The organism is Pseudoalteromonas sp. SCSIO 43201, assembly GCF_023716725.1.
GTDB classification, from domain to species: domain Bacteria; phylum Pseudomonadota; class Gammaproteobacteria; order Enterobacterales; family Alteromonadaceae; genus Pseudoalteromonas; species Pseudoalteromonas peptidolytica.
Genome location: NZ_CP072683.1, coordinates 1,713,775 through 1,829,117 on the forward strand (window position 1 = coordinate 1,713,775; position 115,343 = coordinate 1,829,117).

Sequence of the window (115,343 nt, forward strand, 5' to 3'; positions counted from 1 at the left end):
TCCCGAGATGCTATTGGCAAGTGGTTTTTTAGCTCGTATTTTTACAATCTTAAGTAACTACAACATTTCGGTTGATTTGGTCACTACTTCAGAGATAAGCGTTGCGCTGACGCTTGATAATGCCCCAAACGCATCTCGTCCAGAGCTGGAGCAAGCGTGCCTAGATGAGCTAGGGGAGTTTTGTCATGTCACAGTTGAAAACAATCTAACACTAGTTGCAATGATAGGCTCAGAGATCCAGCTCCGACAATGCCAGTTGAATTTAATGGATGTGTTATCTCAGTTTAACATTCGACTAATATGCCATGGTGCAAGCAAGCACAATTTGTGTTTCTTGGTGGAACAGCAGGAGTCTGATCAAGTGGTACAATCAATTCATGCCAAATTATTAGAAGTAGCATAAGTAAATTTATTGCCTGTATTGCACTAATAAAAAAGTTGCAATATTTGCTCAGTGATGGCACTTTATCAACAGGATACTTGGGAGTGCCATTATGAATTATAAAGACGTCTACGAGTTCTGGTTTGTTGAATGTACAGAAGCTGATTGGTGGAAAAAGTCAGCAGATTTTGATCGCATCATCAAAAATCGCTTTGGTATCCTTCATCATATGGCGCAGCAGGGAGAACTTTCAAGTTGGCGTACATCGCCCGTTGGGGCACTGTGTGAAATCATTATATTAGATCAATTCTCCCGCAATATCTTTAGGAATACTCCAGAAGCGTTTGCCAGCGATCCATTAGCATTATGCTTAACTCAACATGCTATCGAAAAAGGCTATCACCAACAACTTAATGACACTGAATTAATGTTTTTATATATGCCACTAATGCACAGTGAAAGCGCGAGCATACATACATTAGCACAGCAATATTTTAAACCTTTGCCCAATTACGACTTTGAATTGGCGCACAAACGTATAATCGACAGGTTTGGACGCTATCCGCATCGCAATGAAATTTTAAAGCGAGCATCAACCGAGGCCGAGCTAGCCTTTCTCAATACACCAAACTCGAGTTTTTAAGCTCAACCCCATTACACTCGCATTTTTAATGGAAGTACGTATAATCAGCCGTCTACAAAAATAATGATTGATTTAAGACATGGCTCATACGCGCGATGGATTTCAAAGCCGCCTTGGCTTTGTGTTGGCAGCAGCTGGTGCGGCTGTTGGACTTGGAAATATTTGGGGTTTCCCGACTCAGGCTGCAAACCATGGGGGCGGCGCCTTTTTGTTGGTTTACTTTGCGGTAATTTTTCTACTCGCATTACCTGCGCTTTATACTGAGCTGTATTTAGGCCACCAGGCGCAAGCAAACCCAGTTAAAGCACTCAAAACTGCATGGCGTGAGCGCAGCCCAAAGGTTGGCGCTGCAGCCGGTTATATCGGTCTTGGCGGTGCTATCGTGATGTTAAGCTTCTACTCTATTGTGGCAGGGTGGATGTTGTCTCATTCTCTTGATCCATTAGCACAAATGGCTGAACTGGATAGTGTGCATGCGTTTCTTAGTGGCGATTCGATACTTAGAAACTTCCTGTTCACACCACTGATGCTTCTACTTACGGCTAGTATTATCCTCAAAGGTGTAAAGTCTGGTATTGAAGCGTGGTCGCGCAGGTTAATGCCACTGTTGCTTTTACTCTTGGTTGGTTTGATAGCGTATATGGCTACGCTTGATGGTGCAGCAGAAGGGTTTCGAACTTATCTTATCCCTGATTTTGCTAAAATTAGCGATCCCGATTTGATCATTGCTGCAATGGGGCAGGCGTTTTTCTCACTATCGCTGGGTGTTGGCTGCATGATGATTTATGGTTCATATTTAAAGCCTAATGAAAATCTTCCCAAGTTGACCTTCAGTGTTGCAATGTTAGATACAAGCGTTGCGTTTTTGGCAGGCTTATTGATTATTCCCGCTATTTTCGTAGCGCAGCAAAATGGCGTTCAAGTTTTTCAAGATGGCAAGTTGATTGGTGAAGGTCGGTTAATTTTTGCGATTTTACCAGAGCTATTTGCGAATATGGGACAAGTTGGATTACTGGTCAGCCTCACCTTTTTTGTACTGATGTCTATTGCTTCAGTTACGTCCACCATTTCTTCTACGGAGATCCCGGTTTCGTTTTTGGTTGAAAACCACGGCTTTAAACGCAAGCAGGCAACTTGGTTGGTCACATTGGTGATTTTTATAGCCTCAAGCACCATTATATTGAACTTTGACTGGTTGTTTGAGCTTGTGATCAGCTTGTTTACTCAGTATCAGTTGCCGCTAATGGGACTTTTTTACTTTGTTACTGTTGGTTGGGTGTGGAAGCGAGGGAATCAACTTCACCTTGAATCTCGTGGTGCACATTACTGGTTTGCGCAGTATGTTAGGTTTGTTTGCCCAATTTTAATGACAGCTGTGTTTATAAACGTGGCGATAGCAAAGTAGTAGTCTTTGTAATCTATAACTAAAAACGGGAAGCAACAGCTTCCCATTTTTATATGTGTAATGCGTCATCTCAATTAAGTGAGCTATTTTCTCGCCTCAAATAGACCACTTAATTAAGAAAATTGGTATAAATTCGCCTTGCCTATAGGATGTAGTTACCTTAGCGGGAGCAGGACGCGGGAGCGGTGTTTTCGCTAAAACTCTATGGCTAGACAAGGAAAAAACTAAGTTGTGCTCTAGCTACAAAGAGTTGGAACATGCCTTATCCAAACCTCAGGTCAGTTAAAAGTCTCGCGGAGAGACAAACTCTCCAGCTTGAATACTTTCATAGGTTCTTTGCGCGAGAGAATCTAGATTACCTAACTCTTTACCCATGGCTGCTAATTGATTCGTTACCGGAATAATGTCTATTTCTTCCACGCCAGATAGCTGGGCAACCCGGGCAAAGGTGTAAGCGTGTTTGTACTTTTCATGTTTATAAAAAATGCTCACAAGCGACGAGTAAACCTCAGGGTTTGGTGTTTCGCCTCGCTTGTTTAACTCTAATACTCGATACAGAATATCGACCGTTTTGTTATCGTCTACTTTGGCATAAAATTCAGCTAAGAATAGCTGGATCTCTGCATCATTTTGCACCCTAGGGTCATCCTGCATATTGAGTAGTTTGTTCATGGCAGCACGATCATTATTTCTGGACCATTGGTAGTAGAGTAACCCAGGGTGGTTACTATTTTTTGTTTCCTGGTAGATGCGGGTCATTTCTTTTAATGCTGTAAGGTGTCCCTCAACGCGTGAGGTCGTCTTTTCTTTTAATTTGATATGTTCAATTTTGGCAGCGAGCGCAACACATTGGTTGTAGCGTTCCAAATCTTTCAATAATTTATACTTGTTATCGTCGGTAGGAGACTTGTATTCATGATAACGGGCATAAATCACTTCTGCACGTTCATCTTTACAATGACTATCCTTATTTAAATCCTCACAAAACCCGGGTGTTTCACTACACACTTGTTTCAAGGTTAAGGTATCGTCGCAACCAGCCAATAGTAATGCTGCAAAAACTAGCGACTTTTTAAACGCCATAGTTTGACCTCAATGATTTTTTATAATTATAGGCTTTGCAGCCCAAATAAACAGGGTAGAGCTAATGGTCGACTAGTTTAGCGCAATGAATTGTTCGGTAACAGTGGAGAATCGCGACAGTTTAAATTAGAATAGCTGTGCCCAAAAGGGCTATCCGTTCAAAGAAAATTGTTTATTAGGCAGAAAAAATGACCTTATCTCACGAGCAAGAATATCAAAATAGCTGGCAAGAGCGTCAAGATTATGCAGAAAGCATGCAACCCCTAATCGGTCGTCTATACCGTAACAAAGGCGTTGAAATCTCTGTATACGGTCGTCCTCTTGTAAGTGCAAGCACCATTGATGTTATCAAAGCACACAAAACAGTAGCGCGTTTTGAAGAGCGTAAACTACGTCTTCGTGAAAGCTTTCCATTCTTAGAAGTGATCAGCAAAATGGAATTAGCACCGGGTCGCGTTGACCTTGGTAAGCTAGCTTATGCCTACATTTATAAAAATGCAGGTGAAGGACGCTCAATCGAAGAGTTTTTAAATGCAGAACTTGCAGAATTACTAAACCAAGGCGCACGTCCAGAACCTCGCGACGTCGTTCTTTATGGTTTTGGTCGCATTGGCCGTTTATTAGCACGCCTACTTATCGAACGTGGCGGCTCTCACGCTGATTTACGCCTACGTGCAATCGTTGTTCGCGGTGGCCGCGATGGTGATCTTGAGAAACGTGCAAGTTTATTGCGCCGCGACTCAATTCATGGTCCTTTCAATGGTTCAATCACAGTAGACCATGAAAAAGGTGCGATCAAAGCAAACGGTAACTACATTCAAGTTATCTACGCAAACTCACCTGAAGAAGTAGATTACACAAAATACGGTATTGAAAACGCACTTATCGTAGACAATACAGGTGTTTGGAAAGACGAAGATGGCTTAGGTAAACATCTTAAGTCAATCGGTGCGTCTAAAGTGCTACTTACAGCACCAGCTAAAGGTGACATCAAAAACATCGTTTATGGTGTTAACAACTCAGACATCCAATCTGAAGACAAGATTGTATCAGCAGCAAGCTGCACAACTAACGCAATCACACCGGTATTAAAAGCACTTAACGACAAGTTTGGTATTAAGAATGGTCACGTAGAGACCGTTCACTCTTACACTAATGACCAAAACTTGATTGATAACTACCACAAAGCTGAACGTCGTGGTCGTAGTGCGGCATTGAACATGGTTATTACCTCAACGGGTGCTGCTAAAGCGGTTGCTAAAGCACTTCCGGAGCTTGCTGGTAAGCTAACAGGTAATGCAATTCGCGTACCTACACCAAACGTATCAATGGCTATTCTTAACCTTAATTTAGGTAAAGACACAACAGCTGAAGAGTTAAACGAATTCCTTCGCGAATCTTCACTTTACTCAGAGCTACGCGACCAAATCGATTACACTGCGTCAACAGAAATCGTGTCTACAGACCTTGTAGGCAGCCGTTATGCTGGTGTTGTTGACTCTCAGGCTACTATCGTTGATGGTGACCGTGTTGTACTTTACGTTTGGTACGATAATGAGTTTGGCTATAGCTGTCAGGTTGTACGTGTAATGCAGGATATGGCAGAGGTTAAATTCCCAAGCCTACCTCGCTAACATAACAATTTGCGATAAAAAGCCAGCACCAGCTGGCTTTTTTAGTTTTTGAAATAAGTTGGTTGTGGTAGGCTTGCAAAAATAGGCTAGCTACAATTAGCTAACAAAATGTTATCTGCTAATTTTGAACACGAAAGAGAAAATTTCGTCACACTACCCCGTGATTTATTTTCTTGAAAGTGGATAGAAGTTATACCAATTAGCAACAATACTTGATCAATTTGAAGGGGTACATCTGACGCTAACTGTGTTAAAAATTTTGCTATTTAGAGCAACTGAAATAGCAAAATTTTTGCCTTGCCTACTTGGATTTAGGTATCTTGGCAGTAGCAGGATGTGGCAGCGGAGTTATCGACATGATTTTTTCGCCTCAAAGTAGACCACTTAGTTAAGATAATTGGTATTAGTTTGGTAACTGTGTATTTACACAACAATTTTTAACTTACTTAGGGAAACCTATGCGCATTACGAGCAATTTCGATAGTGGGAATATCAAGGTAATTAACGCGACATCACCTACAGATATCCAACTAGAAATCAATAAAGACAATGAATCTGATTTTTTCCAGTGGTTTCATTTTAGACTTGAGTCTACACCTTTCATAGAGCATAAAATTCAAATTAATCAGTTACTGGATTCTGCTTACCCAGAAGGTTGGGATGACTATCAAGCAGTTGCATCTTATGACCGTCAAACTTGGTTCCGTGTACCAACACGCTATGAAAATGGCACATTGACTATTGATTTTGAACCAGAGTGCGCGCACACGTATTTTGCATATTTTGCGCCTTATAGTTATGAGCGTCACCTGGACCTCGTTTATTGGGCGCAGTCACATGATGCCTGTGTCGTTGAGACATTGGGTCAAACGTTAGACGGAAGAGATATGAGTTTGCTGACTATTGGCGAACCATCACCAGAGAAGAAAAAAATCTGGATAACCGCTCGTCAGCACCCAGGTGAGACAATGGCAGAGTGGTTTGTTGAAGGACTACTTCACAAACTACTTGATGACGAAGACTCTCATGCCGCTGCACTTTTATCAAAAGCCGTTTTTTATATCGTGCCAAATATGAACCCAGATGGCAGTGTACGTGGCCACCTTCGCACCAACGCAAAAGGCGTTAACTTAAATAGGGAATGGCAAACACCAACTCTAGAACAGTCACCAGAAGTTTATTACGTGCTTAATAAAATGCGTGAAATAGGGCTGGATATGTACCTAGATATTCATGGTGATGAAGCTTTACCGTATAACTTTGTTGCGGGTAGTGAAGGTATCCCAAGTTACGACGAGCGATTAGCGCGTTTAGAAGAATCGTTTAAGGCGGCACTGTTAACCATCACACCTGAGTTCCAAGATGAATTTGGTTACGATAAAGATGCACCGGGAGAAGCAAACCTTACCGTGGCCTCATGTGCTGTGGGTGAAACGTTCAAGGCGTTGGCTTATACTGTTGAAATGCCGTTTAAGGACAATGCAAATCTACCAGACCCGTACTTTGGCTGGTCAGACCGACGTTCATATCAATTCGGTCAAGACACGTTAGCGGCAATCCTAAACGTAGTTGATGACTTAAGATAAATACAAGAGCGGGTAATCATGATTGATTACCCGCTTATTTTTGTATGATTGTAAAAACAAATAATTAACATAAAGACGTTTTTAAAACACCTCAACAGGGTGTAATAACAACAATAAAGGGGAATAATCGTGGATGCGTTAGGCAGCTTATTAGATAGCTTAGATGGGATGTTAGGTGGTTCACCTTGGTTCCCGTATGTGTTGCTGGGGGTTGGTTTATTTTTTACCATTTACCTGAAATTTCCACAAATACGATATTTCAAACATGCGTGTAAGGTGGTGACGGGAAAATACGATAAAAAAGGCCTAGAAGGGGATACCACGCACTTCCAAGCACTGGCAACAGCACTCTCTGGTACGGTTGGAACAGGTAATATTGGAGGGGTGGCTCTGGCGATTTCAATTGGTGGACCCGCGGCACTCTTTTGGATGTGGATGACGGCATTTTTTGGTATGACAACCAAATTTGTGGAAGTGACCCTCTCTCACAAATATCGCGTGCAAACAGATGATGGCACAATGGCAGGGGGTCCTATGTATTATATGGATCGCCGCCTGAACATGAAATGGTTAGCGGTGTTATTTGCAATCGCGACTGTTATCAGCTCATTCGGTACCGGTAGCTTGCCGCAGATAAACAATATTGCACAGGGCATGGAAGCGACCTTCGGTTTTGCTCCGATGGCCACAGGTGCAGTGCTTTCAATTCTACTAGCGCTTGTTATTTTAGGTGGTATTAAGCGTATTGCAGCCATTACATCTCGTATTGTACCACTGATGGCCGCTATCTATATTTTGGGATCTTTTGCGGTTATCTTCTACAACATTGAGAATATTGTTCCTTCGTTTCTTTCTGTTTTTACTGATGCGTTTACGGGCTCAGCGGCTGCAGGGGGCTTCTTGGGAGCTTCTTTTGCCTATGCGTTTAATCGTGGCGTAAACCGTGGCTTATTTTCTAACGAAGCAGGTCAAGGCTCTGCACCCATCGCGCATGCTTCGGCAAAAGCCGACGAGCCAGTGTCAGAGGGGATGGTTTCTATTTTAGAACCATTTATCGACACCATCATTATCTGTACCTTGACTGGACTTGTTATCTTGTCCTCAGGTGTGTGGACTGAAAAATTCGAAACTCACTTCGAGCGTTCATCAATGATTATTCTCGATGGTAAATATGACGAGTCTAACCAGCAAGACCGAGAAGCTCTATATGCTTACTTAAATGGTAAAAAAGAGCACAATGTAAAACCATTCAATGGCGAAATTGAAGTTGTACAGGGTAAAGCCGTAACGGAAAACTTCACGGTTATCCATTCGCGCTCCATTGGCGAGAAAGTACGTTTTGGTATTACTGAGCGTCACAAATACACTGGAATTGTTGAGGTGAAAAACGGGTTACCAACAGACAATAGCATAAGCTTGATTGGTCACTCGCTGGTTCATTCTGCTGAATTAACAACTAAAGCATTTACCAGAGGCTATTTAGGCGAAAATGGTAAATATATTGTCTCTATTGGTTTGTTGTTGTTTGCATTTTCTACAGCAATTGCGTGGTCTTACTATGGTGACCGAGCTATGATTTACTTGCTAGGTAGCCGCTCTGTGATGCCGTATCGAGTATTTTATGTGGCGGGTTTCTTTTGGGCGTCGTTTGCAGATACAACTCTGGTTTGGAAACTTGCAGCGGTAGCAATTGTTGTGATGACGCTACCTAACCTGTTTGGTATTTTCCTGCTACGAAAAGAAATGAAATCTTCGGTGAAAGATTACTGGGAAGATTTCAACAAAGAACACAAACAGTGAGCGAATTTTAATTAAATTTATCTTGTCATCTAAGGACAAGGCATCGCAAAGGTAGTAGAATAGGGCACTTCACAGGTGCCCTTTTTTGTATAATGGAGAAGTAACACGATGGCAATAGCACAGTGCCCCAGCTGCAATAAATCTATTTCCTCCAAACACAAGTCCTGCCCTCATTGTGAAACCAATTTAGCAGACTTTTCTCAAGAAGACAGAGAAAGAGCAGCCTCTAGAAATCGCGTCAAGCGTCAACAAACAGTGATGAATTATTCATTTATTGCACTGATCCTAGTGCTTGGCGGATTCTTATATATTTATTGGCAACAGCCTGCGCCTAACTCCTTCGAAATGATAGCAAGTAAAAGCGCGATAGGTATTGGCACGGTTTGGTACTTAATTAATCGAGTAATACTCGTTATTTTGAAAAAGAAAAAGTAGTAATGAATGTAGATAGCTTAGTTCAAAATATTACCCCAGAAATATTCGAACGTTTGCAATATGGTGCAGCGACGGGGAAGTGGCCTGATGGTACGCCTCTTAGTGAAGCCCAAAAAGAGCAAACGGTTCAGTTGGTGATGCTATACCAAGCAAAGGTAGTCAAATCCAACGAACAATTCACCATAAACGAAAAAGGTGAGATGGTGCAAAAATCCAAACGCGAATTACAACAAGAATTCAAAGCCGATAATGAAATAGCTAGGTTCAGTGAAAATGATCTTTAAACACCTTTTTACACCGAAATGGAAACACCCTAAAGTAGACGTTCGTTCACAAGCGGTAGACAAATTAGATCTAAGTAAAGATGCGACATTGCTCCACACTCTAGCGCTCGAAGATGAGTCTGCGCAGATCCGGAAAAAGGTTCTTACCAGAGTTAATGATCTGGGGCTTTGGTGGAAAGTTTATAAGCAAGATAGTGAGCTTAAAGAACTGGCAGAGCAAAAAATATCTAGTGCTGTTATCAACCGAGATAATGCGCTGCTGCAAGAAATTCGTGAAGAGTACATAGAGCGTTATGCCCCGGTGAAAACGCTCGAAAAAGTTGCTGTGCGTGAAACAGACTCAAGCAATAAGGTTAAACTGCTAAAGCGCTTAGCAAATGTATCATTAATTGAAAAGACGTTTAAAGATGGTGACGAGTCACTTCAAGCATTAATGCTTGATCTTATTTATCAGCACAGTCTTGAAAAATCTGTATTAAAGAGCGCTAAAGGTAAGGCACTAGGAGCCATTGAGCATGCGCTTGAGCAACAGCGGCTAGCTAAAGAGATGCCAGCACAAGTGGCTGAGCAAACACGAGTTGTACTTGCGAAACTTAATGCGCTACGAGATAAGGCCGATTTTGAGCAAGTGAATACACAAGCAGAGCAGTTGTTTGCACAGTGGCAAAGTATTGAGCTTAAATGGCTTGACGAAGAGACGGTTGCGACACTTGATGCTAAGTATCAGCTTGTTTCAGAAAAACTGCACCGTCATTTAAAATCGTTACATGCAAAGCACCAAGCCTTACAAGAGGAGCTAAAAGCTAAACAGGATCAAGCACTTGAAATTGCCGAGTTCACTGCTGAGTTGGAGGCAATTGAAAAGTCAGTGGAAGTTGCATGTTTAGCTCTGGATTTAGCACCACATGCAGGTCTTGTTGAGCGCGTAGAGATGCTAAGAAGCAAGATGGCATCTGCACAGTACGTCAATACTACTGACCTAAAAGATTTGCAAAGTAAGTTAAATAATATTGAACGAGATTTATCAAACTTGCCAAGCATAATCGAAGCTAACGAAATGTTTAACCAGGCATTAAGCGCGCTTAAGGCTATCGAAGCACCAGATGCTATTGAGCAACTCGATGCACAAATGCAAGCTCAAAAAGATGCGTATGTGGTGGTAAGAAAGTCCCTAGATGCCTTACCAAAAATGCTACAAAAACCAGCTAAAGTGCAACTTGCAGAGGTTAGCCAGACATTTATGAGCGCTATAGAGCCTCTTAAAGCTGAGCAAGATAAAGCCTTGAAAATCGCTAAGAAAAAGGCACGAGATGTACAACGGCTCATTGATCAGGGTCGCTTCAACGTGGCATTTGGCGTTTTCAATGGGTTTGTAGAGCAGTATGAACTACTCACACCACACTACAAAAAACAGCTTGAAAGTCAGCATGACAGCTTGTCTAAAGCATTAAATGATTTAAAAGATTGGCAGAAATATGCAGCAACGCCAAAGCGTGAAGCCTTATTGAGTGAACTTGACAACAAGTTACAAGAAGAGGATATCGACCCGCAGAAGCGTGCTGAAGAGGTGAAATTACTTCGTGCGCGCTGGAATGAATTAGGCCATGTAGAGAGCGACGAAGAAAAAGCACAAGCGGTGCTATTTGATGAAAAAATAGAATTGTTATTCGCTCCTTGTAGAGCATATTTTGCTGAACAAGAAGTCCTTCGTGAGCAGGCTAAAGAAAAGCGTGAAGCAATTATAAATGATGTAGAGGCTTTATTAACTTCGCTTCAAAGCGAAAATAATGATTGGCGAGAGGTTGAAGCGCAATTTAACCGTCTTGCTAAAGCATGGAAGAGTGCTGGTAATGTTGATGCTAAGGTATATCAAAAGCTGAATGCCACTTACCGTCAACATCATCAAGCAATTTATGAGCAGTTAAAAGCATTCCACCAAGGCAATGCTGTTGAAAAAGCAAAACTTGTTGAAATTGCCGAGCAGCAACTTGAGTCGGATGACTTAGCGGCATCTTGTGAGCTACTTAAGTCGCTTCAAAAACAATGGCAGCAAATTGGCTTTGCAGGTGCAAAACAAGAGCATACATTATGGAAAGCGTTCCGTGCGCATAATGACGCTGTATTTGAAAAGCGCAGTGCTCAATATGCTGAGCAAAAAGCACTCGAGAAAAGTCTTGAAGCTGAACAGCGTCAGCTGTTAGCTGAATTAGACAGCAAAGTGATTGAAGCCGTAACACAAAATGAGCTGATAAACATTCGCGAGGAGTTAACAGCGACATCAGTGGTAGCTGCGCTTAAACAAGAGAAAAGCCGATTGCTATCACAGGTAAAGTCAAAGCTAGATGACTTATTTTCATCGCAACGCCGCGAAAAATTTAACGAGTTGGTGAGTGCTGTTGAAAACGGTGACGTGATCCCTGCAACATGGCAGGGAAGCAATAAAACTGGACTGACTGCTCAACAGTTAATCTTGCGACTTGAAATACTAACAAATCAACCGACCCCAGCGCAGTGGCAAAATGATAGAATGTCGCAACAAGTTGCCATGCTTGATGCTAAGCTGCAGGGAGAGGAATGTAGCCTTGAAACCTATTTGGTCAGCTATTTAGCTGAGGTAGACCAAGATACCTTAAAGAGCGCTAAAGATAGATTACTGGCAATCTTAAACGCATGATCAATAAAGCCCATTTAACCACAGGTTAAATGGGCGTCTTCTGTACGCTTTACTTTTATCACACTGAAATTGTCTTAGTACATGCTTAGTTTTAAGAAACTAACTGAGCAAACTTTATTACATAAAAACAATGTATTAGCTTGTTTTTTAGTCTGACCACAGGTTAATGACCTGTCACGTGTTTTGCTTTTAATAACTTCGCAAGCTCAATGGTATCCTCAATTGCTTTTTGCTTAGAGTCTTGGTGCCTTTGGTCGTTAAACTCTTGATACTCAGATGCGATTTCGTAAAAATTGTCAGCACCTAGGTAAGGAGAAAGTTGCTCTATATGACTGCTTAAATGGTTTAAATGGTGCTGTGTTCCTCCTTTTTTAAACTCGCACTCTCCCCATGATGCTAACAAGACGACTGACTTACCTGAGAGTATTGGTAATAGCGGCTTGTCCCCCCTGGCTAAATCAAAGCTAAAAGTCTGGTTGACCCTAATGACCAGATCAAACCATGCCTTCAATACAGCAGGCATACCATAGTTGTACATAGGGCTTGAAATTACAATAACATCTGCATCTTTGACTTCTTTTATGGCTAGATCTGATGCCGCAAGGATCTGTTGTTGCTCCTCACTCAAGCTATGCTTTTCGAATGCAGCAGCAAGAAAGGCTTCGTCGATAAAGGCGGGTTGATGAATCGAGAGATCTCGATGCACTACCTCTACATCTAGCAGATCAGCCGATAGCTCATTTAAAAAATGTTCGCCCAGCATCCGTGAAATAGACTGATGTTGTGGATTATGGTCATTATACTTTCTTGCACTTGAACTTATGTATAGAATGTTTTTCATTAGTTATCTCCATTTATTAATTAAGCTTATTCTCTTGTTAATAAAGCTTTTTAACAAATGAGAAGATCAATTGGATAGATGAGGTTAACTTAACTATAGGTTCGTTATGCTTAAAAATTTACCGTCTCTAAACAACGTTAAAACTTTTGCTATAGCTGCTCATCTGATGAGTTTCAAAGAAGCTGCGAAAGTACTCAATGTTACGCCGACCGCGGTATCACATCAGATCAAGGCTCTTGAATCTCATTTGAGAGTACCACTATTTGAACGCCATACTCGTGCAATAAAGTTAACGGCTCAAGGTCAAGCACTGGCCAAAACGTGCTTTGATACGCTAAATACATTGGACAATGCGTTTGTTGAGTTTAGTCCTCACCAGAAGGACTTGCTTATTTCATGCTGTAATTCATTTGCTGCGTTGTGGCTAGCGCCAAAGATGGGCATCATCACGAGTTTATTTCCGCACCAAAAGGTGGTGATTTGTGCAAGTGATAAACTCATAAACTTAAATGAAGATAAGCATATAGATATTGCACTCCGTTATGGGCATAGTCAGTCTAACGCCGAAGAAACATGTTTGGTCACAGAACAAATAGGCGGTTATTGTAGTTTAAATTATCAACCACCGGTTGGCAGAAAGCCGGTACTCTTTGTTACACATTGGCGTGATGACGAGGGGTTAAAAAATATTCCTTGGAAAAACTATGTAGATGAAAATTTATATGAAGTTCAGTACTTTGAACAAGAGCACTTTGTATTGCAAGCCGCACTGGCCGGACAAGGGGTTGCCTTAGTAAGCAATGTGCTGGCTAGATCTGCGGTTGAATGTGGCTGGTTAAAGCAATATGAAAATATATCGAGTTTTGTGGGATACAGCTATTGGTCAAGAAAGACAGCTCACCGTCGAAATTCATCAGAATTACATCAATTTTCAAATTGGCTCGAAAAAGAACTAGGGCGTACTTGTTAACCTCTTTGTGTACATTGGTTACGGCAGGACGTCCACAGACGAAACCCAATGGATTTACACCAAATAGCCCAAACTGGCTCGAAAGAGAATTAGCGCGTACCTTTTTGATCTTTTAGGTGTGATTTTAGCCAAGAAAACATAAAAATGTTGTTTTGGTTTTTGTTCTATACTTAAGTTGGAATAGGGATAAACAGTTAGTCGCGCTTAAAAATGTATCAACTTACAAAATATCTTAAATATTAATTCAAGCACTGGCCACTTGGGTTTCTGCCTAACCAATTTTTAATAGATCTGTATTAAGACTTTGTCGCACGGTGGTAAATGATGAAATCGTTTTTTCTAATTATAGGATTGCTTTTTTCGTTATCGGCTTTATCAGCCGAGTATACTTTTGCATTTGTACCTCAGCAGTCAGCAAATAAGCTAGCTAAAAACTGGCAGCCCGTTTTAAATTATATTAACGACAAAACCGGTGATAAGTACATCTTCAAAACGGCAAAAGATATTCCCACTTTTGAATCTCGGTTGCTAAATCAAGAGTATGATGTCGCTTATATGAATCCATATCATTTTATCGTGTTTAACAAACAAGCGGGGTATGAGGCTATAGCGAGACAAAAAAACAAACAAATAAAAGGGATTATCGTGGTGAAGAAAGGCTCTGGTGTTAATACCTTATCACAGTTACATGACCACGTTCTAGCTTTCCCTGCGCCAGCGGCATTTGCGGCGAGTATTTTGCCAAGGAGTGAGTTGATGAAACAGGGGATCAGTTTTACCCCTCGTTATGTTTCGTCTCATGACTCCGTGTATCTTAATGTCGCCAGAGGCTTTGTTAAAGCCGGAGGTGGCGTGATCCGAACATTAGAAAATACCGACCCTGAGATAAAATCTCAACTGGATATTTTGTGGACTACACCAGGTTACACTCCTCATGCGTTTGCGGTAAAACAAGATATGCCGCAAGAAGCCAAAGCTAGGCTCACGCATGCACTTACGTCACTGGCAAATAGTGAACGAGGGCGAGCACTACTTGCGGCCGTTAACTTTACAGCCATCATGCCCGCATCCAATGCACATTGGCAGGATGTTGAAGCGCTTAATATAGATATATTAGTAGGGAAAGAATAATATATGAGGTACTCGCTGAGGCTAAAAACAATGATAGGTACTGCGATAATTGAAGCGGTACTGCTCAGTGCGTTAATACTCATTGTTATTGACTTTATGATGGTGTCTGCAAACGATGCAATGAATAAGCGGGCAACCACCACTTCTAGATTATTTGCCAGCGCGACTAAAAATGCCGTGCTCTCCTATGATTTGGCCACATTAGATGCTTTTACAGCCGAATTACTTACTAATCCTGACATTCTTTATGTCAAAGTTGTTGATGTTAAATCAAACTTATTATCTTATGCTGGCTCGAGTGAGTTTAAAACGCGTTTATCTGAGCCTGATAGCTTGGTTGAGGAAGTAAGTGACGGCATTTTTGATGTGCATACCAGCATTACGGAAGGTGGGACACATTTTGCGACGATACATATCGGAATCGATATCGGCGCGATTAACCGTGCCATGTCGGAAGTAAAGCGTTGGACAATTTCGATTGCATTATTTGAGATGGCACTGGTTGCTATTTTTTCATATATATTGGGAGTGTACTTGACTACCAATTTATATCGACTAAAAAGCCAGGCGAAAAAGATAACTAAAAGCGTAAAAGATGAAGTATTTGATTTCAAATGGCAACCAATTCAAAGCCGGGATGAATTACAAGAGTTATCTGCTGCCTTTGACGAACTCTACCACACACTAACCGAAGAACACCAGCAGCGCCAACAGTATCAGCGTGAACTGATACAATTAAACAAAGATTTAGAACGTTTAGTTGCGCAAAGAACGCAAAAGCTGCACCACAAAAACCAACAGCTTGAAAAAATAAACCAAGAATTAGAAACAGCTCAGCAACAACTTATACATTCAGAGAAAATGGCATCTATCGGAGTGTTAGCCGCAGGGGTAGCTCATGAAATTAATAATCCACTTGGCTTTGTTACCAGCAATATGGATGTAATGAAGCGCTACCATAGTGACTATGTGGCACTTGCAGAGCATGCAATGGAGGCGAAAAATACAGGTTCAGTGCAAACCATGGCGGAGTTTATTGACCGCAAGGATTTTGAATTTCTAAACAGCGACAGCAAAGCACTAATTGAAGAGACTGAGTCGGGCTTACAGCGAGTGTCAACAATTGTCAAAGATCTCAAACAATTTTCGCGTGCAGATAGTCTAGATTTACAGCCATGTGATGTGAACGCTTGCATAAAAACGACCTTAAATTTGGTCGCGAGTGAGTTAAAATATCAGGCTAATGTGTCGACTAAACTGAGTCAGCTCCCCCCTGTACAGGCAAACATGGGCAAGCTGATACAAGTACTAACCAATTTATTGATTAATGCTTCTCAAGCACTTGATGGACATGGGGAAGTGAGTATTTCGACAAGTATGGAGAATGACCAAGTTATCATTCGAATACAAGACAATGGTGTGGGGATTTCACCACAAAGTATCGATAAAATCTTTGATCCATTCTTTACGACTAAGCCAATTGGCAAAGGCACTGGGCTGGGGCTATCAGTAAGTTATGACATCATCAAAGAGCATGGGGGAAAACTCACCGTGCAGAGTGAAGAAGGAGTTGGGAGCTGTTTTACTATCAATTTACCCGTATTACAAAATAGCTGAATATAAAAAAGTGATACTTCTATTTTACAAATTCAGATATTGTAAATTATCTAGCGATCAATTAAGTTTTACATAAAATGGGAACAATTGGAGCACACCAAGGTGGAGTTGGATATTAGCTCGGATATAAAGCTTCAGAGTTTATCTGTTGAGCATACAAAAATACTCTTTTGCTGTGTGCAAGACAGCCGCGCTAGTTTAGAGGCTGTACTGCCATGGGTAAACGATATTCAAGTAGAATCTGATGCTAGACGGTATATTGAAACGAGAATAAATAATTCGGTGGGTGGACTGTGGTCGGCAATTGAGTTCAAGCAACAGTTTTGTGGTGTCTTTGGCATAAAATATGTTGACCCTAAAGCGCAAAATGCAGAGGTCGGATATTGGCTTGGAGCGCACGCGCGTGGTCATGGCATTATTGGTCAAGTGTTGACACAGGTGATAGCCAAGCTACGTGCGGTAACAGATATTAAGTCGATAGAGTTTCAGTGCTTAGCCTCTAATACCGCCAGCCAACGGATCATTACAAAAGCGGGAGGCCAACTTATTGGTTCTGTCACGGATCAGACAAAAACGAGTGGTGACGAGGCGCTATACGTGTATCGCCTATGGCTTTAACTTTGTTTACAACATGGCACGTTCAGTGGTAAGTGTTTGAGCCATTATTGCTCAAACACAGTGATGGTTTGCTAGCTTGCGGTTAATGCTTTGCCTCGTACCCTTGCAGTTAGCAATGCAGGAAGAAGAGGCATCATGATCATGCCGAACATTAACATATATTGAAATAGCGAGAACGCCTCACCCAGCAGTATCATACCCGTTAAAATGCCAGCGAGCGGGTTGGCAATACCACCAAAAGCAAACTCTACTACCGACATTCGTTGCAAAGCCCATACATACAAGCTGTAGCCAAGTGCCGTATTAAGTACGACTACCCACACAATACCGACGAAATTGACCACAGAAAAGCTATCAAAAGCTGCAATATAGCTAGTTGGAGCGATAATACCTTGAAACGCAGCGGCAAGTGTTAGCATCGTGCCACCAATAATCAATTGCCAAGTTAGCACAGTCCACCAATGCATACGACCGCCAAGAGATTTAGTAATGGCGCTGCCAATTACAATACAGGTTATTGCTGCAAGCATTGCCCCTAAGCCAAGCGGGTTTAAGCTAAGAGAGCTTGGATCAAAAAGCAACCAAGCCAGAAAGATGAGTGCAGCCCCGCATAACCCTTGTGCTAACCCCGGCCGCTGCTTGTGAACAAGCCAATGATAAAACATAGCGAACACGGGGACAGATACCATGCCAACACTAGATATGGCTGATGGGAGTGTTAGCGCCATTATAAAGATCATGCCAAAGAAGATGGCGATATTAATTGCACCGAGACCGAACAGTATCGGCCAGTCTTCTTTTTTTGGTGTACTGGGCTTTATAGCCAACAAAATCAGTCCAGCGGGAAGTGCCCTAATAGCACCCAGTAAGAGAGGAGGCCAGTCTGCAAGTGTGTATTGTGTTACCGCATACGTAGTTCCCCATAAAAATGCAGGGATCATTGCGAGAAGTATATTCACGTTAATTATCTTTATATTGAGATACTTCTCGCTAAGGTATTACTAAAAACACTTTTTGTAAAGTATCTTTATGTTAAGATATTTATTTACAAAGTTTGTTGTTGAGGCAATTATTGATGGACGCAATTGACAGAGTACAAGAGCAGTGGGCTCGTGAAAAACCACACTTAGAGACAACACCAATGGCGATAATGGGTCGCTTGGTGCGCATCGCTAAACATATGGAAGCCGAAGTAGAAAAACTACACAAGCGATACGGTTTAAACCTAGGTGAATTTGATGTACTAGCTACCCTACGTCGTAGTGGCGAGCCTTTTCGCTTAACTCCATCAGAGTTATTTAAAACCATGCTACTGACCTCTGGCGCTATGACTAATCGCTTAGATAAGCTGGCGGCAAAAGGACTGATTAAACGAGAACATTGTAAGGAAGATCGCCGCAGTGTGACTGTTGAGTTGACAGCTGAAGGACTAAGCTTGATTGAAAAGCTGATTGAGCCGCATATCGCGCTACAAGCTCAATTAGTGCAGGAGTTGGAGCCCGAACAGCGAGTATTATTGAATGAATTACTAAAAGGGTGGTTAAAGCAGTTCGAGTGAATGCTAAAAATAAAGAGCAAATTTATTTACTGTGACTTATTGGCTGAAATTTAAAACGTGTAAATACCTGTTTATTTATACAGTTTTGTTGTATAAGCTTACCAATGAGAATAACAAAGGTGAAAATAATGACAATAACGTATCAATCTCAAGCTCCCAGTCCACACGAATTTTGTGAAATGCGAATAAAAGCTGGTCTTTCTCCCAAGTCTATAAAAGCAGCAGAAATCGCATTGCCAAATAGTCTCTACATTATTACTGTGCGAGATCACGATAACTTAATTGCCATGGGACGAGTGGTAGGGGATGGCGCTTGTAACTTCGAGGTTGTAGATGTTGCGGTTGATCCTGCCTATCAAGGTCAAGGGCTTGGTCGTAAAGTCATGGAATATATAGATGACTATTTATCGTCCGTTGTGTTAGAAGGCTCTTACGTATCGATGATCGCTGATGAACCTGAGTTTTATAAAAAACTCGGTTACAAGTTGGTTTCCCCCGCGAGTCAAGGCATGACAAAAAAGTTCAGACCTAACGTTTAATAAAGTATTGAGTGCTCGTACCTATCTGTTTAGTATAAAGTTTTTTGGTGAAATGCTGAAAGTAAGTAATAAAGCCTCAAATGCAGGTTATATTCTAGCTTGCAAATTCTTATCTAGCCTGCGACTCTGCTACATATCATGTACTTAGCCACTAGGAGTGAACATTGACGATAAGGACATATACAGAAGACGACTTTCAGTCGATAGAAGAGATTTACAATCTATCCAAATTAGATGAGCTGGCACAGGAAGCTGCTGAGTTTACTTTACTACCGTTGTCAGAAGATATACCACGGAATGAGCAGCTATTCGAATCTCAAATATTTGTTTATGAACTGGGGTCGATAGCAGCATTTTGCGCTCTCTGTCATACAGAAATCAGGGCACTATTTGTACATCCGGATCATCGAGGAAAAGGAATTGGCAAAGACTTACTGAAGTACTTACTTTCTCTTACTTCGCAAGAAGCAAGCCTATACGTTGTCGCTTCAAACTGTGTTGCTAAAGAAGTGTATAAAAGTGTTGGCTTTGTGGTTACTGAAACATTTGAAACCACTTATAACTCTGTTGCCGTAACCGTAGATAAAATGGTAAGAAATAAAGGCTAGTGGGGCACACTACACAGTTGCTAGTTACCATGCCAATTGGCCTTAATACTTGCACTATTTGAAGGCGTAAATCTGATCCTAACTGCGTTCGAAACTTCTTATTTAGAACAACCAAATAGCATTATTTTTGCCCTACCTACATAGATAATGAGACGAACACCTCAAGTGCAAACGGCGTCGCATGCGCCATTATTGAGTATATGCAGGTATCTTGGTGCTAGCATGAAGCAATAGCGCTGTTATCGACAAGATTTGTTCGCCTCTACATAGCAAGCTTATTTAATACCAATTTGACTTAATACTTGCTCAATTTGAAGGAGTAAATCTGACGCTAACAGCGTTAAAAATTTCTCATTTAGAACAACTAAATAGCAAAATTTTTGCCTAGTTATCGACAAGATTTTCTCGCCTCAAAATAGACCACTTAATTAAGCAAATTGGTATAAGATAACTGGCATAATTTCTAAGTAAAACAGGGTATAAACCCTAAACAAAAAAGCCACCTTGTTAGGGTGGCTTAATCTAAATCTGCATCCGATTATTTATGCTTTACTGCCCACAAATGCAGTAGTTCGTGTGCAATGGTGGCGGCGGCGATTGCGGTAAGCTCGCTTTGGTCGTAGGAAGGAGAGACTTCTACTACATCCATGCCTATCATATTTAATCCTTGCAGTGCGCGTAAAATCTTCAGCACTTTGTTGCTGGTTAGACCGCCGCATACTGGTGTGCCTGTGCCGGGTGCGAATGCTGGGTCTAGGCAGTCGATATCAAAGGTTAAATACACCGGCAAGTCGCCGACGCGTGTTTTGAGTTGCGCTGCTATTTCTTCAGCGCTTAAGTCATTTGCTGCCATCGCATCAATCACGCCAAACTCGTGGCCTTGCTCTGTGTACTCGGTTCTAATGCCAATTTGCATTGAATGCTCTGGGCTTATTAAGCCCTCAATTGGAGCATGATAGAACATAGTACCGTGGTCATAGCGTGAACCTTGGCTGTACGTGTCTGTGTGCGCATCAAAATGTACGAGTGCCATTTTGCCGTGAATTTGCTGATGAGCACGCAGCAATGGCAGGGTCACAAAGTGATCGCCACCTAGGCTTAATAGCGTTTTGCCTTGTTGCAAAATTTGCAGAGCAGCTAGCTCGAGTTGCGCAGTGAAATATTCAGGATCGCCAACTGGATATGTGAAATCGCCAGCGTCTTGTAGTTTTATTTTGTCCCACAATGCAAATGACCAAGGGTATTTTTTACTTTCCCAAGCCAAATGCACGGATGCGCGACGGATCGCATCTGGACCCAAGCGTGCGCCTGGGCGTCCAGAGGTTGCCAAATCAAATGGCAAGCCAAGTACCACAACGTCTGCATCAATATCTGTGATATTGCGTACCATTGGCTGACGTAAAAACGTCATGCCGTTGGAGTACAGAGAATGATCGGTGTGATCGAATAAATGGCTCATGGGTTAAAAATCTTCCAAATAAGTATAGCCGTCAAGGCCGGTTTCAAGCTCTGCTAGGCAGGTTGCTTGCTCTTCAAGCGGTAGTTTGCTTTCAACAAGGTTGGCAAAGTTACGCTTAAATTGTTCAACATCAAGGTGTACATAACGCATCATATCGGCAACGGTGTCGCCTGCATCGATATTACCCAGCGATAATTCGCCCTGATCGTCTAATGTGGCTACAACAGTGTGGGTGTCGCCAAATAGGTTGTGCATGTCACCTAAAATCTCTTGGTATGCACCCACCAATAAAAACCCCAATAAATAGGGTTTATCTTTGCAAAACTCAGGTACAGGCAATGTTGCTTCAATACCTTGGCCATCCACATAATGCTCCACCGTACCGTCAGAATCACAGGTAATATCTAGTAATACCGCGCGGCGCTTTGGTGCCTCTGTTAATCCACTAAGTGGCAGTACAGGGAATACCTGTTCAATACCCCAAGCGTCTGGCAAAGATTGAAATAGCGAGAAATTCACAAAGAATTTATCTGCAAGCTTAGCGCTGAGTTCGTCAATAATTGGGCGATGGAAACGGTTTTTGTTATCCATACGCTTGTTTAGCTCATAACATACACGCAGGTTTACTTGCTCCGCCCAAGCTCTTTGCTCAAGACTTAATAGGCCCATCGCAAATTGGCCGTGTACTTCTGCCAAGTCGCCTTGGGTATCATGAAAAATTTCAATCAACGCACGGTCATCGCTCTGCTCGTTGAGTGCCTGCCAAGACGTCCACATATTGTGTAGCAGTCTTGGGGCGTCACTTACCGGTGCAGTTATCTCTTCTACTTGGTAGCTTTCGGTGCCAATCACATCGGTGATTAATACCGCATGATGGGCAGTTAACGCACGTCCCGACTCAGAGATGATCTTTGGCATTGGCTGATTGTATTGCTTACAGGTATCGCCTATGGTGTAAACGATGTTGTTTGCATATTCAGCTAAGCTGTAGTTCATCGAGTTGGACGACTGGCTGCGAGTTCCATCGTAATCCACTGCAAGCCCGCCACCTACGTCTAAACTCAACAGGTTTGCACCTAAACGGCGTAATTCGCAGTAGAATCTAGCGGCTTCACCCACACCAACGCGAACGTCACGAATGTTGGCCATTTGCGAGCCTAAGTGAAAGTGCACCAGTTGCAGCGCGTCTAGTATGTCAGCGTGCTTTAATTGGTTAACAACCGTAAGCACTTGCGATGCAGATAGGCCAAATTTGGACTTTTCGCCGCCGCTTGCTTGCCATTTGCCTTTACCTTGTGATGCCAAACGAACGCGTAAGCCCAAGCGTGGTTTCACGTTTAGTGCTTTGGCTTCTGCCATCACGATGTCGAGCTCAGAACGCTTTTCTAAAACGATATAAACTTGGTGACCTAATTTTTCACCGATAAGCGCAAGACGGACATATTCTCTGTCTTTGTAGCCGTTACATACAATCACTGCGCTGGTTTTTTCACTGAGCGCCAATACAGTAAGTAACTCAGCTTTACTGCCAGCTTCTAAGCCTAGCTGTTTTTTATCACTTGCCGCTTGGCTTGCAATAAGTCCCTCAATGACTTCTTTTTGTTGGTTTACTTTAATTGGGTAAACCAATAAATAATCTTCTGGGTAGCTGTAATCAGAAATCGCCTGATTAAACGCACCAACAATATTATGTACACGCTGTTCTAGAATTTGTGGAAAACGCACTAGCGCAGGTAGGGTATAACCCTCAGATTTAATTTGTTGTGCAATGTTTGTCAGAGTTACGGCGTGCTGTGGTTGCTGTTGGTTCGGCATCGCAGTAACCTCTCCCTGATCATTAATACCAAAGAAGCCTTGGCTCCAGTGGCGCACGTTGTAGCATTCACGTGCTTGCTCAGAAGAGATAAATTTGGTCATTCAAGTTCCTTAACATAAGTTAGAGTTCAGCCTGCAGTGCGCCATCATTGGCGGCTACTCACTGAGTGAAAGGTCTAATTAACCTGAACTCGCATAAAAACCTGTTCTCTAGCAGCTGCTATCCCTTACTACTGCGTTAAATTTGTTTGCAATAGACTGGCTATTGATGCACAAATTTGCCTTGTATTAAGAAATAACATCTGGCTAGCGTGTTATTACGCTTTTGAACATGGATATTTTTGGTTGATTAACCAACTTTTTATACCGTGTTCAGGTTAATTAATTTTCGCGCATTAGACACAAATAGAGAGTCCCAGTCTAATGAGTTATTTTGCTCGTCAAGAGTGACAAATCTTACCCTCAGTTTAGTCGCGGGTGCCTCTAAGCTAGCTGCAAGTTTTAATGTTCCAAGCGTATTGATTGGGTTAACAATAGTGTCATTTGGTACCAGTGCTCCTGAGCTTACTGTTAGCATTCAGTCAGCTGTTACGGGGCAAGGTAGTCTCGCTTTTGCTAATGTGTTAGGCAGCAATACCTTTAATATTCTTTTTATACTCGGAGTATCTGCCCTGATTGCACCACTGGTGGTTTCACAAGAATTAGTGAAAAGAGACATTCCAATGCTAGTGATCGGCAGTTTTATTGTTACTGCATTAGTCTGGGATGGCAGGCTCAGTCAGTTAGACGCAGCATTATTGTGCTCGCTTTTGTTATTTTATGTCGCTTATTTGTTTATCCAAGGCCGCATGCTTAGTAATAAGAATAATGAACCGACGCCATCACAACAACCAAACCGTTGGCGTGAGCGCGCAGTTAGCATACTGCTATTTATCGTAGGGCTTAGCTTGTTGATATTTGGCGGACAATTGATGGTTGAGAACGCGGTGCAACTTGCCCGTGCTTTAGCAGTGGATGAAGTTATGATTGGCTTAACCATTATTGCTATTGGCACGTCGCTACCAGAAGTGGTTACCTCCGTCATGGCGAGTATAAAAGGGCATGCTGATATTGCGGTAGGCAATGTTATTGGTAGTAATTTATTCAATTCATTGGGTGTACTTGGCGTGACCGGACTTATCAGCGCAACCCCTTTAGAAGTGACAAGCCGTATGCTGAATGTTGATATTTCAGTCATGATCGTTGCAACGATACTTTGTACGCCATTACTCATTTCTGGGTTAATACTCAGTCGCAAAGAGGGAGGCATCTTATTTATAGGCTACGTCGCATACTTTGTTTACACTTTGATATAATAAAGTTTCAGAAGTTTCTGAAACTTTATTGAATTCATTAAGGGAATTGCTTAGTATGTTTTTGGAGCAAACAATAAATGAGAAAGGACAATGAAAATAATAACATCAGCAGTACTGGGGCTCGTCGCTTGTAGTTCAGTGGCCAGCGCTAACCAATCAGCTCATGAGCACAATTATCAATATGTGGAAATAAACGGCAACAAACTTGCCTATGCTTGCAAAGGAGAGGGCGAAACAACGGCACTTTTACTTGCTGGAATGGGCCTTGATGCTCATGAAACCTACAAAAACACCATTCATAACATAAATCCAAAAGGCTATCGCTTATGTTTTTATGATAGAGCGGGCACCGGAAAAAGCACTTTTGCAAAGCCTCGAGTACGGACTATGTTGGAGCTTACACAAGAGCTTGAGGCATTTACTCAAGCCACTAAAATGGATAATTTGGTACTTGTGCCTCACTCATTTGGTGGTTTTGTTGCAAGAGCCTATGCCAACCGAAACCCTGAAAAAGTGAAAGGGATGGTACTTATTGATATCGCTCATGAGTCTTGGTATCACAATATGAAAAGTAAGATGTCCAAAGAAGCATGGAAGATCATGGATTGGATCGTCAACTGGGAGCGAGATACTCATTCATTAGAAGATTTGGAAGAAGCTTCTGCCCATACAGAGATGTATAAAATCAACCGGAAAATGCCAGTTACGATACTGTCGCGTGGGATCCCTCATGTGACTATCCGCTCTACCGGTATGAGTTATGCTGATGTTGATGTTTACACGCAAACGTCAAAAGATTCCCAGATAAAACTGCAAGAAATTGGTGACAATGTCACCGCTGTTACCATGAAATATGCTTCTCACCTATTTGATGAGACAGATCCATTTATTGCCATTAAATATATTGAAGAAATGGTAAATAAAGTAAAATAATACTTCTTACTCATTGGGGGAGTGGTTATACTGCTACCCCTTGGGTTTGCTTAAAGGGGTATTGTATTCTGGCACCTAGTTTTGTCTATATAAGTTGAGAGATTGAGTGCTGATAAACCCTTTTAGTAGAACAAGAATTAAACCGTAAAGATTAACAAATCCCAACTCTACATAATAAAAATGATATTTCCTCAGCATAACACTAGTTCAAAAATTACTCTTTACCTGTTAGCGATAGCCGGGCTAAGCGGATCATTGTTCGCAGTCTTGGGGGTTTTTATTCATCCTACTCCCATCTTAGTATTTGATTTTGCAACTAGTATTATATGTATAATGGTGTCGTTTAAGCTTTATCAACAGCAATATAAGGCATTGATGTGGGCGCTGATACTGGGGGGGCTAATGACAATAGGCATTAAAGTTGAAGATACCTTAATTCAGTTTACATCAGGGTTATTATTAACTGTTCAATTAAACCTAGAGCACATTTCAGTTAATATCAATTTGCTCGGTTTTATAATCATAGCAACAGCACTCACCGCAAAAGTTAAACTCGACAGTGTAGAGGAAAGGTAAATGGAATTAATTCATTATCTACAAAGCTATTTCATTACAAAGGAACACTTACTTCGCGAATCGCGGCTATCACAAACTGAGTTAAATGAATTAATTGAAAAGCGGTTGATGCCAAAAGCCGCTTATAGATTAGCCTTAAACTTGAAATGCGATTCTTTCTTTGGTGCGCACTGTGATAATAGTAACCTCGAGTTTTATCCACAAGGCGCTTTGGTATGGCTTGGAGTGGTCTCACAATTAAGAGATGAAGCACAGGCATTTGATGTCTTTAGTCACCGTTATAAGGGGCAAATTAATAGGCTAAAAACACAGGGGTTTACAACGAAAAATACGAAGCTTAACGGGAATATTGATAGCCATCTTAGTAGCGAATGGCAGTATTTTCTCGATGGCATTTATGGACTTTGTACTAAAACGGGGCTGCCCGAAGATATTGCCAACAAAGAAGCTGCCATTATCATCATTAATGAATATCTCGCTTTAGAGCATGACCTCAGCAAAACAGAATTAGTGAAGCTGCATCAAGCTATTAACCTGTTGGATGACGCAAGTACGCAATTTGCCCCCCATGAGCGTGAACAGAGCTCTCGAAAACGTTTAATTGAAAATGTGAGAGCAAAATTTCCTGCTCCTTCCGAGTTATAATAACTTCTTGAGCAATAAAGTTACATTTGTAACTTTATGTTATCATTTAAAAGCATACTCTATATTCTTGGTTTTTACATAATGCAAATCAAGGATAATGATGAAAAATATACTATCAATGCTATTGTTGAGTGTTTCACTTAGTATTCCACTTTTGGTATCGGCTGAAAGTCACACTCTCAGCACACCTGCTGCTTTCACACAAAATAGCTTCCCCTCACTTCCCACTATAGACAGACGATGGCAAGACAAGTCAGATTCATGCCGTTATGTCGCAGGTCATTCGTACGGATTACCTCATAACGACAATATGGGGGGAGTCAATGTACCAATGGTAATACATGAAAATGAGTGCTATGTTCGCGGATTAACAACACAGAGTACTTTCCCTGACGAGTTAAGAGCACAACTGGGTGCTGAAGTTGATCAGCATTTCAAGGTTGTAGAACATAACTTTAGCGAAATATCCACTGATGCAATAAACGAGATTGCGGCAGAATCAGACACGCGTGTGCGCAATATTAAATCGAAAGTTCAAAGTCCGATGCGTTTATTCATTGATGGAATTGTTAACGCCCATGGGGATGTCCCTGTGTTTATAACCGGCTTTGATATCGAAACGGTGGGACATTTACGAAAATATCAACTCGGTTTGCCTATAAATGTTTATGTAAAACTAAGCTATAAAAAATATCAGTGTGAAAGGAACATATAATGTGTTTGACCAACGCTTCACAGGGATACCTAACTTCGTACAGTATAAGCCAAGTGTAGACGTTGATGTACAACTACCTTGGTTATTTAGGTTGATAGATGAACTAACGCCCGGAATATTTGACAGTATGTATGAGAGGTTTGCCCTTGTGGTCACCTATATTTTTGAACTTATTGGTATCGAAATGGGCCGAGATATACCTACAATAATCGCCCACAATAGTCAGCTATTACGACAGTCTTTTACACCAATCACTGCTTTAAGAGACTATGGTGTTGGTGACCATGTATATTTAGATATGGAAGCTTCTAGAAACTGGGTTTATATAAAAGATAAAAATACTACTTATGTTGTTTCTGAGGCTTTTCTTGTGATGCAGTAACGGGGAGGTGGGCGATGACAAACTTGAGCCTCGGATAATGAAGTTTTTCTAATGAACAATTGTAGTGCTAGCTGTGTTTAATTCACTGCCTAGCACGTCAACTGAAAGAAAAATGGTGAGTATTAAGTTAGCGCTCTTTTGAATGCTAACTATTATCTGAAATCAGACATTATCACCATGTATAAATCTTATAATTGAAAAAAATATATAATTAAACATCACCGCAGGTTAGCTAGGAGAACTCGGCAATGATTAATACTTTTTTATGTTTGGCGCTATAAAAAACAATACCCTCTCCGCCACCGTCGACATATATTGAAAAGCTGAAGGTGCCAAGATAGCTAAAGTCAACACCACTTTGTTCGTCGAAAAAGCCAATTTCGCGGGAAGCATAGTGGTCGTAATTATCGCCACTCTCTTCATCTATGGCGTCAAAATAGCGAGTCTCATCATCACTCTCTTCATCCCACAAGTAGGCATCCCAGTTGCAACCTAGCTCAGGTTGTCCACCAAATTCAAATAACGGTTCACCATCTTCAGCCTCATTCAGTGACATATTCAGAAAAGTGTGTTTTTTATAGAAACTAGCGGCTTTTTGATAATATTCACCATAGCTTTCAAAGTCATCACTGAGACTCTCCAAGTAGCTAGCGTCTACTTGCCAACCATGGTCAGTTAATGAATAAACTATATAGGGAACGTCACCATCAAATATTGCCATCGAAATTGGCATTGCAATCAGTATGTTATCTTTATCATCTTGGGCAAGCTTCGTAGTTGAAAGCAACCCAAGTGGCAATAGTTGTTTTTCGTTAAAGGTAACCTGTTCATTACTGGGAAATGGCGTGTAAAAATTGCTTTCTTTTGTAATACGGGTAGGTGAATAAGTGACTGCTGAGTCTTTGATATGTAGTGCCATAAAGCAATTCCTTTTTATGGTTTGATTAAACTAAGCGTAGATTTAGTGCAGAGGATAAGTATTTTTTGTATTTAAATCAATGAATTAGGGTTTTACTTAGAGTTTGACGTTATATTTGACAAGTCATTGATGTTTAGTTCAAAGTTCTTTAAAGATTTGTCAGTATTAGAACAACATTGACGTGATAGGAGAAATATCATGGGGGCGGGGACTTTTAAGATTAAAAAATATGAGTTTGGCAGAGCTCGAGACGGCAGTGCAGTGGGCGCAGCAAGAGGGCTGGAACCCTGGAGTAAACGACGCGTATTGCTATTTTCACGCAGATCCAAATGGTTTTTTTGATGGGGTACTTAGGTGATGAGCCTATTGCGACGATTTCTGTGGTTAAATATGATGGCGGTTTTGGATTTTTAGGCTTTTATATCGTCAAGCCTGAATATCGTGGTCGTGGCTATGGCATAAAAATGTGGCATGCCGCAATGCAATATCTAAAAAGCTGCAATATTGGCCTAGATGGTGTTGTTGCGCAACAAGAAAATTATGAAAAGTCTGGGTTTAAATTAGCTTATCGCAATATACGTTATGAGGGCATAGGAGGAGGAGATAAGCCACACCTTACAAACCTTGTTTCATTAAAAGATATCTCATTTGACGTACTTAAAGCCTATGAAGAAAAGTTTTTCCCTGCGCCCAGAACGGAGTTTTTGCAAGCTTGGATCCATCAGCCAAACAGTTATGCATGTGGTATTTACGAGGAGGGAAAGCTATTTGCGTGCGGCGTTATTCGTCCTTGCCATACTGGCTATAAAATTGCACCGTTGTATGCAGAGTCGCCAGAATTGGCTGAACAAATGTTTTTAGCGCTTAAATCTCAAGTACCACAATCTTCACCTATCTATTTAGATGTGCCTGAAGTCAATGCTGCGGCAATTGCGCTGGCTCAAAAATTCCGATTGTCGGCTGTATTTGAAACTGCACGAATGTACACAGGGCAATTTCCAGAGCTGCCACTGGAGAAAGTGTTTGGTGTAACCTCATTCGAAATAGGCTAATAAATTAACAAAAAGGTGAAAGTAAAACAGTATTAGATGACACTTTGATTGCTTGTTTACGTTTGTTTACGAATATTAGTTCACTACTTTTCCTTATATAATAATAAGTTATGACTTGTTTTGTATTTGTCAACAGTGAATGTAAAATAGTTGAGGGTTGAACGGTTGATAACTGTTTAAGGTTTACATTATATTGATTTCTCCTTTGCATTCATTGCAACGATATTACCATAAGAAAAAATCAGGGGAAAAAATGTCAAATAAAATAAAACTGTCAATGGTTGCGGCGTCCGTATGTGGCGCGTTGGCGATGACAAGTGTACAAGCGAGCGTCAACCTAAATGCAGAAATTCCGAATGGGATCAATGGGTTCGAGCATACACAAAGCAGTCACGCTAAACCAACAAACCCCCTTAAAGCATTGAGCAAACATTACTATATTGTTCGCCTAGAAAGTAACGCGTTAGTCAAGACGCAAGGTGCGGTTGACGCTGAGCGCAATGGCAACGGTCTTATGATGCAGTCTCAGGCCGTGAAATCACAAAGACAAGTGCTTGCAAAAGAGCGTAATGTATTTGCAAATAAGCTCGCTCAATCAATACCAGGCGCAAAAGTAGACCGCCATTTTGATGCGACAATGAATGCTGTTGTGGTGAAGTCAGACAAAGACATTTACGAGCAACTACAGGCGTTACCTGGCGTCACGCGAGTGTTTAAAGAAGAGCGCTACCAGGCGCAAATGGACGCTTCACTCTCTCTTATCAATGCCCCTGTAGTGTGGGAGAAGCTTGGTGGAGACCGTAGCGTAGGTAAGGGGATTCGAGTTGCAGTTATCGACTCTGGTATTGTGCCGACTAACCCAATGTTTGATGATGCTGGTATGGAAGCACCAACAGGTGCATTGCCATCAGATGACTACTGTCGAACTGTAGATTCATCATTTTGTAATAACAAGCTGATTGTTGCTCGTTATTCAACACCTACATTTTCACAACCTGATTTTCAAACATTTAGCCCGCTTGATAAAGACGGCCATGGCACGCACGTAGCAGGCACCGCAGTAGGCTCGGCAGTAACAGCAGATTATGACGGTTATAACTTAGAGCTAAGTGGTGTTGCACCTGGCGCGTATTTAATGAGTTACAAAGCCTTGTACGAAGGTGGCGGTTCGAACATCATGTTGATCGAGGCGCTAGAGCATGCGCTTGAAGATGGCGCAGACGTGATCAACAACTCTTGGGGTGGTGGCTATGGCTCTGACCCAACGAACAGTGCGTATGCAGAAGTATTTGAAAATATCCAAGAAGCGGGCGTGGTCGCTGTTGTTTCAGCGGGTAATGGCGGTGCCGGTGCTAATACTATCGGTGGCCCTGCAAACTTAGCGTCAGTATTGTCAGTAGCTAACACCAATCATGGTCGTATCTTCACCACTGGTATGGCATTGGATGGTGGTGAGAATATCTTACATGTAAGCAGTTCAGATACGCCGCATAACACGGCTATCTCGGCAAAGCCTGTTGCAGCTAAAACTGTCTCGCCTGACAACGTCGAAGGCTGTGAACCTTTCCCTGCTGGGTCTTTTACCGACGCTTTCGCGGTGGTTTCTCGCGGTGGATGTAACTTCTCCGTTAAAGTAAAAAATGCAACGGATGCCGGCGCTAAAGCGGTGTTAATATATAATAACCGCGTAGGTACTCCATTTATTATGGACACAGCAGGCGAGGCAACTCCTGCGTTTATGGTCAGTCAAGATGATGGTGAAGCCATTATTACTGCAATCTCAGCTGAGGGTTTTGCTGGTCAACTAGCTGTTGATGGCGTCAACCGTACCGCAATCAGTGAAGCTGCGCGCGACTCGATGCGTGAGTCATCTTCAAGAGGGCCAAATGGCGATCCGTCCATCTTTAAGCCAAATGTGGCGGCTCCAGGTACTAACATCTTGTCAGCTCACTTGGATGTAGACGGAATGGCAAGCTTTGCAGAACTTTCTGGCACATCTATGGCGGGCCCTCATATTGCAGGTGCTGCCGCACTATTGAAGCAGCAATACCCGCAGTGGACGCCTCAAGAAATTAAGTCTGCACTGACGAATACCAGTGTAACAGATGGCTTGAAAAAAGAAGATGAAGTAACGCCTGCTGATGGCTTTGATGTGGGTGCAGGACGTGTAGATCTTGATAAGGCATTCGATGCTAAAGTTACTTTCTCTGAAATGGGCTTATCAGAAACGCTGTGTGTTGATAGCTGTGATTACAGTGTTACGGTTCGTAATATGACTGACGAAGCCATGAAACTGCACTTTAAAGGTGTCGCGATTGGAGACGGTGTCACAGTGGGTGATATCAACTCATCAGTAGAGCTTGCAGCCTATGGTGAAGAGGGCGACGCAAAAGCCACGTCAATCACACTGAATATTACAGGTACTGAATTTGAGGCATGGCAGTTCGGTCGACTAGAAGCTTACAATGAAGCTGGTGAGCGTGTTGGTCATGTTCCATTGGCTGCATTTGCAGCGTCGACGTCACTACCTGGTCTGGCAGTTTCGACTTCTGGAGCGTCAAACACAGCTGCATTTGACGTAAATGTTGGTTACATGAACGAAACTATTGAAGGTCAAGTTGCAATCAACTCAGTATTACCTAACTCTCTTGAACTAGTTGAAGATAGCTTTACCGTCGATGTGCAAAGCGGTACTCAAATTTTAGCTGGTGCAGATATGCCTACTCGTCATATCGCATGGACAGGTAGCCTAGGTAAGGCATCAATCAGCAGCGCAATTCAAAATGGTTTGGCAATCGATCTTAAAGCTCGAGATGAGTATCGTCCAGGGTGTGAAGATACATGTGATGATGCTGATTTCAAATTTAACTTAGGCGCAATCGGCGATGGTTATACATTTAAGTTAGCGGGCAAAGAGTATAACTATATTACTGTAACAACTAACGGTCTTATCGTTGCAGGCGACGGCTCTGCAAGTGGCACAGGCACAAACGAAGCTATCCCATCAGCAAATGGTCAAAATGGCTTAATTGCACCACTTTGGGCTGACTTTGATCTACAAGGCCCAAGTGAAACCGAAGGCGGAGCAGTGTACGTTGCATTATTATCCTTTACCGATGATGCAGATAATGTAACAACTTACTTTGTTACTGAGTGGGCTGATGCACAGTTATATCAAGATAACTCTGGCGATAAGTTTACATTCCAATCGTGGATCCGTCTAAATGGTGATGAGGAACATTTCTTTAACTACGTTAAAGTGCCAAAAATGCCAAGTAAAGCGACCGTTGGTATTGAAAACTCGAATGGGTTAGTTGGCCTACAAACATACTACAATGGTGAAGGTACAGCGCCAGCGGCAGGACAACTGATTGCGTATGATTATGCAAATGGTGGCTCTGTAAACCTTGGTGTAAAGGTTAAACTTGCGGACAATGCACAGATTAAAGCTGGTGTTGCAGATATGGTTGAAATGGACGAAGACACAACATCTGAAGCCATTGATGTCTTAGCTAACGATAATGCTCAGCACATTGATCTTATCCCTGTTACCTTGACTGCTCGAGGCGGTGAAAATCAACGTGCAGTGCAAAGTGTGTCTTTCGCTAACCCTGAAGGCGGCTTTGACCCAGCAACACTTGCAGTTGTTGATGCTCCTGCAAATGGCACCGTCGAAATCAAAGAAGGTAAAGTAGTTTACAAGCCTGAGGCAGACTTCTTTGGCGTTGATAGTTTCACGTACACGGCAAAAGCGGCTGGTGAGAGTACACTTATGCTAGCGCCGACTAAAGTGACAATTAATGTTGCTGATGTGGCTGAGCCAACCCCTCCTGCTGTGGTTGATAAGCCAGTTGAAGCGCCATCGAGTTCTTCGGGCTCTCTTGGTTGGTTATCGCTATTAGCATTACCATTTGCATTACTTCGTCGCAAAAGCTCAGTTTCTTTGCGTAAATAAAATGTCATTATTCAGCAAAAGTGTGTGATTAGAAATAACCACACCTATTTGTAGAGATAAGTCATTATCCAACTTAAACCCCGAGTTCAAAGCTCGGGGTTTTTCATTTGTAAATTCTATCAATGGGTTACATCTACTTTTGCTATAAAAATAATAAATACAGAATACCAAAATAAAAAGTGCGACTTGTGTCGCATTTTTTATTTTGGTATTCTGTGACAAATGTCGCACTACATAGGAGGGAGCATGAAACCAAATGCTACCGAGTTGGTAATTTTGAAAATTTTATGGCGTCAAGCACCAAGAACCGGCAAGGAAATTCATGCTGAAATAGAGTCAAAGCTAAACTGGAGCTATTCATCGACAAGAAAGACACTGGAAAGAATGTGTGAGAAGGGCTACCTTGCGGAGCAAAAACAAGGTAACAAAAAAATTTATACCGCAACCTTAGCCAAAGTACCAACGCTTGCTTTGTATGCGCAAGAATTTGCAAAGCAAGTGATGGAGCTCGACGCACCACTTCCTGTTGCTATGTTTTCTGACAGCAACCTAATTGAAGCTGATGAGCTCGACGAATTGGAAGCGATGCTAAATTCATTGGCAAATAATGACAAGCGCGATCCAGAGTAGGCTTCAGAAATGGAATTAATATTACTTTCTGTATTGTTGTGGGTTGCCTTAACTGGATTGAGTTATGTGGTAGGGGTATCTCTTTGTGTATATTACTTCCAGAGCAAAAGGCTATGGTGGGGATTGCTTGCCGTCACGTTTGTCCCTTTTTTGCCTTTTGAATTTCTTGAGCAACAAGAAGCGATACCGTCAGTGCTACTACATGACAATTTACAACAATATGCCGAGCCGTTAATTGCAATGACAAGAAACGTACGAGTCACACTGCCTTGGTTAGAAGTATTATTCACGACTTTAGCGATTGTATATTGTGTGGGGCTGATTTTCCATTTAGGGGTGCTGCTCACACAGTACAGACGTATCAAATGTCTTTGTCTCAGCGCATCAAGAGTTGAGTCTTATTCCCAAGCGTTGTATCAGTTACCAATCACCTGCTCACCGTTTGTGTTTGGCTTGTTAAAACCAAAGATATATTTACCAATGGAATTTGAAGATTTACCTAAGGATGAACAAGAAGCGTTGATATTTCATGAGCTAACACACGTCAATAAAGGCGATCATATTGCGGTTATGGTGTGGCGTTTGTGCTGTGTGATAGCGTGGTTTAATCCATTTATTGCCAAGATGGAGCAAAGCTTTATTCGAGCGATGGAATATCGATGTGATGAGTTGACGATTGCTCGGTACCAGATTGAACCGCTGGTATATAGCCGGGCTTTGATTAACTCGCTAAAGCGTGTAAAGATGCAGACGCCAGTAGATATTGCCGCCAGCTTTGCATCAAATTCACTCACGCTTGATGATTATAAAAAGCGTTTTACCGTTATTTTAAAACCTCAGAGCAAGCCTAATAATTGGCCTTTGTTCGCTTTCTTTATCTTGTCTTGTTCTGTATTGGCCTATGGCAACCTGCAATGGGCGAGAGTAACAATATCAAACAGCACAACGTGGCAATGGCCGGTAGAAAATCCAATGATAACATCACACTTTGGTCATATTTCTAGCTTTCGTCACAATAAAGCACACCAAGGTGTTGATTTTGCAGGAAGTACTGGCGACTCAGTGATGACGGTTGCAGGTGGTATTGTAACGGTTGCTGACAATACCACGCTGGCGAAGAATTATGGAAAAGTTGTATTGATCCAGCACGATAACGGTTATCAAAGTTTATATGCGCATTTAGATAGTATAGACGTAGCGGTAGGTGAAAAGGTGTTAAAAGGTGAAATGATAGGCACTATTGGTGAAACTGGCAGAGTAACCGGACCGCACTTACATTTGGAAATACTTCATCAGAATACTCGTATTGATCCCCTAAAGCGGTTGGAAATTTAATATGCCAAAAAAATACTTATTAGCCATCATTCTGTTGGCGGTATCCGGCTGCTCAAAGCAACCTAAGTCATCAAATGAAAGCCTGTCAGTGCAGTCTAGTAAAACAGCAGCAGTTCCTACCGTTACAACTAGCGCCGGTGAGCTACACCTCCCCAATTTAAGCTCTACCTCATCAGAAGTGACGAACGACAACAAAAATGACAAGCAGTGGTTGCTTCTCAAGCTCAAGTCAGGTGAGAGCTTAACTACTTTGCTTGCGCCATTCGCATTTAGTGACCGAGATAGTTGGCTAGTTGAACAGTCAGTCGCGACTTGGACCTCTTTAACCAAGCTCAAGGCTGGACAGGCAATTGAAGTTGCATTGCGCGAGGGCGAGGGCGAGGTTGAACTTATTCGTTTTGAGCTCGATTTTGCAAAGCTAATAGAGATAAAAAGAGCTAAAGATGGGTGGCAGGCATCACTTGAGAATCTTGAAACCGTTACGCGTACCAAACGACTCTCAACAGTAGTTGAATCCAGCTTTTTTGTTGATGCAAGCAAAGCAGGAGTCCCTAACGATATTATCAATCAGGGTATTATTGCGCTGTCACACCTGGTTGATTTCCAGCGAGAAATATATGCAGGTGATCAAATTGACTTTGTTTATCAGCAAAAATCGTTGCTATTAACCTCTAGGCTTGCAGAGAAAAGCGACATAGCCACGCATCTACAGCATGTTGCGCTGCTATCAGGAAAAGAAGAGTATCGACTTTATCAGTTTTCTGATGAGTCAGGAATGTCTGCTTTTTACCATGAAGACGGCAGGCTCGCACAGAGCTTTTTGATGAAAACACCACTCAATGGAGCAAGGTTATCTTCCAGTTTTGGTAAACGTCACCATCCCGTGCTTGGCTATACACGTATGCACCAAGGCATAGATTTTGGTGCGCCGATTGGCACGCCTATTATGGCGGCCGGATCAGGAGAGGTGATCAAGGCCAACTGGGGAGGAAGCTTTGGCAATCGTATTATTTTGGCACATGGTAACGGTTATCAAACGCTTTATGCTCACTTAAAAGAGTTTGCCAAAGGGATTAAAGCCGGAGCTAAAGTAAAGCAAGGTGAGGTGATTGGCTACTTGGGAAATACCGGTCTTTCACAAGCACGTCACTTACATTATGAGGTGCACAAAGACGGCAAGGCAATTAATCCGCTTACTCTCAAACAGCCAAAATATATCAAGTTGGAAGGTAAACAGCTCAAGCGCTTTATTGCATATGTGGCACAGGTTTCCGACCCGCTTAATGACAAGGACTCTCGTATTGCTAGTCAAATAGATAATGTTGAACAGTTACAAGTCGGTGAATAATAAAATGACGACAAGGATCAATAGTTTAGACTTTCTTCGTGGCGTAGCTATTCTGTGCATTTTACTGATAAATATAGAAAGCTTTGCTTATCCAAACCCTTGGGGCAGCTATCAGTATGGCTTTATGACGGAACTTGACAGTAAGGTGCGGTATTGGGTCTATTTTGTTGCTCAAGGTAAGTTTTATGGTTTATTGGCAGCCTTGTTTGGTGTTGGGTTGACAATGATAATTCAAAAACAGCCGCTACAATCTGCAATAACACTCAGCGCCTCACGATTACTGGTATTGTTTATTATTGGCTGTACGCATGCTTATTTTATTTGGAGTGGAGATATCCTTTATCACTATGCTGTGATTGGTATTGTGGCGTTAATGATAATTTTGCTTGGCTCAGCGGTGATAAAAGTCAGTATTGTCGTTTGTATTAGCTTTATATTGCTTTTTGGTTATGCCAAAGCAGAGCGAACTAACGCACAGTATCAAGCATATGTAGTAGCACAAAGCGTTGAAAAGGCGCAGCGTTTAAGCAAGCAGCATAGAAGTATTTCGCGTTGGGAAAATAGAGTCAAACAAAAGCTCCCAAGGCATAGTGAACTTGAACACCAGCCAACACTGCAAGCACATTGGCTTGATAATTTCAGTACACCGCAAGTTCATAAAGGTAAGCTATTTTATTCCAGCATCTTTTGGTCAACATTGATGATGATGTTGATAGGAGCGCTGTTGTTTCAAAGTGGATTCTTTAGCGCCAAAAAACTAAGCCCGCTCGTGGTGGCTGCCTTTATTGGGTTAGTGGTAGTGTCAATATATGCCTCTCATCAACGCTATTTTCACTGGTTATTACACCCTCATATACCAATACTATCCTATTCAAAGCAAATGTTGGTTGTGTTAAATAGAGAACTTCAGGCGCTAGTTTACATTGTTGTTTTATCTTTGCTTTATAATCGTTTCCTCTGCAAGCTGCGGTGGCTCAAGCCAATAAATTTAGTCGGAAGATTTGCGCTGAGTAACTATATTCTGCAATCAATTGTACTGGTGATCATATTCTACGGCTTTGACTTTTATAATACCTATAGTCGTAGTGAGCTATTAGTCCTGTGGATCCTGATGGTGTTGTGCCAAATTATGCTAAATATGATATACGGACGTTTCTTTACCCAAGGCCCACTAGAGAAAGTATGGCGTACACTCACTGCTAAGCTCAGACAATTGAATGACGATGCTAGGGCGTAAAACTGTGCTCTGAACGTGGTGGCTCATAAACTGCGTTATACTATTTTTTACAAACTTTAACTTATTAATTCTAATGTTTTAAATTTAATATAAAGCTTTGTAACGCATGAATAAAAAGTATGGAATTAAAAATAGTAAGAGGGTGGCATAGTAGACATGTGCAGGCCGCGGCAGAGCTATATATTGAAGCGTTTGGTCGCAAGTTCAAGGCAGCTGTTGCAGACAGGGATAAACTGGTTGCAATCATCGCCAAGAGCTTTGTGACAGAGTACGCTTTTGGGGCTTTTGAAGGTGAAAACTTGCTGGGTATCGCAGGCTTTCAAGATGCGAAAAAAGGTTTTACCTCAAACATAGACTTTGCTGTGTTAAAAGAGGTGCTTGGCTTTTTCGGCGCAATAAAAGCGGCTGCTATTTTTTCTTTATTTGATAGAGCACCTGCACAACATGAGTTGGTAATGGACGGAATTGCGGTATCCAAGCAAGCGAGAGGTAAGGGGATCGGCACGGCTTTACTGCATGCAGTGCAAAATTACACGCGCGAAAATGGTTTCAAGACGTTACGGCTCGATGTCATTGATAACAATCCAAAAGCAAAACAACTGTATTTAAGAACGGGGTTTGTTGCTTCCCACCACGACGACTTTTCTTATCTTGAGTGGTTAGTTGGCTTTAGTGGCGCAACAACAATGCACTGGCGACCTTGAGTATGGAGGTTGGCTATTAAATTAACCTGAGATCAAGATAGTAACTTGTTCTTTAGTCACTGTTATTAGTTGTGGGGGTCATTAGTTTCACAATTTGAACGAGCCTAGTTCACAAAGTGAGCGTCAGTATTGTATTGATTATATGTTGAATGTCCTTTAGATTTGGTGCTGTTTATAACTTATTTCGACATAGGAAGTTGATATGCGCTTATTTGTTTCTTTTCTATTAATCTTCGCTTTTTTTGATCTTTCGGCAAATGAACAACCGATAGGTTATCCAGATGATGCTCAGTGGGTTGAACCAGAAACGGTTGAAGTACTTTCGTATTGGTGCGTTATATTTGGAAAGTTTTACGGTGGGAATACTACGCCAGCAAAAGTAGACTTAAGTATCTGTTCAAATTGGCTTTTATCAGAGCATGACAAAGCCGATACCAATTCATATGTTGTAACAACAAATTCCGGTGGCTACTTTGTTGGTACAGGTGATAAAACTAAAAAGTTTGTCGTAAATTATACGACGACATGGAGAAAAGCGCATATTAATCCGCCTGTGTCAGGCGTACACGATTACGGGGCTGTCTCTGAATTTAGCGAGCAAGTAAATCAGTGTCCGCCAGACTCTAACCCAGAGTATACACACCCACATGACAGTGATAATGATGGCCAAATAGATCGGTGTTACAATCCAGATGATAAGCTTGTATGTTATTCCCCGCATACAAACTTGTCAAAAAACAATACAGATACCTACTGTCATTAGTGGTGGGTGTCTTTGGTTTATTTATATTTGGTTTATTTATACAAGTGAGCCAGAACAGAAAATGTATCATTTAGTCGTGCGATAAATGGAAAATAGGTAGCTACCAGTTTAAACGCCATTGGTACTCAATTCTAAACTGTTTAGGTGTCAACGAGCTATATATCTTAAACGCTTCATTAAATGAGCGAATGGAGTTGAAATTACTTTGCTCCGCAATAATCGAAATCGGAATGGATGTTCTCGCCAATAACCTCTGAGCTTTCTTAATTCTGATATGCCGATACAATTCGGTAAAGTTAGTATCTAATTCTTTCTTTAACAATCTCTTCAAAGATGACTCACTCACATTTAGTGTCGAGGCACAATCAGTAAAAGAACGAACTTCATCAGCACTAATATACTCTATAAGTCTAGGTATCCAGGTTTGTGGAGTGGCTGTTATATACGACTCAGTTTTATCACAACTGGTGCGTAGGGAGTTCAGAATACTAATCACTTTGGTTACTTGTTCGACTGAATTAGATCGCTTCATTTCTAACATAGGTGTTTTATATAGAGATTCTTTACATTTTGTATCGAGCGATAAAGCAACCACCTGATTAATAGTCTTTAGCCAATGCATAGTAGGTTGAAGCTCTGGGATGGAGGTGTCGAGTAGCTCATTTCCAAATAACACAACTACGATATCTTGAGCTTTACTTTCACAATCCCATGTATGTCGCACATATGGGGGAATGAGAAGTAGCTCACTTCCCTCTGTTCTAGATACTGAATCACCGATATAGCGCTTTCCTTTACAATTAGTCAGCATTATTAATTCATAACTGTCATGAGCATGGAGTTCAAACATTGGAGAACTATTTTTTAAGTGATGAACTCGGATCGAACGGTTTGGTGAAAAACGAGTTAACTTGATATTTGCCATTTGAGCCAAAACCTCCATAAGGTGAGCTTAAACCACCAAAATTACCATGGGTAGTCGTTAAAGTTAAGGACTAGCTAACAAAATAAATAGCTAAATTTTTACTCTCGTACATATTTTTAATTTATAAAGGTCACTCGCATGGGTAATGAGAATCTAAATATTGTTTTCGACTTGGACGGAACCATCGTTAAGCACGGTAAGCCACTAGATAGCCAAAAGGCTAAAGATATAGAAAGGCTTACATCGGGTTATAATTTGTTTTTTGCATCAGCCAGGCCAATTAGAGATATGCTGCCGTTAGTACCAGAAGAGTTGAGAGGTGCTACATTTATCGGTTGTAATGGTGGACAAGCATGGAAACATGGGGATATGATTTTTTCAAACCAATTTCCCTATGAAGCAATTGGACCGATACTCGATCTTTTAAAAGCTAAATCGGCTCCCTATATTATTGATGGTGAATGGAAGTATGCATTTTCACAAAAGAAGCATGAGTTCCACGGTTATATTGAATCACTATCAGATTTTAGAGTGTCGGAGGAAGATATCATTACGAATGGTGTTACCAAGCTCTTAATTCTCTGCTCACAAGTAAAAAAAGATATCGAACAGTTTGTTTTGTCTAATAATCTGAAATGTAGCCTTCATACCCATACTTATGACAACTTTTTTGACTTAACACCCATTAAAACGAACAAGGCTAAAGCTCTTGATAAAACTAGGCGTCGAGTTCGAGAACACTTTGGCAATAGGTAACGACTACAACGACTTTGACATGTTAGATAAATCGAAAATATCGATTTTCGTTGGAGAGACTGACTCTTATGGTAAAGCAAGTTACCGCTGTTCATTTGATTGTGTCCTAGATGTAGTAGCAGATATTATAAAAAGCCTGAGTTATAATCACTAAAATAGCTTAAGGGGAATCAGGAAATCAGTTGGATGCCTTCACTTTTCCTACAATATCTAATGAGTATTACTATCAAGTGGATAAATATTTTTTGGTGTGTACCTGAATAATTTCCTCGTCTATATTTTGGCGGTATTAGGATCCACTACATCATTCAAAAAGGAGATGTATATTAATGTCGGAGCAATATTTATTCCTATTCCCTATAGCTAGTCTATTACTCATTGGAGCAATGACACCCGGGCCATCGTTTATTTTAGTTGCGCAAACTGCTATGGCAAAGTCTCGAATTGAAGCCATTTGTATCGCCAGCGGCTTAGCATTGGGTGCTAGTACATTTGCATTAATAGCATCAATCGGGCTCATAACACTTTTTCAATCAGTGCCTCAGCTTTACGTGACATTCAAAATTTTTGGTGGTTTATATCTCTGTTATCTAGGATTACAGATGTGGCGAGTAGGCAAAAATAAAGCCTGTTATGTTGAGTCTGAAGTATCTAGCAACCCTGCTCATATTAAAGCTGTAACTTTAGGGTTAGCAACACAGTTAAGCAATCCAAAAACTGCAATAGTTTTTAGTAGTGTGTTTGCAGCGATGCTTCCTGCTAGAGTGCCAGATTACACAACATTAATATTGGTTGTCGGTGTGTTCGTCTTAAATTTTTCGTGGTACTTTGGAGTTGCTGTGGTGCTATCAAGCTCAAAAGCGCAAGCTCGTTATTTGCGGTTTCAGTCAATAATCAATAAAGGTTCAGGTTTAATAATGGGATCATTGGGCAGTAAGTTTGTCGCGGATGGCTTCAAGATCTAACACTGCATTTAGCTCTTATTGGCCTTCCCTGAATTATTTTTTCTAATTTAATTATATCTGAAGTTTTTTTCGATAAGTTTATAATTATACTCGGATTTTAACCTTATTGCATTGAACTGAACGAAGAAAGAGTATAGTTAGGGTTTGGCGCAGAGATTACCTTTGTTGCAGAATATGTAATCGAAATTGATCTAGCGCCACAAAATTATATTGATTGGCAATTGAATCAGAAGCCATAAAATGTCAACCACCGTTGGTGGCACATCATCAGGGTTTAAGGGTTTAAGATACCTATTCTAGTCTATATTGAGTGTGTTAGACCTTAAGCTCTAACGCGTTTTTGTCTAAATACGAGTTGGACGAGCGGCTGTTATCACAATTAGGTTTAAAATATGAAGTTGCTGTTACACGGCCAAGTATGGCACTTATGCAACTGCCAAATTTGATTAAGCGTAAACAATTCCGACACCCACTATTATAAGCGGTGGGTGTCATTAGTTTCAGTATTTTTTGAACTCAAGTCTTATTTAGAGTTAGTCGAGCTTACGTGGAAATGTATTCGCACCGATAAAAAGGCGCTATTTTTGAGGCTCAACCTATTCAAGCGCGTTCAATAATTAAACAACCAACCAATCAGCATTAAAAAATGACCATTTAGCAATAATCTACATGCTTTTTCACTTCAGTTGAGTACTATAAAAATATAGGTAGCAACTTGTATTTATTATGGTAGATCTTATTTTACGGCCAAAAGAGCAGTTCGTGATGCTCGCAAGCATCGCGGCTATCAGCCTTGCTATTAGTTTAACTGACTGGGTGCAAAGAGGAATGCACCTTTCGGTGAATATTTTACTATCATCGATTCTCGCCGTGATTTGTCTTTACTGGCTGCCAATGGTGTTAAGTTATCTCGGTGTTCAGCGCTTCAAGCTCTCTAACTGGCCACTGCAATATACGATTTTTTATTGCTTTATGGTGCTTGGTTGCATGTCGTGGGGTGTACTTAGAAGCCTTTTGGTAAATACGCAAACTTTTGCCTTGTTTGAAGCCGCAGCGATTGCACTACCTTGGTCTGCGGGTATTTTTGTTGCGACTACGTTTTATCTTTCTCAACGTCATTTAAAACAAGAAAAGCAACTTCGGCAGCTCGCCGAGATCAGACTACTACACAGCCAATTAAATCCACATTTTATGTTTAATAGTCTCAATACGATTTCTGCGTTTTTAAAACATCATCCCGAGACTGCAGGTGTGCTTATTCATAACCTAGCTGCTGTATTACGTTATTCATTAAGGCATTCTGTGGTAACGGAAGAAGATGCAAAAATGGTAACGATAGCCGATGAATTAGTGAACTTAAATCAATGGGTTGAAATTGAAACTTGCCGGTTTGGTGAAAACCTTTCGATTACATTTGAAGTCGATGAATCCTTAATTAACGAGGAAATGCCGGCAATGCTCCTACAACCTATTTTAGAAAATGCCATAAAGCATGCAAAGGTAAATCCACTGAATATCAAAGTGTTGATTGCAGCTGAAGGCGATGAGGTACTTTTTGAGGTGAGAGACAATGGTGTAGGGTTTAGTGGCGCACTCTTGGCACAGCCAGAGAAAGCCGGCTTAGGGCTCTCAATTACTCGATCTCGACTTCGCCTAGAAGCAAGTACAGAGTTGGAACTAAGCAACGAAGAAAGATCCGCTGGTGCCGTTGTACGCTTTAGATTAAAAAGGAACGGGCAAGTATGTTAAATATCGTCATCATTGAAGATGAGCAACCCGCAATAGAAAAATTGCTTATGCAGCTATCACTAGTATCTACACATAAAGTCGTTGGCACATACAGGGATCCAATCGCATTCTTAAATAGCGGCAACAATGGCAATATCGATTTGCTATTTGTTGATATTAACCTACCAAGTATCAATGGCATGGCTTTGGCCGTAAAACTTAAGGCCACGGTTTTTATGGGGGCAATAATTTTTACCACAGCACATAGCAAGTTTGCTGTTGATGCTTTCACACTTGGTGCAGTTGATTATTTACTTAAACCATATAATAACGAGCGACTGTCATTAGCGTTATCCAGAGTAGATGCGATCGCGAGCACACCTGTAGACATAAAATTACCGAGTAAAGTGGCAGGGAAAATCGTATTGATTGACACTAACCGTATTGATGTCATCAAGCTTGAGTTTGGTCAAGCCTACGCTTATTGCGCCGATCAACACTTTCCGTTAGAGGGGTCATTGGATGAGTTACAAGCTCAATTACCCGCGCGATTTTTAAGAGTCCACCGCGACACCGTTATTAATCAAGAAGCCATCGCCTCGTTTGAACGTTGGGTCACGGGGGGTTATTTGGTGAAATTACGTGGTAGCAACCAGCAAGTTATCACGAGCCGAAACGGCGCAAAAATACTCAAACAAAAACTGATCAGTTAAATAGTTAGGAATTAACATGATGAAATTTATTATGCCATTGGCTTTGGTAGGGTTACTTGCGGCTTGTTCAAATGATGCGCAGCCCGATGTGAAGAAGCAGTTTATACAAGAGGGTCAACCCCGGCCTTTGGTCGTTGTACTGGGGGGAAGTGAAGGGGGAAATACACTCTCAGCTCCCCATTGGCGACCTTTTCTTGATAGTTTTAATGACATTGGTGTATCTGTTGCCGCAATGGGATATTACGGTACTCAAAACACGCCAAGCAGTGCGGCAGAATTATCGCTGAATAAAATTGCTGATCGAATAATCACGCTGACGAAAAGATCCCATGATAGATGAAAAATGTGTCGCAGTTTATGGTTTCTCCAAGGGGGCTGAACTTGCACTATTGTTAGGCGCACACTTTGATGAAATTAATCATGTTGTTTCAGTAATGCCCAGCCATGTTAGCTGGAATGCAGTTAAAACACTTTCGTCTCGCCCAAGTTGGTCGCTAAATGGGACACCACTTGATTATATTGATGCGCCCTTACTCTCATGGAAAATGCAAAAAGGCAATATCACAGGAGAGTTTACTCCAGCTTTTAATCAAGCACTGAGTGAGGCGAGTGCAGAAGCCGTTGCAGCGGCAAAGATCCCTGTAGAAAAAATCAATGGACCAATATTACTGGTGTCGGCAAAACATGACGAGATCTGGCCATCTTATCAAATGTCACAGCATATAGAGTCGAGTCTACAAACAGCCAAATTTTCTTATCCATTTGAACATATTGCAATGGATGGCGGGCACTATAGTTTCAATAAAGAAGTGCAAACACAAGTTAACCAGTTTTTACATCAGACATTGGTTGATACTTGTATGGCCCGTTAAAAAATACCACCTAATCTTCGTAATTAATGCCTTTCTAGCAGCCAGTTTTAGCGCTAACTGCGTAAATTCACCTTGCTTACAGGATGTAGGCACCGTAGCGAGAGTAGGACGCGGAAGCGGTGTTATTCCCAAAACTGTCTAGCTAGATAAGGGTATAATTTAATGTGATATTAAAAAATGGGTTAGCTGTTTTTTATCTAAGCCTCAGGTTAGTTACGAGTTTAGTGTTGAGAAGGTGACACTGAATGTTGCGCCACCAAGTGTGTTCTTGCAGGTAACGTCTAAAGTGGCATGATGTAAATCTACCACTTCTTTTACGATCGCAAGGCCAAGGCCGCTTCCGGTCATTGATGATTGCTCTTTGCGCCAAAAACGTTCAAAGATCTTTTCGTAGTTTTGAATGTCAATTCCAGGCCCGCTGTCCATCACCGAAATACTGTTTCCTGACGCATGTACTTTTATTAGTGCACCTTCTGCTGCTATGGCGTAACGCATTCTCGATAAGATTTTTGATCATGATGTGAATAGAAGACTGATCGCCTGCAAACATCTCACCATTTTCGTCTATCTCTAATTCTAATTGTTTGTTCAACGTAACAGATAAAGGAGCCAGCATCATACAAGCTTCTTTTGCCAGAGGGGTGATACTAAGTGGTTGCTTTGCATAAGCGTCGAGACTCTGGGCACGCGATAAGTCAAGTAGTTGTTGTACCACCCGAGTCATATAGCTAACATCAGCTAAAATTCCAGCATGGGTGTTTTTTATCCAGTTTTGCCAACTCCACTCTCGTGTTTAAAATAGCAAGCGGCGTTTTTAATTCATGGGCGGCATTTGCAACAAAACGCTTCTGTTCATCAAACCCAGTTTCGACCCGTGCAATTGCTTGGTTTAGCGAATGCACAATAGGTACAATTTCAACGGGTAAACCTTGCTCGCTCAGGCGAAAGTTAAGTTGCTCGGGTCTTACTCGTGCCAATTGTGCCGCAACACTTTTTACTGGTTTCACAATCGAGCGGATCGAAAGGTATCCCACTAGCATAAATACAAAAAAATGCGGCAATGATAATAAAGATAGAAACTTGGCTAAGTGCAGGCATAACCGCTTCGTTTGCAAGCTCACCAAGCAGATCGTTTCTACCTAGGTAGATATTAACAGGTACGTTATCTATTTCCGTTTCTATACGGTAACGGTCTATGCCCTTTAAATGAGAGTAGCCAACAGGAATATCTTGGTTGTCCATTAAAGCTTGAAGTGCCGCAGAACTAGTGATGTTGGACGTCGATTGAAGCAGTGTCTCGTTCGTTTCGCCATGGGTTACCCTGAAAACCAAATTGTTATATAAAGCGTCATATCCCCACTTTTCTGCAACATTATCAGATTGATAGACCAGCTCACGGTTGCTGTTAAATGATAGCTGCTCTTGAATATCTTCACTCATCCCAAACATACTTTCTTTTACGGCTAAGTTAGCGTAATTAGTTGAAAATAAGTACAAACTTATTCCAATTAAACTAAATACGCTGGAACCGATAATAAAGAAATGCAGATAGATTTTTTTGGCCAAAGAAATCGGTTTCATGTCAAAATATATCCTATGCCACGTAGGGTATTAATGGTTGTTTGTGCATTAGATGACTCTAATTTTTTACGGATCCGATGAACCGCGACTTGAATTGCATTATCTGTTACTTCAAATCCCATGGCGTATATTGCATCATATAAGGCATCTTTACCCACCGTTAACCCTGCATTTCGGAGCAGATATTCCAAGATGGCCACTTCAGTTTTTCCCATTGTTAAGTTTTCACCACAGACGGTAACCCTTCTTGCTTTGGTATCGAGCGACACATTATTATGGGTGAGCAGATTTGCGGTGTAACTACTTGGGCGACGCAGTAGTGCTCTTAACCTTGCTTTTAGCTCATCAATGGCAAAGGGCTTGTTGAGATAATCATCAGCCCCCAAATCAAGACCTTTAATGCGGTCATCTACACTTCCGCGCGCTGTGAGAATAAGTATGGGTAGCGTATTTTGTTGTTTGCGGATCTCGCGAATGACCTCTAACCCGTCTTTATCGGGCAAACCAAGGTCTAAAACGAGAGCGTCATACTGCCAACTTTGCATCAATTGCGTATTTTGTGCTGCGGTTATGGCAATATCAGCAGCATGACCATCTTGGGCGATAGCTTGTTGAATAAATTCAGCAAGCTGCTGGTTATCCTCAGTAATTAGCACTCTCATTCGTTTGTAAGCTCCTTTTTTGTGTTATGTTCTGGCTTTGCTGGAAACGCTTGCCTGCAAGTATCAGCTTGAGTAATACAGGTAATACCAGCATGCTCAATAGAGTTGAGGTCAACAAACCACCAATCACAGCCCAAGCCAATGGTGGCCATAATGGGCTGGCGCTTGATGTTAACGGCAACATGCCGATTATTGTGGTTAATGTGGTCACTATAACAGGACGAATACGGTTTTGTACCGATAAGCAAATTGCCTCTTCCAGTGTACAGCCTTGTTGTAAGTGGTTGAGCGCATTTTCGATCAATAAAATTGCAGTATTTACCACAATTCCCATGAGTGCGAGTACGCCTAAGATTGACATAAAGCCGAAGGGGATCCCAGTAATTGCGAGCATCGCCGGTGCACCAATAATACCAAGCGGTATGGTCAGCATAACCAAGGCGGTTAGGCGATAAGAATTAAACTGCACCATTAATGCGGCAAACAAGAGTGCGATGCCAAAAGGAAGGGTTTGTAATAACGCGCCATTGGCTTCTTCTGACTCTTCTAGTTCGCCGCCAAAGCTAAGCTTTACAAGGTGTTGTTTGGCTATACCTTCCAGCGCTGGCTGTAATGTCAATAATATATTTTCTTCATCACTGCTAGGTAGTACATCCGCCTTTATTGACATGATAAATTCACCATTGCGTCGCTCAATAAAAGGAGGTGCATTGACAATATTTGCCGATACCAGTCCAGAAAGTGCTGTGGTGGCATATTGGGGCAATAGTACCTGTGTATTTACCATATCAACACTGCTTTGGGTTGAGCTCGGGTCAAAGAGAACAAGCTCTACAGGTTCAAAATTATAATCAAGCGTGGTTACCCGCAGCCCTGAGCTTCTCCAAGCGATATAATCAGCTATTTCTTCGTGACGTAACCCAAAAGCAGACAAAGCGAGTTGGTCTATGTCTAAGTTGATAGCGGGCGCACCGAAACTATAATTTCTGTATGGAGAAACGACTTCTGGATGCTGGCGAAGTTCTAAAAACATAGCTTCTGCGGCATTGAATAGGGCGGTTTGATCATTGCCTGTGAGCCTTAGCTCAATTGGGCTTTCAATTGGTGGCCCTTGTCCTAATTCTTGGGCTTTGATCAGTACTTCGGGAAATTGCTGTATTAGCACACTATTTAGTGATTGCGAAAATTCAACCGGATTTACGTCCTCTGTAAGTGTTACCACTACGCGAGCAATATGAGTTTCGCCAGGCTTTTGTGCGAGGTTATAGTAAAACCTTGGACCTGAAAAGCCACTAAAAACCATGACATCGGTGACGTGTTTATTGCGACTGGCAAAATCAGCCACCTCATTTGCGGTTTGAGTTGTGGTGTCGATATGACTAGAGAGCGGTAATTGCACATCGATATATATTTGATTACGGTTCGCGCTTGGAAAAAATTGACCATTAGCGCTTGGCAACGAAAGTAGTGCGGTGACAAGCACTGCAGCTAGGGTGAGCGTTATCACAGGCTTTTTTAGCACAAGAGCGGATAAATGATACCCGAGCTTTGACAGAGCGTCTGCGAAGTGGCGCTGCCATTTTTCAAGTCTAGTATTTGAAACATGAATATGAGCAAACAAGATGGGTATGAGTATTAGTGCAGCAAGGTAGCTCAAAGAGATACAAATAATCACCAATATAGGGATTGTTGCGATAAAATCTGCAACACTGCCTTTGGCAAGTAACATTGGGATAAAAGCAGCAATCGTGGTGGCGGTTGCGGCCGCAAGCGGTTTTCTTAACTCAATGACCGAGCGTGTTATTGCTTTTGCTACCGTTACACCTTTATTAATATGGTGGCTTAGTCGTTCAGCAATAATAATACAGTTATCGACCATTAAACCGAGTGACAGTACCAGACCGGCAATGGTCATCTGGTGGATAACGCCGTCAAAAGTGGTGAATAATGCAATAGACGATAAGACAATAGCAGGTACGGTCAGGCTTATAATTACGGCACTTTGTATCGACAGAAATAGCAGAAGAATGACACCGATACCAATACAGCTTTGAATAAGCGAATTAACTAAACCATCACGCCGTTTCTCTGACCAATCCGGCTGAAAAATCTCTATGGACACCGGTGTGTTGTCATATCGTGTATTGATGTCAGTCACGGCTTGTTTAATCGTATGACCAGCGGCTTCAATATTTACTTGATTCGGCGGTAAGGAAAGGGCGATCCCGATAACCTGTTCGCCATTTTTCCAAAACTGTTCAGTTGCTGTTGGTTGCGCTCTGTAATGGATGTCTGCGATGCTATCCAGTGGCACTTTCGCACCTTCAGGTGTGGTTAGCTGTACATCAGCAATTTTCTCGTCTTGGTTGAGGTGGTTAATGGGCAGCAATGCAAGGTTACTGAGATTGTTAGAAAGCACACCAAGATTATTTTGTTTATTGGCATCTCTTAGCTGCTGTGCGATGGCTGTTGGTGTGAGCCCCAGAGCTAACATTCGGTGTTGAGAATAACCGATAGCCAGTTCAATGCCTGGGTCACCAATTAATGTCGCTTCCCTCACGACGGCAAGCTGGCGTAATTCATCTCGTATTTTTACTGCTATTTTACGATCCATAGCCAACCCATTCCCGGTCTGAACGACAAGTAAGATCCCCTGCGTATCTTGTGCTCTGTCCATAACCTGAATTGAGCCACCATTTAGCCCTGTGCGAAAGGGGGCAACTTCCTCTTTGATCCGCTGCCATATCAAATCAGTGTTATATTCTTGCTCGTTAAGCTCTATGTCAATAGTGGCATTACCGAAACGGATCCTAGATTGAATTGTATTAATTTGCTCAATTTTGGCGAGGCTGCGTTCTAGTGGTTTGACGATGCTATCATTTAACTGGGTAGCACTTTGACCTGGGCTAGTTATCTGAATAAAACCATTGCGATAAGGAAAGCTAGGATCCTCTTGGCTTTTTGCATTAAACCAACCGAATAACCCTGTAATAACGAGGAGTAGCGATAGCCCAAGGACTAAGCGTGTTGAAGCATATAAACTCAGTCTATTTTTTATCATTATCTTGGCCTCTTAGCATGGCTAAATTCACCCCCAATTTGGCGGCGGAGGTGACTAGCACGTCTTGACCTGCAAGTCTTGGCGCGGTCACTAACACTTTATCTCCTTCGTTACCAAGTACATTGACAGAAAACCGTTCAAGCTCTGGCTGGGCAACAAAAACATAAGCTTGCTTGTTCAGGTCGTAATGAATTGCAGAAGCTGGAACGCGAAATAGGGGATCATGAGTAATTGCAAGTTCAAGGCGACTAAGTAACCCAACTAATTCAGGGCTTTGATGATTTAAATCCACGGTTAATTTAAATAAACGTCCTACAGCCATTGATGGCAGGCTTTTCTCGATTACTTTGCCCGTTAACGTTTTATTGATTGATGGCACATAGATAGTAACGGTTTGATTGATAGCTAAATCAATATATTCTTGCTCAGGCAATAGAAACTCAGCTTTTAATGTTGTTAGTGTTTGTAACTGGAAGATGGGTTGACCAGCATCAACAACATCCCCTGCACGTGCATAGTTGTTTGTTATGATGCCATCACTTGGCGCTACAATCTGCTGTTCATTTAACATGTTTCTTGCCTCTTCAAGCAGCACTTTCGCTGAGCGGACTTGTTGAACTTGTTGATTGAGTTCAAGTCTTGCAATATCTAAAACAGAGTCTGAAACGAGCTTTTTAGCAAATAGCTTTTTGAGTCGTTCAAAATCCCGCTCTGCCTGCGCTTGTGCTTGCTGAGCGCTCGTAAGCTGAGATTGTTTTTCACGTAATTGTGTCTCCAAAGTCGGCGAATACAGTGCAGCAAGCACTTCGCCTTTGACAACTCGTTTGCCTGCAAAAGCCGATAATGACTTTATTCGCGCAGTGCTGAGTGAGGCGACATCGACAACGTCACTCCCCGTAATTGTGCTGTAAAAACGTTTAGTTGGAATCGTTTCAACCAGCTCTACGGCTTCGAAGACCTCTGGTTTTACTATGTATTCAGCCACTTCTTCTTTTGGCTCAACACTACAGCCCAGCAGGGCTGTAGTGAATAACAAAAAAATGAATTTAAAAAACATAGACATATCCAAGAATAATTTGTGCGCTGCCTGAAGCGTCCACAAGCGGTGAGTCTTTGATCTCGCTGCCATAGCTGGTGTAACTTATGTCAGCTTTAATCATATGATGCTTGCCCAAAAACCAGTCGCTTTGTATGCCGACTTCAAAAGCAGTACTTGAATCACCAAGATAAAAGGCTCTATTGGTCTGTGCTTCAGTGGCTTGAACGCCGTAGTAATAATCAACCAGATCCTCACTTTGAAAGTTTGCGGCGATGTAGGGGAAGACGCGACCATCTTCAAATCTAAATGGCACGCCATAACTCACACTGGCTTCATAACCTTTGTGTGTGCTACTGACATCGTGCATAAATTCAAAGCCAAACTCACCAAAACTGGTATCGTACTCCATCTCAAAACCAGCATCGAAGCTCATGTCTCTGTCTTCCATACCGATAAAGTAATCACTATCGTTTGCCTCAAAGCCGTCTAGCCTGAGGTGTGCAGAAAGGCTGATCTCAAACTGCTCAGTTTGGTAGACCTTATAATTCGCTCTTGGTCCAAGTAAGCTAAAGTTGCCATATTGGATGGCAACAGCTGGGACAAACTCAGTTTCATTACCTATGCCAACGTAGCCTTGGTCTTGAGAAATAATTGCTGCACCAATTCCCCATTTTAGTTGCGGTGATTCTGGTGGCTCGTCTGCTAATACTTGTGTGCTACAAATAATAGATATAGTGGTGACGAGGTTAAGTAGTTTTCTAGCCATAATGATATTCCTTGAAGTTCATGTTTTTTCATTGCAGCTAGAGTAAGCCAGTAAACTTTCTCGAAACTTACAGCATAGAAAATAATCATCTGTGCCTTAATTTGATAAGTTGTCATTGCTGTTGTGTCTGCAAAAGCTTAGTATCGGGGTACTTCGTAGGCGTAGAACAACGCGTTTGAATTAAATCTACCGGTGCTACTGTAGAGTAGCCTTACGGTTTACTGAATAAGAATAACAAGGGCAAGTAATGAGTGAAGAACAAAATCAACCACAACAAGAAGCGCTGACGCCGGAGCAACAGCGTGAACGGTCTATTCAATGGCAACGTAGCTGTGTGCAGGCTGCGCAGAAGCACCTTGCAGACAAAGGAATATTGCCTGAAAGTATCATAGAAAAAGAATGCCGCTATATAGAACCTTTAGTGGCACTTTGGAAAATAAAGGGCCAAAATGGAAAGCGGTACTGGGTCATTACCGGAAACCTACCCACTGATCATATTGAGTCCTCAGCAGCTGCAACACCAAGGGATGCGCTGCGCTCTTTCTCATTTCATTGGCAGCTCAAAGCCGATGAAATTATGGCCACTAAGCCGGTAGAAAAGACCCAAGCTCAATTTGCAAATTTATTGATTAACCGAGCGCATGGTTTATACGACTTATTTGCTAAAGAAGAGCTTTGGGCTAGTGAAGCATAGTAAATGGCTCTGTTTTTAAAGCCTGGATAGGGCATTTCAAGCGCTGTCTTGGAATGCCTGCTTCCATAAAAACGTGCCCGTGCTCTGAAAACCCAGATTGTAAGAATTCCGGTACTTCATCTAGAATGCACTGGATATAAATATTTTCCAGCCCCTTATCTTTTGCGATATCAACGAGCCCACTAATAAGGGAAGAGTAGGCCTCTCTATTACGGTGTGATTTGAATATGGCGATCCGACTAAGCAAACCGTCCTGACATAACCGCCCAGTGCCGACGGCACCATCGTGGTCATCAATGATAATTAAATGCTCGGCGGTAATATCTTGTTGGTCAAACTCTACGTCTTTTGGGATATGAAGCTCGCAAACAAATACCCGCTCTCGTATTGCTTTAAGCTCAAACTTTTTGGCCTGCCAATTTACTCGACTAATTCTATAACTCATACTGCCCTCGATATACAGATTACACCTGCATTCCCTGTTCATGACAAGTTAGAGCAGACAAGCCTCTATAAGTGCAGAGACTTGCAGTATGTTATTGTTATTGTGAACGCGACTATCTTGTTCTAACAGGCGTTACTCCCAGCTATCGTCGTCGTCAGTTTCTTCTGGATCACTGTCTTCAACGAAGTACGTCCCATCATTAAATAGTTTAGTTAACGTTTGTTTAAATTCCAAGCTATCTAAAGCAGGAATTATTGCCTTAAAGTCTATCGTCGTATGATCGGTCAATTGTTTAATTGCCTCTAAACAATGATGGCTCAACGTGTAGTTTTCACCATTTACGCTAAGCAAAACATGTGTCTCACAGGTTTGATAAATTGCTCGCACGCCACCTGCGCGATAAATTATCGGGTTTTCTATTGCGATTTCATCAAGATCTTGTAACTCCAGTGGTGGATCGAGGGGGGCTAAGTCCATTTCATGCTTTGGCTCGCTTAGCGTTTTTCCAAGCCAACTACTATAAAGTTTATCGTCTTTCATTAAATCGTGAAGCATAGTGTGGATCTGCTGTTTGTCTGAGGCTGTTACTTCACCTATTGATGCTCGGGGGGATAGATCAGGATCACTGAATCTTTTCTTGCCTGCTTCCATATCAATAATGTGATCCGCGAAGCTAGAAAGTAAGTCTTTTTGATCTGGGGCTCTAAAACCGACAGAGTAATTTAAGGCGTTTTCGACAGCATAGCCCTCATGGGGACAAGCTGGTGGTATGTATAAAATATCCCCAGGCTCGAGTACCGCATCTATGACTGCATTGAACTGCTCAACTTGAAGTAGGCTTTTGTTTTGAGCGAACTGTTTTAAACTATCGTCACGAAGGCCAACTCGCCAATGGCGTTTTCCTTGTCCTTGAATAATAAAGACATCATATTGGTCTAAATGCGGTCCTACGCCGCCTCCGGGTGTGGAATAGCTGATCATTAAATCATCTATTCGCCAATTTGGAATAAATCTAAATGCTTCTACTAATTCCGCGGCTTGTGGATGCCAATGATCAACTGCTTGAACAAGCAGTGTACTGTTACTGTCAGTTAGTAACTCAAACTGTTCGAATGGACCGTGGTACGCTTCCCATTTGTCTTGGTGGTTAGTAACGATACGCGACTCTATACAGTCTTCTGTTGCGAGGCCGGCAAGTTCTTCCGGGGCAATTGGATCGATAAAATTCTGAAAACCTTGTTTGATCAATAGTGGTTTTTTTTGCCAATATTGCTCAAGAAATTGGCCGAATGTTAGATCATTTATTTGCAGTTGATACATGAGGGGATCCCTGAGATAAAAAAAGCGAAAGAGGCAGACTCTTTCGCTTATCTTATACCAATTCACAGCGGATTAAATCTACATTTGAGACTAAATAGTGCTGAACTGGTGTTAAAACAGAGTGATTTTACACTTAGTTTAGTTCATCAATAAACGCTTCAGCACGACCGATGTAGTTCGCTGGCGTCATTTCTTTCATCTGTGATTTTACTTCATCAGGTAACGCTAGGTTATCAATAAAATCAGCCATGATTTCTTGGTTGACACGCTTACCGCGAGTAAGATCCTTTAGCTTTTCATATGGTTTTTCAATACCGTACTTACGCATCACTGTTTGGATAGGCTCAGCTAAAAGCTCCCAGTTGTCATCAAGCTCTGCCAGTAAACGCTCTGCATTTACTTCTAACTTACTAACACCTTTAAGCGTTGCTTGGTAGGCTATCAGCGCATAACCCATACCAACGCCTAAATTACGTAATACTGTAGAGTCCGTCAGGTCACGTTGCCAGCGTGATACAGGCAGCTTTTGTGCTAGGTGAGCGAAAATAGCGTTAGCAATGCCAAGGTTACCTTCGGAGTTTTCAAAGTCGATAGGGTTAACTTTGTGTGGCATTGTTGATGAACCAATTTCGCCTGCAATCGTTTTTTGCTTGAAATGATTGAGCGCAATATAACCCCAAACGTCACGATCAAAGTCGATTAATATGGTGTTGAAGCGAGCGATAGCATCAAACAGTTCAGCAATGTAATCATGCGGTTCGATTTGAGTAGTGAACGGGTTCCACGTCAGGCCTAAACTTGAGACAAACCGTTCGCTGTGAGCATGCCAGTCGTAATCTGGGTATGCACTTAAATGCGCATTATAGTTGCCAACTGCACCATTAATTTTACCTAGTAACTGTACATTTGCGATCTGCTGGCGTTGGCGCTGAAGGCGAACATAAACATTTGCAAACTCTTTGCCCATGGTTGATGGCGAAGCCGGTTGGCCGTGAGTACGAGTCATCATTGGGATAGATTTGTATTCTACAGCTTTTTCTTTAATCGCAGCGAGTAACTCATCGCAATAAGGCAGTAGCACGTTGTCGCGGGCTTCTGTAAGCATCAAACCGTGTGACAGGTTGTTGATGTCCTCAGAGGTACAGGCAAAATGAATAAACTCATTAACAGCATGTAGCTCGGCATTATCCGCTACTTTTTCTTTAAGAAGGTATTCTACAGCTTTAACGTCGTGGTTGGTGGTGCGTTCAATCTCTTTGACACGTGCAGCATCTGCTTCGCTGAAGTTTTCAACAATGCTATCTAGAAGTGCATTTGCTTCATCGCTGAAAGCTGGTACTTCGGTGATGGCGTCGCTGCTCGCTAATGCTTGTAACCAACGAACTTCTACGATGACGCGATACTTTATCAAGCCAAATTCACTGAAGATACTTCTCAGTTCTTTAGTCTTGCTACCATAGCGACCATCCACAGGAGAGATAGCGGTTAACGCTGAAAGCTCCATAATAACTCCTAACTGTTTGTTTTGAACGATACTTTTAGAGTGGCTTTGGCGCCACTACGAATTTACAAATAACTCTTTGCCGCGCTGATGATTTTTTTCTTCGCAAAGAAGAAGTGACGACGTTTTCCACCGAGTTGACGCCACAATACAGCACTGCGGATCCCTGCTAGCAGTAATGCTCGGATTTTTTGTTGCGTAGCAGGTTGTTTTAATAGTTCAGGCTTGCCAAATACTTGGATTTTAGGGCCTAAGGGGCTGATAACTTGTCCGTATATATCGGCAAGGGAAGCAATGATTTGACTTTCATAGATGTCAAAGTGTAGAAGTTGACGCTCTACCTGTTCAATTTTTTGTGCCAATAAGTTGAGTGATTTACTGTCGTTTGTTAACACTCTTTCCAGTTGCATCATCGCGCCAACGTATTTAACCATTTCAACGTCTTTCTCACCGCCCGCAGAAAGTTGCTCAACCAGTGTTTTACATCCAGCTTTAATTGCAAATTTATCTGGATAAACATCTTCAGGTCGCTCGGGGGCGGTATTAATAATGCTCTTTAGAAAGCCTTCTACTTCATTATCATTAAATGTCCCGTAGCGGGCACATTTTTGTACCAGTTTACTGATTTGGCACATCGCGGCCAAAGGCATTACAGATTGATTTTGCATTACTTTATTACCGATTCAATGATCCCGCCACCAAGGCATACGTCATCGGCATAGAATACCGCTGATTGTCCTGGTGTAACCGCTTTTTGTGGCTCATCAAATAGCACGCGAGCCATGCCGTCTTGACCGACTAAAAGCGTACATGGAATATCGGTTTGTCGATATCGTGTTTTTACGGTGCAACGTGTCGTACCTTGGGGACCTACTCGGTCAACCCAGTGTAGTTGATTAGCATTTAAACCGTTACTGAATAGGCGAGGGTGATTCTTTCCTTGACCTACAACCAGAACATTTCTTTCAATGTCCTTGTCTACTACATACCAAGGTTCACCATTGCCTTCTTTTGAACCGCCAATTAATAAGCCTTTGCGCTGACCGAGCGTGTGGTACATCAAGCCTTCGTGTTCACCAACATGATTACCGTCACAATCCTCAATCACACCAGGTTGCGCTGGTAAAAACTTCGCAAGAAAGTCTTTAAATTTGCGTTCACCAATAAAACAAATACCGGTTGAGTCTTTTTTATCATGTGTGATTAAGCCTTGTTCTTCCGCAATTTTGCGCACTTCTGGTTTAGCGATTTCACCTACAGGGAAAAGCGTTTGCGCAATATGCTCATGACTTAGCGTGTAAAGAAAATAGCTCTGGTCTTTGTTCTCGTCTTCCCCACGCAACATAGCGAATTTACCATCGCGCTCGGCTCGTCGAACGTAATGTCCTGTCGCAATATAGTCAGCGCCAAGTGCTTCAGCAGCAAATTGTAAAAATGCTTTAAATTTGATTTCTTTATTACACATGATGTCTGGGTTTGGCGTACGACCCGCCTTGTATTCTTCAAGGAAATGTTCGAACACATTATCCCAGTACTCGGCGGCAAAGTTGACGGTGTGTAGTTCAATGCCTAGCTTGTCACAAACTGCCTGAGCATCTTTTAGATCTTCAGCTGCAGCACAATACTCATCATTGTCATCTTCTTCCCAGTTTTTCATAAACAGGCCTTCGACCTGGTATCCTTGCTGTTTTAAAAGGTAGGCAGATACGGAAGAATCAACACCGCCGGACATTCCGACGATAACTTTAATGTGACTATTATCGCTCATAATTTTGCTATTAATCTTAATGCTCAGTAAGAAAGCGCTTATTATACTTAAATCTCTTCAAATTGCACGTCTGTGAAGTGCCCGTGGTAGGTGTTAAAGCACTAAGTGCAATGTGCTAAACCACCTTGTATTCACCATTTTTTAAATTGCCCAAGCTGTATGATCCGATTTGGGCACGGATCAGTCTGAGCGTCGGATGGCCTATGTGTGCAGTCATCCTTCGCACTTGGCGATTACGGCCCTCTGTGATTGAGATTGACAGCCACGTAGTGGGGATATTCTTACGCTCACGAATAGGCGGGTTTCTTGGCCAGATATCAGGTTCAGTTATTACCTCTACTTTGGCAGGCAAGGTTGGCCCGTCTTTTAATTCCACTCCATTTCTCAAGGCATCAAGGTTATCATTGGAGGGGATGCCTTCGACTTGAACCCAATATGTTTTATAGGTCGATTTCTTAGGTGCGGTCAGTTTATTTTGTAACTTACCGCAGTTAGTGAGTAATAATAACCCTTCGCTGTCTCGGTCTAAGCGACCTGCAGCATAAACATCCTTAATATCAATAAAGTCGGCTAGGGTTTTACGGTTTTGATCGTCAGTGAATTGACACAATACATCAAAAGGTTTGTTAAACAATACTACTTTGACTTGCTCTGGCGGCAGTGTTGGCTTTAACGGCCTTTGGTTAACCGGGGGCTTTCGTGATTTAGACCGTTGAAGAAAAGGGGGCTTTTTTCTTTGCGGTGCTCTGGAGTTTGATTTGCTGGCTCTATTACTTGTGCTCATCGCCATATTCCTAGTCTTCACGAAAAGCAGTATATTAACGCAATTGAGCAAATGTGTCGCCCAAAAGCAAAAAAGCGGCCTTTTGGCCGCCTTTAGTGGTTTAACTAAACATTAAAGCGAAGCTAAAATATCGTTGAATACAGATGACGGACGCATTGCTGCAAATGCTTTGTCGTCCTCTGGCTGGTAATATCCGCCAACATCCATTGACACACCTTGAACTTCGTTCAATGCTGCAACAATTTCGCTTTCTTTAGCAGTCAGCTCGCTAGCTATATTTTCAAATTTGGCTTTAAGCTCAGTATCTTGGTCTTGCGCTGCAAGTTCCTGCGCCCAGTACATCGCCAGATAGAAGTGGCTACCACGGTTATCCAGCTCTTTCACTTTACGTGAAGGAGACTTGTTCTCGTCAAGGAATTTAGCTGTCGCTGCATCCAAAGTATCAGCTAAAACTTGCGCCTTAGCATTACCTGTTGTTTGACTTAAGTGCTCAAAAGAAGCCGCAGTTGCTAGGAACTCACCTAGAGAATCCCAGCGTAAGTGGTTTTCTTTTTCGAATTGTTGAACATGCTTTGGTGCAGAACCACCGGCCCCTGTTTCGAATAAACCGCCGCCATTCATTAGTGGTACGATAGATAGCATTTTTGCACTTGTACCAAGCTCAAGAATAGGGAAAAGATCTGTTAGGTAGTCACGTAGTACGTTACCTGTTACAGAAATCGTGTCTTCTCCTTTTTTCATACGCTCAAGGGAGAAAAGAGTCGCATCGACAGGTGCTTTGATCAAGATCTCAAGACCATTTGTGTCATGCTCTGGAAGATACGCGTTGACCTTTTTGATTAGCTCTGCATCGTGTGCACGGTTTTCATTTAACCAAAATACAGCAGGTGTATTGGTTGCACGAGCGCGATTCACGGCAAGTTTAACCCAGTCTTTAATTGGTGCGTCTTTGACCTGACACATGCGCCAGATGTCACCTTCTTCAACAGTGTGCTCAAGTAACGTATTACCAGCTGTATCAACGACACGAATTGTACCCGCAGAAGGCGCTTCAAAGGTTTTGTCGTGTGAGCCGTATTCTTCTGCTTTTTGAGCCATTAGGCCAACGTTTGGAATTGTGCCCATAGTGCGAGGATCAAAAGCACCATGCTCTTTACAGAAGTCGATAGTCGCACTGTAAACGCCTGAGTAACAGCGATCAGGAATTACAAAAGCGGTGTCTTGTTGTTTACCTTCAGCATTCCACATTTGACCACTAGAGCGAATTGCTGCAGGCATCGACGCGTCAATGATGACATCACTTGGAACATGCAAGTTAGTAATACCACGGTCAGAGTCAACCATCGCGATATCAGGCGCAGTTTCATATACTGCGTTCAGATCTGCTTCAATCTCTTGGCGCTTTGCGTCATCAAGAGAGTCAATTTTAGCGTAAACGTCGCCAATACCATTGCTAGCGTCAACGCCGATTTCAGCAAATGTCGCTGCATGCTTCTCAAATACGTCTTTATAGAAAACCTTAACAGCATGGCCAAAGATAATTGGATCAGATACCTTCATCATCGTCGCTTTCATATGCAGCGAGAACAATACACCTTTATCTTTTGCTTCTTGTACTTGTGCCGCAAGAAATTCGCGTAGTGCACAGGCACTCATACGTGAAGCATCAATAATTTCACCTGCAAGAAGTGGAGTACTTTGCTTTAATACGGTTACCTCGCCATTGGCCGCTACGTGCTCAATACGCACATCTGTAGCTTCGTTAACAGTTACAGATTGCTCAGAACCAAAAAAATCACCGTCAGTCATTGAAGCTACATAAGATTGTGAGTCTTTTGACCAAGCACCCATCGAATGTGGGTTTTTACGCGCATAACCTTTTACAGAAGTAGGAGCACGGCGGTCAGAGTTACCTTCACGAAGTACAGGGTTTACAGCACTGCCTTTAATTTTATCGTAACGCGCCTTAATGTCTTTTTCTTCGTCCGTTTTAGGCTCTGAAGGGTAGTCAGGTAACGCGTAGCCTTTTGCCTGCAATTCTTTGATCGCAGCACGAAGCTGTGGAATAGACGCACTGATGTTTGGTAATTTGATGATGTTTGCTTCAGGCGTCTTTGCAAGTTCGCCTAATTCCGCTAGCGCATCACCAATGCGTTGTTCTTCTTTTAAATACTCAGGGAAAGTTGCAATGATGCGTCCTGCAAGAGAAATATCGCGAGTTTCTACTTCGATATTTGCAGGCTTGGTGAATGCTTGGATGATTGGCAGGAGCGAATAAGTGGCTAGTGCTGGTGCTTCATCTGTTTTGGTGTAGATAATTTTCGATGTCATCATCATTCCTAGATAGTTGTGGGCTTGCGCCGTTCAACAATTGCTATTAGGACTAAGCAACGCGATTTCTAAGCTTCTAACCTATTTACCAACCGGTAAATTGAAAACAAAAACAATTATAGATATAGAGGCTTTAGTAACTGCCCACACAACTGTGAGCTAGTTAGCGTTACGTTAGCAGGTTTGTTAGATATTGTTACTTGCCTCAGTTTTTAGAGTAAGGCTTTACACTTTAAATAAGAATATCTAACCAACCTTTATTGCGCTTTGCAACCGTGCTTTAGTCTAACAATGTTTGCATATGGGGGCTAATTATTAAATTTAAAGTATAAAAGTGAAAAGTTATAACAATTAGGACAAAAGGGAATGCGTATTAGCATGAAGTGAAGAAAGATTAGTTAAAATTTGGGGGGAATAAGCGAGCACGAATGTAACCCGCTTTAGCCAAAAACTACCACGTCTTACACAACATCTTCCGTAATAGGAGAAATGTTGGTAGCGTGAAGCCCTTTAGGGCCTTCTTGTAGCTCGAATGATACATCCTGACCAGCTTTAAGCGTCTTGTATCCATCCATTACAATCGTTGAGTAATGCGCAAAGATATCTTCGTCACTGCCGTCTTCTACGATGAAACCAAACCCTTTGGCGTTGTTGAACCATTTGACTTTTCCGCAAGCCATACTTCTACATCCTTCTATAAGTTGACTAAATTAAAGTTAATCTACTCTTTTAATTTTGCTAAACTGCCCATAGATTAGACAGTCATGTAAGACTGTAGTTTATATGAGCAAGCAGTCAAGTTTTTTGCTCTTTTTTTTAACATTTTATTTATTTCTCAATTCTATTTGCTTGAGTATATAAGACAAGACTATATTTAATTATGAGTGGGACAAAAGATTCGGGTGTATTGGACGCCGTTCGTGAAGAGCAGAAGCAGCAGCTTCAGCCACCACGAAAATATAAAGTGATTTTAAACAATGATGATTACACACCCATGGATTTTGTTGTCGAGGTATTGACGACATTCTTCAATATGGATAGCGAGAGAGCAACTGAGGTGATGCTTGAAGTGCATCACAAGGGAAAAGCGGTATGTGGAGTGTACCCTGCTGATATTGCCAATACAAAGGCTGAGCAGGTAAACCGATATGCTCGTGACAATGAGCATCCGCTGCTCTGTAGTTGTGAGCAGGAATGACCTATAAATTTCTTGTTGGGGGTTGCCAATGCTAAACAAAGACTTAGAACTTACTCTTAACGCCGCGTTTCGCGAGGCTCGTTCTCGTCGTCATGAATTTATGACGGTCGAGCACTTATTACTTGCATTGATCGATAACCCTTCTGCTAGTGAAGCGCTAGATGCTTGCGGTGTCGATATGACTAGCCTGAAGCGTGAGCTATCAGAGTTTATTGATGAAACGACACCTGTTATTCCTGATTTGGAGGAAGACAGAGAAACTCAACCGACACTTGGCTTCCAACGTGTCCTTCAACGTGCCGTATTCCACGTTCAATCTTCAGGCCGCTCTGAAGTGACAGGAGTAAATGTACTCGTCGCTATTTTTTCCGAACAGGAAAGTCAGGCAGTCTATTTACTTAAAAAATCGGACGTTAGCCGCTTAGACATCGTGAATTTTATCAGCCATGGTATCTCAAAGATTGAGGACGATGGAGAACAAGAAGATCACGAAGAGATGCAAGATGATAGCGGTGAAATGCAGCAGGAAGAAAAAACCAAACTGGAAAACTTTACCTCTAACCTTAACGTTCAAGCTGAATCGGGGCGAATAGACCCGCTTGTTGGGCGTGACGAGGAGGTTGAGCGCACGGTTCAAGTCCTGTGTCGTCGTAAGAAAAATAACCCATTATTGGTGGGAGAAGCTGGTGTCGGTAAAACGGCAATTGCTGAAGGACTTGCGTATCGTATCGTAAATAATCAGGTACCTGATGTAATATCGGATGCTGTAGTTTACTCATTGGACATGGGGGCACTTCTAGCCGGAACGAAATATCGTGGAGACTTTGAAAAGCGCTTTAAAGCCTTGCTTAAAGAGCTTCAAGCTAAACCTCACGCTATCCTCTTTATTGACGAAATTCACACTATCATTGGTGCAGGAGCCGCATCTGGTGGTGTAATGGACGCGTCTAATCTAATCAAACCACTGTTATCCAGTGGGCAACTAAGATGTATGGGTTCAACTACTTACTCTGAGTTTAAAAACATTTTTGAGAAAGACCGAGCGCTTGTTCGTCGTTTCCAAAAAATTGATGTTGTTGAGCCTAGTGTAGAAGATACCACCAAGATACTTAACGGGTTGAAAGAACGTTATGAGGAGCATCATGGTATTCGTTATACTCAAAAAGCATTGAAGGCTGCGGCTGAGCTTAGTGCAAAGTATATTAACGAACGTCATTTACCAGACAAAGCAATTGACGTCATCGATGAAGCTGGAGCAAACCAAAGGTTACAGCCTTCATCAAAACGCAAAAAAACAATCAGTGTTGCTGATATAGAAGCAATTGTATCCAAGATGGCTCGTATCCCTCAACAAAGCGTATCGTCAAGCGATAAAGAAACGTTGAAAAACTTAGACCGCAATTTAAAAATGTTGGTATTTGGCCAAGACGAATCTATTGATGCGTTAACGTCAGCAATCCGGTTGTCTCGCTCAGGTCTGGCTAATGAAGACAAGCCGGTTGGCTCGTTCTTGTTTGCAGGGCCTACGGGAGTGGGTAAAACTGAAGTGACCAAACAACTTGCTAAGTGTATGGGCATCGAGTTTATACGCTTTGATATGTCAGAATATGCAGAGCGTCATGCCGTGAGCCGATTAATCGGTGCTCCTCCTGGATATGTTGGGTTTGAGCAAGGTGGGTTATTGACCGAAGCTGCCATAAAGCACCCTCATGCAGTCGTATTACTTGACGAAATTGAGAAAGCTCACCCTGATATCTACAATATTCTGTTGCAGGTTATGGACCATGGTACTTTGACCGATAATAACGGTCGCAAAGCAGACTTTAGAAATGTTGTACTGGTGATGACGACAAATGCCGGTGTTCAAGAAACGGTTCGTCAATCAATTGGATTCCAGCAGCAAGATTACTCTCATGATGCGATGGTAGAAATCAATAAAGTGTTCACGCCAGAGTTTAGAAACCGGTTGGATAACATCATTTGGTTTAATCACCTTGAGAAAGAAGTTATCTTGCAAGTGGTTGATAAGTTTATTGTCGAACTACAAGCTCAGCTTGATAAAAAGTCAGTTAATCTAGAACTGACAACACAAGCGAGAGATTGGCTGGGAGATCTTGGTTATGATAAGGCCATGGGAGCTCGTCCGATGGCAAGAGTGATACAAGATAACTTGAAAAAGCCACTTGCGAATGAAATATTGTTCGGTCATTTATCTGACGGTGGTACAGTGAAAGTAACTGTGAAGGACAATAAGCTGTCTTTCGAGTATCAAACTGAAGCAGTGTCCGCATAAGAAGTATTAGTTTACTTTTTGTGGTACTTATAAAAACCCAGTATAGCTGGGTTTTTTGTTGCCAAAACGATATGCAAAACCCGTTATGAATAGCCAACTCCAAAGCTATTGAGCACAAAGGGAAACCAAGCCTAGCCACTAAATAGTCATCAGGTAAGCTCAATGCAAGTCGTTCGTGTGTACTAATGATATGAATGAACTTGGCTATACCTAAATAACATCAACAGAATTTGAAGTTTCTTAGGTATCAGCGAGTTTACGGCTTCAGCTTAGTACAAATCTACACACGCAGATTAACGAGTGGGGAAGACCGTGATGCTGCTTTTGATGGGGAAGTGACAATGGGAGCAGGCGCTTCAGACGACAAAAAACCCAGAAAAACTGGGCTTTTTGTTACCATCGAGCTTAATTTATGATGTCATCATCAGATAAGCTCAATGCAAGTGGTTCGTGTGTACTAATGATATGAATGAACTTGGCTATACCTAAATAACATCAACAGGATTTGAAGTTTCTTGGGTATCAGCGAGTTTACGGCTTCAGCTTAGTACAAACCTACACACGCAGATTAACGAGCACGGAAGACCATGATGCTGCTTTTGATGGGAAAGTGACAATGGGAGCAGGCGCTTCAGACGACAAAAACCCCAGAAAACCTGGGCTTTTTGTTACCATCGAGCTTAATTTACGATGTCATCATCAGGTAAGCTCAATGCAAGTCGTTCGTGTGTACTAATGATATGAATGAACTTGGCTATACCTAAATAACATCAACAGAATTTAAAGTTTCTTGGGTATCAGCGAGTTTACGGCTTCAGCTTAGTACAAATCTACACTCGCAGATTAACGAGCACGGAAGACCATGATGCTGCTTTTGATGGGGAAGTGACAATGGAAGTAGGCGCTTCAGACGACAAAAAACCCAGAAAAACTGGGCTTTTTGTTACCATCGAGCTTAATTTACGATGTCATCATCAGATAAGCTCAATGTAAGTCGTTCGTGTGTACTAATGATATGAATGAACTTGGCTATACCTAAATAACATCAACAGGATTTGAAGTTTCTTGGGTATCAGCGAGTTTACGGCTTCAGCTTAGTACAAATCTACACACGCAGATTAACGAGCACGGAAGACCATGATGCTGCTTTTGATGGGGAAGTAACAATGGGAGCAGGCGCTTCAGACGACAAAAAACCCAGAAAAACTGGGCTTTTTGTTACCATCGAGCTTAATTTACGATGTCATCATCAGATAAGCTCAATGTAAGTCGTTCGTGTGTACTAATGATATGAATGAACTTGGCTATACCTAAATAACATCAACAGGATTTGAAGTTTCTTGGGTATCAGCGAGTTTACGGCTTCAGCTTAGTACAAATCTACACACGCAGATTAACGAGCACGGAAGACAATACGTCCTTTTGTTAGGTCGTAAGGCGTCATTTCAACAGTAACTTTGTCACCTGTTAAAATACGGATGTAGTTTTTGCGCATTTTTCCAGAAATATGTGCAACAACCACGTGACCATTTTCTAGTTCAACACGGAACATTGTGTTTGGTAGCGTATCAAGGACAGTGCCTTGCATTTCAATTACGTCTTCTTTCGCCATGTGTAGCGTATCACCTCTTGGTTAAATTAAACGATGCAGATTTTGCCCAAAAGCGGGGAATAAGTAAAGTTACAAGACAATTTTTTGTTAATTTGTTCTTGTTTTAAGCCAGTACACTTCAATTTTCTGCTTGGATGCTACTACACAAAGCAACAATATGGATGAGTGGTAGCGATAAGGTGTGGATTCTACCACAACTATTTCGACTAGTAACGAGTGAATACTAGACTCTTTACGCTTTGGCTTACGTTTTTTGGCTATGATACGTTGAACAGCAGGCTTAAATGTATTGCAATACATAGTAAGGTATTAAGGTTCAATATCTAACCAAATATCTTTCACGAGTTTTTGAGCAGGCAAAAACTGTGTTTTATAACGCATTTTTTTACACTCATCAATTTGGTAACCCAAATACAGATAGGGCTTCCCCTGTTTTGCCGCCTGTTCAATTTGAGCCATAATCATAATCGATCCAATACTTAGTGATTCATAATCAGGGTCGAAAAACGTGTAAATGGCCGATAACGAATTAGGCATTGAGTCAGTGACTGCAACAGCGATAAGTTTATCGTGATGCCATAGCTCAACGAAAACAATATTCATCCACCTGCAAAACAAAAAACTCTCGTATTGTAAATGATTAGGAGGATACATTGAGCCGTCACTATGCCTCAGTGTAATGTACTTTTCATATAGTGGGTAGTATTCGGGGCGCTCTTGGTGACTTATAACGATCTGATAGTCTTGGTTAAGCTTTTTACGTTTACGGCGTTGAGACTTACTGGCTGTAAACTTCGCAGTTAACACTCTAACAGACTGACAAGCGGAGCATGAAGGGCAGTGAGGTCGATAAATTTGATCGCCACTGCGACGAAATCCCAACGCAAGTAACTGTTCAAACCTATCTGGGCTGTAACAATTTGGGTCGAGAATAACCAGTAACTGTTCCTTCTGTTCAGGTAAATAACTACAACTAAATTGTTGGCTTAGTCCAATTTTAGAGGGAAAGTGTTCATTCATAGATAGCTTTCAGCTCCTGAGGCTGCCACATAGATGATGGGACCTGAAATTGTCCCGCCAATTTAAGTCTAGTCAAAAACTCAGGCCTTGGTATAACTTTTAACCCTAAACTTGTCAGATAAGGGTTTTCTAATTGACAATCAATAAATGAAGCCTTATGCGCCTTTAGCCAATTAACCAGCGCCCACATCGCCATTTTTGATGTGTTGGGAACGGTATGAAACATAGATTCACCACAAAAAACACCAGACTGCATGATCCCGTATAAACCACCGACTAGCTTTTCCTCATGCCAGACTTCAACGCTGTGTGCGATCCCTTGAATGTGGGCTTGTTGATACGCAGATAGCATGGCATTGGTGATCCAAGTACCTTCAGCAGCCATTCTTTGATCACGGCATGCTTCTATCACTTGATTAAAGGCGGTATTGACTGTAACGGTCGGCTTCAATTTTCGCTGGGCTTTTTTTAATGTTTTACCACAATGAAACTCGTCAAGCTCGAGAATACCACGCTCACTTGGCGTCCACCACATAATAGGTTCTCCCTCGTTAAACCAAGGAAATACGCCATTCGCATAGGCTTGTTTTAATCGCTCAACGCGTAGACACCCACCAACTGCTAACAGTCCGTCAGGTTCTAATAAAGCGTAATGATTGGGTGGAAATCTGAAGTCATTTTTAGACAGGTGAAATAGCTGTTGGACCATCAAGCAAACTACGAATTTGTTATTTACGACAATATAGCAAATTAACCTGAGCTTCGGATAATTAATGCCTTTCTAGCAGCCAGTTTTAGCGCTAACTGCGTTGAATTCACATCCAATAGCCAGCTATTGGTACGTAAATTAACCTTGTTATCCCCAAAACTGTCTGGCTAGAGAAGGGATAACTTCATGTGGTCTTGAAAACAATGAGTCAGCTCATTCCTTATCCAAACCTCAGGTTAATTAAGATGAGGATAACAGGGGGCCGTGAACACAGACCCCTACTTTTTTACGAACAGAAAAGACTACTTTTGGCTATCAAGAAAGCGTTCTGCGTCTAACGCTGCCATACAACCTGTGCCTGCAGAGGTAATAGCTTGGCGATAGATGTGGTCAGAGACGTCACCGGCAGCAAATACTCCCTCAACACTAGTTTGAGTTGCATTACCATTTAGACCAGACTGAACCACCAAGTAGCCATCTTTCATTTCTAACTGGCCTTCAAACATATCTGTGTTTGGTTTATGACCGATAGCAATAAACACGCCTGCAAGGTCAAGCTGCTCAGTTGCATCAGAATCAGTATCCTTAATGCGGATACCTGTTACACCCATTTCATCACCTAATACTTCATCTAGTGTACGATTTAGGTGAAGCACAACATTACCGTTCGCTGCTTTATCCATTAGGCGATCGGCAAGAATCTTCTCACTGCGAAATGAGTCGCGACGGTGAATAACATGTACTTCTTCCGCGATATTTGAGAGGTAAAGCGCCTCTTCAACTGCAGTGTTACCACCACCTACCACTGCCACTTTTTGGCCTCTGTAGAAGAAACCGTCGCAGGTAGCACAAGCTGATACACCACGACCTTGGAATGCGGTTTCTGATTCAAGTCCTAAGTACTTAGCTGATGCGCCAGTCGCGATAATAAGCGCATCACAGGTATACGTACCTTGGTCTCCTGTTAGCGTGAACGGACGCTTTGTGACATCAACCTTATTGATATGGTCGAAAATGATCTCAGTTTCGAAACGCTCCGCATGCTCTTTCATACGATCCATTAACGCAGGACCCGTCAAGCCATGTGCATCACCAGGCCAGTTTTCAACTTCGGTTGTGGTTGTCAGCTGACCACCTTGCTGCATACCAGTAATTAGCACTGGGTTTAAATTAGCTCGTGCAGCATAAACTGCCGCTGTATAGCCTGCAGGGCCTGAACCTAAAATCAACAGTTTGCAGTGTTTTGCGTCGCTCATGTAATTTTCCTAACTATATATTCTAAAAATTGCGATAAAGCAGAAGTTTGTTCGATTCTATGTAATTCAATAGCGAAGTAAATAAAAAGCAGCAAACAGATTTGAAAGAAATTGGCAACTTGTCAAAAAATTTGTACTGTGTTGTTTTTAAATCGTCTATTGAGTAGACAGATTTAACTAAAGCAAACAAAAAAACTTCTCTATTTCATGACCTCTGGAGGTTTTTTTGATATGTTTTAGAGAATTTTGTTTTGCTATCACGAGTTGATAGTCTAATTGAAAAGGTACATATGGCATTTTGGCAAAATACCCCAGGCTTTGGGCTAAGTGCGCAAGATTGTGAGGTGCTAACTGATGCTAAACAATATCATCAGACACTCTTAAAATTAATTTCACAGGCAAAGACGCGCATCTACATAACAGCACTCTATCTTCAGGATGATGAAGCGGGCCGGGAAGTGCTACATGCGTTGCATCAGGCCGCACAACAAAATCCAGCTTTAGATGTCAAAGTTTTGGTTGATTTTCATCGAGCCCAGCGTGGTCTAATCGGAGCTGAAAAGTCAGAAGGCAATGCCAAACTATATTGCGATTTGAAAGCGCAGTTAGGCACGCAAGTTGAAGTGTATGGTGTGCCTGTAAAAGCAAAAGAGCTATTTGGTGTGTTGCACCTTAAAGGCTTTGTTTTAGATGATACCGTTTTGTATAGCGGTGCAAGTTTGAACAATGTTTACTTGCATCAAGACGATAAATATCGACTTGATCGTTACTTCTTAATTCAACATCCTGAGTTGGCTGATAGCTTTTGTGATTTTACGGATAAAGTACTGATTGCCTCGGATGCGGTACCAAGATTGGATATTAGACCTCTACCGACACTGCTTGATATTCGAACTGAGCAAAAGCAATTGATGAAGCAGCTTAAAAAAGCCAGTTACGATGTCTCTAAAGCAACAAGTTGGAGCGGGTTAACTGTGAGGCCTTTTTTGGGTTTTGGCCGAAGAACAAATAAACTAAACCGTTTAATCAAAGCGTTATTTGACACCACAGAGCAAGAGTTGGTGCTGTACACGCCATATTTTAACTTTCCTGCGCCTTTACTGCGCTCATTAAGACGTTTGTTAAAAACAGGTAAAAAGGTAACGATTGTTGTGGGTGACAAGACCGCAAATGATTTTTACATTAGCCCTGATCAGCCATTTAACCGTATTGCCGCATTGCCATATTTATACGAGACGATTTTGTATAAGTTCGTAAAATCGCAGCGTCGTTATATCAATTCAGGCTTGCTTGATGTTTACCTTTGGCAAGACGGTAATAATTCATTCCACCTAAAAGGTGTAAGCAGAGATGGCAATACGCATTTAATGAGTGGCCATAACCTCAACCCGCGAGCATGGGGGCTAGATATTGAAAACGGTATTTTAATTGAAGACCCTGAGCAGGCAATTCTTCCTCAAATCGAGCTAGAAAAGCAAGCAGTTCTGCAACATTGTCGACGTCTCAATGGTCATGAGGATCTAGAAACGATAGCAGACTACCCAGCGCCCGTTAAAAAGTTATTAGGGCAAGCGAAGCGGGTGAAGGTAGACTTTATTATTAAGCGTTTTATTTGATTAGTTTTTAGTTATATCACATTACAGTTTGCATAAATAAAAAGGGACGGTTGTCCCTTTTTATTTACCAGTTTATTACTCTGTTACTGTTGCTTGTACGCGTCATTGTGCGAGCTTGCTGCGCGACCAGAAGGGTCTGCATTATGTTGAAATGACGAATCCCAAGCGAGGGCTTCAGGGGTTGAGCATGCAACTGATTTGCCATGTGGCACGCATTTGGCCGCAGCCTCTCCAGGAAAATGTGATTCAAAAATAGTACGATAATAGTAAGCTTCTTTGCTGTCAGGAGTATTAATTGGGTAACGGTAATGCGCGTTTTCCAGATCAGAATCACTTACCTGTTGAGCGACATAGTCTTTCAGCGAATCTATCCAACTGTATCCTACACCATCAGAGAATTGCTCTTTTTGACGCCAAAGCACCTCATTTGGCAAGTAGCCGTCGAAGGCTTCACGAATAATATGCTTCTCGATCCGTCCATCTTTACACATTTTATAGTCAGGGTTCGTACGCATTGCAATATCGATAAACTCTTTATCTAAGAATGGCACTCGTGCTTCTACGCCCCAAGCGGCCATTGATTTGTTTGCACGTAAACAGTCAAACATGTGGAGTTTAGAAACTTTACGGTTGAGTTCGTTGTGGAACTCCTCAGCGTTTGGCGCTTTATGGAAATATAAATAACCACCAAATAGCTCATCAGCACCTTCGCCTGACAGCACCATTTTAATACCCATAGCTTTGATATAGCGAGCCATTAGATACATAGGTGTAGAAGCCCGAATTGTGGTCACATCATACGTTTCAAGATGATAGACCACTTCTTTAAGGGCATCGATCCCTTGTTGTACAGTAAAGTGAATAGGGTGGTGTATCGTGCCGATTTTATCGGCTACCTTTTGTGCCGCGGCCAGATCGGGTGAGCCGGCTAAACCAATAGAGAAAGAATGGAGTTTTGGCCACCACGCATCAGAAGCGCCATCGTCTTCAATACGCTTTGCCGCAAACTGTTGTGTAATTGCTGAGATGACAGAAGAGTCAAGACCACCTGATAGCAGCACACCATATGGAACATCACACATAAGCTGACGTTTAACAGCTGCCTCCAATCCATTTTTAACCGCTTCAGGGCTAGCATCGTTGCTTTTAACTGCTTTAAAATCTTGCCAGTCTCGCTGATAATAAGGTCTAGCTCCCCCTTCTTTAGAATACCAGTAATGTCCGGGAGGAAACTCTTCGATTTGTGTACAAATTGGTGTGAGTGCCTTCATTTCACTTGCAACATAGAGGTTTCCACTCTGATCTCTTCCAGTGTACAGTGGAATAATACCAATATGGTCGCGACCGATTAAAAAAGCATCTTTGGTCTCATCGTAAAGACAAAACGCAAAAATCCCATTTAGGTCGTCTAAAAACTCAGGCCCCTTTTGTTTGTATAGTGCCAAGATGACTTCACAATCGGACTCTGTTTGAAATTCAAATGGTACAGTGAGTGATGCTGCGAGTTCTTTATGGTTATAAATTTCACCATTGACCGCTAAAATATTGGTTTTTTCTGGGTTAAATAATGGCTGTGCGCCACTAGATACTCCAACAATTGCTAAGCGCTCGTGAACCAATATTGCTTTTTCACTTGAATAAACACCAGACCAGTCAGGACCGCGGTGTCGGAGCTTCTTGGACATCTCAATCGCTTGTTCGCGCAGCGCTAAGGGGTCGGTCTTGATATCAAGTACGCCAAAAATTGAACACATAATTCCTCATTCCTATTGATGTGTTGATTTTAATACTAATTATCTTAATTAAGTGGTCTATTTTGAGGCGAGACAATCTTGTCGATAACTCCGCTACCGCGTCCTGCTATCGCTTTGGTACCTACATCCATATAGGCAAGGCAAAAATTTTGCTATTTAGTTGTTCTAAATAAAAATTTTTAACTCTGTTAGCGTCAGATTTATACCAATCTTCTTAATTAAATGGTCTATTTTGAGGCGAGAAATTTTTAACGCTGTTAGCGTCAGATTTACCCCTTTAAATTGAGCAAGTATTAAGTCAAATTGGTATTACTCCTTCAAATTGAGCAAGTATTAAGTCAAATTGGTATAACAACAAGTTATTATTACCAATGCTGAAAAATCACATTGGGTTCTCTCTGTTCTATCAAAAATAAATTGATAAGTCACACAATGAAATAGGAAAAATGTGAATTTTTTGTGATTTAAAATGGTGCAACATTGCACCATTTCGGGGTATTAAGTGTTAGTGTGTTGTGCCTGCAACAAGCTTTATATCTTGCTTCTGAGTGATAGCGCTAGTTATAAGTATTTTTATCCCTTTAACAAGTGTATCGATTTCCATACTAGGTGCACCACTGTGGTGCGCAGCTTGAGATGGTAAATAAGGGATATGGACAAAGCCTCCTCGACAAGCCAATTCGTGAGTGCTTAAGTAATGCAATAATCCATACATAACATGATTGCACACGTATGTTCCGGCAGTGTGAGAAATACTTGTAGGAACGCCCGCCTGTATTGCGCTCTTAAGCATGCTTTTAATAGGCAGTGTTGTAAAATAAGCATCTGGACCGTGTGCAACAACAGGGGTGTCTATGGGCTGATTACCTGCGTTATCAGCGATCCTTGCATCATTAATATTTATAGCGATGCGCTCGATAGAAATATCACAGCGACCACCAGCTTGCCCCAAGCAAATCACGACACTTGGATGATACTTATCAATCGCTTTGGTTAATGAGGCAATACTGGTATCGAACTCACAAGGGAGTTCTTTTGTGTGTATTATGTGCCCTTCAAGGGTTTCCCCCTCAAGTTGCTGTGCTAATTGCCATGAAGGATTGATTGACTCACCGTCAAAAGGGGTGAATCCGGTGATGAGGACACAGGGCTTACTGTAACTGGACATTAAAAAACCACTCCATACATCAGGAAAATATTAATTATCAATAAAGTTATAGCAGTGGGTATTTGCACTTTAATGACTTGGTATTTATCTTTTAAATCTAGCAGTGCCGCTGGCACGATATTAAAGTTAGCAGCCATAGGGGTCATGAGTGTACCGCAATACCCTGAGTACATGCCAATAGCAACTAAAGGCGCAGGGGCTGCTCCGTGGCCTTGAATTAAAAAAGGTAAGGCAACGCCTGCTGTCATCACAGGAAATGCCGCGAACGCATTTCCCATTATCATAGTGAATAACGCCATACCCACGCAATACAGGGCAACCAGCATAAACCGGTTATCAGGGGAGATAAACAGTGTAACTAAATCTTGAATTGCCGTGCCTGTATTTGCAACAATAAAGACACCGCCAAGCATAGCAAGCATTTGCGGCAGAATAGCAGCCCAGCCTATGGAGTCGACTAAACGGCGAGATTCAGACAGCGCTTGCAAAGGACTGCCCTTAGTAATTTTCCAACTTATCAATAATGCTACAGTACAAGCCAGTGTTAACGCTGAAAGTGTCACATGACTTTGGTCAAAAAAGTACAGCGTACCTAAGTGAAGATCATCAAGAATAATGGTGCAGATCACAGTAACAATTGGAATAATTACAGCTGGGATGAATAATTTGTTGCCAAAGCGTTTGGCATCTAGCGCCTTGAACTGCTCATCAGGTACGTCGTGGGTGCCTATTGAGACCATATTCATTCCCGCTAACAGGGCAATAACAATCACGCTCACACCAACCCATAAATAGGTGATCTGTTCACCAATTAAAGTGATAGAAACATCGCCAAACATAAAAACAGAGCCAAAAAGAAACCAAAACAGCGCAGTGCTTAAACGCTTTGGGTGGGCGCTATCTTGTAGGGTTTTTATCACCAAAAACATGACGATAAAACCGATGAGTAAATAAATATTGTTAATAGATAGGAGTGCTAGAGGCTCTGGCGCTTGCTCTACAGACTTCATAACGAGCCCTCCTCAAACATAGTGGTGCTATCGTCAGTAGCACTGGCTTGCTTAGTTTGCTGCTGGCAACGGGCGATTTCGGTACGAATTTTTGCCTCAAATCGCGCAAGGCGAAATAAGTGAACCACTAACGCGGCAATCGCAGTGGGAATTGCCCAAAGACCAATATGTAATGGCTCTATTCCGGCGATGCCATTTTCTTTTAAAAACGCGTCCATTAGCAATACGGCGCCAAAGGCAATAAAAATATCCTCGCCGAAGAATACGGCAATATTATCACAGGCTGCAGCATGGGCACCTATCATATCCTTAACGGCTTGTGGTAAGTCACCATACTGGTTTGCTGCTGCACCTACTGCCATAGGCGCAAGTAGAGGGCGTACGGTTTGTGCTTGACCAGCTAAATTAATCAGTCCAAGTGCTGCTGCACATTCACGTACAACAAAATAGATACTTAAGATCCGCGAAGTCGTGGCACCTTTGATACTGGCTACCCAAGTTTTAGCGCGTTGCTGAAGCCCATAGCGCTCAAGAATAGCAATGACGGGTAAAATAAGTAGGAAGCTTGCTAGTTGACGAGAGTTCATAAACTTTTCACCAAATGTGGCTATTAAGGCGATAAAATCAATACCAACGGCAAATCCGGTCACTAAACCAGCGGCAGTGACAACCAACAGAGGGTTAAAACGCATTGCAAAGCCAAGAACAATGACTGCAATACCAGAAAGGGGAAGAAAGTTAATCTCATTCATATTGTTATTCTTTTTTATTGAGTGCTAACCTTAGCTGATTAAGGTGTGATTTTACTCTATGTCGCTGCTTGGCAGCATGAGTTGTAGACGTTGATTTTAGATGCAGACAATCACCGGCACTCAGTTGGCTGAGATGGCGCATATCTGCTTCTGTGATCACACCAATAATTGGATAACCACCTGTAGTCTGGCAATCATTCATTAAAATTATAGGCTCACCACTTGGAGGAAGCTGAATGACGCCTGGGTGAACGGCTTGTGTTGCAATGCTGTGATTATGTGTTAGTGCCTTGTGACTGCTGAGCCTGATACCCATACGATTACTGTTAGCATGCACTTTCCAGATGGTTTGGTTCAATATATCAAAGACGAGAGGTGAGACTAGTTGTGCATGGGGGCCAGGAGTAAAATGAATGAGCTTTTCATAGCTCGGTTGCAATGCACCAAGAGCGGGTTTTGCCTGCGCTTGTTGATAATACAGTTTATCACCCACCTTTAATGCTCGACCATGCAGCCCACCAAAGCCTGCCATGAGATCGGTGGAGTAGCTGCCAAGCTGCTGGTCAATATTAAGAAATCCACCTTCAACCAGCAGGTAAGCACGTACGCCATCTCTACTTTGCTTAAAGCTTAGTCTATCGCCAGCTTTGGCGCTGTAGCGCCAACATGGATATATATCTGTATCATTCAAGCAAGCATTAAGATCTGCGCCAGCAATAACAAAATTAGCCGGAGCGTGAAATATAAATTCGCATAACCCTATTGTGATCTCAATGGCCGCTGTATTTTCATGATTTGCTAGTAAAGCGTTAGCAAGACGTAGTGCTAGAGGGTCTAATACGCCAGCTTGACTAACACCGAGGTGGCGCATTCCACGCCTACCAAGATCTTGTACACTCGACAGTGGCCCTGGTTTAATAACTTCTAACATGACTTCTCCACAAAACGCACTGTATCACCAGGCTGCAACAAACACACTGATTCTGACTCTGCGTCAAATAATGTTGAGTCTGTCTGCCCCAACAGATGCCACCCGCCAGGTGAGCCACAAGGATATACAGCAGTGTAACTATCTGCAATTGCGATGCTACCTTTGGGAACATGAGTTATAGGGGTTGATTTTCTGGGAAGGTGGAGTTGAGCTGGCAGACTTGAAAGATAAGCAAATCCGGGTAAAAACCCCATAAATTGCACTTGATAATCGACACTGGTGTGGAGGCGAATAAGTTGTTCATGCGTCAGTGCTAATCGGTTTGCTACATCGCCAAAGTCTTGACCAAATTCACCCCCATAATTCACGGAGATATGGTGCAGCTTGGACTCGAACGAATCCATCTCAAGGTCATTCCACTTTTCTACGATTACTTGTTGCCATTGCTTTATTTTTTCTGGGTTGATTAGATATGCCGTAATTGAAGACATCGCGGGAACGACATCAATAAAGGCATCGCTACTATCTAGCCATTTTTTTAATGCAAAAAGCTTTTGATTAAGCTTTGGTTGCGTCGCTATGTGGCAAGCCACATCAATTACAATCGCGCGCTCTCCCAATAGATAACAGCTGACATTGGTCATAGAAAACAAAGTATTACTTTAGTAAAAATTATGTTTCTTATAACACACCTTGTAATTTAAACGAAGCGATTACGTTTACTGAGTACTTTTCGATGAATAACCTGAACTAGGGGTGAGAAGTGAGTGAATTAGCTAGGATACCAAAGCGCAAAAGGCGTAATGCCGCTTTAGCCAGACTAATATAAGGCAAACTTATTCGCCAATAGCTAGCCTATTGGCAGTGAACTCTACGTGGTTAGAGATACAAATTTTCTAAAAAGCTTTAATTATTAGTAAATTAGGTTAAATAATAAAGCCGCGATATTCGCGGCTTTACTTTAGCTTAACTAGAAGTAAGGCTATTTATTATTGAGTAACCATTGGCTTAAAAGACGAACGCCATATCCAGTACCACCGGTTGGGGTTTCATCTTTAGCTGAGCTTGATAATGCGTTTCCAGCAATATCAAGGTGAACCCATCTAGTATCACCAGCAAATTGCTGTAAGAAAGTAGCAGCAGTTGTGGCACCTGGGCCACCAGAGCCCACGTTTTGGAAGTCTGCAATGTCAGACTTTAGTTTTTCTTTGTAGCCAAGCGGTAAGCGCCATACGTTCTCGTTAACTACTTTACCAGCATTAGTGAATTGAGTGATTAACGCATCATCCTCAGAGAATATCGCAGAGTAATCATTGCCTACTGCACGGATCTTTGAGCCTGTTAGTGTTGCAACATCAACCATGATCTCTGGACTATAAAATTTACGTGCGTACCACATCGCATCAGACAGCACTAATCGGCCTTCAGCGTCAGTGTTTACGACTTCTACACTGATCCCCTCAGCGGTGCGAAGTACATCTCCAGGTGCGATTGCATACTGGGAAACCATGTTAGCAGCCATACCCATTACGGCTACAACGTTAACATCTGCTTTGCTAAGTGCCATTGCTTTTACGGTGCCAAGTACCGCTGCAGCACCCGCCATATCTGACTTCATGCGTGCTATAGAGGCACCCGTTTTGATGCTGTAACCACCAGAGTCGAAGGTGATCCCTTTGCCCACAAGGGCAATCGGTGTTTCGTTGTTTCCCTTATAATGTGCAACAACCAAACGTGAACCGTGCTCACTGCCTCGACCGACACCTTCAAGTGCGCCCATGCCCAGCTCTTTTAGCGCTTCAGGTGCAAGAATTTTTACTTCAACACCGTATTGCTCAAGCTCTTTTGCCGCATTTGCAAAGTCAACAGGAGTCATTTCAGTGGCAACTTCAGACGTCAAATCACGCGCTAAAAATACGCCTTGTTGAATGTGTGCAAGCTTTTGATAATGCGATTGAGCAGCTTTTTTATCTGCAACATCTAAGTGATAGCTGACGTTGAAGGTCTTTGGTTCTTTTTTATAAACTTCAAAAGTATGGTCACGTAAGTTTGCACCGTGCGCAAACTGTGCGGCTAGTTCAGCATTAGAGAGTTTGCCGTTCACCTCATCAAAAGCGATTGCAACATTTTCAAGCTTTTTAGCTTCAAACTTAGCATGCAAGTTACCGCCAAGCTTGGTCAACTTACTTGCATCAAGTTGCTCTGATTCACCCAAACCAACGATGAAGATGCGTTTATAATCAGAGTCTACGGGAGCTAGTACCTCTACCGTTTTGCCATAAGCACCTTTGAAATCTTCAGCAGCAATTGCACGCTGTAATTGCTTGCGAGTATCTTTGTCTAAAAACTTTAAGTTACTTTGATTTTCGCCTGCTTGAAAAATAACCAGAGCATCAGCGTCTGAAAGTGTTGAGTTAAACTTAAAGTCAGCAGCATTTGCTGAAGCTAGGCTGGCAACTGCTAGCGCTAGAGCAGAAAAGCGCGTAGTCAATGACATATTTTTATCCTCAGATAACTAAAACTGCGCCGTTTTTACCTTAAATAGATAAAATTAGACACTATTTGTCGTTGAAGTAACAGGTTTTACCGTTCAGTGACATTTGGTAAGCGGCTTGTCATTCCAATACCCAAGAGCGTAATAAATATGTATAAACCAAGTAACGCATTAATTGAGAATACTGAAGCGATAATCCCAAGTAGGCTTGTTAATAATAATATGATACCGATCATCGTATTGCTCAACGTAACATAACTAGTCCGTTTATTGCCGTCGGCCATGTCTACAACATATGTTTTTCGGCCAACTCTGACGCCTTGGTGAGCAATTGCAATTACAAAGTAGCAAAGTGGAATAAACCATACTTGTGTTAAAACGCTAGGGTAGAGTACAGAGGCGATGAGTACTGTTAGCGTTACGACAATGGTGAGTATTGCACCGAGTATCATGACTTGTTTGCTCGACTTGTCTGCAAGACGCCCCCAAAAGGCCCCACTGGTTAGGCTTGCAACTCCTGAAACACCTAACAAAATTGCTAACACCCAGACTGCATTACTGATATTTTGTTGCGCCAACACAGTGAAGTAAGGAGGTATAAGTGCAGAGCTTAATAATAACCCCCGCGCAAATATAAAATTTCTAAGCATACGGTCTGTTTTCAGTAGTGTAAGCTCTTGTTTGATCTTGTATAGGCCATTTTCACCGCCGTCTGTCGCACCTGCATACTCATTAATTTGCGCAAAAATAAATGCGCTAATAATCCAAAAAACGGCTGCAAGCAGCAAAGTGAGGACAAAGTTAATGTTGCCAAACTCGGTTGCAGCGTAAAATAAGCCAACGCCAAAAGTGACGGTGACAAGTCCACTAATGGATGCGGCTTGACCACTTAATTGCCCGCGTTTTTGTTTTGGGATCGTTTTCCCTAACACATCTTTTGAAGATACTGAACTTAGGCTTCTTGCGACACTAAAAACTATTAATAGCCCAAGTACAAGCCACGGATACAGTAAGTTTTCAGTTTGTTGCCATGCCAAGGCTGCCATTAAAATAACACAACCCGACTGTATCAGTGCACCGAGTGACCATAGCAATTTGCGTTTTGCATGTTGTCTTACCCATTGTCCAATGAACAGTTGAGGGATAAGTGAACCTGATTCTCTAATCGGCACTAACGCTGAAATCATAAAAGCGGGGGCTCCGAGGGATTGCATCAGCCATGGCAGGGTTATTTTTGGGTTGAGTAGTGCATCCGCTAATTTGCTAAAAAGTTGACTTAGTAAGATTAGAACATAGTTGCCAGGCACCTCTTTACACGCTTTGTCGTCGATGGCCTTACAAGCTCGGGCTTCATCGTCATTGGTCAATTTTTGATAGATACTTTCACTGAACTTATCCACACCGTTTTCCTTGTTATTGCCGCTGCTATAAATGTAATACTCAAATCATGACAGAGGGAAGATGAAAGAATCATTAACTTCTGTCGGTCTGATCCAATACGTAAGAAATAGCATTTAGTTTATATCTACTTTGTGTACTTACAGCGAGAAAGGTGCTCGTTATTGCAAGGTTAGTTAATAGCGCATGTATTGTGAGAGGTGAAAAATGAAAATGGTGTATCTTGCTATGGCAGCAGGGGGGTTGATTTTGGCGGGCAGTGCAATCACTGCAACCGCGGGCACTGGTATGCCAGAGCCTAAAGTAGATGGCGCGAGTAACCATATAAAAACGTTAGTCCTTGGCTCAGGTTGTTTTTGGGGGCCTGAAAAGCGTTATGAGAAAATGACCGGTGTGATTGACGCTGAATCAGGTTATGCTGATGGCAAAGGCTTTACCCCAACATATAAAGAAATCATCAAGGCAAGTCGACGATTTGATGAGAATAATTATGCTGAGGTAGTGAAAGTTACATACAATGCAAATTTATTGACGACAGAAGCCTTGTTGAAATCGTATTTTGAGAGCCATGACCCTACCCAAAGTAATCGACAAGGAAATGATGTGGGAACTCAATATCGCTCGATTATACTGTATTCAGATACGCAGCAGGGTGATACGGCTGAGGCACTAAAAGTGCAGTTTCAGCAACGCCTGAGTAATGCGGGTTTTGGCAAGATCCAAACTTCTATTAAGCCACTCAGAAAGTTTTACCCAGCTGAGGAGTACCATCAAAACTATTTAGCTAAAAACCCGAATGGCTATTGCCCAGATCACAGTACTGGCGTGACCTTTGAGAAAGCTGAAAAAGCTGAGGTTGACAACAGCTTGCTCTTAACGGGAAAGCATATTGTGATTATCGACTCTAGGAGCTACTGCCCATACTGTGAAAAGCTTAAAAAAGAGGTCATTAATGATTATCAAGGTGATATTCCGCTGCATTTTCGCTTTGCAGATCAACTCCAAGGTTTAACCATCAAGACCGCAACCTGGGCAACGCCAACGATTCTTTTTACGGAGAATGGTAAAGAATCATATGGTTTCCAGGGGTATATGAAAAGGAGTGACTTCTATAAAGTACTAGGGGCTTTTAAACTAGGGCGCTCTGAGGCTTTTAATATTGCCTTTCAAAAGGGAACAGAACGGCCGTTCTGTAAACAATACGATATTTTTAAAAATACTCCAGATGGCGTTTTTGTGGATAAACTCAGTGGCAAAGCATTATTTGATACTCGAGATAGATTTAACTCAGGTACTGGTTGGCTCTCTTTTACTCACCCAGTAGAGGGAAGCGTCACCTATCATGAAGACTTTAGTCACGCCATGGTAAGAACCGAAATTCGGTCTAAAAGTAGCGGGATCCATTTAGGTCATGTTTTTAAAAATGAAGGGCCAAAGGGAGAAGACCGTTATTGTATCAACGCCCAAGTACTGGAGTTTAAATTGAGAGATAAGTTCAGCGAATAGCACTCAGTGATAAGCAGATACTTAATATATTTTCATCTAGTAGTGAGCGTATTGCACTTGGTATAAATTAGATTGCCAAAGAGCCAAAATAAGCGTATACATCGCGCTGAATGACAGTTTTAATTTTAGGCATATTTGTGGACTTTTTTTTGGGTACTTTTACTCATCACTTTGAGTGCGGTTTTCGCACTCTGTGAAATTTCATTAGCTGCGGCGCGTAAAGTGAAATTACAAACTTTATTTGATCTTGGTGATGTCAGGGCAAAGAAAGTATTGTACTTACAGGCAAACGCGCATCAATTTTTTGCAGCAGTGCAAGTTGTGTTGAACGCATTGGCAATTGTTGCAGGTATGATTGGTGAGTCTGTTTTCACTCCCTATATCCTGCAATTACTCAATTGGGTAGCCAGTTTTATTTTTGCTGATGTTGCAGTGTATGCGTCGATTTTGCTGCAAATTTCCACCGTGCTCTCTTTCTTATTGATCACATCGTTATTTGTACTTTTTGCTGACTTGCTACCCAAGCGAATAGCGATGGTCATTCCTGAAAACATTGCGATGCGCTTTATATCCTTGATGTTAGCAAGTGTTTGGCTGTTTAAGCCGATTATTTGGTTGTTTAATGTCTTTGCTGACTGGATCATTAAATTATTTAATTTACCCAACGAACGAGATGAACAAGTAACACGAGATGATATTTATGCTGTGGTTGACCAGAGCGCAGAGCAAGGTGAGCTGTGTGGACATGAGTACAATATTATTGGGAATGTGCTGGATCTTAACCAAACCAATATTACCCAGGCGATGATCAATCGTGATGCGATTGTGTGGCTGGATGTTCAAGAGTCAGAAGAGAATCTAAGTAGTCTTATCCAGCGTCATAGTTTCCAACAGTATTTACTCTGTGATGGTTCGTTAGATAAAGTGGTTGCTGCACCTGAGGCGAAGCAATTATTAAGTAATATACTCGCTAATCGGCCACTGTTGGATGGTCACGACCATGACTTCCATAAGCCTGTCATATTGTTGGATACATTGAGTCTATCTGATGCACTGGATGGTCTGAAAAGTCATGAAAGCAATTGTGCTGTTGTGATTAATGAGTTTTCTACTGTAGTTGGTATGGTCACACTTTCGAGTATTTTTAATCTGATTGCATTAAAGGATGATCAAGCGATAGAGGCGCAATTTAGACAAAAAGACAACGCTCGTTGGTTGGTACAAGGTGATATGTCGATTAAAGACTTTCAAACTTCAGTGATTGAATATGAGTTCGAGCCAATAGAAGCGATAGAAACGTTAGCTGGATTTGTGATCCATAGACTAAAACATTTTCCAGTGGAAGGAGAGTCTCTTCAGGTCGAGGGATTTAAATTTAAAGTAATAGAGATCCAAGGTTTATCAATTAAGCAGATTGAAGTGATAAAAGAGCCGACAGTGTAAACTCGCTTAATCTTTAAGTATGGATCATAAGCAAACCTTGAAAGCCAATAATGTTGTCTATTATTACTAATACCTGATATTAAGTTAGATATTTATTGAAAATAACGGGATTATTTTTTTGTCGCAACATTTTCATTAATGAAATTTTAATTATTATATTCTTGACCTTGATTATTTTCGGAATAGAATGGCTGCGTTTACGAAGTTCTGGGATTAGATCTTCGTAAACCAAATTAATACTTAAGGATGAACAAAATGAAAAAGTTAATCACCGCACTTGCTGCATTCGTAGCACTATCTGTATCAGCGCAAGAAACCCAAGAAGCAAAAGTACAAGTTGCACAGCAAAATATAAAAATTGTTGCAATTGGTCAAAGTGGCTGGGATCCAATTTGGAGAGAGCCAACTTGCAGCATCCAAAAAACAGATGAAGATGCTGTTGGTAACGCATACATGATCAACCATTATGACATGTGTTTATGCCAAAACAGTAAGAAGGCGAGTTATTTAATTGAAGATACGCAAAGTAACCCAAAACAAGCTGCTGTTATTTGTTACTTAGAGCAATAAAGATCTCACCCACTTAATATTGAGTCTGTTTGAGGCATCAAATCTTATTTTAAAGACCTAACTCAAAATAGATAACAACATTAAGTAACTAGTTATAACTAAATTTATTGAAAGCGGAACATTATTATGCTCCGCTTTTTTCGTTTTGTTAGAGTAACCGATATGTATCAAACGGCTAGATATAGCTTTTATCTTTAAAGCCGTTACGTCACAATGTTGATTTAACTAATACGGCAACCCAAAGCAAGGTCTTACGCCTCAACTAGGACTGCACTTTTTCTATCCAAGGCCACAAAAATTTATAGTTTGTCACATTTTTTATCGTTTTCCAGCCATCAATCTGTTTTTGAGTATGATAGTATCCGTTCAGCAGTTTTTTACGAGATAGATTATGTTTCAACCAGTTAGCCTCTTTGTTGGGTTAAGATATAGCCGCGCAGCTAAAGGTAATGCGTTTATATCGTTTATCTCATTTTTCTCTATTGCGGGTATAGCACTTGGGCTGATGAGCTTGATCACGGTAAGTTCGGTTATGAATGGATTTGAGCAGACCCTCAAAGCTGCGATGCTTGATCTGATCCCACATGTGCAAATTAGGGAAAGTGAGCAACTCGATCAGACAAAACTAAAGGCGATAGAAGATCACCCATTAGTCAAGCAAGTATCACCCTATGTTACCAGTGATGTGATTTTACAAACCAATCAAGACTTGGTAGGCGTGCAGTTACAGGGGTTGTTTGAAGGGTACGAAAGTGTCCTAGATGATGCTATTCGTGGCGGGAGTCTAACGCGGCTATACAAGCACAAGTACCAAATTGCATTGAGCCGTTATTTGGCAAACAAACTAGGTGTAAGTATTGGTCAGCAAATCCGTATAATTATGCCAGAGTACACCACATATACCCCACTTGGCCGTACACCAACGCAGCGTTTATTTACGGTTGCGGCTATTTATGATGGTCAGAGCGAAGCCGATACTTACCTTGCATTTGCGGATGGCAAAAGCTTGCAACGGCTAATGCGCAAAAAGCCAGAGCAATATGATCTCAATATTCAATTATTTGATGCGTTTAATTTACCAGATTTTTATCAGCAAGCAGGTCATTTGTTGCAAGGGCTTGATACCCAGGACTGGCAAACTCAGCAAGGTACATTGTTTGCTGCAGTAGCGATGGAAAAGCGCATCATGTCATTGTTATTAGGGTTGATAGTGATCGTGGCGGTGTTCAATATCATCTCAGCGTTGTCAATGATGGTAAGTGAAAAGCAAGGAGAGGTTGCGATTTTACAAACACTTGGCTTCACACCACAAATGATCGCTAAAGTCTTTATGGCACAGGGCATGTATAACGGTATTTTTGGAACGATACTAGGGATTTTTGGTGGGTTATTACTCTCTAATTACATAAATGAAGCATTACATCTTGCCGGTCTTCAGTTGCTTGGCGGCGCTGAACTTCCTGTCAAAATAGAACAAACAGAATTAATGATCATGGCGATGGGTAGCATTTTACTTAGCTTTTTAGCCACTTTGTACCCAGCCAAACGTGCGTCCAGTGTGCTGCCAGCAGAGGTATTAAGATATGAGTGATTTAGTCATTGACTGTCAAGGTTTGGTTAAAAGTTACCAAGATGGTAAATCCGAAGTAACTGTCTTAAAAGGGGTTGATCTTACTGTCACACAGGGCGAAATGCTAGCTATAGTGGGTAGCTCAGGCTCGGGCAAAAGTACCTTACTACACATTCTAGGCACCTTAGATAAAGCATCTAAAGGTAGTGTGAAAATTAAAGGTGTCGAAGTTGGTCAGCTGTCACGTGCAAAACAAGCTGAATTTAGAAACAAACATTTGGGCTTCATTTATCAGTTTCACCACTTGTTGATGGAGTTTAGTGCTTTAGAAAACGTAGCAATGCCGTTATTGATTAAAGGTTTGAAAACTAAGCAAGCACAAGAAAAAGCATTAAATATGCTCGATAAAGTTGGCCTTAGCCATCGTGCTAACCACAAACCTTCGGAGCTCTCAGGTGGAGAGAGGCAGCGAGTTGCAATTGCCAGAGCGTTAGTAACTGAGCCTGATCTGGTGCTTGCAGATGAGCCTACAGGGAATCTCGATAAGCACAATGCACTTAAAATTTATGATCTCCTGTCTGAGCTTAATCATCACCTTAAAACCAGTTTTGTTGTCGTAACCCATGACTTAGAGCTAGCTGACAAGCTTGGTCGTGCGGTGCAACTGGATGACGGTAAAGTAGGTGTATATCAGGATGCTTAGTTACTTTTTGAGCAAACGCTTTAGAGAGTCTAAGCGTCAACTTGGCTTTATTGGTTTTCTAACAAGGGCCTCAACTCTTGGCGTCATGCTGGGCATGGCGGTGTTAATTATTGCGCTATCAGTGATAAATGGGTTTGAAGAACAACTAGAGCAGCGGCTGCTTTCTGTGGTCCCGCAAGTGAGTTATCAAGCACCTTATGACCCCATTCAGTCATGGCAACAAAAGGTTGATATTTTGGAAGATCAACGAGGCGTTGTCAGTGCGACTGCTGAAATCAATTTAACCGCAATGGTACAGTATAAAGGTACGTTGAAAGCCACCCAGTTGAAGGGGGTTGTACCGCATAGGCATCACGCAGTCTCAAGTATTGGCGAATTTATCCAAGGAACACAGCTACCAGCGTTGAAGCCGGGTGAAGTCATTATTGGGAAGGGGATCGCAAACAAACTGAACGTCGCGATCGGAGATAATGTGCAGCTATTGGTCGCAAACAAGCACTCCGACAATCCATTGGCTGCACCAAAGCGATTAACTGCCACTGTGGCCGGACTGATTGCCATGGGTGGGCAAGTTGACCAAACATTAGCTTTAGTGCCACTTGGCGCACTGCAAGAGGCGATGGGATTTAGAGAGGATCAGGTAACGGATTTACGAGCGAAAGTGAGTGACGTATTCCAAGCGCAATACATTGCGACATCTGCGGGCAGAGCGTTGCCCGATTTGGTCTATGTATCATCGTGGTTCAGAACACAAGGTGGGCTATATCAAGATATTCAGATGGTACGCACCATTGTTTATCTTGTCGTATTTTTAATTATAGCGGTAGCTAGCTTTAATATCGTGTCTTCCATGGTGATGGAAGTGAAAGAAAAACGAGCCGATATTGCTATTTTAAAAACCATGGGCGCACAAGACAGTACGATTTTTTCGACATTTGCGCTACAAGGCGTGACCTATGCTGGGATCGGTGCACTGCTAGGCACGGTAATTGGCATTTTTATCGCCATCAATATTCCCGATATTTTTAAAGCTTGGATTAGCATGAGCGACGATAACCCGCTGGAAGGTGTTTACTTTATCGAGTACCTGCCTAGTAAAATTATTTGGACTGATATTTACATCAGCCTACTAGCGACGTTTTTTATGGCGGTAGTTGCAAGCTTATATCCAGCTTGGCAGGCTACAAAAACCGATCCTGCCAAAGTACTTGGAAATGGCTAATCGGCAAGAGCAATAGGCGGCCAAAGGCACGCCTATTCCAACTATAAGCTTTGTGCGTAATGATAAAGCGCTTTTAATATTTGCATATTGCGCTCATTACCTTCATTCTCAGCAACAAGGTTTTCTAGCTCAAGCATAAAGTCTTCAGCCGAAATGGATGGGTTGTCATCATTGTGCATTAACTTGTTTTGGCAGTATTTACGCCATTTATCAAGCTCTAAAGGTGATAGTGACTCTGGCCAATTTCTCGCACGGTAACGAAACAACATTGTGTTGAACTTGTTATCTTCAAAATCTAGCTCCATAGTTGCGAGTTCTTGTGGTGAGGCATTGCGAATTATTGCAAACTTGGCTTTGTCTGCTTTGCTAGTAAAGCCATCATAGAGTTGATAATCTGGATTACTCGGCTTTTCAAAACCTTTGTCATCGCTGAATACGTCAGCGACCTTATCTCTTAACTCTGGTCGCGCTTTGAGATATTTTAAGTTTTCAAGGCACTGCTCGCGATCAATCCCTAGCCTTGCTGCGTTTTCTGGCAACAAGGTTTTAGCGGGGGCCACTAATGGGCACTTATTGATATGAAGCAATTTAAGCCCGACCGGCAATTCATCATCGCCCAGCTCACTGCGTTTTGTGTACAGCCGTTCTTTAAGCGCCTCAACGTCAAGATCGTTCAGTACCTCAGGCGACTGAGTCAAGTCAAAGCAGATCACGGCATTGCTATTAATAGGATGGAAACTCATCGGGGCAATCCACGTAGTGCAACCTTGCTGAGCTGGAAACATCGAAGAGATATGCACTAAAGGCTGCATATTAAAGACATCGATAAGGCTCGACACGGCCTTTTTATGTCTGTGGTTAAAGTAAAAATCGTACAGTTTAGGCTGTTTAGTTTTAATCAATTTTGCCAGTGCAATGGTTGCAGTAACGTCACTTAGTGCATCATGAGCTGCGCCATGTTCAATACCGTTGGCAACGGTTAGATGCTCGAGTTTAAAGCTGGGGCTACCATCTTCTTTGGTTGGCCACTCAATCCCTTCAGGGCGCAGTGCGTAACATGCTCTAACAAGATCGATAATGTCCCATCGACTATTGCCATTTTGCCATTCACGCTCGTATGGATCATAAAAGTTTCGATACAGGCTATAACGGGTGAGCTCGTCATCAAAGCGGATACTATTGTACCCAGCAACGCAAGTTTGCGGTTTTGCAAATTCGGTGTGGATCTTAGCCATAAACTCTGCCTCAGTGAGGCCTTTTTTTAGCGCTAGTTGCGGCGTGATCCCAGTGACCAAACATGCTTGAGGGTGAGGGAGGTAATCAGGAGCTGGTTGACAATACTCAATCAAAGGTTCACCGATAATGTTGAGATCTAGATCCGTTCTGATCCCTGCAAATTGGCTTGGTCTATCTTTTTGCGGCGTAGCCCCCCAACTTTCGTAATCATGCCAATAGATGGTTGGGATATTCTGAGCGTTATTTGGTGTTTCCGATTGGTTTTTATTTGTCATAAAGTCCAGGTGCTATTTAACTATTTTTGTTTTGGCCAACATCTGCGGTGATGGTATCACAACTGTATAGGGTCATGTGTATATGGTGGTAAATAAGTTACCACCATAAAGGAATCGTATTCACGAGTATTATCGCATAGGGGGGCGTGTAGAGTAATACCAATTAGCCTGAATACTTGCTCAATTTGAAGGAGTAAATCTGACATTAATTGCGTTATAAATTTCTTATTTCGAACAACAAAATAGCAAAATCTTTGTCTTAAAATAGGCCTTTTAATCAAGATAATTGGTACAAGACTTATAGAATCGAGTTATCTAATACTCAATTACTGACTCTCGCTGGTGAAATTATGGCCTAATCTATTAACATGCTTCCACATGACTATCGTCACACTGATTAATAGGGTAGCTACAGCGACTAGGGTGTTAAAATTCAGTGTTTGATTGTCTTCAGTTTTGACCAATAGACTTGCGAAGATGCCGCTTGCAGCAATTGCAAAGTGTTGAATTGCATTTTGTAAACTAATAAAGGCACTACGCTCTTGCGCCTGTAAAGCAACAATAAGTTCTGTTACCAAAATCATTGAACGACAAGAGCTCGCAATGATAAAAAGTACAAAAAGTGTCGCTGAGAATGTACTTTGACTCGTATTAAAGCCAATCAACACAGTCAGTAGCATAACCCCACTTAGAAAGTAAACTAAATACGATGTGGTTCTATTACTAAACTTACTTCTCGCATATAGCTGAATGACAATAAATGAGCACACACCGCTGAGTAGGTAGCAATAACTAAGTGACGTATTGGAAATGCTGAAGTTGGTTATTAGCATGACGGGAAACTGAGTTGAAATGATAAATGTGCTCATCACAACAACAAAGCTAAAGAGTAGGGCAAAGCTTAGCTTTTTATTAAATAGATGGTTGTTGTTTTGTTTTATTTGACACTCATGATTGACATTCGCTGGTATATTTCTTTTATGCTTTTGCATAAAAATTAACAGAAACAGCAGCGCAGTGATAACCAAGCAGCAGCCCAATAGAAATATACTCGACTGCCAGCCGACATGCTCGGTGATAAATAAAAGTACGGGTATTCCTATCGCAAGGGCACAAGGAAATGTGCTTAGTAATATCGCTGTATTTCTTTTTTTGTTGTGGTGGTCGCTGAGCAAAACAACAAGATTAAGATTAAGTACAAGTGCTGCACCCGCGCAAAGGCCGGTTAATGCTCGTACAACTAGAAGCGAGTAAAAACTATTGAGCAACGCAGTGCAAAGCGTAAAAAACGCGGCTGCGAGTAATAGACTAATGAGTTTGCGACTTTCGTTAGCAACGTTTTCACCGCCACGAACCCATAAACAAACGAGTGAGGCAGTAACTGCATAAACTGCAACTAATAGTCCTGAATTTGCAGGGGTGGTATGAGTGCTAAGCGCCATTTGCGCGCTAAAAGGAACAATGATTAAAGCATCCAAAGCGAGTAGAAAATGTATGGCAAAACATAATCCAAATGTGACACTTGAGTGCACTGAGTTGTTTAACGAGGCTGAAAGCATATATATCCATAATCAAATTAACAAAAGAGAATATGATTGTATTAACCTCACTAAGGTAATAAAGTGCGTTATATTGGATACATAAACCCACTTTTTGGGCTAATAAAATGACTGACCAAGTAGATCATCAGTGGTTAAAGAGTTTTCATTGTGTTTATGAATGTTTGAGCTTTAAACAAGCCGCCGAGCTTTTAAGGATCCCGACTTCAAATGTAAGTAGACATATCGCCTTACTAGAGGAAAAGCTTGATACAAGATTATTGGATCGCACAACAAGAAGGATTTCTGTCACGGAAGCTGGTGAGCAACTGTATGAGAGTACAAAGCCGCTGCTTGAGTCATTATCAGATGCGATGCAAGAAGTAACTAGACATGCAAGCACGCCGACAGGGCATTTGCGCATATTGATGCCCGATATACCAATACTTGGTAGGGCAATCGTGACATTTTGTAGCGCTTATCCTTCAGTCTCAATCAGCTGTGATACTAGCCTTAGTCCAAGGGAGAGTTTACTCGATGGATTTGACCTCGTGCTCTACTTCCATCGTGGTAACCTTGAAGATAGCAACTGGGTGGTAAGAGCGCTTGCGCGATTACCAAGCGTTGTAGTTGCAGCACCTAACCTACTTAAAAAACATGTGCCCCCATTTACTTTATCAGATATGCAGGGTTTACCTTGCATCTCAACACTCTCCGCGTTAAACGGAACACCTTGGATATTTAAATTAGAAGATGGGCAGTTAAAAACGCTACATGTTAATTCAAGCTTTCGAGTAAACAGTGGAAGCGTGGCCAAATTAGCAGCGCTGGAAGGACTTGGTTTTGCTATTTTACCAGTAGAGGCATGTAGATCTGAAATCGAAAAAGGCGAACTTATACCAATAAACTTGGAGCATCCGCCAGAAGATCTCGTGCTCTATGCGCTGTACGCGGGACGAAAACACCTTGCAAAGAAAATCACGGCATTTTTGCAGCACTTGCAAGCGACTTTTTAAACGTTATCATCTTTGAGTGATAATTGCGTCACTGAAGTAAGGCTATCTTAGATGCACTGCATTCGAATACACCGAGAAAGAGAGCGTCAGTTTGAGACCACTTTTATGGCTTATACAGATGAACACCCCTCATAAAAATATGTTTATTCAGCGCTCGCTAAATCTTGATTGATCAAATCTAGTAGCGCAATAAGTGCTGTTGCTTTGTCCTCATTGATACTCGGAAATTTACAGCGAATTTGTTCTGGAATGCTCGCTGCTTGATGTCGTAATTCGTTACCTTTAACTTGCAGTTTTACAACCCGCTTGCGCTTATCTTGCTCATCTTTAATGATAGTAATCAACGCTTTGTCGGTCATTTTCTTTAAAATCTGTGTCATTGCGCCGCCATCGATAGCCGTCTTTTTTAGTAATTCAGCAATGCTGATTTCGTCTTGCTCCCACAGCGCCATCATGACCACATATTGCGGATAAGTGAGTTGAAGCTCAAGCAGAGATTCTCGGTATGCTCGGGCAATGCCATTAGAAGCCATGTATAAACGATGACAAATTTGTCTATCTAAATTTAGTTGTGCGTAATTCATCGTATTCTTTTATTACTGTATTGATAAGGTATTTTAATTTGCATGCAAAGTATTTGCAATTCTAAATGCTTTTGCATATTATTTTGTGTACAAAGTAAATTGTTAGCAACAAGCATGACTCATCTGGAGTACAGGCTGTGTTTGCTAGCATTTGAGTGGTTATCCAAATGGTATGAAATTGAGGAGAACAAGATGAAAGCACTTCAGAGTATAGCGTATACAGCTAACGCGACCGCGACTGGTGGACGAGAAGGCACTGCAAAGTCTGATGATGGTCGTCTTGATATCGAGTTATCAACACCCAAAGCACTTGGTGGCGATGGCGGTCAAGGTACTAATCCAGAGCAATTATTTGCAGCAGGTTACGCAGCATGCTTTATTGGTGCATTAAAACTAGTTGCGGGAAAGGCAAAAGTGACATTGCCAGATGATACGTATATTAATGCCGAGGTTGCTATAGGGCCGATTGAGGGAGGTTTTGGGATTGCAGTCAAGTTAGCTGTTTCAGTTGGGGAATTAGACAAAGAAACGGCGCGCGCATTGGTCGACAAGGCTCATGAAGTATGTCCTTATTCAAATGCTACGCGCGGAAATATTGCAGTTGAGTTATCTGTGATTTAAGCCCATGCTGCTTTGTTGGGCCAGTTTTTTCAATATTGGCTCAACCTGTTGTAAGTGGGAGGGTGGTTTTAAAATTGTGAACCGCTCCACCGGTTCGAAAATCAATCTGTTTGACCTGCTCAATAATTTCAACGGTATCAAAACCGCTGAGAAGGCCAAACATCGCTGCTTGCTGACCAGAGCCAATAGCATAGGATTGTGTTAGTGGCTCTGATTTGCAGGTGCCATGTTTCACATAGCCATACCACACCCCTTTGTGTGGATGATATTTTATAAATTCTAAACTCTCTATTTTGTCAAACTGGCTGTTGGTAAAGTTGTGCTCTAGGTTATGTATATCGCACGTTTGGCCTGTGCAAAATACCCTCCAGCCATTGTGGTCAAACCATTTTTGGGCATTATCTGTAACAATAATCTTGTCTGTAGTGGTTCTGCTATCACAGGCTATCTCTGCTGTAATGGCGTTATAAACAATGGTTGTCATTCCTTCTGACTCCTATGAAGTTGAATATCTGGTCAATTAGTAATTTTGAATGCTAAGGGGTGAATCTGGGCGTTGGCTGCGTGATAAGCTTTAAATTTGAATGCCAAGTTTCTTAATTTTATGATTTATTTTGAGGCGATAAAACCCTGTCGATAATATCACTACTGTTTTTTAGCCACACCACAAGTTGATTACCGGAGCGTGACACATTCAATGTTTACCTAATGTGAATATATTGAAATTATTATGATCTTAATACATGTTTTTGTTTGAAGGAGGGCAAAAGTGCCCTTTACTGGATGAGTGTATTAATTACTTCATAGAGCTTTTTCATATCGATAGGCTTTGCAACGCAGGCATCAAAGCCAAGCTTTTGATAACTTTCAAGCTCTCCTGACATTACATTTGCAGTCACCGCAATTAATGGAATCTGCTTGTTATCAAGCCTAACTTCTGCGCATACCTCCAAGCCGTCTTTTTTTGGCATCTGAATGTCGATAAAGAAAATATCGGGCTTTCTTTTTTTATATAGTTCTATCGCTTCCTCACCATCTTTGGCGATAACTAGCTGGGCTTGAGTTGGCTTTATCATTGCGCTAAATATTTTCTGATTTAACGGGTTATCTTCGGCCAACAATAAGTTTTTATCTTTGAGTTGGGGGACGGCATGTATATCTTGGTGTGCGTGCAGCAAAGGTGTAGCGCAAATACTTAGGTTTAGCTCAAGCTTAAATTCACTACCAACACCTTCTTCACTTTGTACACAAATGGTGCCACCCATCAGCTCAGTAAGTTGTTTTACGATGGCAAGTCCTAGCCCTGTTCCACCATATTTTCTCGTTGTAGAGGGATCCGCTTGTTGAAAGCGCTTAAATAAGCTGTCGACGGTCGCTTCATTAATGCCTGCGCCGGTATCAATAACTTGTATAGATACTAATTTTCCAGCATCTTTCATGACTATACGGATCTCTCCAGAACTGGTGAATTTGACCGCATTTGAGACCAAATTACGGAGGATTTGTTTTAGCCTCAAAGGATCTGCCAACCTGTAAGGGGAGGTTAGTTTTTCACAATCAACTATCAAGGGTACCTTGAGATTGTCAGCCGTGTGAATAAATTCATGTTTAACTTCCGTTGCGATACGGATCAAATTAACTGCAACAGTCTCCACTTTTAATTCACCCGCTTCAATTTTTGAGAAGTCGAGTAAGTCGTTTAATAAACTGAGTAATGTTTTTGTTGATGTCATTCCTTGAGTGACCAATTCGTTTGAGTTGATCGCATCGTTATGATATTTCATTAGCTGAAATACGCCATAAATACCGTTAAGTGGTGTCCTTAATTCATGGCTCATATTGGCTAGAAAGAAGGCTTTGGCGCGTTCAGAGCTTTGCGCTTTTATTTTTTCATGTTCTAAAGAGCTAATTTGCAACTTAATTTGCTTGGCTAATTGGTTAAGCGTAACTTGTAATGTTTGCAATTCCTTAAACTCAAAGTCGTGAGTAGTCGTTACATAGTTGCCTTGCTTCAACCGATCACAGTGGCGCTCCAACACCAACATTGGATTAATGAGCCGTTTTGACAACTTTCTTAAATACCAGACTAGTAGCGCAACTAAAATCAAACCAAAAGATATGATGAGTAGTATTGCTCTGATGATGTCATTTGAAAAAGGGGTGGATTGACGATGTAGTAACAGCTCTAGTTTTATACTGTCCTCATCAGCAGAATATATAATATCTTGATAATCAGTTTGGTCATGTCGCAGCTCTGCGCTCCCTTCTAACGTTAAATCGCCACTTTTTAACGAGATAATACCGCTATTTTCGCTCGCTTCGAAGAATGGCTGTAAATCAAGTTCAAGAAAGAGTACGCCAGTGTGGTTATACGGGCGCATCAAAGATGACTGCTTTTGTCTGAGCGGTATTTCTAAGAATAACTTTGCTTCTTTTGTTTGGGAGCCGTTAATATCGGCCATCGATACGACACGTTTTTTAATTTTGAGTGTTCGCATTTGCTCTGATAGCACTTGATTAGTGTATGCAGAGAAAACTTTGCTGTTCCATTTTAAGGTGTAAAACGGGTATCCTTCTACTGTAAAAATAGAGCCATCATTAATAAAAGCGGATTTAATCATCGCGTTATTATCAACAACCTGTGTGAGTACCTTGATCGCATGCTGAGTGTATAATAAGTTGTTGGGCAAACTTGACAGTATGTAGTCTTCACTTATCGGTGCGAGCTGATAGATCAATTCATTGATTTGTGCTTTAAAATCGTTGATCAGACTGTTTCCTTTTCTTTTAAGGTCTTCCTGTATGAGTGCTGCTTGTTGTTCTAACAGAGCAAAGCTAACCATCGCGACTAGAATCAATAAAAAAATTGAGAATAATGTCGTAATTTTTCTTTTTATTTCTTTAACGATGCTGTGCTTTTGTTTCATTTTTCTGCGACTTTGTGACGATAAACTGCATATACTCAGTGGTATCTTCAACGCTATACACCCCACCTAAATAGCGTGTTAGGCCTTTGAGTATGGCTTCCCAAATATAGGCCATAATGGGTTCATTAGGTTGTGGGTAAGTATGATTAAGTGAGGCGATTAACTGTATTAACGCAATATCTTTTCGCTTTGTTAACTTGTCTAGGCTGTCAGAATTTGTTGGTAGCGCTTTTAACTCATCCCAAAGACGATCTTGAACACGTTGGCTTTGCATAAATTCAACTAGTAATTTCAAATGCGGCTTTTTTTCCGATTCGACTGCGTTCGCAGGAAAAGCCAAAACGTGGGATGATGCAAACGAGATGAGCTGATGTCCTCCCCATCTTGGTAAGGAAGCGATTGCTAAGTTATCTTTTAGAGTATCTTTGAGTTGTTGATACGCCCAAATGCCATTCACAAAGTAGCGTAATTGCGCACTTTTAAAACGATTCATTAAACACTGGTACGCACAATCTGCGTCAATAATGCCACTGTTTAGCAGTAACTGGTAATTTGATAAGGCCAAACGCATCGCTCTCGTGTCGAGATGAGGCAGATCAGATAAAATAACCTCTTCCTGTAGAGCGTTCACAAAGGTAATAAACCAATACATTTCATAAAAATTCCACCCTAACTCGGGCGCTTTAAAGTGGCCTTGCTGGATGTAGTGTTGGAGATCTGTTATTGGCTCGGGTACAAGCGAGCGATTATAGTAGAGTACTAGATGATTACCATACATGAGGGGGATGCCTTTTATTACTCCGCCCACTTTACTCGTGTTTTTGACGCGCAGTGTGAGTTTATCTGCAAGCCAACTTGACGGTATAGTTGAAAACCGTAATTCAGACAAGCCCATATAGTCACTGGGAATAATTAGAGCATCGGGGAGTTGCATCGCATCTGCGTATTGTAATAGCTCACTTTTTAGTTGGTTATTATTGAAAGCTAAAATGTTTATTTTGATGCCTGTCTGCGCACTAAACTCTTCAAAAAGTGGCTGAAAATCAAAATTTTCTAGGCCAACTGCAATGTCAATGCTGACATTGGCTTTCGCTTGGATAGCACCACTGTGAAGACTCAAGAGCAGAAAAATAGTACAAATTAATCGACCTTGCATAAAATAACTATTCCGTAGTGAGTTTAATAATACCAATTTTCTTAATTAAGTGGTCTATTTTGAGGCGAGAAAATCTTGTCGATAACGAGGCAAAAAATTCGCTATTTAGTTGTTCTAAATAAGAAATTTTTAACGCTGTTAGCGTCAGATTTACTCCGTCAAATTGAGCAAGTATTAAGTCAAATTGATATAAGTATGTCTCTATCGCGCAGGTATTGGTTCTTTGTCAGTGTAGTCTATATTTCTGCGCTTGGAATCAATACAGGTGAAATCGGCAAAGTAGGGGATGGTTTTTATCTATGTCTATAAGTCTTAGTGAATTCTTCAATCACTGCTTTGCCTAGCAAAATGATGATAGGTACTTATCCGAAGCTCAGGTTGAATAGTCATGTTATTGTGTTAATTATAATGAAAACAGCGATGAATAATTTCCAGAAACACGATAAAATACACAGCAAATAAGAATGATGAGTACAACCTTGTTATGAATAAAGGGTTTATGCTGGCCTGTGATGGCAGCAATGGTGCAGGTAAAACAACTGTTATCTCAGGCATAGAAACGCACCTAAAACAACGTGGTATTGAAGTTGTGATGACTCGAGAGCCAGGTGGAACAAAAATATCTGAAAAAATTCGTGAAATCATTCTCGATCCTTCGACACCCGAAATGACTGAAATGGCAGAATTGATGTTGTTTGCTGCAGCACGAGCACAGCATGTGCGGGAAAAAATCATTCCAGCCCTTGAACAAGGTAAAGTGGTTATTTCAGATCGATTTGACGCCGCGACGTTTAGTTTCCAACACTACGCACGAGGTCTGGATCTCAACACCATAACGACGATTAATCGGCTCGCGTTGGGAGATTTTAAAGCAGACATGAACCTCATATTAGATCTTGACCCCCAAGAGGGACTAAAGCGAGTGAAGTCAAGAGGGGAAGGGTTAGATAGGCTAGAAGATGAGCAGCAACAATTTTTGCAGCGTGCCCGGGAAGGTTACTTGCTACAGGCAAAAAATGACCCAACGCGCTTTACTGTAATTGATGCAAGTCAGAGTAAATCAACCGTGCTTGCGCAGAGTATTGAACTTGTAGATAAGCTTATTGATCAACATATTAAGTTAAGCTCGAGAGTGTAATATGCTTGCAAGTTGGCATCATACTCCCCTTAATCAACTAGCCCAAGCGCAGCAAGCTGGCCGTTTGCATCATGCACACTTGTTGTCGGGTAAAAAAGGCGTAGGCAAAGGCGTACTCGCTAGACATTTGGCTTATGCCTTGCTTTGCAATAGGGCTGAGACACTGACTGCCTGTGGGAGCTGTAAAGCATGCAGCCTCAATCTTGCCGGTAGTCACCCTGACAAACTTATTGTCGCGCCTGATGGTAAATCGATAGGTGTAGATGAGATCAGAGATATCACCAACTTTTTAAACCACTCAGCTCAGCAAGGGGGGAGTAAAGTTGCGCTAATCGAGCAAGCACATCTGATGACACATTCTGCGGCAAATGCGTTATTAAAAACACTGGAAGAGCCTAATTTTAACAGATATTTACTCATAACCAGTGATGATGATAGCAAATTGCCAGCGACGGTGTTAAGCCGCTGCAACAAAGTGACAATTCACTCACCGAGTTTGACAGAAGCTGCAAAATGGTTAGCAGAGCACGATCTCGGGTCTAACCTTCCTTGGATCCAAGAGTTTTCACTTCAGCCCTTTGTGATTTCAGGGTGGCAAAAGGAAGGGCTTATCGATGAGGTAACACAGTTATTTAACGCAGCGAATAAGCTCGATGGCGAGAGTGCATTGCAAGTTGAAAAGATACTATTAAAACACACTTCGTTGAGTGATGTATTTGCACGCTTTTTGCTAAGTCGTGTTAAGTCTGCGATGCTATCAGAAGCAGGCCTCAGCTTTACACAGTATCAAGCGTTATTAAACCTTATACATCGTTTTATGTATGAACAAAAAAATGTGTTAGGGTTAAATCAAAGCCTTAGCATTTCAAATTTGCTTTTTGCCTTACAAAAACAGTTATAAAGAGGTGGTACATGCAAGAGTTACTTGCGGATTTTGAAGACTTGGATGAGCTCTATCGCTGTTATATGCCGTTCTTGAAGTCAGGGGGCATATTCATTAAGTCAAATGCCCATTTTGAGATGGGACAGGAGTTAACACTACGAGTCACGCTTCCTGATGCGTTAGAAGCTGATGAGGTGGAGGTCATTGTGGCATGGTTAACTCCACAAGGAGCGCAAAACTCTAACCCCCCAGGAGTTGGCGTGGCGTTTGTTGATGCGCCAGCTTTAAACGATAAAATAAATAAACTACTGGGTGCAGCCTTGAACTCAGATAAACCCACTTACACAATGTAGAGCCAGTATGATTGTAGACTCTCACTGTCATTTAGATAGATTAGATTTTGATAAATTAGGCTTAAGCCTTGAAGAAGTATTACATAATGCGAGACAAAAACAGGTCGAACACTTCCTATGTGTTAGCGTTACTCTAGAGCAATTCCCCGCTATGCTCGAGAAAATTTCTAGATTTGACGATGTCTCAGCTTCTTGTGGTGTACACCCCCTAGACCAAAAAGATAAACTAGATATTGATAAGCTCCGTAACTTGGCTAATAACGAAAAAGTCGTTGCTATTGGAGAAACTGGCTTAGATTATTATTATTCCAAAGAGACTCATCAAGTGCAGCAAGAGAGCTTTGCTGGGCATATTGAGGTGGCAAATCAGTTACAAAAACCACTTATTATTCATACTCGTGACGCCAAAAGCGATACAATCGATATTATGAAAGCGCACAATGCGCAAAATTGTGGTGGCGTATTACATTGCTTTACTGAAGACTGGCCAATGGCCAAGCAAGCTTTGGATTTGGGCTTTTATATCTCGATTTCTGGTATTGTGACATTTAAAAATGCCAGAGCATTACAAGATGTGGTAAAGCAAATTCCTATGGATAGGCTGCTGATTGAGACAGACTCTCCTTATTTGGCTCCTGTTCCACACAGAGGCAAAACTAACCAGCCTGCATATGTGCAAGATGTGGCGTATTTTATCGCGGATCTAAAAGGGGTTAGCTATAAAGAACTGGCTCAGCAGACTAGCAATAATTTCTATTCGTTGTTCAACTTGGTAAACCGCCAACATGGCAGCACAACGTAATCAGCTGCCACTGGTATTGATGGCGCCTTTACTTAGGCGCGTCGATAAAAGTACAGTTTGTATTCAATTTGCCACCAGCGAAGCGGTTAGTGCTGACGTAAAACTCACGGGCTTTGAAAGCGATTGTGACGTTGAAGAAATACAGCTGGGCGGTGCGTGCTTCTTGTACACACTTCTGGTACGCCCAAAAAATAGTTTGCCAACAAATACACTCATAAGCTATGTGTTGTTAATCAATGAAAATACTTTTAGTCCAGAGTATTTGCGTTATGGCGAAACGTTGCAATTTGCGGTTCCTGATAAGTTAACTCACATTTTACACGGCTCTTGTCGCAACCCACACCACCATTCGAAAGACAGCTTGCATACAGCCGATCTGTGGCAAGCACAGCAACGTGAACTAGGAGAGATAGGGGCTGACTTATGTATTTTTTCAGGTGATCAGATATATGCAGATGACGTTGGAGGAGCCACACTCCTCGCTATCCGGCAGCTGATCCAACGTCTAGACCTCTTCACGGAAACAAGACTGGAGATTGAGCTACCAGATGATGCGCAAGCTCAGTTATATCAGCGTCATCAATACTTACCAAAAACGCCTTGGCAATCACGTTCAAAGTTTTCTGCAGGGTATTGGTTTCGAAAGGATGAAGCACACTTCTCAAGCGTGAAAGCGTTTAATCACCTTATCTTCTTCGAAGAGTTTGTAGCTTGTTATTTATTAAACTTTTCTCATACTGCGTGGCAGCTTGTCGACTTTGATGCGCTAGTCTATGAGGGAAATAACGAGCGCAATAAACGAGTATTTGACTCTGAGCTTATTGCCATAAAGGACTTTGTTAATACCTTATCAAGCGCCGAACGTCTTTGTGCAAATGTCCCCATTCTGATGATGTTCGACGATCATGATGTGACGGATGACTGGAACTTAACAGCAAAGTGGGAGCAGGCCATTGCAAATCATAAAGTGAGCCGCAGGATAGTGAATAATGGTGTGATCAGCTATTGGTTATTTCAAGGGATCGGAAACGATGCTTTTGAGCAAAGTCGTGCGCTGCTTGACGGTTTTAAAAACAGCTTACATGAGAAAAAGTGGCAATTTGATGCGTTCGATAGGCAAGTACGCCGTTTTACCCGTTGGCATTATTGCCTAGATACCTTTCCAAAGGTAGTGGTATTAGACACCCGTACACATCGTTGGCGCAACGAACAAAACTTTAATGAACCAAGTGGCCTTCTAGACTGGGAAATGTTGATGGAGCTGCAAGATACGCTTATCGACCATCGTGCAGTATTGATGGTCAGTCCAGCCCCTGTATTTGGCGTTAAAGCGATTGAGACGATTCAAGCTGTCTTTAATGCCTGTGGTGAGCCTTTAATGGTGGATGTTGAAAACTGGATGGCACACGAAGGCGCTGCAAGAAAGCTAATTGAAATCTTCAAGCGTCCTGATACCCCGAAAGAAACAATTATCTTATCTGGTGATGTACACTATTCATTTTGTTTCTCGGTTCAAGCGCGCTTTGGCCGTCATGATAACCGAATTTGGCAACTTACTGCTTCCGGTATCAAAAATGAATTTCCAAAGCCATTGATCAAGGTGTTAGACAAACTAGATACTATTTTGTATGCCAAATATAGTCCGCTAAATTTATTTACTAAACGTTGGCAACTGTCTGTTAGCAAACATCCTTCATCTATCAAAGACCATGGTTATTTGGTCTCAGACTCGGCAATTAGTTTAGTCACACTGGATAACGGCTTACTTGAAAAATACGAACTGCTTCATGGCACTGGTATCCATAGCCATTTTGAACTCTAACTATTTTACCTTTAGGGCTCAAAACTTGAGTCCTAAGTTTTTCAGTTAAACTTTTACTACTTACCGAATTTAAAGAAATCAATCGGGCGCGAGTTATACCAATTTTCTTAATTAAGTTGTCTATTTTGAGGCGAGAAAAACTTGTCGATAACTCCGCTACCGCGTCCTGCTATCGCTAAGGTAGCTACATCCATTTAGGCAAGGCAAAAATTTTGCTATTCAGTTGTTCTAAATAAGAAATTTTTAACGCTATTAGCTTCAGATTTACTCCTTCAAATTGAGCAAGTATTAAGTCAAATTGGTATTACGTTGTAAGTTTTTTGTGCCGCTACTTCAGCTATTTCTGTTTACAAACTAACTCATTTACGCGATGTAAATAAAAAATGATGCGCTTTTTTTGCTTTTGCTATAGTTAGTGTAATGAAAGCAAACATCAACAAAATATGATCCGACTTAGGTATCAATTCACAGCAACTGCATTGACGAATAGAATAGGCCGAATTGGTGTATTGCTATTGAGTATGTTGTTGAGCTTACCTAGCATCGCTAGCTTTCCAGAATTTAGCGATACAGCACAAGTGATGCGTCGTTATGATTACAGCTCTGGTTTGAGCCAAGTGACAATTACAGCAATCACACAAGATCAACTTGGCTACATTTGGGTTGGAACACAATCTGGGTTGAACCGGTTTGATGGCCATGATTTTATCCAATTTGAAGTAAAACAAAACTCTAAAAATCACCTCTCTGGAGGCTTTATCACCTCTCTTTGTCATAGCGGCAAATACATCTGGATTGGAACGAGTACAGGGCTTAGCGTGTATGACGCGGAGGCTGGATTATTTCGATCTATTTTGGCTGCCTACAATGATGCGATTAACTCAGATAGAGTAAAAAAAGTTGCTTGTTATGGCGAATCGGTGACGGTGTCAACGGAAGAGGGGGATGCCTATCGTGTTAACTACCAAACTCTTGAACCTGAGAAGTTATATTTAACTGGCAAGTTTGTCCGCGATGTACAAGAAACAAGGAACGCATTTGTTTATCTTAATGCCGACGGCCTAGTTAGCCAGCCAAAAGATAAAGTCGGTGCAAAGGTTATTTTAGACGGTGAGTTTAAGACGTTATCGCTGTCTCATGGACGTATATTCGCGGTTGATGATGAAGAACAAATAATTGCTTTTGACACTAAGTTCAATAAAGTGCTTTGGAAAAAAGTCATTAGCGACAAAGTAAACTTTAGCATTTTCCAAGTTAAAGTGCGTACGAATGAGATTTTAGTCGCGTCAAATAATGGTGTTTTTGTACTGGATCTACAGGGGAATATCAAACGTCATTGGTATCGTCGCGCCGAACAAAATGATGGCTTACAAGATAATAATATATTAAGTGTACAAAGAGATCGCAATGGCGATTTATGGATTGGTACTGAATCTCAAGGGTTACATTTTTTCAGCCAATTGAGCGAGTCATTTGGTCACGTTGGAGAACAAAACTTCCCCCATGCACCGCTTGGCCACCCTGATGTGCGCAACTTTGCACTGGACAGTAGTGAACGACTTTGGATTGGCACTTCATCAGGGTTATATATTTATCAACAGTCTAGTTTTATTGAGGCCTATCGGCTATTTCCTAGCCTTTCAGCGATAAAGGGTAGTTTTATTACTCAAGTAAAAATCTATGACGATACCTTGTGGCTAACGACCAGAGGAGACGGGGTGATAAAATATGGCTTATTGCAAGGAGAATATCTGCATTTGCAGCCAGACTCGGAAAACGGCCCTGAACTAAGCTTTAATGATATAACAAAGTACCAATCACAAATATTAGTCAGCTCAAGAACGCTTGGCCTTATGCGTTTTGATAACGAGTCCAATCGTTTATTACCATTTTTTGAGAATCGTCCAGATACACCCTCACATGTTTCTTCGTTTAAAGTCGTAGGTCAAGACCTGTGGTTTGGCTCTATTGGTGAGGGGTTATTTAAATATAGCAAAGGTCAGTTACATAACATCACGACTCAAGATGGCCTGAAATCAAATTTAGTTTTTATGATTGATGAAGACCCTTGGCAACGGCTTTGGATTGCAAGTGAAGCAGGAGTAAGCCTTGTTGATAAAGATATGCAAGTGGTAAAAACCATTGGCGAACAAGATGGGTTAGGTAATCAGGCTGTTTGGGGGCTTGTGCATGATGACTACGAATATATGTGGCTGGGTACAAGCGGCGGGTTATCCCGTGTGAATGTGATGGACTTTGCAATAGATAACTTTTTACCTATTGATGGTGTACAAGCTCATGAGTTTAATTATAACGCGGCATGGAAAGCCCCTGACGGTAGAATTTTTATGGGGGGAGCCAAAGGCTTCAACCAGTTTTTCCCTCAAAATGTATCTATTTCAAATAGTGCGAGACCTATTTTGGTTTCAACAATAGAGTTGCTTGGGGAGCCAATAAAGCCTAGCCCAAATGGGATATTGCCAGTCGCACCGGAATTGGCCAGTGAACTGCACTTGCGTCATGACCAAAATATTATTTCTTTACAGTATTCGAGTCTCGATTTTGGTTCTGAAAAATTAAGCTTCTATTATCGGATAAAGGGGCTGAGTGACAAATGGTTAAAACTTGCAAATGGTGCACGGCAAATTAATTTACTTCAGTTAGAGCCTGGGGTATACCGAGTTGAAACTTACACCGTCAATCGTTTCAATATGCAGTCCCCGGTGCATGAGTTCAGTATTTATGTTGATGCACCGCTTTGGTGGAACACATATTCAAAAACATTATACGGCCTAGTTATTATTTTTATTATTGTCGGGTTTGTTAGAGCGCGGCAGCAACGCTATCGAAAGGTGCTTAGAGATAACCAAGCCATGTCTGCCCTGCAAGAGCGTTTGGAATTATCACTGTGGGCAAGTGGCGATGAACTATGGGATTGGCATGTCGAGTCTGGCTGCATATATCGCTATAGTGTCAACCCAAAAATTAACTTTGGTGAATTGCAAGACAAACTTATTCTAAGCGAGCTAGACCAGTTTGTGCATCCTAAGGATTGCGTATTGTTGGAAGAGCGCTTACTAGCCTGTGTAGATGGTAATGAAGATGTATACGAGTTAGCTATTCGAGTGAAAGGGCAAGATGGTGAGTGGGTTTGGGTGCTTGACCGCGGGAAAGTGGTGGCAAGAGATGAAAATGATAAGGCACTTCGCATTGCAGGTGCTTTGAAGGATATAGCTGATCTCAAAGCACATCAACAGGCCCTGCAATCGCTAAATGAGCAATTAGAGATTAAGGTGGCGATGAGAACAGATGAGCTTTACAAGAAGAATCAAAAGCTTGAACAAGCTATGATTGAACTAAAGCAAACTCAAGAAGAGCTGATTGAAAGTGAGAAAATGGCTTCTTTGGGTGTGGTTGTGGCAGGTGTCGCTCATGAGATTAACACCCCTTTGGGTATAGCAATCACAGCGCTGTCTCATAATGAAGATTGTTTGTCTGACCTAGTTGATAAACTAGAAAATAAAACTCTAAAGCAAGCTGATTTAGTCGCTTCCATTGCATCGCAAAAAGAAGGCTACTTATTGGTCACACGAAATTTAAGACGAGCTGAGAGTTTGATCAGCAACTTTAAACAAGTGGCAGTGGATCAGTCCAGTGAAGTAGAACGTGATATTAACCTGCTTGAGTATATCAACGATGTTTTTGACTCATTAAAGCCACTTGCCAAAAATAAAGAAGTGCAATTGGAAATAGATGGAAATAGGTCGATAAATATTACTACTTTTCCCGGTGCGATTTACCAGATAATGGCAAATTTATTTAATAACTCAGTCATCCACGGGTTTGAAGATAGCGCCTCAGGGTGTGTACGAGTAACAGTAGAGGAAAACGGTTCACATTGGAGTATTATTTATAGTGATAATGGCGTCGGTATGGACGAAACAATGGAAAAAACGTTATTTGAGCCATTTGTAACAACCAAACGAAATCAAGGTGGCTGTGGTTTGGGAATGCACATTGTGTATAACCTAGTAACGCAATTATTAAAAGGGGAGATCCGTTGTAAAACCGCGAAGTTCGAGGGTGTTGAAATTACTATTCGTGTACCCCTTACTCGTTCTGCCACTATTCAATCAGACACGTCTTCCTCTCCTTCTTAATACCATGACTAAGGATAGTCCTCCTCAGTACCATTAAAAACAAATAACTATAAAATCAGCAATAATTGAATAATTAATATTGTATACAATATATCTATTGTGTATTGTTTGCTTGTTACCTAAAAACACACTCATCAATAGGAACATAAGGACAACACAATGCGTAATAACAAAAACACAACGCACATTCTAAGTAAAACGCTCCTGGCATCCGCACTATCAATGGTAATGGGGGCATCAACAGCTGTCGCTGCTGATGGTAATAGCACAGTAAAAGGCAGTATCAAAAGTGGTCAAGGTATTGAGTTGGCACAAGCTCAATTGACTTTTACGCACAACACCAAAGGATTAAAGTTTAGCGTTAAGACAAATACTAATGGTGAATATACTATCCGTAACCTCCCTGTTGGCACCTATACTGTGTCTATTAATAAAGCTGGATTTGAAACGCTTTTGGAGAAGAATGTCGAGCTTAGTATCGGACAGGCAATTATTTTAGACGCGCAACTGTTAAAAGAAGGACAAAATATAGAAAGAATAGCAGTGACAGGTACAGCTATTCGCAGGGTTGATATGGGGTCATCGACTGCGGGGGTCACGTTTACTGACTCTGAGCTAAAAGTTATGCCAGTTAACACAGGCTTTGAGAGTATCGCTTTACTGGCCCCAGGCACTGCGCAGCCCGGTGGTGATGCGTTTAAAGGCGCATCAAGCTTTGGCGGTTCATCGTCAGCAGAAAATAGTTATTATTTTAATGGTCTTAATGTAACAAGCATTCGCTCAGGCTTAGGATCTATTCGCTTGCCTTGGGAAGCAATCGCGCAAACTCAGATAAAAACAGGTGGGATCAGCCCTGAATTTGGCGGAGCATTAGGCGGAATAGTGAACGCAGTATCTAAATCAGGGGATAATGAGTTTACACTTGGCGCTGAATTACGAATAGACCCCTCGTCATCACATAGTTATCACGATTCTACTTACCTAGATAACGGCACAATCCATCTCAATACACAACAGAATTATGATTCATTTAAAGCACTTCAAGTTTGGACAAGCGGTGCGATTATTGAAGATAGCCTGTTTTTTTACGGCTTATTTGCGCCCCGCAGAGAAGGCAGTCGCTGGGCAGGACAAACGACCTACAATGATAGGAGCCGAGATGAAGACCGTTGGTTCACAAAGTTAGATTGGTTCATTAATGAAAACCATTCTGTTGGTATTTCAGCAATGAACAACAAGCGAGAATGGACAAGGCAAACTTACACTTATGATTGGCAGCGTAATACCATAGGTGATAAGCAAGGTGTGGCAGCCCCGGGGGAGGATGGTGGTAAAGTATATAGTGTTAACTATAACGGTTATCTGAGTGACTTCTTCTCGGTTTCAGCAGTGGTAGGCCGAGTGACTGAAAATGTCGAAAATATAGTCGCATCAACGGCTCCTGGGGTCTGGGACGAACGGGGAAGTACAGTAACGCTATCGAGCCACACCGCCAGTGGCGTGTCTGAACAAGAATTTATACGCGATCAAGCGCGGCTAGACTTTAATATCGATTTAGATTATCACGCAATTTTGTTTGGGGTTGACTACACAAAAGTACAAGTAGAGTATTTTGAAGGACAAAATGGACTCGCAGACGCACAAGGGTGGTGGACGGTAAAGACCGCAGGGGAAAATAGCATATCAGGCGCTGCACTTGGGCAAGACTATATTGAGCGTCGGGTCAGGACACGCACAGTTGACTCCGAGGTGAAATCATTGGCGTTTTATGTCAACGATTCATGGCAAGTAACAGAGCAACTGGTTTTCAATTTAGGACTTAGGTACAGCCAATTTGAGAATACGGTTACAGATGGCCGCGCATTTGTTGATATGGACAATCAACTTGCACCAAGGCTGCAAGCAATTTATGACCTAAATGGTGACGGTGAGTCTAAGGTGTTTGTAACCTATGGACGGTACTTTCAGCCTGTTTCCGCGAATATGAATATCACTCAAGGCTCGGCATCAGTAGAGTGGTTTGAGTATTTTGACCTAGACCAAATTGATGGTAATGGTTACCCCGTTTTGTTGCAAGATGGTTCACCAAGTCGTGGAGAAATGCTACGTGACAGGCGATGGCGACAACGGGGTATCACAGAGCCGGGGCTAATTGCGTCATCTTCTCTAAAGCCTATGTATTCCGATGAATTTACTTTGGGTTATCAAACCTCAATTTTTGATGATATGGCTTTTGGTGTGAGGGCAATTTATCGTGATCTTGGTCGTAGTGTTGAAGATACTGATGTCGGCCCTGTTCTTGCGAAGAAGTTGGCAGAGCTAGGTATACAGGACAATGTAGGGCAGGGGTCGTACTATGTGTTAAACAACCCTGGTGAAGCTATCACCATGAGTTATGACTTTGATGGCGACGGGCAGGCTGATGATATTACGCTAACGGCTGAAGAACTAGCACTTCAGCAGGCCGTTCGTAAATATCTTGCACTTGAATTCACTTTGGAAGGAAATATTTCCGATAAGCTGAGAATAAACGCCTCTTATACTTGGTCTCATAGTTACGGCAACACCGAGGGGTTGGTAAAGACAGACAATAACCAAGCCGATCCCGGTTGGACAACATCGTATGACTATGCTGATTTGATGGATAACGGCTATGGTAATTTGCCTAATGATCACCGCCATTCAATAAAGCTATCTGGATCGTACGACATTACTGATGAGTTTACATTGGGATTGGTTGCCCGTACCACCTCAGGACGTCCGATGAACTATTTTTCAAAACACCCAGTTGGTGTGGATAGCTGCCGAAATGGCAGCCCATGGGATGATTGTGTAAGTAAAGATTATGGCCATGTTTCTCATTATGATGAAAATGGTAAGGCCATACCTCGCGGTAGCGTTGGCGAATTACCGTGGGCGACAATAGTGGATGTATCATTGAGTTACTCTACTGATGTACTTGGGCATGATTTATTGCTGAAGGGAACAATTTATAACTTACTTAACAGTGATAAGGCATTGGACATCAACGAGCAACGCTCATTAGATGGAGACAATGGATTGGTGGTTAACCCCGACTATGGCCTAGCGACACTGCGTCAAACAGAGCGTTACGCTTCATTAGTTGCAAGGTTTACATTTTAGTTTTCTTAAAGATGCCAAAGCCAAACAGGTTTGTTTGGCTTATTTTCTCGACCAAAATTTGATACAGAGTGGACTTACGGGTACAGTTCACTCGCTTTATTTTAGTGAACATGACTTTTATTAAAACAGGTCAATAAAAAGGGTGCTGACTTCTATGCAGGTTAACTATTCAGCCAGACAACAACGTTTAATTAAGAAGTTACAACAACATCAAAGTGATGCTCTTATTGTTTATGGCTACGAAAATATTGTGTATTTGACCGGCTTTACAGGCCACGCAGCAACATTACTCGTGCGAGCTAATGGACAACATCAACTGATCACCGATTACCGGTATTTTGAGCGTGCAGGCAATGAAGCCGTCGGCGTTGAGGTTGTGCTAAGAAATCGTGACGAAGAATCTTTGCCCAACTGTATTTTCAGGTTGCTGGGTAAGGTACGTCAGGTTTCATTTGAGGCGCATCACATTAGCCACGCAGATTTTTTGTCATTAAATACCAGCTCAAAAAGTCAGATGCTGATAGCCGCGCCGCTATGGGTGGAATCGCTTAGACAAGTGAAAGATGAATATGAAATCCACTGTATTCAACGGGCAGCAGAGATTGCAGACTCTGCACTTGCGTATACATTGCGTTTTCTCAAAGCGGGAGCTACGGAGCGAGAAGTTGCGATTGAGCTTGAATATCAGATGCAAAAATTAGGCTCTGAGGGCGTCGCTTTCGATACTATTTTACTATTCGGCGCGCGCTCATCTCTCCCTCATGGAAACCCAAGTAATACTAAACTCAACCTCGGAGACTTAGTGCTCATCGATTTTGGTGCTGTAATAAACGGTTATCGTTCTGATATGACAAGAAGTTATGTACTTGGTGAATCAAACCAACAGCAACAATCAATGTTTGAAACAGTGCAAGCTGCTCAGCACGCAGCGCTTGAGCTGATAAAATCTGGGGTCAATTGTAGCGAGTTGAATACAGCTTCGCATCAAGTGCTCAGTAATAGTCCATTCGCACAATACGCAGGTGAAGGTTTGGGACATGGTGTTGGATTATTTTTGCATGAACAGCCATTTATCAAACCTGGCGTTGACCATCAATTAGAAGTTGGCAATATCATCACCATTGAGCCGGGTATTTATATTCCAAATTATGGCGGCATAAGGCTTGAAGAGGATGTCTTAGTGACAGAAAGTGGGTTTAAATGTTTAACCCATGCTCCGCAAAACTTTCAGCTCGCGAACTAAGGAGTCAAGATGCAGATTATCTCTCGCCAAGAAGTAATAAATAACCTTAACTACTCAACGCTAATACAGGCGCTTAAGCACGGTTTTGCACAAGCCGCGGGAACCCCTGCACGACAAGTTTTTGAATTGGATGATAGCCGTAATAATCATGATGCGTTTGCTGTTTTGCCAGCGTGGAATGCAGACGTGATAGGGGTCAAAGCATTTACGTATTTTCCGAGCAATCCCCAGCATGATAAAGCGACACTTTACTCTAAAATCATGCTATTCGGGCGCGAGTTTGGTGAACCGCTGGCATTGGTGGACGGCACCGAGGTAACGTTATGGAGAACATCTGCAGTGTCAGCATTAGCAGCAGATTATCTGGCACCGAAGGATGCTAAGCATTTGGTCTTTTTCGGGTCAGGAAATTTAGCGAGTTATATGATAAACGCTCATTTAAGCGTCAGAAATTATTCTAAAGTTTCCATAATTGCACGTAATGAACACAAAAGTGGTCAGTTAGTAGAGTTGCTATCATCACAATATCAAGATATTGAGTTTGTGCGTTACAAGCGGGCAACTGCATCTGTTATTGCATCAGCAGATGTGATCAGTTGCGCGACTGGTAGTCATTCGCCACTATTTGATGGCGAGTGGCTAAGCGGGGGAACGCATATAGATTGTATTGGTAATCACCATAAGCATTGTCGAGAGTGCGATACAACAACCGTGGTGAGAAGTCGAGTATTTGTTGACAGTCGCGCTAATGTATTAAACGAAGCCGGCGAACTATTATTGCCGATCAGTGAAGGCAAATTCAGCGCCGAAAAGATAGTTGCAGAGCTTAGCGAAATGGCTAAAAATAATCTCAGGCGAAGTGATGAGCATGAAATTACTTTGTTTAAGTCTGTAGGAACAGCATTAAGTGATTTAATAGGAGCAAAATTAGTATATGACTTGGTTCAAAAGTAAAGAGCAAGGCAAAGTATATGAGGTCATCGCAGTAATTAAAGCCGCAGACAAACGCTTGGTTAATCCCTTAATATGTCACCAGTGCCACATGTTAGTCAGCTATCAAGGGGCGGGCGGTGATACAAAAAGTGAAAAGCTGTTGTATGATGACACCTTTTATAAAGCGTTCCAAAATCGTGATAGCTGTTACGTGATGGTGGATGATAATGGCATTCGGCATTATCATCCCAGTGAGAAATAAAATAAGCCGTAGCCCACAATAAATGCGGGCACTGCTGAATAGAAAGTAGCAAATAGTGCTGCTCTTGGCGCCAGTGCAATTGCAGGAAATAACGCGTCACCATCGTTAGCTACAGCATTTGCTGCAAGTGCACTAAAGGGCACCACACCTTGAAGATACAGAGTCGTCACAACAATCTGTGGTCCACAACCAGGCAACAGCCCGACAAATATAGCTACAAGTGGTGCATAGATAGCGTAGTCTTTAAACCACATAGCCAGATCAAGCCCTAAATATGCGGTAGATAATTCGTAGAGTAAGAAGCTTGCAACCACCCAAGCGGTGACAAAATGCGTGTCCTGTAAAACCCGAGTAAGCTTAGAAGGCGGGTCGCATTCACCCTCTTCACAGGTGATATCTTTATAACTGACACCTTTTGAACTTAGTGCCCAAACACTGACGGCGAAAAGGCACAGTATAGCGCCTAGCCATATTATTATGTTTTCAAATGGTGCCATGTCAAAGTTAAACGCGATAGCCAGTGCAATTACCAGACTTGGAAGTAAACATAATTTCCAAACCTTACGGCTGATACTGAAAGCACGACTGACATGAAGGGCTTCTTCTTCGACTTTGTTAACACGCTGTGGTACACAAAAGTCGGGTTTATGAATTAAGTGCACAGCAACTCCGCTTGCAATGCCCACACCGACGCCCATTGTAATGATTATGACGGCTGTAAGCGGCTCCTTAGCCAATAGCAAAAACGCGGCATCTCCCATCGTTGCTGTAAGCACTGCCACAACAGAGGCAAAACTAGCTTGCTTTTTGGTAAATTGAGTAACAACGATGATTGCACCACCACAGCCGGGTAAAGCGCCTAATATTGACGCCATGATAATTTCAAGAATAGGGGATTTAGCACTGAGATAATTCAGGTTGAGTTGTGGGATCTTATCAACTAAAAAGTAATAGATAAGTAAAGTGGCCGCAACGAAGACGCTGACTTGAAAAAAAGCATCACTTAGTGCGCCAAGAACAATAGGTCTGGCTGTTTCAAATGCCAAAAGTACGATGATGAAAATCGGTAAAACCAGACGTTTGTTAAACAATAAACTCACCTTAGCTATGTGTGCTGGTTGAGAGTATCGAAGAAGAGATGAAAGCATAAAGTGCAACCCGTGTATTATCTAAGTTGCACTTTAGATTTAAATTAAATGAAAATCAATATCATTTGTATTATTTTCTTTGGAACTCGGCGGTTGCTTTCCATTTTGGCCATTCATTTTGTTGAGACACATCATAGCCAACTTTAAAGAAAAGTTGCAGGTCTTGCACCGCACCGCTTAGATCCCATTCGTCACGGTAGCGATCACATGGCTGATGATAACAACCACGCAATACCAGCCCCATGCGCTTGCGATACTTTTCAGTAGCGGCATCTCGAGCTTCAGTTCCGCCACCTGCATACATTGCAGGTACGCCCATGTTCGCAAACGCGAAATGATCCGAACGGTAGTAACCACCAGCCGCTGGGCGAGGATCGCCTGAGACTGCACGGTCTTGCGCCTTTGCAGCTGTTTCTAGCATTTCGTCAAGCTCTGACTTTCCAATACCCACAACGCTGATGTCTTTTACTTTACCTAAAAGGTTTAGGCTATCCATATTGATGTTAGCAACAGTTTGCTTTGCAGGGATCACTGGGTTTGCAGCATAAAACTTAGAGCCTAGCAGGCCTTGCTCTTCGGCCGTCACCGCTAAAAATGTAATTGAGCGGTCAGGGCGTGTTGGTAGCTTAGTGAAGGCTTCAGCGACTTCAATCATGCCACCCGTACCACTTGCGTTATCATGAGCACCGTTATAGATTTGGTCGCCTTTACGGTTTGGGTCGATACCTAAGTGATCCCAGTGTGCAGAGTAGATGATGTGCTCATCAGATTTTTTACTGCCAGGAAGGGTAGCAATAAAGTTATATGAAGTAGATTTTTTAATCGTGTTCTTGACTGTGACAGAGGCACTGAGGTTGCCCATATCGACATGATATGCGCCTTGCGCCGCTTTTGCCTTAGCGGTCTCGAAATCAAGCCCTGCTTTTTCAAATAATTCTTTTGCGACGTCAACGGTTACCCAGCCTTCAACAGCCACACGATCCATATTATTATTTTCTTTTTGGAAACCAAATTGCGGTCCACTCCAAGAGTTTTCCACTACGCTCCATGGGTAAGAAGCTGGTGCGGTTTCATGAACAATAATAGCGCCAGCAGCACCTTGACGAGAAGCTTCCTCGTATTTATACGTCCAGCGGCCGTAATAAGTCATTGCTTCACCAGTAAACTTGCCTGAATCAGGGTTAGCAAACCCAGGGTCGTTGACTAGCATGACAACTGTTTTACCCTTAACATCTAGCCCTTCATAATCATTCCAATCGTACTCAGGCGCGTTAACACCGTAGCCAACAAATACAAGCTCTGAATCTGTAATTGATTCAAGCTCGCTGATCCGAGCAGAGCCCATCACCATATCTTTTTTATATTCGTAGCTTTTGCCACCAATTTCTAACGTCATATTAGGGTCTGCTTCCAGCGAGACAAGGGGAACCTCTTGTAGGAAGCTATTGCCATTACCAGGCTCATAGCCAAGTGCTTTAAAATGTTTGGTTAAATAGGCAAGTGTTAGCTCTTCCCCTTTAGTTGACGGTGCGCGGCCGCCAAATTCGTCAGATGCGAGTGTTTTGATGTGAGCTCTTAGTTGAGCATCATTAATACTGTTATACGCAGTGTCGATGTCTTGAGGGCTATTGCTTGTGCTAACACAGCCCGCAAGTACAGCAACAGAGAGTGCGCTGAGCGCCAGTCTAAGTTTCATAATTGCCTTTCTTTTACTTGTTAGGAACCCGTAACTTGTAACACAAAATACGGTAAAGTTCGAGAATAAGGAGACGTTCATCACTTTATAGAAGCGACTTACTAGTAGCTTGTAGGGTCGTTTTCAATCAGGTATCACCATCGCGATGTTATACCAATTTGACTTAATACTTGCTCAATTTGAAGGAGTTAATCTGACGCTAACAGCGTTAAAAATTTCTCACTTAGAACAACTAAATAGCAAAATTTTTGCCTTGCCTATATGGATGTAGGTACCAAAGCGATAGCAGGACGCGGTAGCGGAGTTATCGACAAGATTTTCTCGCCTCAAAATAGACTACTTAATTTAGAAAATTGGTATTACTTGCGTTGTGTGCAGTTACGGTCATTTACAATTGACTTTTGCCAAGTATCGAACGCTTAAGTAAAATAGCCAGCTAATTGCATGTTAAGTATTTCAATCCTATGAAAAAGTTTACAGCGCCTGAGGCGTGGCAGGTTACATGTTTAAAGGCCGAACCCTTTTCCCATTTGAATCAGCTGTTTGATTTAAAAAGCCAATCAGACTGGCCAACACCTCAGTGGCTATCATCACACGCAAACACCATTAGCTCACAACAATATAATACTCGGTTTGTGG

Annotated in this window: 101 protein-coding genes and 1 pseudogene (2 of these 102 only partly in view); 60 read left to right on the forward strand and 42 right to left on the reverse strand. The window is 41.8% G+C overall.

Features of this window, described 5'->3' with window-relative positions; translation table 11 throughout:
* From lysC to J8Z24_RS07410, 3 genes are all read left to right on the forward strand, one after another.
* Positions 1 to 403 carry the final stretch of a lysine-sensitive aspartokinase 3 gene (lysC, locus tag J8Z24_RS07400; protein WP_252095530.1) on the forward strand. Its footprint begins 944 nt before the window's first position, so 403 of the gene's 1,347 nt are visible here — the last part of the coding sequence; its start codon lies off the left edge, out of view; the stop codon is at positions 401 to 403.
* Positions 404 to 494: 91 nt separating this feature from the next.
* Positions 495 to 1,025: a DUF924 family protein gene (locus J8Z24_RS07405; RefSeq protein ID WP_128732241.1), complete on the forward strand. Its 531-nt coding sequence runs from the start codon at positions 495 to 497 to the stop codon at positions 1,023 to 1,025.
* A gap of 79 nt (positions 1,026 to 1,104) precedes the next feature.
* Positions 1,105 to 2,430, forward strand: coding sequence for a sodium-dependent transporter (locus J8Z24_RS07410; RefSeq protein ID WP_128732240.1), 1,326 nt, complete (start codon positions 1,105 to 1,107; stop codon positions 2,428 to 2,430).
* 282 nt (positions 2,431 to 2,712) lie between these two features.
* On the opposite strand, the gene J8Z24_RS07415 is transcribed toward J8Z24_RS07410, so the two are convergent.
* A complete protein-coding gene (locus J8Z24_RS07415; protein ID WP_125254393.1) occupies positions 2,713 to 3,513 on the reverse strand; it encodes a DUF2989 domain-containing protein in 801 nt (266 codons plus the stop codon).
* Between the two features lie 188 nt (positions 3,514 to 3,701).
* Between J8Z24_RS07415 and J8Z24_RS07420 the strand changes: the two genes are divergently transcribed.
* The 6 genes from J8Z24_RS07420 (at position 3,702) to J8Z24_RS07445 (ending at position 11,926) form a co-directional block, all read left to right on the forward strand.
* The gene (locus tag J8Z24_RS07420; RefSeq protein ID WP_252095531.1) at positions 3,702 to 5,147 is read left to right on the forward strand and encodes a glyceraldehyde-3-phosphate dehydrogenase; all 1,446 of its coding nucleotides are present in this window, start codon (positions 3,702 to 3,704) and stop codon (positions 5,145 to 5,147) included.
* A gap of 458 nt (positions 5,148 to 5,605) precedes the next feature.
* Positions 5,606 to 6,733, forward strand: coding sequence for a M14 family metallopeptidase (locus J8Z24_RS07425; RefSeq protein WP_128732239.1), 1,128 nt, complete (start codon positions 5,606 to 5,608; stop codon positions 6,731 to 6,733).
* 129 nt (positions 6,734 to 6,862) lie between these two features.
* A complete protein-coding gene (locus J8Z24_RS07430; RefSeq protein WP_128732238.1) occupies positions 6,863 to 8,533 on the forward strand; it encodes an alanine/glycine:cation symporter family protein in 1,671 nt (556 codons plus the stop codon).
* 108 nt (positions 8,534 to 8,641) lie between these two features.
* Entirely contained in the window at positions 8,642 to 8,968 is a 327-nt protein-coding gene (locus tag J8Z24_RS07435; RefSeq protein WP_125254389.1) for a hypothetical protein, read from the forward strand.
* 2 nt (positions 8,969 to 8,970) lie between these two features.
* Positions 8,971 to 9,252 carry a YeaC family protein gene (locus J8Z24_RS07440; protein ID WP_125254388.1) on the forward strand — a complete coding sequence of 94 codons (282 nt, stop codon included), beginning with the start codon at positions 8,971 to 8,973 and terminating at the stop codon, positions 9,250 to 9,252.
* Positions 9,242 to 11,926 carry a DUF349 domain-containing protein gene (locus tag J8Z24_RS07445; protein WP_252095532.1) on the forward strand — a complete coding sequence of 895 codons (2,685 nt, stop codon included), beginning with the start codon at positions 9,242 to 9,244 and terminating at the stop codon, positions 11,924 to 11,926. The genes J8Z24_RS07440 and J8Z24_RS07445 overlap by 11 nt, the downstream gene beginning before the upstream one ends.
* Before the next feature lie 163 nt (positions 11,927 to 12,089).
* Here the strand turns inward: J8Z24_RS07445 and J8Z24_RS07450 are convergent, their stop codons facing one another.
* Positions 12,090 to 12,767 (reverse strand): FMN-dependent NADH-azoreductase, encoded by a 678-nt coding sequence (locus J8Z24_RS07450; RefSeq protein ID WP_125254463.1) that lies wholly within the window; start codon positions 12,765 to 12,767, stop codon positions 12,090 to 12,092.
* 106 nt (positions 12,768 to 12,873) lie between these two features.
* On the opposite strand from J8Z24_RS07450, the gene J8Z24_RS07455 reads away from it, so the two are divergent.
* The 4 genes from J8Z24_RS07455 to J8Z24_RS07470 all read left to right on the forward strand — a co-directional run bounded on the left by J8Z24_RS07455 (position 12,874) and on the right by J8Z24_RS07470 (position 17,103).
* Positions 12,874 to 13,737 carry a LysR family transcriptional regulator gene (locus tag J8Z24_RS07455; protein ID WP_286037144.1) on the forward strand — a complete coding sequence of 288 codons (864 nt, stop codon included), beginning with the start codon at positions 12,874 to 12,876 and terminating at the stop codon, positions 13,735 to 13,737.
* A 324-nt stretch (positions 13,738 to 14,061) separates the two neighbouring features.
* Positions 14,062 to 14,868: a phosphate/phosphite/phosphonate ABC transporter substrate-binding protein gene (locus tag J8Z24_RS07460; RefSeq protein ID WP_252095625.1), complete on the forward strand. Its 807-nt coding sequence runs from the start codon at positions 14,062 to 14,064 to the stop codon at positions 14,866 to 14,868.
* Positions 14,869 to 14,871: 3 nt separating this feature from the next.
* The gene (locus J8Z24_RS07465) at positions 14,872 to 16,485 is read left to right on the forward strand and encodes a sensor histidine kinase (RefSeq protein WP_252095534.1); all 1,614 of its coding nucleotides are present in this window, start codon (positions 14,872 to 14,874) and stop codon (positions 16,483 to 16,485) included.
* A gap of 87 nt (positions 16,486 to 16,572) precedes the next feature.
* Positions 16,573 to 17,103, forward strand: coding sequence for a GNAT family N-acetyltransferase (locus J8Z24_RS07470; protein WP_252095535.1), 531 nt, complete (start codon positions 16,573 to 16,575; stop codon positions 17,101 to 17,103).
* Positions 17,104 to 17,174: 71 nt separating this feature from the next.
* Here the strand turns inward: J8Z24_RS07470 and J8Z24_RS07475 are convergent, their stop codons facing one another.
* Positions 17,175 to 18,062 carry a DMT family transporter gene (locus J8Z24_RS07475; protein WP_176033591.1) on the reverse strand — a complete coding sequence of 296 codons (888 nt, stop codon included), beginning with the start codon at positions 18,060 to 18,062 and terminating at the stop codon, positions 17,175 to 17,177.
* A 116-nt stretch (positions 18,063 to 18,178) separates the two neighbouring features.
* On the opposite strand from J8Z24_RS07475, the gene J8Z24_RS07480 reads away from it, so the two are divergent.
* From J8Z24_RS07480 to J8Z24_RS07490, 3 genes are all read left to right on the forward strand, one after another.
* Positions 18,179 to 18,661: a MarR family winged helix-turn-helix transcriptional regulator gene (locus J8Z24_RS07480; RefSeq protein ID WP_125254105.1), complete on the forward strand. Its 483-nt coding sequence runs from the start codon at positions 18,179 to 18,181 to the stop codon at positions 18,659 to 18,661.
* A 128-nt stretch (positions 18,662 to 18,789) separates the two neighbouring features.
* Positions 18,790 to 19,200, forward strand: a complete 411-nt coding sequence (locus tag J8Z24_RS07485) for a GNAT family N-acetyltransferase (protein WP_252095536.1) — start codon at positions 18,790 to 18,792, stop codon at positions 19,198 to 19,200.
* A 164-nt stretch (positions 19,201 to 19,364) separates the two neighbouring features.
* Positions 19,365 to 19,808 (forward strand): GNAT family N-acetyltransferase, encoded by a 444-nt coding sequence (locus tag J8Z24_RS07490; RefSeq protein ID WP_252095537.1) that lies wholly within the window; start codon positions 19,365 to 19,367, stop codon positions 19,806 to 19,808.
* A 538-nt stretch (positions 19,809 to 20,346) separates the two neighbouring features.
* Here the strand turns inward: J8Z24_RS07490 and speB are convergent.
* The gene (speB, locus tag J8Z24_RS07495; RefSeq protein ID WP_252095538.1) at positions 20,347 to 21,267 is read right to left on the reverse strand and encodes an agmatinase; all 921 of its coding nucleotides are present in this window, start codon (positions 21,265 to 21,267) and stop codon (positions 20,347 to 20,349) included.
* Between the two features lie 3 nt (positions 21,268 to 21,270).
* Positions 21,271 to 23,184, reverse strand: coding sequence for a biosynthetic arginine decarboxylase (gene speA / locus J8Z24_RS07500; protein ID WP_252095539.1), 1,914 nt, complete (start codon positions 23,182 to 23,184; stop codon positions 21,271 to 21,273).
* 344 nt (positions 23,185 to 23,528) lie between these two features.
* Here speA and J8Z24_RS07505 point away from each other — a divergent pair, with 344 nt between their 5' ends.
* The 6 genes from J8Z24_RS07505 (at position 23,529) to J8Z24_RS07530 (ending at position 27,688) form a co-directional block, all read left to right on the forward strand.
* Complete coding sequence (locus tag J8Z24_RS07505) at positions 23,529 to 24,437, forward strand: calcium/sodium antiporter (protein ID WP_252095540.1); 909 nt, start codon at positions 23,529 to 23,531, stop codon at positions 24,435 to 24,437.
* A gap of 90 nt (positions 24,438 to 24,527) precedes the next feature.
* Positions 24,528 to 25,370 (forward strand): alpha/beta fold hydrolase, encoded by an 843-nt coding sequence (locus J8Z24_RS07510; RefSeq protein WP_147390336.1) that lies wholly within the window; start codon positions 24,528 to 24,530, stop codon positions 25,368 to 25,370.
* A gap of 402 nt (positions 25,371 to 25,772) precedes the next feature.
* Positions 25,773 to 25,946 (forward strand): hypothetical protein, encoded by a 174-nt coding sequence (locus J8Z24_RS07515; RefSeq protein WP_241651574.1) that lies wholly within the window; start codon positions 25,773 to 25,775, stop codon positions 25,944 to 25,946.
* The gene (locus J8Z24_RS07520; protein ID WP_252095541.1) at positions 25,947 to 26,591 is read left to right on the forward strand and encodes a DUF6058 family natural product biosynthesis protein; all 645 of its coding nucleotides are present in this window, start codon (positions 25,947 to 25,949) and stop codon (positions 26,589 to 26,591) included.
* 100 nt (positions 26,592 to 26,691) lie between these two features.
* Positions 26,692 to 27,306, forward strand: coding sequence for a hypothetical protein (locus tag J8Z24_RS07525; protein ID WP_252095542.1), 615 nt, complete (start codon positions 26,692 to 26,694; stop codon positions 27,304 to 27,306).
* Between the two features lies 1 nt (position 27,307).
* Entirely contained in the window at positions 27,308 to 27,688 is a 381-nt protein-coding gene (locus tag J8Z24_RS07530) for a hypothetical protein (RefSeq protein WP_252095543.1), read from the forward strand.
* A gap of 232 nt (positions 27,689 to 27,920) precedes the next feature.
* On the opposite strand, the gene J8Z24_RS07535 is transcribed toward J8Z24_RS07530, so the two are convergent.
* Entirely contained in the window at positions 27,921 to 28,607 is a 687-nt protein-coding gene (locus J8Z24_RS07535) for a hypothetical protein (RefSeq protein ID WP_252095544.1), read from the reverse strand.
* 229 nt (positions 28,608 to 28,836) lie between these two features.
* Between J8Z24_RS07535 and J8Z24_RS21835 the strand changes: the two genes are divergently transcribed.
* The 9 genes from J8Z24_RS21835 to J8Z24_RS07575 all read left to right on the forward strand — a co-directional run bounded on the left by J8Z24_RS21835 (position 28,837) and on the right by J8Z24_RS07575 (position 39,631).
* On the forward strand, positions 28,837 to 28,965 hold the full coding sequence (locus J8Z24_RS21835; protein ID WP_286037145.1) for a hypothetical protein: 129 nt from the start codon (positions 28,837 to 28,839) through the stop codon (positions 28,963 to 28,965).
* Positions 28,949 to 29,659 carry a GNAT family N-acetyltransferase gene (locus J8Z24_RS07540; RefSeq protein ID WP_252095545.1) on the forward strand — a complete coding sequence of 237 codons (711 nt, stop codon included), beginning with the start codon at positions 28,949 to 28,951 and terminating at the stop codon, positions 29,657 to 29,659. The genes J8Z24_RS21835 and J8Z24_RS07540 overlap by 17 nt, the downstream gene beginning before the upstream one ends.
* Positions 29,660 to 29,912: 253 nt before the next feature.
* The gene (locus J8Z24_RS07545) at positions 29,913 to 33,614 is read left to right on the forward strand and encodes a S8 family serine peptidase (protein WP_252095546.1); all 3,702 of its coding nucleotides are present in this window, start codon (positions 29,913 to 29,915) and stop codon (positions 33,612 to 33,614) included.
* A gap of 246 nt (positions 33,615 to 33,860) precedes the next feature.
* On the forward strand, positions 33,861 to 34,244 hold the full coding sequence (locus J8Z24_RS07550) for a BlaI/MecI/CopY family transcriptional regulator (protein ID WP_125254117.1): 384 nt from the start codon (positions 33,861 to 33,863) through the stop codon (positions 34,242 to 34,244).
* Between the two features lie 9 nt (positions 34,245 to 34,253).
* Positions 34,254 to 35,579, forward strand: coding sequence for a M23/M56 family metallopeptidase (locus tag J8Z24_RS07555; RefSeq protein WP_252095547.1), 1,326 nt, complete (start codon positions 34,254 to 34,256; stop codon positions 35,577 to 35,579).
* 1 nt (position 35,580) lies between these two features.
* Positions 35,581 to 36,927 carry a M23 family metallopeptidase gene (locus J8Z24_RS07560; protein ID WP_252095548.1) on the forward strand — a complete coding sequence of 449 codons (1,347 nt, stop codon included), beginning with the start codon at positions 35,581 to 35,583 and terminating at the stop codon, positions 36,925 to 36,927.
* A gap of 4 nt (positions 36,928 to 36,931) precedes the next feature.
* A complete protein-coding gene (locus tag J8Z24_RS07565) occupies positions 36,932 to 38,164 on the forward strand; it encodes a DUF418 domain-containing protein (RefSeq protein ID WP_252095549.1) in 1,233 nt (410 codons plus the stop codon).
* 119 nt (positions 38,165 to 38,283) lie between these two features.
* Positions 38,284 to 38,868 carry a GNAT family N-acetyltransferase gene (locus J8Z24_RS07570; RefSeq protein ID WP_252095550.1) on the forward strand — a complete coding sequence of 195 codons (585 nt, stop codon included), beginning with the start codon at positions 38,284 to 38,286 and terminating at the stop codon, positions 38,866 to 38,868.
* Between the two features lie 202 nt (positions 38,869 to 39,070).
* On the forward strand, positions 39,071 to 39,631 hold the full coding sequence (locus J8Z24_RS07575; RefSeq protein WP_252095551.1) for a hypothetical protein: 561 nt from the start codon (positions 39,071 to 39,073) through the stop codon (positions 39,629 to 39,631).
* A 100-nt stretch (positions 39,632 to 39,731) separates the two neighbouring features.
* Here the strand turns inward: J8Z24_RS07575 and J8Z24_RS07580 are convergent, their stop codons facing one another.
* Entirely contained in the window at positions 39,732 to 40,556 is an 825-nt protein-coding gene (locus tag J8Z24_RS07580) for an AraC family transcriptional regulator (protein ID WP_225740724.1), read from the reverse strand.
* Positions 40,557 to 40,694: 138 nt separating this feature from the next.
* Here J8Z24_RS07580 and J8Z24_RS07585 point away from each other — a divergent pair.
* The 6 genes and pseudogenes from J8Z24_RS07585 (at position 40,695) to J8Z24_RS07610 (ending at position 45,590) form a co-directional block, all read left to right on the forward strand.
* Positions 40,695 to 41,466: pseudogene (locus J8Z24_RS07585) on the forward strand (HAD-IIB family hydrolase).
* A 175-nt stretch (positions 41,467 to 41,641) separates the two neighbouring features.
* On the forward strand, positions 41,642 to 42,277 hold the full coding sequence (locus J8Z24_RS07590) for a LysE family translocator (protein WP_252095552.1): 636 nt from the start codon (positions 41,642 to 41,644) through the stop codon (positions 42,275 to 42,277).
* 726 nt (positions 42,278 to 43,003) lie between these two features.
* Entirely contained in the window at positions 43,004 to 44,026 is a 1,023-nt protein-coding gene (locus J8Z24_RS07595; RefSeq protein WP_252095553.1) for a sensor histidine kinase, read from the forward strand.
* Positions 44,020 to 44,718 (forward strand): LytR/AlgR family response regulator transcription factor, encoded by a 699-nt coding sequence (locus J8Z24_RS07600; RefSeq protein ID WP_252095554.1) that lies wholly within the window; start codon positions 44,020 to 44,022, stop codon positions 44,716 to 44,718. Before J8Z24_RS07595 ends, J8Z24_RS07600 begins: the two co-directional genes overlap by 7 nt.
* Before the next feature lie 16 nt (positions 44,719 to 44,734).
* Positions 44,735 to 45,058: a hypothetical protein gene (locus J8Z24_RS07605; RefSeq protein ID WP_252095555.1), complete on the forward strand. Its 324-nt coding sequence runs from the start codon at positions 44,735 to 44,737 to the stop codon at positions 45,056 to 45,058.
* Positions 45,048 to 45,590: an acyl-CoA thioester hydrolase/BAAT C-terminal domain-containing protein gene (locus tag J8Z24_RS07610; RefSeq protein WP_252095556.1), complete on the forward strand. Its 543-nt coding sequence runs from the start codon at positions 45,048 to 45,050 to the stop codon at positions 45,588 to 45,590. The genes J8Z24_RS07605 and J8Z24_RS07610 overlap by 11 nt, the downstream gene beginning before the upstream one ends.
* Positions 45,591 to 45,803: 213 nt before the next feature.
* Here J8Z24_RS07610 and J8Z24_RS07615 read toward each other — a convergent pair whose 3' ends face one another.
* The 7 genes from J8Z24_RS07615 to J8Z24_RS07645 form a co-directional block, all read right to left on the reverse strand.
* Positions 45,804 to 46,085 (reverse strand): ATP-binding protein, encoded by a 282-nt coding sequence (locus J8Z24_RS07615; protein WP_252095557.1) that lies wholly within the window; start codon positions 46,083 to 46,085, stop codon positions 45,804 to 45,806.
* Positions 46,086 to 46,324: 239 nt separating this feature from the next.
* Positions 46,325 to 46,567, reverse strand: a complete 243-nt coding sequence (locus tag J8Z24_RS07620; protein WP_252095558.1) for a histidine kinase dimerization/phospho-acceptor domain-containing protein — start codon at positions 46,565 to 46,567, stop codon at positions 46,325 to 46,327.
* Positions 46,539 to 47,171 (reverse strand): hypothetical protein, encoded by a 633-nt coding sequence (locus tag J8Z24_RS07625; RefSeq protein ID WP_252095559.1) that lies wholly within the window; start codon positions 47,169 to 47,171, stop codon positions 46,539 to 46,541. Before J8Z24_RS07625 ends, J8Z24_RS07620 begins: the two co-directional genes overlap by 29 nt.
* Positions 47,168 to 47,833 carry a response regulator gene (locus J8Z24_RS07630; RefSeq protein ID WP_128730291.1) on the reverse strand — a complete coding sequence of 222 codons (666 nt, stop codon included), beginning with the start codon at positions 47,831 to 47,833 and terminating at the stop codon, positions 47,168 to 47,170. Before J8Z24_RS07630 ends, J8Z24_RS07625 begins: the two co-directional genes overlap by 4 nt.
* On the reverse strand, positions 47,814 to 50,894 hold the full coding sequence (locus J8Z24_RS07635) for an efflux RND transporter permease subunit (RefSeq protein ID WP_252095560.1): 3,081 nt from the start codon (positions 50,892 to 50,894) through the stop codon (positions 47,814 to 47,816). Before J8Z24_RS07635 ends, J8Z24_RS07630 begins: the two co-directional genes overlap by 20 nt.
* Entirely contained in the window at positions 50,881 to 51,951 is a 1,071-nt protein-coding gene (locus tag J8Z24_RS07640) for an efflux RND transporter periplasmic adaptor subunit (protein ID WP_176033604.1), read from the reverse strand. Before J8Z24_RS07640 ends, J8Z24_RS07635 begins: the two co-directional genes overlap by 14 nt.
* The gene (locus tag J8Z24_RS07645; RefSeq protein ID WP_176033605.1) at positions 51,941 to 52,699 is read right to left on the reverse strand and encodes a MipA/OmpV family protein; all 759 of its coding nucleotides are present in this window, start codon (positions 52,697 to 52,699) and stop codon (positions 51,941 to 51,943) included. The genes J8Z24_RS07640 and J8Z24_RS07645 overlap by 11 nt, the downstream gene beginning before the upstream one ends.
* Before the next feature lie 247 nt (positions 52,700 to 52,946).
* Between J8Z24_RS07645 and J8Z24_RS07650 the strand changes: the two genes are divergently transcribed.
* Positions 52,947 to 53,393 carry a DUF4826 family protein gene (locus tag J8Z24_RS07650; protein ID WP_125254129.1) on the forward strand — a complete coding sequence of 149 codons (447 nt, stop codon included), beginning with the start codon at positions 52,947 to 52,949 and terminating at the stop codon, positions 53,391 to 53,393.
* On the opposite strand, the gene J8Z24_RS07655 is transcribed toward J8Z24_RS07650, so the two are convergent.
* The 8 genes from J8Z24_RS07655 to cspD all read right to left on the reverse strand — a co-directional run bounded on the left by J8Z24_RS07655 (position 53,380) and on the right by cspD (position 62,222).
* Positions 53,380 to 53,838, reverse strand: coding sequence for a GNAT family N-acetyltransferase (locus J8Z24_RS07655; RefSeq protein WP_147390625.1), 459 nt, complete (start codon positions 53,836 to 53,838; stop codon positions 53,380 to 53,382). The two genes, J8Z24_RS07650 and J8Z24_RS07655, sit on opposite strands and share 14 nt — an antisense overlap.
* 132 nt (positions 53,839 to 53,970) lie before the next feature.
* The gene (locus J8Z24_RS07660; RefSeq protein ID WP_176033606.1) at positions 53,971 to 55,158 is read right to left on the reverse strand and encodes a ribosomal protein uL16 3-hydroxylase; all 1,188 of its coding nucleotides are present in this window, start codon (positions 55,156 to 55,158) and stop codon (positions 53,971 to 53,973) included.
* A gap of 133 nt (positions 55,159 to 55,291) precedes the next feature.
* Positions 55,292 to 56,662 (reverse strand): adenylosuccinate lyase, encoded by a 1,371-nt coding sequence (gene purB, locus J8Z24_RS07665; protein WP_128730280.1) that lies wholly within the window; start codon positions 56,660 to 56,662, stop codon positions 55,292 to 55,294.
* 62 nt (positions 56,663 to 56,724) lie between these two features.
* On the reverse strand, positions 56,725 to 57,327 hold the full coding sequence (gene hflD, locus J8Z24_RS07670) for a high frequency lysogenization protein HflD (RefSeq protein WP_128730278.1): 603 nt from the start codon (positions 57,325 to 57,327) through the stop codon (positions 56,725 to 56,727).
* Positions 57,327 to 58,427 (reverse strand): tRNA 2-thiouridine(34) synthase MnmA, encoded by a 1,101-nt coding sequence (gene mnmA, locus J8Z24_RS07675; RefSeq protein WP_147390628.1) that lies wholly within the window; start codon positions 58,425 to 58,427, stop codon positions 57,327 to 57,329. The genes hflD and mnmA overlap by 1 nt, the downstream gene beginning before the upstream one ends.
* A 115-nt stretch (positions 58,428 to 58,542) precedes the next feature.
* Positions 58,543 to 59,211, reverse strand: coding sequence for a pseudouridine synthase (locus tag J8Z24_RS07680; protein WP_125254441.1), 669 nt, complete (start codon positions 59,209 to 59,211; stop codon positions 58,543 to 58,545).
* A 111-nt stretch (positions 59,212 to 59,322) separates the two neighbouring features.
* Positions 59,323 to 61,542 carry an NADP-dependent isocitrate dehydrogenase gene (locus tag J8Z24_RS07685; RefSeq protein ID WP_252095561.1) on the reverse strand — a complete coding sequence of 740 codons (2,220 nt, stop codon included), beginning with the start codon at positions 61,540 to 61,542 and terminating at the stop codon, positions 59,323 to 59,325.
* A gap of 461 nt (positions 61,543 to 62,003) precedes the next feature.
* Positions 62,004 to 62,222 (reverse strand): cold shock domain-containing protein CspD, encoded by a 219-nt coding sequence (gene cspD, locus J8Z24_RS07690; protein ID WP_125254439.1) that lies wholly within the window; start codon positions 62,220 to 62,222, stop codon positions 62,004 to 62,006.
* Positions 62,223 to 62,422: 200 nt separating this feature from the next.
* Here cspD and clpS point away from each other — a divergent pair, with 200 nt between their 5' ends.
* Both clpS and clpA read left to right on the forward strand, forming a co-directional pair.
* A complete protein-coding gene (gene clpS, locus J8Z24_RS07695) occupies positions 62,423 to 62,740 on the forward strand; it encodes an ATP-dependent Clp protease adapter ClpS (protein ID WP_128730272.1) in 318 nt (105 codons plus the stop codon).
* A gap of 28 nt (positions 62,741 to 62,768) precedes the next feature.
* The gene (clpA, locus tag J8Z24_RS07700; RefSeq protein WP_125254437.1) at positions 62,769 to 65,033 is read left to right on the forward strand and encodes an ATP-dependent Clp protease ATP-binding subunit ClpA; all 2,265 of its coding nucleotides are present in this window, start codon (positions 62,769 to 62,771) and stop codon (positions 65,031 to 65,033) included.
* Between the two features lie 1,393 nt (positions 65,034 to 66,426).
* On the opposite strand, the gene infA is transcribed toward clpA, so the two are convergent.
* The 4 genes from infA to trxB form a co-directional block, all read right to left on the reverse strand.
* On the reverse strand, positions 66,427 to 66,645 hold the full coding sequence (gene infA / locus J8Z24_RS07705; protein ID WP_058029687.1) for a translation initiation factor IF-1: 219 nt from the start codon (positions 66,643 to 66,645) through the stop codon (positions 66,427 to 66,429).
* Positions 66,646 to 66,954: 309 nt separating this feature from the next.
* Positions 66,955 to 67,665: an arginyltransferase gene (locus J8Z24_RS07710; protein WP_125251470.1), complete on the reverse strand. Its 711-nt coding sequence runs from the start codon at positions 67,663 to 67,665 to the stop codon at positions 66,955 to 66,957.
* Positions 67,658 to 68,374 carry a leucyl/phenylalanyl-tRNA--protein transferase gene (gene aat, locus J8Z24_RS07715; protein WP_125251469.1) on the reverse strand — a complete coding sequence of 239 codons (717 nt, stop codon included), beginning with the start codon at positions 68,372 to 68,374 and terminating at the stop codon, positions 67,658 to 67,660. The genes J8Z24_RS07710 and aat overlap by 8 nt, the downstream gene beginning before the upstream one ends.
* A 302-nt stretch (positions 68,375 to 68,676) precedes the next feature.
* Positions 68,677 to 69,630 (reverse strand): thioredoxin-disulfide reductase, encoded by a 954-nt coding sequence (trxB, locus tag J8Z24_RS07720; RefSeq protein ID WP_128730270.1) that lies wholly within the window; start codon positions 69,628 to 69,630, stop codon positions 68,677 to 68,679.
* Between the two features lie 290 nt (positions 69,631 to 69,920).
* On the opposite strand from trxB, the gene pssA reads away from it, so the two are divergent.
* A complete protein-coding gene (gene pssA / locus J8Z24_RS07725) occupies positions 69,921 to 71,246 on the forward strand; it encodes a CDP-diacylglycerol--serine O-phosphatidyltransferase (protein ID WP_147389747.1) in 1,326 nt (441 codons plus the stop codon).
* A gap of 83 nt (positions 71,247 to 71,329) precedes the next feature.
* Here the strand turns inward: pssA and asnB are convergent, their stop codons facing one another.
* From asnB to J8Z24_RS07765, 8 genes are all read right to left on the reverse strand, one after another.
* Positions 71,330 to 73,000 (reverse strand): asparagine synthase B, encoded by a 1,671-nt coding sequence (gene asnB / locus J8Z24_RS07730; protein ID WP_128730267.1) that lies wholly within the window; start codon positions 72,998 to 73,000, stop codon positions 71,330 to 71,332.
* 505 nt (positions 73,001 to 73,505) lie between these two features.
* Positions 73,506 to 74,168: a pyroglutamyl-peptidase I gene (gene pcp / locus J8Z24_RS07735; RefSeq protein WP_252095562.1), complete on the reverse strand. Its 663-nt coding sequence runs from the start codon at positions 74,166 to 74,168 to the stop codon at positions 73,506 to 73,508.
* Positions 74,168 to 75,178 (reverse strand): DUF979 domain-containing protein, encoded by a 1,011-nt coding sequence (locus tag J8Z24_RS07740; protein ID WP_176031677.1) that lies wholly within the window; start codon positions 75,176 to 75,178, stop codon positions 74,168 to 74,170. Before J8Z24_RS07740 ends, pcp begins: the two co-directional genes overlap by 1 nt.
* Positions 75,175 to 75,930, reverse strand: coding sequence for a DUF969 domain-containing protein (locus J8Z24_RS07745; RefSeq protein WP_176031678.1), 756 nt, complete (start codon positions 75,928 to 75,930; stop codon positions 75,175 to 75,177). The genes J8Z24_RS07740 and J8Z24_RS07745 overlap by 4 nt, the downstream gene beginning before the upstream one ends.
* A gap of 4 nt (positions 75,931 to 75,934) precedes the next feature.
* Positions 75,935 to 76,861, reverse strand: coding sequence for a 5-oxoprolinase subunit C family protein (locus J8Z24_RS07750; protein ID WP_252095563.1), 927 nt, complete (start codon positions 76,859 to 76,861; stop codon positions 75,935 to 75,937).
* Complete coding sequence (gene pxpB / locus J8Z24_RS07755; protein ID WP_176031680.1) at positions 76,855 to 77,505, reverse strand: 5-oxoprolinase subunit PxpB; 651 nt, start codon at positions 77,503 to 77,505, stop codon at positions 76,855 to 76,857. Before pxpB ends, J8Z24_RS07750 begins: the two co-directional genes overlap by 7 nt.
* A 338-nt stretch (positions 77,506 to 77,843) precedes the next feature.
* Complete coding sequence (locus J8Z24_RS07760) at positions 77,844 to 79,358, reverse strand: leucyl aminopeptidase (RefSeq protein ID WP_176031681.1); 1,515 nt, start codon at positions 79,356 to 79,358, stop codon at positions 77,844 to 77,846.
* An 86-nt stretch (positions 79,359 to 79,444) separates the two neighbouring features.
* Positions 79,445 to 80,755, reverse strand: a complete 1,311-nt coding sequence (locus J8Z24_RS07765) for an MFS transporter (RefSeq protein WP_176031682.1) — start codon at positions 80,753 to 80,755, stop codon at positions 79,445 to 79,447.
* 211 nt (positions 80,756 to 80,966) lie between these two features.
* Here J8Z24_RS07765 and msrA point away from each other — a divergent pair, with 211 nt between their 5' ends.
* The 6 genes from msrA to J8Z24_RS07795 all read left to right on the forward strand — a co-directional run bounded on the left by msrA (position 80,967) and on the right by J8Z24_RS07795 (position 87,767).
* Complete coding sequence (msrA, locus tag J8Z24_RS07770; protein WP_444428299.1) at positions 80,967 to 82,259, forward strand: peptide-methionine (S)-S-oxide reductase MsrA; 1,293 nt, start codon at positions 80,967 to 80,969, stop codon at positions 82,257 to 82,259.
* Between the two features lie 135 nt (positions 82,260 to 82,394).
* Complete coding sequence (locus J8Z24_RS07775) at positions 82,395 to 83,702, forward strand: hemolysin family protein (RefSeq protein WP_286037146.1); 1,308 nt, start codon at positions 82,395 to 82,397, stop codon at positions 83,700 to 83,702.
* Between the two features lie 255 nt (positions 83,703 to 83,957).
* Positions 83,958 to 84,272 (forward strand): hypothetical protein, encoded by a 315-nt coding sequence (locus tag J8Z24_RS07780; protein WP_125251457.1) that lies wholly within the window; start codon positions 83,958 to 83,960, stop codon positions 84,270 to 84,272.
* A gap of 391 nt (positions 84,273 to 84,663) precedes the next feature.
* Positions 84,664 to 85,863, forward strand: a complete 1,200-nt coding sequence (locus tag J8Z24_RS07785) for a lipoprotein-releasing ABC transporter permease subunit (RefSeq protein ID WP_252095564.1) — start codon at positions 84,664 to 84,666, stop codon at positions 85,861 to 85,863.
* Positions 85,856 to 86,545 carry a lipoprotein-releasing ABC transporter ATP-binding protein LolD gene (gene lolD, locus J8Z24_RS07790; RefSeq protein ID WP_252095565.1) on the forward strand — a complete coding sequence of 230 codons (690 nt, stop codon included), beginning with the start codon at positions 85,856 to 85,858 and terminating at the stop codon, positions 86,543 to 86,545. Before J8Z24_RS07785 ends, lolD begins: the two co-directional genes overlap by 8 nt.
* Positions 86,538 to 87,767, forward strand: a complete 1,230-nt coding sequence (locus J8Z24_RS07795; protein WP_125251454.1) for a lipoprotein-releasing ABC transporter permease subunit — start codon at positions 86,538 to 86,540, stop codon at positions 87,765 to 87,767. The genes lolD and J8Z24_RS07795 overlap by 8 nt, the downstream gene beginning before the upstream one ends.
* Positions 87,768 to 87,808: 41 nt before the next feature.
* Here the strand turns inward: J8Z24_RS07795 and sbcB are convergent, their stop codons facing one another.
* On the reverse strand, positions 87,809 to 89,278 hold the full coding sequence (gene sbcB, locus J8Z24_RS07800) for an exodeoxyribonuclease I (protein WP_252095566.1): 1,470 nt from the start codon (positions 89,276 to 89,278) through the stop codon (positions 87,809 to 87,811).
* 326 nt (positions 89,279 to 89,604) lie between these two features.
* Positions 89,605 to 90,837 (reverse strand): MFS transporter, encoded by a 1,233-nt coding sequence (locus tag J8Z24_RS07805; protein ID WP_252095567.1) that lies wholly within the window; start codon positions 90,835 to 90,837, stop codon positions 89,605 to 89,607.
* A gap of 107 nt (positions 90,838 to 90,944) precedes the next feature.
* Between J8Z24_RS07805 and J8Z24_RS07810 the strand changes: the two genes are divergently transcribed.
* Positions 90,945 to 91,832, forward strand: a complete 888-nt coding sequence (locus tag J8Z24_RS07810; protein WP_252095568.1) for a LysR family transcriptional regulator — start codon at positions 90,945 to 90,947, stop codon at positions 91,830 to 91,832.
* 143 nt (positions 91,833 to 91,975) lie between these two features.
* Here the strand turns inward: J8Z24_RS07810 and J8Z24_RS07815 are convergent, their stop codons facing one another.
* Positions 91,976 to 92,416, reverse strand: a complete 441-nt coding sequence (locus J8Z24_RS07815; protein WP_147389723.1) for a MarR family winged helix-turn-helix transcriptional regulator — start codon at positions 92,414 to 92,416, stop codon at positions 91,976 to 91,978.
* Between the two features lie 192 nt (positions 92,417 to 92,608).
* Between J8Z24_RS07815 and J8Z24_RS07820 the strand changes: the two genes are divergently transcribed.
* A complete protein-coding gene (locus tag J8Z24_RS07820) occupies positions 92,609 to 93,037 on the forward strand; it encodes an organic hydroperoxide resistance protein (RefSeq protein WP_147389721.1) in 429 nt (142 codons plus the stop codon).
* A 40-nt stretch (positions 93,038 to 93,077) separates the two neighbouring features.
* Here J8Z24_RS07820 and J8Z24_RS07825 read toward each other — a convergent pair whose 3' ends face one another.
* The 3 genes from J8Z24_RS07825 to J8Z24_RS07835 all read right to left on the reverse strand — a co-directional run bounded on the left by J8Z24_RS07825 (position 93,078) and on the right by J8Z24_RS07835 (position 97,120).
* A complete protein-coding gene (locus J8Z24_RS07825; RefSeq protein ID WP_128730243.1) occupies positions 93,078 to 93,521 on the reverse strand; it encodes a hypothetical protein in 444 nt (147 codons plus the stop codon).
* A 292-nt stretch (positions 93,522 to 93,813) separates the two neighbouring features.
* Complete coding sequence (locus J8Z24_RS07830; protein ID WP_252095569.1) at positions 93,814 to 95,964, reverse strand: ATP-binding protein; 2,151 nt, start codon at positions 95,962 to 95,964, stop codon at positions 93,814 to 93,816.
* The gene (locus J8Z24_RS07835; protein WP_176031691.1) at positions 95,939 to 97,120 is read right to left on the reverse strand and encodes a sugar ABC transporter substrate-binding protein; all 1,182 of its coding nucleotides are present in this window, start codon (positions 97,118 to 97,120) and stop codon (positions 95,939 to 95,941) included. The genes J8Z24_RS07830 and J8Z24_RS07835 overlap by 26 nt, the downstream gene beginning before the upstream one ends.
* 484 nt (positions 97,121 to 97,604) lie before the next feature.
* Here J8Z24_RS07835 and tmk point away from each other — a divergent pair, with 484 nt between their 5' ends.
* From tmk to J8Z24_RS07885, 10 genes are all read left to right on the forward strand, one after another.
* A complete protein-coding gene (tmk, locus tag J8Z24_RS07840) occupies positions 97,605 to 98,258 on the forward strand; it encodes a dTMP kinase (protein WP_128730238.1) in 654 nt (217 codons plus the stop codon).
* A 1-nt stretch (position 98,259) separates the two neighbouring features.
* Positions 98,260 to 99,159, forward strand: a complete 900-nt coding sequence (gene holB, locus J8Z24_RS07845) for a DNA polymerase III subunit delta' (RefSeq protein WP_252095570.1) — start codon at positions 98,260 to 98,262, stop codon at positions 99,157 to 99,159.
* 11 nt (positions 99,160 to 99,170) lie between these two features.
* Positions 99,171 to 99,494 carry a PilZ domain-containing protein gene (locus J8Z24_RS07850; RefSeq protein WP_125251442.1) on the forward strand — a complete coding sequence of 108 codons (324 nt, stop codon included), beginning with the start codon at positions 99,171 to 99,173 and terminating at the stop codon, positions 99,492 to 99,494.
* 7 nt (positions 99,495 to 99,501) lie between these two features.
* Positions 99,502 to 100,296 carry a TatD family hydrolase gene (locus J8Z24_RS07855; RefSeq protein WP_147391392.1) on the forward strand — a complete coding sequence of 265 codons (795 nt, stop codon included), beginning with the start codon at positions 99,502 to 99,504 and terminating at the stop codon, positions 100,294 to 100,296.
* On the forward strand, positions 100,280 to 102,118 hold the full coding sequence (locus J8Z24_RS07860; protein ID WP_252095571.1) for an alkaline phosphatase D family protein: 1,839 nt from the start codon (positions 100,280 to 100,282) through the stop codon (positions 102,116 to 102,118). The genes J8Z24_RS07855 and J8Z24_RS07860 overlap by 17 nt, the downstream gene beginning before the upstream one ends.
* Before the next feature lie 521 nt (positions 102,119 to 102,639).
* The gene (locus tag J8Z24_RS07865; protein WP_176031797.1) at positions 102,640 to 106,278 is read left to right on the forward strand and encodes a sensor histidine kinase; all 3,639 of its coding nucleotides are present in this window, start codon (positions 102,640 to 102,642) and stop codon (positions 106,276 to 106,278) included.
* A gap of 159 nt (positions 106,279 to 106,437) precedes the next feature.
* Positions 106,438 to 109,422 (forward strand): TonB-dependent receptor, encoded by a 2,985-nt coding sequence (locus J8Z24_RS07870; protein WP_252095572.1) that lies wholly within the window; start codon positions 106,438 to 106,440, stop codon positions 109,420 to 109,422.
* A 154-nt stretch (positions 109,423 to 109,576) separates the two neighbouring features.
* Positions 109,577 to 110,665: a M24 family metallopeptidase gene (locus J8Z24_RS07875; RefSeq protein WP_252095573.1), complete on the forward strand. Its 1,089-nt coding sequence runs from the start codon at positions 109,577 to 109,579 to the stop codon at positions 110,663 to 110,665.
* 9 nt (positions 110,666 to 110,674) lie between these two features.
* Positions 110,675 to 111,619: a bifunctional Delta(1)-pyrroline-2-carboxylate/Delta(1)-piperideine-2-carboxylate reductase gene (gene lhpI, locus J8Z24_RS07880; protein ID WP_176031697.1), complete on the forward strand. Its 945-nt coding sequence runs from the start codon at positions 110,675 to 110,677 to the stop codon at positions 111,617 to 111,619.
* A complete protein-coding gene (locus tag J8Z24_RS07885) occupies positions 111,600 to 111,860 on the forward strand; it encodes a hypothetical protein (protein WP_252095574.1) in 261 nt (86 codons plus the stop codon). Before lhpI ends, J8Z24_RS07885 begins: the two co-directional genes overlap by 20 nt.
* Here J8Z24_RS07885 and J8Z24_RS07890 read toward each other — a convergent pair.
* Positions 111,842 to 113,008, reverse strand: a complete 1,167-nt coding sequence (locus J8Z24_RS07890) for a putative manganese transporter (protein ID WP_252095575.1) — start codon at positions 113,006 to 113,008, stop codon at positions 111,842 to 111,844. The two genes, J8Z24_RS07885 and J8Z24_RS07890, sit on opposite strands and share 19 nt — an antisense overlap.
* Before the next feature lie 70 nt (positions 113,009 to 113,078).
* Positions 113,079 to 114,704 (reverse strand): M28 family metallopeptidase, encoded by a 1,626-nt coding sequence (locus tag J8Z24_RS07895; protein WP_128730222.1) that lies wholly within the window; start codon positions 114,702 to 114,704, stop codon positions 113,079 to 113,081.
* Positions 114,705 to 115,168: 464 nt separating this feature from the next.
* Between J8Z24_RS07895 and J8Z24_RS07900 the strand changes: the two genes are divergently transcribed.
* A protein-coding gene (locus tag J8Z24_RS07900; RefSeq protein WP_128729686.1) for a DUF3025 domain-containing protein crosses the window boundary here: on the forward strand, positions 115,169 to 115,343 show its beginning. Its footprint extends 626 nt past the window's final position; only the first 175 of its 801 coding nucleotides appear in the window; it begins with the start codon at positions 115,169 to 115,171; the stop codon falls past the right edge of the window.

Excerpts from the sequence above, each read along its gene's own strand:
- clpS (WP_128730272.1), top strand. The coding sequence starts at position 62,423 with ATGAGTGGGACAAAAGATTCGGGTGTATTGGACGCCGTTCGTGAAGAG.
- J8Z24_RS07860 (WP_252095571.1), top strand. The coding sequence starts at position 100,280 with ATGGCAGCACAACGTAATCAGCTGCCACTGGTATTGATGGCGCCTTTA.
- J8Z24_RS07565 (WP_252095549.1), top strand. The coding sequence starts at position 36,932 with ATGACGACAAGGATCAATAGTTTAGACTTTCTTCGTGGCGTAGCTATT.
- J8Z24_RS07785 (WP_252095564.1), top strand. The coding sequence starts at position 84,664 with ATGTTTCAACCAGTTAGCCTCTTTGTTGGGTTAAGATATAGCCGCGCA.
- J8Z24_RS07660 (WP_176033606.1), bottom strand. The coding sequence starts at position 55,158 with ATGTATCAACTGCAAATAAATGATCTAACATTCGGCCAATTTCTTGAG.
- J8Z24_RS07805 (WP_252095567.1), bottom strand. The coding sequence starts at position 90,837 with ATGCTTTCAGCCTCGTTAAACAACTCAGTGCACTCAAGTGTCACATTT.
- J8Z24_RS07630 (WP_128730291.1), bottom strand. The coding sequence starts at position 47,833 with ATGAGAGTGCTAATTACTGAGGATAACCAGCAGCTTGCTGAATTTATT.
- J8Z24_RS07460 (WP_252095625.1), top strand. The coding sequence starts at position 14,062 with ATGAAATCGTTTTTTCTAATTATAGGATTGCTTTTTTCGTTATCGGCT.
- J8Z24_RS07835 (WP_176031691.1), bottom strand. The coding sequence starts at position 97,120 with ATGCAAGGTCGATTAATTTGTACTATTTTTCTGCTCTTGAGTCTTCAC.
- pcp (WP_252095562.1), bottom strand. The coding sequence starts at position 74,168 with ATGTCCAGTTACAGTAAGCCCTGTGTCCTCATCACCGGATTCACCCCT.
- J8Z24_RS07885 (WP_252095574.1), top strand. The coding sequence starts at position 111,600 with ATGACTTGGTTCAAAAGTAAAGAGCAAGGCAAAGTATATGAGGTCATC.
- J8Z24_RS07795 (WP_125251454.1), top strand. The coding sequence starts at position 86,538 with ATGCTTAGTTACTTTTTGAGCAAACGCTTTAGAGAGTCTAAGCGTCAA.
- J8Z24_RS07415 (WP_125254393.1), bottom strand. The coding sequence starts at position 3,513 with ATGGCGTTTAAAAAGTCGCTAGTTTTTGCAGCATTACTATTGGCTGGT.
- J8Z24_RS07435 (WP_125254389.1), top strand. The coding sequence starts at position 8,642 with ATGGCAATAGCACAGTGCCCCAGCTGCAATAAATCTATTTCCTCCAAA.
- mnmA (WP_147390628.1), bottom strand. The coding sequence starts at position 58,427 with ATGAGCGATAATAGTCACATTAAAGTTATCGTCGGAATGTCCGGCGGT.
- lolD (WP_252095565.1), top strand. The coding sequence starts at position 85,856 with ATGAGTGATTTAGTCATTGACTGTCAAGGTTTGGTTAAAAGTTACCAA.
- lhpI (WP_176031697.1), top strand. The coding sequence starts at position 110,675 with ATGCAGATTATCTCTCGCCAAGAAGTAATAAATAACCTTAACTACTCA.
- asnB (WP_128730267.1), bottom strand. The coding sequence starts at position 73,000 with ATGTGTTCAATTTTTGGCGTACTTGATATCAAGACCGACCCCTTAGCG.
- J8Z24_RS07645 (WP_176033605.1), bottom strand. The coding sequence starts at position 52,699 with ATGGCTAGAAAACTACTTAACCTCGTCACCACTATATCTATTATTTGT.
- J8Z24_RS07510 (WP_147390336.1), top strand. The coding sequence starts at position 24,528 with ATGAAAATAATAACATCAGCAGTACTGGGGCTCGTCGCTTGTAGTTCA.
- J8Z24_RS07465 (WP_252095534.1), top strand. The coding sequence starts at position 14,872 with ATGAGGTACTCGCTGAGGCTAAAAACAATGATAGGTACTGCGATAATT.
- J8Z24_RS07615 (WP_252095557.1), bottom strand. The coding sequence starts at position 46,085 with ATGCGTTACGCCATAGCAGCAGAAGGTGCACTAATAAAAGTACATGCG.
- J8Z24_RS07745 (WP_176031678.1), bottom strand. The coding sequence starts at position 75,930 with ATGAATGAGATTAACTTTCTTCCCCTTTCTGGTATTGCAGTCATTGTT.
- speB (WP_252095538.1), bottom strand. The coding sequence starts at position 21,267 with ATGAGCCATTTATTCGATCACACCGATCATTCTCTGTACTCCAACGGC.
- J8Z24_RS07890 (WP_252095575.1), bottom strand. The coding sequence starts at position 113,008 with ATGCTTTCATCTCTTCTTCGATACTCTCAACCAGCACACATAGCTAAG.
- J8Z24_RS07595 (WP_252095553.1), top strand. The coding sequence starts at position 43,004 with ATGGTAGATCTTATTTTACGGCCAAAAGAGCAGTTCGTGATGCTCGCA.
- J8Z24_RS07600 (WP_252095554.1), top strand. The coding sequence starts at position 44,020 with ATGTTAAATATCGTCATCATTGAAGATGAGCAACCCGCAATAGAAAAA.
- J8Z24_RS07560 (WP_252095548.1), top strand. The coding sequence starts at position 35,581 with ATGCCAAAAAAATACTTATTAGCCATCATTCTGTTGGCGGTATCCGGC.
- J8Z24_RS07830 (WP_252095569.1), bottom strand. The coding sequence starts at position 95,964 with ATGAAACAAAAGCACAGCATCGTTAAAGAAATAAAAAGAAAAATTACG.
- J8Z24_RS07610 (WP_252095556.1), top strand. The coding sequence starts at position 45,048 with ATGATAGATGAAAAATGTGTCGCAGTTTATGGTTTCTCCAAGGGGGCT.
- J8Z24_RS07605 (WP_252095555.1), top strand. The coding sequence starts at position 44,735 with ATGATGAAATTTATTATGCCATTGGCTTTGGTAGGGTTACTTGCGGCT.
- hflD (WP_128730278.1), bottom strand. The coding sequence starts at position 57,327 with ATGCAAAATCAATCTGTAATGCCTTTGGCCGCGATGTGCCAAATCAGT.
- J8Z24_RS07575 (WP_252095551.1), top strand. The coding sequence starts at position 39,071 with ATGCGCTTATTTGTTTCTTTTCTATTAATCTTCGCTTTTTTTGATCTT.
- holB (WP_252095570.1), top strand. The coding sequence starts at position 98,260 with ATGCTTGCAAGTTGGCATCATACTCCCCTTAATCAACTAGCCCAAGCG.
- J8Z24_RS07455 (WP_286037144.1), top strand. The coding sequence starts at position 12,874 with ATGCTTAAAAATTTACCGTCTCTAAACAACGTTAAAACTTTTGCTATA.
- J8Z24_RS07405 (WP_128732241.1), top strand. The coding sequence starts at position 495 with ATGAATTATAAAGACGTCTACGAGTTCTGGTTTGTTGAATGTACAGAA.
- J8Z24_RS07480 (WP_125254105.1), top strand. The coding sequence starts at position 18,179 with ATGGACGCAATTGACAGAGTACAAGAGCAGTGGGCTCGTGAAAAACCA.
- pssA (WP_147389747.1), top strand. The coding sequence starts at position 69,921 with ATGGCATTTTGGCAAAATACCCCAGGCTTTGGGCTAAGTGCGCAAGAT.
- clpA (WP_125254437.1), top strand. The coding sequence starts at position 62,769 with ATGCTAAACAAAGACTTAGAACTTACTCTTAACGCCGCGTTTCGCGAG.
- msrA (WP_444428299.1), top strand. The coding sequence starts at position 80,967 with ATGGTGTATCTTGCTATGGCAGCAGGGGGGTTGATTTTGGCGGGCAGT.
- J8Z24_RS07555 (WP_252095547.1), top strand. The coding sequence starts at position 34,254 with ATGGAATTAATATTACTTTCTGTATTGTTGTGGGTTGCCTTAACTGGA.
- J8Z24_RS07820 (WP_147389721.1), top strand. The coding sequence starts at position 92,609 with ATGAAAGCACTTCAGAGTATAGCGTATACAGCTAACGCGACCGCGACT.
- J8Z24_RS07870 (WP_252095572.1), top strand. The coding sequence starts at position 106,438 with ATGCGTAATAACAAAAACACAACGCACATTCTAAGTAAAACGCTCCTG.
- J8Z24_RS07625 (WP_252095559.1), bottom strand. The coding sequence starts at position 47,171 with ATGAAACCGATTTCTTTGGCCAAAAAAATCTATCTGCATTTCTTTATT.
- pxpB (WP_176031680.1), bottom strand. The coding sequence starts at position 77,505 with ATGACCAATGTCAGCTGTTATCTATTGGGAGAGCGCGCGATTGTAATT.
- purB (WP_128730280.1), bottom strand. The coding sequence starts at position 56,662 with ATGGAGCTTTCAGCGTTAACCGCTATCTCTCCTGTGGATGGTCGCTAT.
- J8Z24_RS07420 (WP_252095531.1), top strand. The coding sequence starts at position 3,702 with ATGACCTTATCTCACGAGCAAGAATATCAAAATAGCTGGCAAGAGCGT.
- J8Z24_RS07680 (WP_125254441.1), bottom strand. The coding sequence starts at position 59,211 with ATGAGCACAAGTAATAGAGCCAGCAAATCAAACTCCAGAGCACCGCAA.
- J8Z24_RS07760 (WP_176031681.1), bottom strand. The coding sequence starts at position 79,358 with ATGTCATTGACTACGCGCTTTTCTGCTCTAGCGCTAGCAGTTGCCAGC.
- infA (WP_058029687.1), bottom strand. The coding sequence starts at position 66,645 with ATGGCGAAAGAAGACGTAATTGAAATGCAAGGCACTGTCCTTGATACG.
- J8Z24_RS07540 (WP_252095545.1), top strand. The coding sequence starts at position 28,949 with ATGGGGTACTTAGGTGATGAGCCTATTGCGACGATTTCTGTGGTTAAA.
- J8Z24_RS07440 (WP_125254388.1), top strand. The coding sequence starts at position 8,971 with ATGAATGTAGATAGCTTAGTTCAAAATATTACCCCAGAAATATTCGAA.
- J8Z24_RS07580 (WP_225740724.1), bottom strand. The coding sequence starts at position 40,556 with ATGGCAAATATCAAGTTAACTCGTTTTTCACCAAACCGTTCGATCCGA.
- J8Z24_RS07710 (WP_125251470.1), bottom strand. The coding sequence starts at position 67,665 with ATGAATGAACACTTTCCCTCTAAAATTGGACTAAGCCAACAATTTAGT.
- trxB (WP_128730270.1), bottom strand. The coding sequence starts at position 69,630 with ATGAGCGACGCAAAACACTGCAAACTGTTGATTTTAGGTTCAGGCCCT.
- J8Z24_RS07655 (WP_147390625.1), bottom strand. The coding sequence starts at position 53,838 with ATGAGTTATAGAATTAGTCGAGTAAATTGGCAGGCCAAAAAGTTTGAG.
- J8Z24_RS07515 (WP_241651574.1), top strand. The coding sequence starts at position 25,773 with ATGACAATAGGCATTAAAGTTGAAGATACCTTAATTCAGTTTACATCA.
- speA (WP_252095539.1), bottom strand. The coding sequence starts at position 23,184 with ATGACCAAATTTATCTCTTCTGAGCAAGCACGTGAATGCTACAACGTG.
- sbcB (WP_252095566.1), bottom strand. The coding sequence starts at position 89,278 with ATGACAAATAAAAACCAATCGGAAACACCAAATAACGCTCAGAATATC.
- tmk (WP_128730238.1), top strand. The coding sequence starts at position 97,605 with ATGAATAAAGGGTTTATGCTGGCCTGTGATGGCAGCAATGGTGCAGGT.
- J8Z24_RS07855 (WP_147391392.1), top strand. The coding sequence starts at position 99,502 with ATGATTGTAGACTCTCACTGTCATTTAGATAGATTAGATTTTGATAAA.
- J8Z24_RS07850 (WP_125251442.1), top strand. The coding sequence starts at position 99,171 with ATGCAAGAGTTACTTGCGGATTTTGAAGACTTGGATGAGCTCTATCGC.
- J8Z24_RS07685 (WP_252095561.1), bottom strand. The coding sequence starts at position 61,542 with ATGACATCGAAAATTATCTACACCAAAACAGATGAAGCACCAGCACTA.
- J8Z24_RS21835 (WP_286037145.1), top strand. The coding sequence starts at position 28,837 with ATGAGTTTGGCAGAGCTCGAGACGGCAGTGCAGTGGGCGCAGCAAGAG.
- J8Z24_RS07520 (WP_252095541.1), top strand. The coding sequence starts at position 25,947 with ATGGAATTAATTCATTATCTACAAAGCTATTTCATTACAAAGGAACAC.
- J8Z24_RS07780 (WP_125251457.1), top strand. The coding sequence starts at position 83,958 with ATGAAAAAGTTAATCACCGCACTTGCTGCATTCGTAGCACTATCTGTA.
- J8Z24_RS07750 (WP_252095563.1), bottom strand. The coding sequence starts at position 76,861 with ATGTTAGAAGTTATTAAACCAGGGCCACTGTCGAGTGTACAAGATCTT.
- J8Z24_RS07450 (WP_125254463.1), bottom strand. The coding sequence starts at position 12,767 with ATGAAAAACATTCTATACATAAGTTCAAGTGCAAGAAAGTATAATGAC.
- J8Z24_RS07545 (WP_252095546.1), top strand. The coding sequence starts at position 29,913 with ATGTCAAATAAAATAAAACTGTCAATGGTTGCGGCGTCCGTATGTGGC.
- J8Z24_RS07410 (WP_128732240.1), top strand. The coding sequence starts at position 1,105 with ATGGCTCATACGCGCGATGGATTTCAAAGCCGCCTTGGCTTTGTGTTG.
- J8Z24_RS07635 (WP_252095560.1), bottom strand. The coding sequence starts at position 50,894 with ATGATAAAAAATAGACTGAGTTTATATGCTTCAACACGCTTAGTCCTT.
- J8Z24_RS07535 (WP_252095544.1), bottom strand. The coding sequence starts at position 28,607 with ATGGCACTACATATCAAAGACTCAGCAGTCACTTATTCACCTACCCGT.
- J8Z24_RS07810 (WP_252095568.1), top strand. The coding sequence starts at position 90,945 with ATGACTGACCAAGTAGATCATCAGTGGTTAAAGAGTTTTCATTGTGTT.
- J8Z24_RS07740 (WP_176031677.1), bottom strand. The coding sequence starts at position 75,178 with ATGAAGTCTGTAGAGCAAGCGCCAGAGCCTCTAGCACTCCTATCTATT.
- J8Z24_RS07650 (WP_125254129.1), top strand. The coding sequence starts at position 52,947 with ATGAGTGAAGAACAAAATCAACCACAACAAGAAGCGCTGACGCCGGAG.
- cspD (WP_125254439.1), bottom strand. The coding sequence starts at position 62,222 with ATGGCTTGCGGAAAAGTCAAATGGTTCAACAACGCCAAAGGGTTTGGT.
- J8Z24_RS07590 (WP_252095552.1), top strand. The coding sequence starts at position 41,642 with ATGTCGGAGCAATATTTATTCCTATTCCCTATAGCTAGTCTATTACTC.
- J8Z24_RS07895 (WP_128730222.1), bottom strand. The coding sequence starts at position 114,704 with ATGAAACTTAGACTGGCGCTCAGCGCACTCTCTGTTGCTGTACTTGCG.
- aat (WP_125251469.1), bottom strand. The coding sequence starts at position 68,374 with ATGGTCCAACAGCTATTTCACCTGTCTAAAAATGACTTCAGATTTCCA.
- J8Z24_RS07875 (WP_252095573.1), top strand. The coding sequence starts at position 109,577 with ATGCAGGTTAACTATTCAGCCAGACAACAACGTTTAATTAAGAAGTTA.
- J8Z24_RS07550 (WP_125254117.1), top strand. The coding sequence starts at position 33,861 with ATGAAACCAAATGCTACCGAGTTGGTAATTTTGAAAATTTTATGGCGT.
- J8Z24_RS07825 (WP_128730243.1), bottom strand. The coding sequence starts at position 93,521 with ATGACAACCATTGTTTATAACGCCATTACAGCAGAGATAGCCTGTGAT.
- J8Z24_RS07445 (WP_252095532.1), top strand. The coding sequence starts at position 9,242 with ATGATCTTTAAACACCTTTTTACACCGAAATGGAAACACCCTAAAGTA.
- J8Z24_RS07525 (WP_252095542.1), top strand. The coding sequence starts at position 26,692 with ATGAAAAATATACTATCAATGCTATTGTTGAGTGTTTCACTTAGTATT.
- J8Z24_RS07640 (WP_176033604.1), bottom strand. The coding sequence starts at position 51,951 with ATGTTTTTTAAATTCATTTTTTTGTTATTCACTACAGCCCTGCTGGGC.
- J8Z24_RS07815 (WP_147389723.1), bottom strand. The coding sequence starts at position 92,416 with ATGAATTACGCACAACTAAATTTAGATAGACAAATTTGTCATCGTTTA.
- J8Z24_RS07485 (WP_252095536.1), top strand. The coding sequence starts at position 18,790 with ATGACAATAACGTATCAATCTCAAGCTCCCAGTCCACACGAATTTTGT.
- J8Z24_RS07865 (WP_176031797.1), top strand. The coding sequence starts at position 102,640 with ATGTTGTTGAGCTTACCTAGCATCGCTAGCTTTCCAGAATTTAGCGAT.
- J8Z24_RS07425 (WP_128732239.1), top strand. The coding sequence starts at position 5,606 with ATGCGCATTACGAGCAATTTCGATAGTGGGAATATCAAGGTAATTAAC.
- J8Z24_RS07570 (WP_252095550.1), top strand. The coding sequence starts at position 38,284 with ATGGAATTAAAAATAGTAAGAGGGTGGCATAGTAGACATGTGCAGGCC.